The organism is Bradyrhizobium sp. TM233, assembly GCF_036247965.1.
GTDB classification, from domain to species: Bacteria; Pseudomonadota; Alphaproteobacteria; order Rhizobiales; family Xanthobacteraceae; genus Bradyrhizobium; species Bradyrhizobium ottawaense.
Genome location: NZ_BTIG01000017.1, coordinates 113740 through 226450 on the forward strand (window position 1 = coordinate 113740; position 112711 = coordinate 226450).

Sequence of the window (112711 nt, forward strand, 5' to 3'; positions counted from 1 at the left end):
TCGATGCGCGCGCCTGATTCGCGCTCTTACCTCGCAACCGCCCGCCGCACCTGCTCGCCGATCTGCGACAGCACCAGCTGCGCCTGCGGCAGGATCGCGCCCATGGCGTGGAAATTGTGAACCATGCCGTCGTGGCAGACATGCTCGACGGCGACGCCCGCGGCGAGCAGCTTGCGGGCATAGGCATTGCCTTCATCGCGCATCGGGTCGTACTCGGCCGTGTGGATGATCGCGGTCGGCAGGCCCGTGAGCCGCGTTGCCCGCAAGGGAGAGACGCGGGGATCGGCGGTGTCGATACCGTCAGGCAGATAGTCGGAGAGATCGGCCTCGATCGTGACGCGGTCGATGAGATGGCCCTCGGCAAAGGCCTCGCGTGAGGGCGAGGTTTCCTCGAAATCCAGCACCGGGCAGATCAGACATTGCGCGGCGATGGCGAGGCCTGCGGTCTGCGCCGCCTCCTGGCATACGATGGCTGCGAGCGTTGCACCGGCGGAATCGCCGCCGACCACCAGGCGGTCGGCGTCGATGCCGAGCGAATCGGCCTCGCGTGCAACCCATTCGGTGGCGGTGATCGCGTCGTCGATCGCAGCCGGGAATTTGTGCTCCGGCGCGAGCCGGTAGTCGACCGAGACGAGGCGGCAGCCGGTGGCGTGCGCCAGCGCCGCCGCGATGCGATCATGCGTGGCAATGCCGCCCGCGACCATGCCGCCGCCATGGAAGAACACGAAGCCAGGCGCACGCTCATCGGCATTTGCAGGCGTGTAGAGCCGATAGGGCAGTTCGCTGGCGCGGCCGGGCAGCATACCGTCGCGCGCCGTCACATCCGGCGCATCGGTGCGCGCGAACTGCATCAGCTTGGCCAGCGATTGCCGCCGCGCCTCCACGCTCGGCCGGCCCCTCGCCCGCGGCCCAGCCGCAGCCATCATGGTCAACAAGCGCTTTGCGAGCGGATCGAGCGACATGCTGCTTCCTTTTTCCCCTGGCAGAAGAGGGTAACCCACCAATTCCGCGCAGGGAATCATTTAGATGTTGCGTCCAATAGTGGCGCTATCATGCGGCAGCACGCCAAGGGGAGGCCTGATATGGCCGAGATCAGGAAGCCGATCGAATATTCGCCGAGCTGGACCTTCTTCGAGGGCAAATGGCACGACGGCAATGTGCCGATCATGGGGCCGCGCACGCATGCGGCCTGGCTCGGCTCGATCGTGTTCGACGGTGCACGCGCGTTCGAGGGTGTCGCACCCGATCTCGACCTCCACCTTGCCCGCGCCAATCAATCCGCGATCAATTTTGGCCTGAAGCCGGTGGTCGATACCGGCACCTGGCTCACGCTCGCGACCGAAGGCATTGCACGCTTTGCGGTCAATGCCGAGCTCTACGTCCGTCCGATGTATTGGGCGCAGAACGGTTCGGGCGGCGGCGTGCTGTTCGACCCCGAGACCACCAATTGGTGCCTGTGCATCTACGAGGCGCCGATGCCGAAACCCGTCGGCAACGCCATCACCCTGTCGCCATTCCGCAGGCCGACCGCCGAATGCGCTCCGGTCGAGGCGAAGGCCGCCTGCCTCTATCCGAACAATTCGCGCGCGCTCGCGGAAGCCGCGTCCCGCGGTTTCCAGAACGCGCTGATGCTCGACATGCTCGGCAACGTCGCCGAGTTCGGCAATTCCAACGTGTTCATGGCCAAGGACGGTGTGGTCTATACGCCGGTGCCGAACGGCACCTTCCTCAACGGCATCACGCGCCAGCGCGTCATCACCCTGCTTCGCGGCGACGGCGTTACCGTGGTCGAGAAGACGCTGCGCTATGCCGACTTCCTGGCTGCCGACGAGATCTTCTCCACCGGCAATTTCGCCAAGGTCGCCCCGGTGATCCGCATCGACGAGCGCGAGCTGAAGCCGGGCCCGTTCTACGCCCGCGCGCGCAAGCTCTATTGGGACTTCGCGCATGCGGTGAAGCTGGCGGCGTAGCTGCCATTTACTCCGTTGTCATCGCTCGACTTGATCGGGCGATCCGGTATTCCAGAGACAGCAGTGATTGAACCGATGGGCCTCGTCGTACTGGATGCCCCGCCTTCGCGGGGCATGACAGCTGATCTTAGTTGCGCTTTCGAAACCGGCTGAACTGAAACGCCTGCGTCGAATTCCACGGCGTATGATGCGTCTCGCGGCGCGTATCGACCAGCTCGAAATCCGGCCCGAGCTCCGCGGCAAGGCTGGCGCTGTCATGGCGTTGCACCGGCAAGCCGCTGCATTTTTCCGGACCATCGGGCGCAAACGTCGCGATGATGATTTGGCCGCCGGGCGCAATCGCCGATCGCAGGCGCTCGACGTAAGCCGCCCTGTCGCGGGGTTCGGTCAGGAAGTGAAAGGCCGCGCGGTCGTGCCACACATCGTAAGTCCTGGCCGGCCGCCAAGTCGTGGCGTCGGCGACGATCCAGTCGACCGCGGAAGAGGCCTGACCGATTCGCGCCTTCGCCGCGTCGAGCGCGTTGGCGGAGAGGTCCAGCACGGTGAGATCGCGATATCCGTCTTGAAGAAGAGCATCGACGAGCCGCGAAGCGCCCCCGCCGATATCGATGATCGCCGCGGCGTGATCCGGATTGGCCGCGCGGATCATGTCGTGCGAGATCGTCGGGCTGTCCTGAAACCAGCTGACCTCGGCCTCGCCCTTGGTGGCGTAGACGTTGTCCCAATGCATGGTGCGGTCGGGCATCGCGCGCTCCGTGCGTGTCAAGCCGTCATCCTGAGGCGCCGGTGCGGAGGCCTCGAAGGACGACGGCCCGGCTGTATCCCGGCCGCTCATCCTTCGAGGCTCGGCCCGCAATGCTCTGCATTACGGGCCTCGCCCCTCAGGATGACGGGGCTAAAGCCGGTGAAGAAGAAATGGTGGGAGCCTGCAAATTTGCCAATCGCACGCCCGCCGCAGGCTGACGCGCGAGCGCGACCGGGAAGGCCTACTCGTCCTTCTTCGACATGCGCTCGAGGCGCTCCTGCATGTCCTTCATCTGCTGGCGCAAATCGTCGATGTTGCTGTCCTTCGGCGTCTCGGCGTTCGCGTCGGACTCCGTCTCGGCGGCGGCCGCCGGACGGCCCGCATTGGGAGCAAACGGCTTGAACATCGAGAAGGTCTGCTGGAACAGCTCCATGTTCCGGCGGACTTGTTCTTCCAGAGGAGCAAAAGGAGTGCCGGACAGGGTGTTGGCGATCTGCTTGCGGAACTTCTCCTGCTCCTGGGTCAGGGTCGCGATCGACTGCTCCAGATATTTCGGCACCACCATCTGCATGCTGTCGCCGTAGAAGCGGATGAGCTGGCGCAGGAAGGTGGTCGGGAGCAGGTTCTGGCCGGCCTTGTTCTCCTGCTCGAAGATGATCTGGGCGAGCACGGAGCGGGTGATGTCGTCGCCGGTCTTGGCGTCATAAACCAGGAAATCTTCGCCATCCTTGACCATCGCGGCGAGGTCTTCCAGCGTCACATAGGTACTCGTTCCGGTGTTATAGAGCCGGCGGTTCGCGTATTTCTTGATGGTCGTGGGTTGGTCTGATTTCGCCATGGGCTCTCACTTGCAAGCGCGGAGAACGGGAACCGAGCGGGCTATGCCGCAGGGCGGGAAGAGTACGCAACGCAACAAAATAAGCATTTTCAAAGGGCTCACGCTACCGTTTTGTGCGGCACGGTTAATCGCAGAGCAAAATCTTGCTTGCGAAAGCGCCAAGAACGCTATTTTGAATGCGCTGCGGTATGAATTCGGTCGCCGGCCGATTGACATGCCTCAACGACGTTAACAGGATGGCTGACGAGACTGGCGAGCCGTTTTCTCAAAGCCCCGCCTGCCCCCTTCAAGAAACCTCAAGCCTCAGGAGATGCCCATGTCAGACGATGTCGTCATCGTCAGCGCCGCCCGCACCCCGGTCGGAAGCTTCAACGGAGCGTTCGCGACCCTTCCCGCCCACGATCTCGGCGCCATTGCCATCAAGGCCGCGCTGGAGCGCGGTGGCATCGAGCCCGGTCGGGTCTCGGAAGTCATCATGGGTCAGATCCTGACCGCCGCCCAGGGCCAGAACCCGGCCCGTCAGGCCTCGATCGCTGCCGGTATTCCGGTGGAGAGCCCGGCCTGGGGTGTCAACCAGCTTTGCGGCTCGGGCCTGCGCACGGTCGCACTCGGTTACCAGGCGCTGCTCAACGGCGATTCCGAGATCGTGGTCGCCGGCGGCCAGGAATCCATGAGCATGGCCCCGCACGCCCAGTATCTGCGTGGCGGCGTCAAGATGGGTCCTGTCGAGTTCGTCGACACCATGATCAAGGACGGCCTGTGGGATGCCTTCAACGGCTACCACATGGGCAACACCGCCGAGAACGTCGCACGGCAGTGGCAGATCACCCGCGCCCAGCAGGACGAGTTCGCGGTCGCCTCGCAGCAGAAGGCCGAAGCGGCGCAGAAGGCCGGCAAGTTCAACGACGAGATCGTTCCCGTCATCATCAAGACCCGCAAGGGCGACATCGTCGTCAGCGCCGACGAATATCCGCGTCATGGCGCCACGCTCGACGGCATGGCCAAGCTCAAGCCCGCCTTCGAGAAGGACGGCACGGTCACCGCGGGCTCGGCATCCGGCATCAATGACGGCGCCGCCGCCGTGGTGCTGATGACCGCCAAGCAGGCCGCCAAGGAAGGCAAGAAGCCGCTCGCGCGGATCGTGTCCTGGGCGCAGGCCGGCGTCGATCCGAAGATCATGGGCTCGGGCCCGATCCCGGCCTCGCGCGCCGCGCTGAAGAAGGCCGGCTGGAATGTCGGCGATCTCGACCTGATCGAGGCCAACGAAGCCTTCGCGGCGCAAGCCTGCGCCGTCAACAAGGATCTCGGCTGGGATACCTCCAAGGTCAACGTCAACGGCGGCGCGATCGCGATCGGGCATCCCGTCGGCGCGTCCGGCGCACGCGTGCTGGTGACGCTGCTGCACGAGATGCAGAAGCGCGATTCGAAGAAGGGCCTCGCCACGCTGTGCATCGGCGGCGGCATGGGCATTGCGATGTGCATCGCGCGCGACTGAAGATAGCTTACGCGCAGTTTGCGCGTGCGCTGCACACGTCAGTGAGTGCGTTGCACCCGACTAAAAAGGCAGCGGTTGCAAATCAAATATTCTTCGCAACCGTGCAGGCCTCGACTAAATACAAACGCCCGGCTCAACGCCGGGCGTTTTGTTCTTGATGTCCGTCAAACCAACCGCATAATCCAACGTTAAAAACGATCGCTTCAGAAACGTCCGAAGAGTCCAAGGGAAGGAATACGACATGGCACGTGTTGCATTGGTCACGGGTGGTACGCGGGGCATCGGTGCTGCGATCAGCAAGGCACTGAAGGCGGCGGGATACAAGGTTGCGGCGAGCTATGCCGGCAACGATACGGCGGCGGAGAAGTTCAAGGCCGAGACCGGCATCGCCGTCTACAAATGGGACGTCAGCAGTTTCGATGCCTGCGCCGAGGGCGTGAAGAAGGTCGAGGCCGATCTCGGGCCGGTCGAGGTGCTCGTCAACAATGCCGGCATCACCCGCGACACCGCCTTCCACAAGATGACGCTGGAGCAGTGGAACGCGGTCATCAACACCAATCTCGGCTCGCTCTTCAACATGACGCGTCAGGTCATCGAAGGCATGCGTGCGCGCAAGTTCGGCCGCATCATCTCGATCTCGTCGATCAACGGCCAGAAGGGGCAGTTCGGTCAGGTCAATTATTCCGCGGCGAAGGCCGGCGACATCGGCTTCACCAAGGCGCTCGCGCTCGAGAATGCCAAGGGCGGCATTACCGTCAACGCGATCTGCCCCGGCTACATCAACACCGAAATGGTGCAGGCGGTGCCGAAGGACGTTTTGGAGAAGAACGTGATCCCGCAGATCCCGGTCGCCCGGCTCGGCGAGCCCGAGGAGATTGCCCGCGCGGTCGTGTTCCTCGCGGCCGACGAGGCAGGATTCATCACGGGCTCGACCATGACCATCAATGGCGGCCAATATCAGGCCTGATATGGCGCCAGGCCTTTTGATCAAATGCCTGTAGCTTCAGGCGCGACAAGGCGATAGTGAAGGCGACGATGCCCGGCCTCGTGCCGGGCATCGTTGTCCTCAGAGCCTTCGTTCAATGACCCCGCGCACAGCCACGCTGATCGGATTGACCGCGATCCTGATGTGGTCGCTGCTGTCGGTGATGACGGTGGCGACCGGAAAGATCCCGGCGTTCCAGCTCGCCGCCATGACCTTCGCGATCGGCGGCCTGGTCGGCCTGCTCACCTGGATCGGCCGCGGCGAGGCGGCGAAGAGCCTGCGTCAGCCGCTGGTCGTCTGGGCTGTCGGCGTCGGCGGCCTGTTCGGCTATCACGCGCTGTATTTCCTCGCGCTGCGCTTCGCGCCGCCGGCCGAAGCCGGCTTGCTCAATTATCTCTGGCCGCTCCTGATCGTGCTGTTCTCGTCCTTCCTGCCGGGCGAGCGGCTCGCCCCGCATCACATCGTCGGCGCGATGCTCGGCCTTGTCGGCACCGTGCTGCTGTTCGCCGGCAACACCTCCGGCTTCGCGGCGGGGCAGGTGCCGGGATTGGCTGCGGCCTTCATCGCCGCGTTCGTCTGGGCGGCTTATTCGGTGCTGTCGCGCCGGCTCAAGGCCGTGCCGACCGATGCGGTCGCCGGATTCTGCCTGGCCACCGCCGCGCTTGCCGCGCTGATGCACGGCCTGCTCGAGACCACCGTCTGGCCGGAGACCACGCTGCAATGGCTCTCGGTGATTGCGCTCGGCATCGGTCCCGTCGGAGCCGCCTTCTACGCCTGGGACGTCGGCATGAAGCGCGGCGACATCCGCGTGCTCGGCGCCGCCTCCTATGCGACGCCGCTGCTCTCGACCGGCTTCCTCATCGCCGCCGGTTTTGCCAAGGCCAGCGCCAACATCGCCATTGCCGCGATCCTGATTGCCGGCGGCGGCTTGATTGCCGCGAAGGACATGGTGCTAAGGAAGAGGTGAAGGGAGCTACGGCTCCCAGCCCTTTGGTGCGAGCTCGAAGCCTGCGAACTCGAATGCCGGAGCCACGGTGCAGCCGACCAGCGTCCACTCGCCCGTCGTCTCCGCGGATTGCCAGGCCTGCGCCGGCACGATCGCCTGCGGCCGGTCTCCATTCGCAAGGTCCGTGCCGAGCCGCACCTCGTGCTGCGAGCAGCCGTCATGGGCGATGCGCAGCATCAAGGGGCTGCCGGCGTAATAGTGCCATGTCTCGACCGCATCGACGCGATGCCAGTGCGACCGCTCGCCGCGTGCCAGCAGGAAGTAGATCAGGGTCGAGCGCGACCGTCCGTTGGCGTCCGTGGTCTGGTCGCGAAACGTCTCGCGGTAATGGCCGCCCTCGGGATGCGGACGGAGTTCAAGGCGCGCGATGATCTCGGCTGCGGTCGGCATCGATCCAGTCAGGACTTTCTTCTGCAGGACTTGCTCTTCAGGACTTGTTCTTGCGCTCGCGCAGCTCGCCGAACACCGCGGCGGCATCCGCGCCCTTCATGTGCAGCCTTGCTGCGACCGACGGTTCGTCGGCGCGCAGGAACACGTTGGCCCGCTTCTCGTCGCCGAGCAGTGTGGGAATGGTCGGCTTGTTCTCGGCCCTGAGCCTCGTCACCTCCGCCGCGCGTGCCTGGAGCGCCGCATTGTCGGGATCGACGGTGAGCGCGAACTTGACGTTTGAGGCCGTGTATTCGTGGCCGCAATAGAGCTTGAAGTCGTCGGGCAGGGCACGCAGCTTCAGAAGCGAATCCCACATCATCGGATAGGTGCCCTCGAACACGCGGCCGCAGCCGATCGAGAACAGCGTGTCGGCGGCGAACACCGTCTTCTCGGTGTCGAACACGTAGGAGATGTGGTCGAGCGTGTGGCCGGGCGTCTCCAGGACGCGCGCCAGCAAATTGCCGATCTTGACCACGTCGGCATTGGCGACACGCAGGTCGACGTTGGCGATTTCGGTGGTCTTGTCGTGCGGCGCGACGACGCGGCAATTGTATTTCCGCTTGAGTTCGGCGACCCCGCCGACATGATCGCCGTGATGATGGGTGATCAGGATGTCGGTGAGCTGCCAGCCCTCGCGCTCCAGCGCCGCCAGGATGGGGCCGGCCTCAGGCGCGTCGATCGACGCCGTCGCCTTGGTTTCCACATCGTGGATCAGATAGCCGAAATTGTCGTTTAAACAGCTGAAAGTACGAATTTCGGCGGCCATGTCATCTCCATCGGGCTCAGCCCCGCCAGACAAATATGGCGTTAACGTTGCGCAGGCAATGCAATATTCCGCGCGCGGCGGCGGTCTCGTGCATGTTACATTGCCGTCATGACCATCGACGTCGTCGACCTCCGCGAGTTCTATTCCCGCCGCCTCGGGATCGTGGCGCGGCAAATGATCAATCGCGGCATCAGGGAACGCTGGCCGAGGGCGGAGGGCCAGCGCGTGCTCGGCCTCGGCTATCCCACACCCTATCTGGGGTTGTTCCGCGAAGATGCCGAGCGCTGCCTCGCCTTCATGCCGGCGGCCCAGGGTGTCCTGAAATGGCCGACGGGTCGGCCGGCGCTGGCCTCGCTGGTCGACGAATTCTCGCTGCCGCTTCCCGACGCCGCGGTCGACCGCATCCTGCTGGTCCACGCGCTGGAGATGTCGGACGATCCGGCCGCGCTGCTGCGCGAGGTCTGGCGCGTGCTGTCGCCGTCCGGGCGCGTGATCGCGGTGATCCCGAACCGGCGCGGGGTGTGGACCCGCACCGACAGCACGCCGTTCGGTCACGGCCGGCCCTATTCGCGCTCGCAGATCACCGATCTGCTGCGCCAGACCTGGTTCACCCCGACCGCTTGGGGCGAGGCGCTGTTCATGCCGCCCTATGCCGGCGGCTGGGTGCTGAAATCGGCGCAGATGTGGGAGCGCGCCGGTGCGGCACTGTCGCTGCCCTTCGCCGGCGTCCATATCGTGGAGGCGACCAAGCAGGTCTACCGCGCGATCCCCGCCAAGCGCGAGCGGGCGCGGCTCATTCCGTCGCTGGCGAAGCCCGTGCTGGTGCCGTCCTCGACGACGGCGACGCGCAGCTAAGTCTCACCAGCGTTGCCGCGACCGATGGTCGTCAAAAACAAATCGTCCCGGCGAGGCCGGGACGATTCCAGATCAGTCGATCAGAAGAAGCTCACTTACTCGCTGGGCGCGAGATCGTCGCCGGATGCGGCTGGAGCCGCCTCTCGCTCGGGGCGCGGGCCATGCGGCCGGCGCCGCCGGCGCGGGAAGCGTTCGCCACCGCCGGCACCGCCCTCGAAGCCGGCCTGGCCGGCATTCGTGCCGCCATTCACCTGCGGCTGCGCACCGGTGATGAAGGAGGGCAGGCGATCGACGTTGCCGGCGTCGGTGACGACGGGCTGCGGCTGATTCTGCGGTTGCGGCTGGGGCTGATATTGCGGCTGCGGGCGATGGTCGCGCTCGCGGTGCTCGCGCGGTTGCTGCTGTTCGCGCTGATAGGGCTGGTTGTCGCGCTGCTGATGATCACGCTGGTGATGATCGCGCTGGCCGTCGCGGTCGCGCGCGAAGGGCTGCTGCTGTTGCGGCTGCGGAACGAAGCCCGGCTCCTGGCCGAAATTCGAGAAGTTCTCGCCGTCGTCGTCGCCGTCGTCGCTGTTGCTGCTGATCGGCTCGTCACCGCGCGGCTGCTGGTTCTGGCGGAACTGTTCCTGGGCAGCGGCGATCAGGCGGAAATAATGCTCGGCGTGCTGGTAGTAGTTCTCGGCTGCAACGGGGTCACCGGAAGAGCGCGCGTCGCGTGCGAGCTGGAGATACTTCTCAGCGATGTGTGAGGCGGTGCCGCGGATCTTGATGTCGGGTCCGTTGGACTCGTAGACCCGGGTCATCGGGTTCTGGCTGCGCCGGTTGTTGTTGTTATTGTTATTGTTGCGGTTGCGCATCCGCTGCTTGTTCTGACCGTTTCTCATGTCCTGCCTTTAATTCCAGCCCTAAACGTTGCACGCATTACTGATTGCTAGGAGTGACCTCGTGCCAGCGGTTCACATCGCTCGCGCGCACCGCGCGCAAGAGCGGATCAAACCCTGCCGATGTTCGTCGACCGTCGCGTTCAACAAGGACGCGTTCCCCACCCGCCAGCACTGATCGCCAGCGAACCCATTCATTTTGCCTGCCGAAACAAGCCCAGCTGTGTTGCGTAAGTCTTCAAGCGCAATATCAGGCTTTCGTTCACTTTGCGGTCGGAGAGCAGCGCAGCTCCAATGGCTATCGCGCTTCACAGGACCTGCGGCTTGGAACCTTTATCAGTAAAGCTCTCGCCCGAGAGCCCGGCTTTCGCCCGTAGGTCTACGGGGCCGGCACCGATGTGTTGATCGGAACGTAGTCGTTCCCAAGGGATATTCCAAGAGCTTTTTGCAAGCCAATCCGGCTTTTATGGGGGCATTTTTCGGGCCGAAACGGCCCGCGGAATGCCCGCCAGGTCGGCCTTGGGTGGCCTGTCCACCGTTAACGCGCCTGCCGTCATCAAGGTTTCAATATTTCTGGCCTGCCCCTGTCCGGCCTCGACGATCAGCGCTCCGCCGGGGGCGAGACGCTCGGCGGCCTGCGGGATCAGGGCGCGATAGGCGTCATATCCGTCATTGCCGCCGTCGAGCGCCAGATGCGGATCGTGCTCGCGCACCTCGATGCTCAGTTTCGGAATTTCGGCGGAGGGAATATAGGGCGGGTTCGAGACGATGAGGTCAAATGGGCCGCGCAGCGCCGTCAGATAGGAGCAGGCGACGAAGCCGGCGCGGCCGGCGAGGCCGAGAGCGGCCGCATTGTCGCGCGCCGTGTCGAGCGCCGTCAGGCTGACGTCGGTGCCGACGCCAAAAGCGTCGGGAATCTCGCGCAGCAATGCGAGCAGGATGGCGCCCGATCCAGTGCCGATATCGGCGATCAATGGGCGCCGCCCCGATATCGCGAGGCCGCGAAAGATCTCGAGCGCCAGTTCGACGACGGTCTCGGTGTCCGGCCGCGGGACCAGTGTCGCCTCGGACAGCCGCAGCGGCATGCCCCAGAACTCCCGCGCGCCGAGAATGCGGGCGACCGGCTCATGCGCGAGCCGGCGCTGCGCGTATCGCTCGAGCCGCGTGGTCTCCTCAGGCGTGAGTTGTCGCGATGCCTGCGTCGCCATGCCGGTCAGATCGAGCTCCAGCGCGGCGCCGACGAGCAGGCGCGCATCGAGGGTCGCCTCCTCGATGCCGGCCGATTGCAGCCGTGCCGCGAGCGCGCGCCGCGCACTCTCGACATTATGTCCGGGATCGATATTTGTCGCCAATGGAGCCATCCTGCCTGCCATCGTGGATAGATCGGCCGGCTCGCTTGCGTCAACGGAAAGGAGCGCGTTTGATCGCGCCTCGCAGCGACGGAGGGGTCCATGACGGCCTATGACGATCAGAACGTCTTCGCAAAGGTCCTGCGCGGCGAGATTCCCTGCTTCGAGGTTTTCAGGGACGACCGCAGCTTGGCCTTCCTCGACATCATGCCGCGCACGCCCGGACACACGCTGGTGATTCCGCGGGCGCCGGCGCGCGGCATCCTGGATATCGCGGAGGACGATCTGGCCGCCGTCGCCCGGACGGCCAAGCGAATCGCGATTGCGGCGATGAAGGCGTTTGACGCGGAGGGTATCATCGTCCAGCAGTTCAGCGAGCCGGCCAGCGGGCAGGTGGTCCTGCACCTGCACATGCACGTCATGCCCGTCAGGGCCGGCGTCGATCTCTTGCCTGCGCAGTCGCGCAAGGAAGATATGGCCGTGCTCGCCGATCACGCCAAGCGGATGATCGCGGCGCTTGGCGGCTGAGCCTGGTTGTTGAATGGCGGCTGACTAAACGCCAAGGTAGCGCTGCAACAGCTCCGGCTGGGCCTTGAGCTCCCGTGCCGGGCCCTCGTGCACGATGTGACCGTTGTTGATGATATAGATCCGGCTCGCCAGCGCCAGCGTCGCCGCCAAATTCTGCTCGACCAGCACGATGGTCTGGCCGGCCGCCGCCAGCTCGCGACAGGCCTTGACGAGATCGTGGACGATCACGGGCGCGAGCCCCTCGAACGGCTCGTCCAGCAGCACGATCTTGGGATCGCGCACCAGCGCCCGCGCGATCGCGAGCATCTGCTGCTCGCCGCCGGAGAGCTCGGTGCCGCGGTTGCTCCGTCGCTCCTTCAGCCGCGGAAACATCTCGAAGATGCGGTCGAGCGGCCAGCGTTTCGGCGCGGTGATCCCGGCAAGGGTGATGTTCTCCTCCACCGACAGGCTGCCGAAGATACGGCGCTCCTCGTGCACGAGCTGCATGCCCGCCTGCGCGATCCTGTGGCTCCTGCGTCCGGCGATATCGATGCCGTCGAACTTCACGCTGCCGCTGCGCGGCGTCACGACGCCCATCAGGCTCTTCAGCGTCGTGCTCTTGCCGGCGCCGTTGCGGCCGAGCAGCGCCACCACCTCGTGACGTTCGACGTGCATGGCGACGTCGAACAGGATGTGGGAATCCCCGTAATAGCTGTTCAGGCCGTTGACCTCGATCAGGCTCATGCGGCGATCTCCCCGTGCACGCCGCCGAGATAGGCTTCCTGCACGGCGGCGTTGGTCCTGATTTCCTCCGGCGTGCCGTCGAGCAGCACCTTGCCCTCCTGAAGCACCGTCACGCGCTCGACCAGCTCGAACAGCGAATCCATGTCGTGGTCGATGATGATCATGGTGCGGCCCCGCGCGATCGATTTGAGCAGCTTGACGGTCTCGATCCGTTCACGCGGGCTCATGCCCGCGAGCGGCTCGTCGAGCAGCAGCAGGCGCGGCGAGGTCGCGAGCGCGAGCCCGATCTCGAGCCTGCGCTTCTCGCCATAAGCGAGTTCGGAGACCGGCGTGTCGGCACGGCGGGTCAGGTTGACCAAAGCGAGCGTATGCTCCACCTGCTCGGCCAGGCCTTTGACGCTGGACAGCTTGCGGAAGAGGTCGAGGCGGAACTTGCCGCGCAGCTCGGCGAGCGCGGCGATCGTCAGGTTCTGCCGCACCGTCAGCCCGGTGAAGAGCTGGTTGACCTGGTAGCTCTTGGTGAGCCCGAGCTGGCAAACCTCGGTGACCTTCAATCCCGTGATGTCGCGTCCCTCGAACACGATCTGGCCCGATGTCGGCGCGATCTCGCAGGTCAGCATCTTGAAGAAGGTCGACTTGCCGGCGCCGTTGGGACCGATGATGCCGCGCAGCTCGCCTTGATTGACGCTGAAATCGATGTCGCTGTTGGCGACGAGGCCGCCATAGCGCTTGGTCAGGCCGGTGGCTTTCAGGATGGGTCCGGAATAAGCGGGGTGCGCGACTTCCTTGGCCTGCATCGGCGCCGGCACGGGTTGTAGCGTCGTCTCAGTGTCCGGCTCGGCCTCCGTATCGTGCCGCTTACGCCTGCCGGCGACGAGGCGATAAAGGTCCGCCAGACCGCCGATGATGCCACCGCGCAGGAAGCAGACCAGCAGCACGAACACGACGCCGAGCACCAGCTTCCAGGCGGCACCCAAGCCCAGCGCGGACTGGAGGAAATCCTGAAGGAAGAGCCAGACGGTCGCGCCGACCAGCGGCCCGAACAATGTGCCGCGGCCGCCGATGGCAGTCTGCATCACCAGCTGGCCGGACGTGTCGAAAGTGAAGGCGTCCGGCGGCATGAAGGCCTGGAGCACGCCAAGCAGGCCTCCGGCGAAACCGGCGTAGGCGGCTGCGATCACGAAGGCGGTCAATTTGTAGCCGTGGATGTTGTGGCCGACAGCGGTGGCGCGCAGCGGATTGTACCGGATCGCGCTCAGAATTGCGCCGACCGGCGAGCGCACGATCCTCAGCGCGATGATGACGCCGATGAAGTAGCACAGCGCGATGAACTGGTAGAGTGACCAGCCATTGGTGAAGTGGACGGTGGTGAAGCCGAGATCGAAGCTCGGCGTCGGCACGCCCGGCAGGCCGTTCTCGCCGCCGGTGAAGTCGGAGAGCGGATTGAACTCGACGAAGAAGAACACTTCCGCGATCGCGACCGTGATCATGGCGAAGTAGATGCCGGTGCGGCGGAGCGCGATCAGGCCGATCAGATAGCCGGTCGCGGCCGCCGCGATCATGCCGATGATCAGCGCGCCCAACACGTTGCCGAAGCCGGCGCGGGTCAGGAGGTAGGCGGCGACGAAGCCGCCGGTGCCGTAGAAGGCGGACTGGCCGAACGACAACAGGCCGGTGAAGCCGAACAGGATGTCGAAGCCGAGGCCGAACAGGCCCCAGACCAGGATCCGGTTCACGGTGTTGGGCGCGAAGCCGAGATGGGGCAGCACGAAGGGAGCCACGATCAGGCCGATGGCCGTCAGTGTTTCGATCAGGAAGGGGCGTTGCTTGAGCATCAGGAGACCACTTACTCGCGGCCCTGGACGCCGAGCAGGCCATGCGGTCGCACCACGAGCACGAGCGTCATCGCCGCAAACAGCATCACATAGGCGTAGCCGGGGTTGAACATGGAGGTGACGCTGATGATCTCGCCGGCGATCAGGCCGCCCAGGATCGCGCCTGGAAACGAGCCGACGCCGCCGATCACCACCACCACGAAGGTCTGGACCAGGATGTCGTCACCGATGCCCGGTGTCAGCGACACCACCGGCGCGTTGACGATGCCGGCAAAGCCGGCGGCCATCGCGCCGATGCCGAACACCACCATGAAGACCCGGTAGACATTGATGCCGAGCGAATCCACCATCACGGAGTCCTCGATGCCGGCCCGCACGATCATGCCGAGCCGGGTCCGGTACAGGATGATGAACAGCGCGCCGAGTGCGATCGCGACGATGCCGACCACCGCGAGGCGGTAGGTCGGATAGAACATGAAGCCGAGATTGGTGATGCCCTGGAATATCGCCGGCGGCGGCACCAGCTGCGACTGGCTGGAGAAGATCAGCCGGATGATCTCGACGAAGCAGATGCCGAGCCCGAAAGTCACGAGCAATTGGTCCTCGTGCGGCCGATGATAGAAATGGCGAATGATGACGCGTTCCATTGCAACGCCCAGCAGCATCACGAACAGCGAGCCGGCGATCACGGCGAGGATGAACGATTCGGTGTACTGGTAGGCGACGAAGCCGGCATAGCCGCCGATCATGAACATCGCGCCATGCGCGAGGTTGAGCACGCCGAGCGTGCCGTAGATAATGGTCAGGCCGGAGCTGATCAGCGCGAGCAGCGCGCCGAGCGCGAGCCCGTTGAAGAGCTGCGAGACGAGGTTGGGCCAACTAATCATGCAATGATCACGGTTGTGGCGCGTTCCGGCGGTGCGCAAAAGGGATGACGCCGCAGGAGCCGGAAGCGACCTACGGCGTCACAGGGGGGTAGCGCGAGCTCAGCTGTAGTCGCCGGGATGGCAGCCGAACGCGTCCGGCTTCTGCATCAAGCCTTCGCCCGGGACGATCTCGACCACGTCGTACCAGTCCTCCTTGGTCTTCATGTCCTTCTGCTGCTTGCCCTTGACGATGATCACCGGGCGGACGCACTGATGGTCCTCGGGGCGGTAATGCACGTCGCCGACCAGGGACGGCAGCGTCTCGCCCTTCTCATAGGCCTTGATCACATCGGGCGGGTTGAAGCTGCCGGCCTGCTCGCACATGCGGGCCCAGTGCGCGAAGCTGACATAGGCGTTCTCCGCGCCCCATTCCGGCTTGTAGCCGTACTTCTTCTCGAAGGCCTCGTTGAACATCTTGGCGAGCGGAAACTTGTCCTCGAGCGTCCACCAATAGTCGGTGGCGGCGTAGACGCCTTGCATCAACCCGCCGGTCTCGCGCGCGATGAAGGGCACCTGGTAGGGGACGACCAGCTTCATCTTGTCGAGCACGCCGAACTGCTTGGCCTGCTGGGTCGATAGCACCGCGTCGTGACCCCAGTTGACGTTGATCAGCACGTCGGCGCCGGAATTCGCGACGTTCAGCAGATACGAGGAATAATCGGGCGCGCCGAGCGGCGCGACCTGGTTGGTCACGGTGGTCCAGCCGGCGGTCGCAAGGAAGTCCTGCATCGACTTGGTGACGGTGTGACCGTAGGTGTAATCAGGCGTGAGATACGCAGCCTTCTTGCCCTTGCCGAACTCCTTGACCATGACGGGGCCGATCGCCGCCGCGGCGGTCTGGCCGAAGAAGTTCTGGCGGAAGCCGTAACGGACGCAGTCCTTGCCGGTGGTGTCGTTCGAGCCGGAGATGCCGCAGACGAACAGCACATGCTCGCGCTGGGCGAGCTTGTTCAGCGCCACGGCAACGGCGCTCGAGGTGCCGCCGGTGATCATGATCGCCTTGTTCTCGCTGATGAAGCGCTGCTGCGCCTGCACGGCCTCGTTCGGCTTGGCCGCAGAATCCGCGACGCCGAATTTCAGCTCCTTGCCCAGCACGCCCTTGCTGGTCTTCGGCGAGATCTTCTTGATCAGGTCGTGACCGCTGTTGATGTGCTCGATCGCGAGCTGATAGCCCTTGAGCTCGTCCTCGCCCTGAACGGCATAGGTTCCGGTGCGCGGCACCGAGATGCCGATGAAGGCGGTGGAACCCGAAACGCCCGCGGGATAGGAGCCGACGGCCGGCTTGTCCTCGGCGAAGGCCGGCATCGCAGGCAGCACCGAGCCGCCGATGAGGCCTGCCGTGGTCTGGAGCAGGCCGCGGCGCGAGAGGCCACGGCGAATGAGATTGTCGGTCATGATCGTTTCCTCCGGATATCGTTCTTGTTTGCAGGCAAAACACGACCTGTCCGGCGGCAACCGGCCTCGAAGGGCCTGCCTGCACCGGGCACGTCACATCCGCGTGTGGCTCCTGGACGTAAACATTGCTCGTGAACACCTTCTGTCAATTTCGCCTTTGGTCGAACGACGAAAATTATCGCGTGAAAACATATCGGATCACGATATATATTAGTCTTTGTGAGTACGAGATTGGCGGGTTCGGCGAGAGAGATGCCGCGGCAGACGACAGTAGCGGGTACCCGGAAGCGACGGTCCTGGCCGCAAGAGGCGGAGCGGCAGGAGGCGGCGTGGCCTGCCGGGGAGGGGAGCGACCAGCGCGCATCGCCGCAGCCCGGCGATGCCTTGCGCATGCCGGAGCCGCGCAGCCGGTCCGCCGGTCAGCGGGGGCCGGCCGTCGGCTCCGTTCAGGCCAAGCGCACGCCCGTACCGATGCAGAGACTGAGCGTGCGGGCCCAGAACGTCCTGAAGGAGCTCGCGGTCGAGCTCACCGGCGAGCAGCCGCCGAAGGGGGCCTGGTCGCCCTCGCGCGATCTGCTGCTCGCGCTGACGGCCGAGCGGCTTGCGACGACGCGCAATTGCGGTCCTCATACGATGCGGGAGATCATCGACTGGGCGCAGGGCTGCGGCGTGACCATCAAGCCGGTGATCCCGCCCGTCGGCTCGCTGTCGCAGATGTGGGGTGAGTTGATCACGAATGCATCCGAAGGCGCCTTGACCAGCGCCGAGATCGCCAGTGCGCTCCAGCGCTCGATCAGGCGGAAGAGCGTTCGTATTCCGATCGCGTTTCAGGTCATCCTGGTGAAGAAGCTCTCCAACTTCGAATAGCAGGGCTGTAAAGCACCCTATATTTGTGCATCTGCGACGCCCGTCGGTGGTTCCGCCCGGCCATCCTTGCTAGTCTCGGCAGCGCCCGCTCCGCTGGCGGGCGGAGGTCGAAGGTACGGAATGGCTGACGCGAAGCGGAAGACTGGACGCACGGCGCGCGCTACGCCCTCGAGGGGCGGCGCAATGCGTGAGGCTGACTATGCGGCGCTCGCGCAATTCCGCTATCAGCTGCGCACTTTCCTCGCCTTTAGTGAAGCGGCGGCCCAGAACGCCGGACTGACGCCGCAGCAGCACCAGGCCCTGCTGGCGATCAAGGGATTGGCCGACCCCGGCGGTGCCAGCGTCGGCGACATCGCCGGCTTCCTCCTGATCCGGCACCATACGGCGGTGGAACTGGTGGACCGCATGGCGAAGCTGAAGCTGATCGGCCGGGAAGCCGATCCCGAGGATGCAAGGCGCGTCCTGGTCAAGCTGACGGCCAAGGGCGAGCAGAAGCTGCGGTCGCTTTCGCGCATTCACCTGGACGAGCTGAGCGCCGCTGCACCCGCGTTGGGCAAGATCCTGCGATCGTTCCCGGCAAAGGTGCGCTGAGGCAGGGATCAGGCTGCCGCGCCTTGAGCGGCGAGCTGCGCGGCCTGATGCTCGGTGGTCAGCGCATCGGTCAATTCGCCGAGCGCTTCGCCTGCGATCACCTGCGGCAGCTTGTAGAGCGTCAGGTTGATGCGATGGTCGGTGACGCGCCCTTGCGGAAAATTGTAGGTGCGGATGCGCTCGGAGCGGTCGCCTGAGCCGACCTTCTCCTTGCGCTCGGCCGAGCGCGCGGCATCGACGCGCTGGCGCTCGGCGTCGTAGATGCGCGAGCGCAGGATGTTCATGGCGGAGGCGCGGTTCTTGTGCTGCGAGCGGCTGTCCTGCATCATCACCACGATGCCGGTCGGGATGTGGGTGATGCGGATCGCCGATTCCGTCTTGTTGACGTGCTGGCCGCCGGCGCCTTGCGCGCGCATGGTCTCGATCCTGAGATCGTCGTTCTTGATGTCGACGTCGACCTCCTCGACCTCGGGCATCACGGCCACCGTCGCGGCCGACGTGTGGATGCGTCCCTGCGTCTCGGTGTCCGGCACGCGCTGCACACGATGCACGCCGGATTCGAATTTCAGCTTGGAGAACGCGCCGCGGCCCTGCACCTCCGCGATGATTTCCTTGTAGCCGCCGACGGTGCCTTCGCTGGCCGAGATCACCTCGACCTTCCAGCCCTGCAAGGCAGCGAAGCGCTCGTACATCCGGAACAGGTCTCCGGCAAACAGCGAGGCCTCGTCGCCGCCGGTGCCGGCGCGGATTTCCAGCACCACGTTGCGGTCGTCCATGGCGTCCTTGGGCAGCAGCGCGACGCGGATCTTCTGGACCAGCTCCTCGATTTTCGGCGCGAGCTCGTCGCGTTCGGCTTCCGCCATGCCGCGCATCTCGGCATCGGTCGCGGGATCGGCGATCAGCGCCTCGGTGTCGGCGAGTTCTTTGACGGCAGACCGATATGCCTTCACGGCCTCGATCAGCGGGGTGATCTCGGCGAGCTCGCGCGTGATCTGCACATAGCGCTCGGAGGAGAGCTGTCCCAGCGATTCGGCCTCAAGAGAGGCGTGATGTGCAAGGAGCACGTCCAGTTTGGCTTCGGGGAGTGACGACATCGGTTCAGTCTCAAATGACGGAAGGAGGCGAGGCGGCAGCGAGCGGCGACAGGCCCGCTACAATGCCAGGCCTTCGGCCTCGGCAAATTCCGTCAGTTTCTGCCGGATCGAGACGCTGCCCGCCGGCGCGTCGAGGAGCGGGCCGAGCATGGCTTCGGCCTTCTTGGCATCGAGATCGATGACCATGGCCTTGACGGGACCGAGCGCGGTTGCCGAAAGCGACAGCGAGCGGTAGCCCAGCGCAATCAGGGCCAGTGCGCCGATCGGCTTGGACGCCATCTCGCCGCAGAGCGAGAGCGACTTGTTCGCCGCCTGCGATTTGCGCGCGATCTCGCGCAGCGCGCGCAGGATCGGCGCCGACATGGTGTCGAAGCGCTCGGATACTTTTGCGTTGCCGCGATCGACCGCAAACAGGAACTGGAACAGATCGTTGGAGCCGACCGAGATGAAGTCGACCTTCTTCAGGAGCTCGTCGAGCTGATAGAGCAGCGCGGGGACCTCGACCATGGTGCCGATGTCGATTCTTTCAGGCAGCGTATGGCCGTGCTGGCGCAAGTAGGTGAGCTCGCGTTCGACCAGCGCCTTCGCCGAATCGAATTCGGCGACCTCCGAGATCATCGGGAACATGATGCGCAGCGCGCGGCCGCCGCCGGCGCGCAGCAGCGCGCGAATCTGGCCGCGCAGCAGGCCGGGACGATCCAGCCCGAGCCGGATCGCACGCCAGCCGAGCGCGGGATTTTCCTCGATCACGGCTTCCATATAGGGCAGCGCCTTGTCGCCGCCGATGTCGAGGGTGCGGAAGGTGACGGGCTTGCTGCCGGCCGCATCCAGCACGGTGCGATACAGCGCCAGCTGGTCGCTGGTGCGCGGCAGGCTCTGGCCCACCATGAATTGCAGCTCGGTGCGGAACAGGCCGATGCCGGCGCTGCCGGTGTCCTCGATATGCGGCAGGTCGATCGCAAGACCTGCGTTGATCATCAGCTCGACCTTCTGGCCGTCCCTGGTGACGCAGGGCAGGTCGCGCAGCGCCAGATATTGCGCCTGGCGGCGGGCGCGGAAGCGCACGCGCTCGGCGAAGGCCGCCTCGACTTCCTGCGAGGGGCGCACATAGATCGAGCCGGAGGTGCCGTCGACGATGATGGCGTCGCCGGGATCGGCGATGCCCGGCGCATTCGGCACTTCGCCGACGGCAGGAATGCCGAGCGCGCGCGCCACGATCGAGACGTGGGAGTTGGCGGTGCCTTCCTCCAGCACGATGCCGCGCAGGCGCTTGCGGTCGTAGTCGAGCAGCGCGGCCGGGCCCATCGCGCGGGCGATGACGATGGCGTTGTCGGGCAGCTGCTCGCGCGAGGGCGCGTGGTCCTGGCCGACCAGCTGCCGCATCAGGCGGTAGCCGAGATCCTCGAGATCGTGAAGCCGGTCGCGCAAATAGGGGTCGGTCGAGCGCAGCATGCGCGCGCGGGTGTCGGACTGCACGCGCTCGACGGCGGCTTCCGCGGTGAGGCCGGTGGCGACCGCCTCGTGCAGCTTGTGCGACCAGCCCTGGTCGTTGGCGAACATGCGATAGGCTTCCAGCACCTCGCGATGCTCGCCGCCCTCGGCGACGTCGCCGCGCTCCAGCATGCGGTCGAGATCGGCGCGGAGCTTGGCCAGCGCGGTGTCGAGCCGCTTGATTTCCTTGGGCAGGTCCTCGGCGATGTAGTCCTTGATGACGACGCGCGGCTCGTGCAGCACGACATGGCCGAGCGCGATGCCTTCCGAGAGGATCGCGCCGACCTTCTGCGCGGAATGGCGCGCGGCAGGCTCCAGCCCCGGCTGCGCCAGCGCGGACAGCTCGCCCGAGGCGATCAGCTCGGCCAGCACCATCGCGGTTGTCTGCAGCGCCTCGAGCTCCTCCTCGACATAGTTGCGCTTGGCGCGATTCTGCACCACCAGCACGCCGAGCGTGTTGCCGGCCCGCAGGATCGGCACGCCGAGGAAGGAGTGGTAGATTTCTTCGCCGGTCTCCGGGCGGAACGAGAAGGCCGGGTGGCTCTGCGCATCGCTCAGGTTGAGCGGCGTCGCCTCGCTGGCGACGAGGCCGACCAGGCCCTCATGGGCGCTGAGCACGGTGTGGTGCACAGCCTCGCGGTTGAGGCCTTCGGTGGCGTAGAGCTCCAGGGTGTTGTCGATGCGCAGCACATAGACCGAGCACACCTCGGCCACCATGTTGGCGGCGATCAGCACCACGATCTTGTCCAGCCGCTCCTGGGCCGAAACCTGCTCCGCCATGGTTTCGCGGAGCCGTCTCAACAAGACGCGGGGACCTCCCGACGCGCTCCGCATGTCCCGTCAATCTCCTCCGTCTGCCCGGCCCGGCGGTATCGGCCGGCGGCTGGCCTAAAATTCCAGAAAAACAACCAATTTGTTTGTCCGGCGCAGGCACAAACCCAAAATCTACACGAGATCTAGCGCTTGCACCGAATCAGCGCCGCCTAACTGGGACACAGTCTGCGGCAGCCCACCCTGTTCGCCGTATAGCGAATTGAGGCTTGTTTTGCCAAGCAAAACGCCTGCCAAACGCGAAGGTGTGTACACCTTCGCGTTTGCTGCGACCGCTAAGAGAAAATTAGTCTAGCCCTGATCGAGACCGTAGAGCGTGTGCAGGGTGCGCACCGCAAGCTCAGTATAGGCGGTGTCGATCAAAACCGAGAATTTGATCTCGGAGGTTGTAATGGCCCGGATGTTGATATTCCGTCCGGCGAGGGCCGAGAACGCCTGGGCGGCGACGCCGGCATGGCTGCGCATGCCGCTGCCGATCACCGAGATCTTGGCGACGTCGGTGGCGGTATCGAGCCGCGCATAGCCGATCTTGCCCTTGGCGGCGGTAATGGTGTCCTTGGCGCGGGTATAGTCGGCCGCCGGCACCGTGAAGGTGAGGTCGGTGGTCTTGCCGTCCTCGGAGACGTTCTGCACGATCATGTCGACGTTGATGTTGGCTTCTGCCAGCGGGCCGAAGATCGAGGCAGCGACGCCCGGCTTGTCCTCGATCTGGCGCACCGAGATCTGGGCCTCGTCCTTGGAGAAGGCAATACCGGTGACGACGTGGCTTTCCATGATCTCCTCCTCGCTGCAGATCAGCGTGCCGGGCGGCTGGTTGGCATGCGGGTCGATATCCTCGGGCTTGTCGAAGCTCGAGCGGACGAAGATCGGCATGTTGTGGACCATGCCGAGTTCCACCGAGCGGACCTGGAGCACTTTTGCGCCCTGGGAGGCCAGTTCCAGCATGTCCTCGAATGCGATCTTGCCGAGCCTCTTGGCCTTCGGCACGATTCGCGGGTCGGTTGTGTAGACGCCGTCGACGTCGGTATAGATGTCGCAGCGGTCGGCCTTGACGGCGGCGGCGATCGCGACGGCCGAGGTGTCGGAGCCGCCGCGGCCGAGCGTGGTGATGCGGTTGGTCTTCGGGTCGATGCCCTGGAAGCCGGCGACGACCGCGACCTCCTTGCGCTCCCTGAAGCGCTTGATGATCTCGCTGCCGTCGATGTCCTCGATCCGGGCCGAGGCGTGGGCGTCGCTGGTCTTGATCGGGATCTGCCAGCCCTGCCAGGAGCGGGCCTGGATGCCCATGCCCTGGAGCACGATGGCGAGCAGGCCGGATGTCACCTGTTCGCCGGAGGCGACGACGGCGTCGTATTCGCGCGCGTCGTGCATCGGCGAGGCCTCGGTGCACCAGGCCACCAGCTCGTTGGTTTTGCCGGACATCGCCGAGACGACCACGGCCACTTCATGGCCGGCGTCGACCTCACGCTTCACATGGCGTGCGACGTTGCGGATACGTTCGATGTTGGCGACGGATGTGCCGCCGAATTTCATCACGAGGCGGCTCATGACGACGCGTGCATTCCCTCATAAGGATAAGTATGGTGACCCGCGCGAGGCGATGCCGCAGGCCCGACCGCGCGTATACAGAGGGGCGGGGCCGGGGGCAAGCGGGTTCCTGCTCCGGCCAATCCGGGCAATGGGTTATCAGAGGTTATGGCGCGCTATATTGACGAAATCCTGCAGCCCGGGGAGCGGGTGCTGTATTCGACCAATGCGCATTGGATCTTCTATTTTCCGGCGATTTTGGCCTGGATCGTGGCTTTGGGCCTGCTGATCCTGTCGCGGCAGGCGGCTGTCGACTGGCTCGTTTTGCTTTGCCTGGGAGCTGCGGGTCTCGCGGCGCTGGCGGCGGTGTATTGGACCCTCAAGGGCTGGTTCCACCGCTTCACCACCGAGACCGACGTCACCAACCTCAGGGTCGTGCACAAGACCGGCTTCATCAAGCGCCGCACCTTCGAGATGGCGCTCGACAAGGTCGAGAGCGTCGATGTCGATCAGACCATCCTTGGACGTATTCTCAACTACGGCGACGTGACGATTCGCGGCGTCGGCGAGGGGATCGAGACGATCAAGACCATCGCCTCACCGCTCGCCTTCCGTAGTTCGATCACCACGCGGTAGGACCGCGCGTAACCATGAGCATGCAGCAAAATACTTCCCTCTCCGCGAGCCCGCAGCCGGGCTCGACCGTCGACGCCGCCGAGATCGCGAAATTCTCAAAGCTCTCGGCGGAGTGGTGGGACCCCAACGGCAAGATGGCGCCGCTGCACCGGATCAACCCGCTGCGGCTCGGCTACATCCGCGACGCCGCCTGCCGCAAGTTCGAGCGCAATTTGCGCAGCCTCAACTGCCTCGGCGGCCTTCGCGTGCTCGACATCGGCTGCGGCGCCGGCCTACTGTGCGAGCCGCTGTCGCGGCTCGGCGCGCAGGTCATCGGCGTCGATCCTTCCCAGAGTAACATCGCCGCGGCGAAGCTGCATGCCGACAAGGGCCATCTTGCGATCGACTACCGCTGCACCACGGTGGAGGAGATCGACCCGCGCGAGCGCTTCGACATCGTGCTGGCGATGGAGGTGGTCGAGCACGTCGTCGACGTCGGCGTCTTCCTCAAGCGCTGCGCCGCGATGCTGAAGCCGAACGGCCTCATGGTGGTCTCGACGCTGAACCGCAACTGGAAGAGCTTTGCGCTCGCCATCGTCGGTGCCGAATACGTCCTGCGCTGGCTGCCGCGCGGCACCCACGAGTGGAACAAGTTCGTCACCCCCGACGAGCTGACAAAACACCTGCTCGACAACCGCCTCGTCATCACCGAGCAGACCGGCGTGGTCTACTCTCCCTTCGCCGACAAATGGTCGCTCTCGTCCGACATGGACGTGAACTACATGGTGGTGGCGGAAGGCATGGTGTGAGAGCGCGAGCGAGCTCCGAGCATCGCTCCTATGACTTGGGTGTGATTGACCTGTCGCCACGCTGACGGCAGGTTGGCTGCACGCCTCTCCTCCCACCGCCCTCCACCCATGTTCACCATCGCCAGCCTCTGGATTCCCTTCACCGTCATTGCCGCGCTCGGGCAGGTCGTGCGCAATGCGATGCAGCGGTCGCTGACCAAGCCGCTGGGGACCTGGGGCGCGACCAATATCCGCTTCCTGTTCGGCTTCCCGTTCTCGGTGTTGTTTCTCGGCGCGGTGCTGGCCGCCACCGGCGATCATCTCGGCAATCCGCCGGTCGTGTTCTGGCCGTGGCTGCTGCTCGGCGCGCTCAGCCAGATCGTTGCGACCGGCCTCATGCTGCTGGCGATGAACGACCGCTCCTTCGTGGTGACGACGGCATATCTCAAGACCGAGGCGATCCAGACCGCGATCTTCGGCTTCGTCTTCCTCGGCGATCACCTGACCTGGCTGAAGGTGCTGGCGATCGTGGTCGCGACGATCGGCGTCGTCGTCACGGCGCTGCGGCCGGGCGGCGAGAAGAGCTTTGCGGAATTGAAGCCGACCCTCACCGGCCTGATCGCTGCGGCGTGTTTCGCGCTCTCCGCGGTCGGCTTCCGCGGCGCGATCATCAACGTTCCCGGCGTCTCGTTCGTGACGGCGGCATCGTTCACGCTGGTGCTCGGCCTGTTTGTGCAGACGCTGATCCTGACGGTCTATCTGCTTCTGCGCGCGCCGAAGATACTGCAAGACATTCTCCGGATGTGGCGGCCCTCGATGCTGGCCGGCTTCACCGGCGCTTTCGCCTCGCAGTTCTGGTTCCTGGCTTTCGCACTGACCGCGGCCGCCAACGTCCGCACCCTCGCCTTGATCGAGGTTTTGTTCGCGCAGGCCGTAGCGTACTACTCGTTCAAGCAGCCGATCGCACCGCGCGAGCTGTTCGGGATCGTGTTGATCGTGGTCGGCGTGGCGGTGCTGATCGGAGCCTAGGCGTCAGCGGAGCCCGGCAAGCATGCCGGGCGCCAGCACGTGCAATTCGCCGCTCAAGATCGGGTTTGCCAAATCAAAGATCGCTGCATCGATCACGTCCTCAAACCCCGCCTCGAAGCCGATGTCTTCGCGGCACTCCACGAGGTTGGCCCAATCCTCAACGGTCGGGGCATCGATCTCCCCGCTGGAATAGCGCTCGAGGACAGCTGGAATAGCGCTCGAGGACAGCAGAGATGTGGCTCCGCATCAGCGTGACCACCGGGGCGCAGTCCCAGGTCAAGGTGCCGAGTGCGGCCTTGAGCTGCTGAACGGGAGCATCGAACTCGACGAGGGACGAGAGGATCGATTCGCGGCTCATGGGCCTCGTATTAGTTCCGGTCTTCCGGCAATGTCGGCAGCGGCGATACCTCGATACCCTCGTCGATCAGCGACTTCGCTTCCTCCGGCGACGCCTCGCCGTAGATCGGACGGTGCTCCTTGTCGCCGTAATGCATCGCGCGGGCTTCGTTGGCGAAGCGCTCGCCGACATTGTCGGCGTTCTTCACGATGTGATCGCGCAGCTCCTTCAGCTTGGTGCGCAGCTCTTTCTCCTGCGCCAGCATCAGCGAGGTCGGTCCTGACGGTGCAGCCTCGGGCGTCGGAGCAGCCGCCGGTTCCGGCGGCGGCACCGCGCGCCCGCGGCCCTTCTTGCCGACGATGCGCGGAGCCATGATCGCCTTCTCGACCTTGGCGGAGCCGCAGATCGGGCAGGTCACGAGCTTGCGCTTGACCTGCGAATCATAGGCCGACGAGCTCTGGAACCAGCTCTCGAAGTCGTGGTCGCGGTCGCAGCGAAGCGCGTAGCGGATCATGCCGATCCTCGCACGAGGTGCAAATGATCAGGTCCGGCCTTGGGATCGGACACGCCGAAGCGGCGGCCGTGCTGGAGCGAGGGAATCGCGCGGCGTGCGGTCTCGACCTTGGCAGGATCGATCTTGGCCATGATGATGCCGGGCTCGACGTCGCCTTCGGCGAGGATCTCGCCCCAGGGATCGATGATCAGCGAATGGCCGTAGGTCTCGCGCTTGTTCTCGTGGGTGCCTGCCTGCGCCGCGGCGAAGACGAAGCAGCCGGTTTCGATCGCGCGCGCGCGCAGCAGCACGTGCCAGTGCGCTTCGCCAGTCTTGCGGGTGAAGGCCGAGGGCACGGTGATGAAGTATGCGCCGCTCTCGGCGAGGGCGCGGTAGAGCGCGGGGAAGCGCACGTCGTAGCAGATCGTCAAGCCCACGCGGCCCCAGGGCAGATCGGAGATCACCGCGGTCTCGCCCGGCTGGTAATTGGCGGATTCGCGATAGCTCTCGCCGTCCGGCAGCTCGATGTCGAACATGTGGATCTTGTCGTAGCTCGCGAGCACATTGCCCTCGGGCCCGATCAGGAAGGAGCGGTTGACCGCCTTTTCGGCCGAGAAGCGCAGCGCCAGCGAGCCGACATGGAGATGGATCTTGAGTTCCGCCGCGAGCGCCCGGTAGGCCTTCAGCGAAGTGTCGTCCTCTTCGCTCTGCAGATGCTCGAACAGCGCCTTGCGGTTCAGCTGCATCATGTTGCTGACTTCGGGCGTCTGCACGTAGTCGGCGCCATTGGCTGCCGCCTGACGGATCAGCCTTGTGGCCTGGGCGAGGCTGGGCTCCGGCATCAGGCCGGTGCGCATCTGCACCATGGCGGCCGTAAAGGTGCGGTTCTCGCTCATGACACCGCCTTCACGCTGTCCAGCATGTCGTCGAGCTTGCCTTCGCGATCGAGGGCGTAGAGATCGTCGCAGCCGCCGACATGGGTTCCGCCGATCCAGATCTGCGGGAAGGTCGAGCCTTCGCCCGCGCGGTCGTACATCTCGTCCCGCCAGGAGGGGTTCTTGGCGACGTCGAATTCGGTAAAGGTCGCCTTCTTGCGGGTCAGCAGGGACCTCGCCGCGGAACAATAGCCGCAGCCCGGCCTGGTGTAGATCTCGACAGCAGCAGTCATGGCGTCCGGCGCTCTCATGTCATGAAGTCATTGAATTATATGGGACGGGGGCCGCTCTCGACAACCCGGGCGAAGACCAGCACGTCGACCTGGGCGGCTTTGGCCCGGAGCAGGACCCGCGCGCAGGCATCCAGCGTCGCCCCCGACGTCAGGACGTCGTCGATCAGGACAATGCGGCGGCCCTGGATTTCGGCCTGACGGTCGGGAGATACCTGGAACGCGCCCTGCACATTGGTGGCGCGCTGGGCCCGCGACAGGCCGATCTGCTGCTCGGTGGCGCGCACCCGGCGCAGCACCTCAGCCCTCGCCCTGACCCCGCTCTGCCGTCCGATGATCTGCGCCAGGGCTCCGGACTGGTTGTAGCGGCGGCGCCAGGCCCGCCGCCAATGCAGGGGCACCGGCACCAGCATGTCGGCCCCCGCCAGCAGCTCGCCGCCCGCGCGCGCCATCCAGCGGCCCATGGCCGGGGCCAGATCGGTGCGGTCCTGGTATTTTAGCGCATGCACCAGGGTGCGCGCGACGTCGTCATAGCGCACTGCCGCGCGGGCCCGCATGTAGGCCGGCGGGCTGGCGATCGCCTCCATCGACAGCATGTCGGGGCCGGGATCATAGACGAAGGGAATGCCGAGCCGCGGACAATAGGGACGTTCGATGAACGACAGCCGCGCCCAGCAGGCCGCGCAAACGCCCTCGCCATCGACCGGCTCGCGGCAGGACACGCACAAGGTCGGCAGCGCGATGTCGAGCGCGAGCCGTGCCGCACGCGACAGCGCGTGGCGGCCGGCCGTCCATGCCCCCCGGAAGGGGCCGGCGATGGAACGGGTGGGGGCGGCGTCGGCTTCCATGCGGGAAGGCTAGCGTTCCACGACAATCCGCTCAAGTCGCACTCGTGCCCCGGACGCAGCGCAGCGCCCCAGGCGATGCAAGGCATCGTCCGGGGCGGTGCGCTGCAGAGCCGGGGCCCATCTCACCGCATCGTGCGGTGCTGCCTTCCGGGTCCCGGCTCTGCGCAGCGTCACTACGTGCCGCACCGCGTCCGGGACACGAGAGGGGAGATTGCAATGACCAGCGTGATCGGCGTAACCAGCGGCATGGCTACCGCCCCTCAAGCCCCGCCCGCTCTGTTCGATCGCGCTTTGCTGCAATCGCGGCAGCGGCGTGCGCAGGCGCAGGGCGAGGTGACTTTCCTGCTCGATCGCGTCGCCGAGGACATGTCCGACCGGCTGGGCGCAGTGATGCGGGAGTTTCACGCGGCGGCCGATCTCTGGACGCCGGGTGAGGGTCTTGCGGCGTTGCGCGCGCGCCTGCCGTCGATCCAACGGATCGCGCTCGATGCTGTGGGCGCAGAGAAGCTGCGCTTCGCGCCGGAAAGCCTCGATCTCCTCGTCTCCGCGCTGGCGCTGCAATTCGTCAACGACCTGCCGGGCGTGCTCGCACAAATCCGCCGCGCGCTGAAGCCGGACGGGTTGCTGCTCGCCGCCATGATCGGCGGCGACAGCCTGACCGAGCTGCGGCAGGCCTTTGCCGCCGCGGAAGCCGAATGCGAGGGCGGCGTTTCGCCGCGCGTCGCACCGTTCGCCGACCTGCGCGACATCGGCGCGCTGTTGCAGCGCGCGGGCTTTGCGCTGCCGGTGACCGATGTCGACCGCGTCGTGGTGCGCTACGGCAATGCGTTCGCGCTGATGCAGGATCTCCGCCGCATGGGCGCGGCCAACGTGCTGATCGAGCGGCGGCGCACGCCGTCGCGACGCGCGACGCTGCTGCGGATGGCCGAAATCTACGCCGAGCGCTTTGCCGATGCCGACGGCCGCATCCGCGCGACGTTCGACATCATCTGGCTGTCCGGCTGGGCCCCGCATGCCAGCCAGCAGCAGCCGCTGAAGCCGGGGTCGGCGAAAGCGAGTCTCGCGGAGGCGGTGAAGAAGGCGGGGAAAGAGTGATGCGTGTCCCGGACGCGCTGCAGCGTGAAACGCTGCTGCGCAGAGCCGGGACCCAGCTCCGCGGCAAGCGTGGGCCCCGGCTCTGCAGCGCATCGCTGAAGGAGCGCTGCGCTGCGTCCGGGGCACAGTGCATCTCACATCAATAGATCAATCAGATGCGGGATCAGCGGAATGTCCGCGGGCGGCATCGGGTAGTCGCGCAGCTTGTTGGCGCGGACCCAGGCCAGGGTCTGGCCCTCGCGCGGCGTCACCATCCCTTCCCAGCGGCGGCAGATATAGAGCGGCATCAGGAGGTGGAAGGTCTCGTAGCCGTGGCTCGCGAAGGTCAGCGGGGCCAGGCACGGCTCGGCGACGGTGATGCCGAGCTCCTCGTGCAGCTCGCGGATCAGGCTCTGCTCCGGCCGTTCGCCCGGCTCCAGCTTGCCGCCGGGAAACTCCCAGAGGCCGGCCAGCGTCTTGCCCGCGGGGCGCTGCGCGATCAGGACGCGCTTGTCGGCGTCGATCAGCGCGCAGGCCACAACCAGTGTCAGTTTCAGATCGGTCATGCCTGAATGTCGCTCGCTGAAGATCATTCGCAACGGATTGTTAACCCCATTGCGGCCCGTGTTTCCGAGGTTCCCATAAGTCATATTTAATCGACGGTTCCTAGAGTGAAAACGCTTAAACCACTCCGGGCCCCGAACCATGCGCGCCGTGCCTTCCACCATCATCCGCCGGTTCATCCGCGACCGGCGCGGCAATATCGCTGTGATCTTCGCACTCGCCTGCGTCCCGCTGATCACGGCGGTCGGCTGCGCGGTCGACTATTCGCGCGCGACGCAGACCCGGGCCAAGCTTCAGGCCGCGGCCGATGCCGCCAGCGTCGGCTCGATCGCAAAGGCCTCGCCGGCCTTCAAGGCCGCCGGCACCATGACGTCAGATGGCTCGATCTCCGTCGGCGTCACCGACGCCCAGAACATCTTCGACGCCAATCGCGCCAATCTGACCGGCTACACCCTCAACAGCGCCACGCCGACCGTGGTCAAAACCGGCTCGACCGTCACCTCGACCGTTGCGTTCAACGCCACCATGAACACCATGTTTCTCGGTCTGATCGGCAAGACCGCGCTGACGCTGAGCGGTACGTCGAAAGCGACGGCCAGCATGCCTCTCTATATCGACTTCTACCTGCTGCTGGACAATTCGCCGTCGATGGGCGTGGCGGCGACGCCGGACGACGTGACCAAGATGGTCAACAACACGTCGGATAAATGCGCCTTCGCCTGCCACGACTACAACGACTCCAACAACTACTACAATCTCGCCAAGACGCTCGGCGTGACGACCCGGATCGACGTGCTGCGCAGCGCGACGCAGTCGCTGATGGACACGGCCGCTGCCACGCAGACCTATTCCAATCAGTTCCGCATGGCGATCTACGATTTCGGCGCCTCGTCCAAGACGATCGGCCTGCGCGCGTTGTTCTCGCTGTCGTCGAGCCTGTCGAGCGCCAAGACGGCGGCCGGCAACATTGACCTGATGGGCGTCTACGGCAACAACGACAGCTACACCAAGGACCAGGATACGCAGTTCAGCACCCTGTTTCCGGCGATCAGCAACGAGATCCCGAATCCCGGAAGCGGCACGTCCAACTCACCCCTGAAATATCTGTTCTTCGTCTCCGATGGCGTTGCCGACGAAAGCAACGCGGGCTGCCTGAAGCCGCTCTCGGGGAGCTCGCGATGTCAGTCGCCGCTCAATGCCTCGCTTTGCAAGGCGATGAAAGATCGTGGGGTCAAGATTGCGGTGCTGTACACCACGTACCTGAAACTGCCGACCAACAAGTGGTACATGGACTGGATCGACCCATTCAACCAGGGCCCGTTCGGTCCATCGCCGAACAGCCAGATCGCGCAGAATATGCAGAGCTGCGCCTCACCCGGGTTCTATTTCGAGGTCAGCCCGACCCAGGGCATCTCGGAGGCCATGAACGCACTGTTCAAGAAGGCGGTTGCGGACGCGCGCATCTCGGGGTGAGCTGCTCACCTCTCCCTGCCAAGCAAGGCGAGGGAGAAGAGCTACGACCTGTAATCGCCGTTGATCGCGACATATTCCTTGGTGAGGTCGCAGGTCATGACGCGGTCACGGCCCTTGCCGAGGCCGAGCGAAACCTTGATCGCGATCTCCGGCGCCTTCATCGCTTCCGACACCTGTGCCTCGTCATAATCAGGATCGCGCGCGCCGCTCTTGGCGACGCGGATGCCGTTGAAGGAAATCGAGAGCTTGTCGCGATCGGCCGGCTCGCCGGCCTTGCCGACTGCCATCACGACGCGGCCCCAATTGGCGTCCTCGCCGGCGATCGCGGTCTTCACCAGCGGCGAATTGGCGATCGACATCGCGATTCTGCGCGCCGAGGCCTTGGTCTTGGCGCCCTCGACCGTGATCTCGACCAGCTTGCGAGCGCCTTCGCCGTCGCGCGCCACCTGCTCGGCGAGATTGGCGAGCACCTGGTTGAAAGCCCTGGCGAAGGCCTTCAGCCGCGGATCGCTGGCGCGGCTGATCTTCGGTGCGCCGTGCGCGGCGGCAGCGCCGGTGGCGAAGGCCAGCAGTGTGTCCGAGGTCGAGGTGTCGCCGTCGATCGTCACCGCGTTGAAGGTGTCCTCGACGCCGCTCTTGAGCAGCGCCTGCAAGGCCGCGGGCGCGATCGGCGCGTCGGTGAAGATGAAGGACAGCATCGTGGCCATATCGGGGGCGATCATGCCGGCGCCCTTGGCCATGCCGTTGATGGTGACCTTGGCCTTGCCGAGCTTGACGGTCGCGGTCGCGACCTTCGGGAAGGTGTCGGTGGTCATGATCGCCTTGGCGGCGGTGAGATAATCGCCGGGCTCGGCGGCTTCAGCCAGTCGGCCCAGCACGCCGTCGAACTTGGTCGCGTCCAGCGGCTCGCCGATCACGCCGGTCGAGGCCAGGAAGATTTCGCCCTCGCTGCATCCGACCGCCTTGGCCGCGATCTTGGCGGTCAGTGCGGTGGAGGCGCGGCCGGTTTTGCCCGTAAAGGCATTGGCGTTGCCGGAATTGACCACCAGCGCGCGCGCCTTGCCGCCCTTCAGCTTGGCGCGGCACCATTCCACCGGTGCGGAGGGGCATTTCGATTTGGTGAAGACGCCGGCGACCGCGGTGCCCTTGTCCATCACCGCCAGCAGCACGTCGGTGCGGTTCTTGTAGCGGATGCCGGCTTCGGCCGTCGCAAGACGAATGCCCGCGATCACGGGCATGTCGGGAACTGTTTTCGGGGCGAGCGGGGAGACGGAGGAGGACATCGCGGGGCGCCTTGGTGGGATCTGAATATGCAGATGCCCGGCGCGGGGGCCGGGCATCACGAAGGCTTAGATACTCTTCACGTCACCGAAGTGACAGCGAATTCTTACTTCTTTGCAGGCGGCGCCATCTTGCTGTCGGAGGGCTTCGCCGCATCCGCCGGCTTGGCGTCCGCCGCCGGCTGGTCCAGCCGCTCGACCTTGGCTTCGGCGCGCAGCTTGGCGACGTAGTCGGCCTGGGCCTTGCGGGTGACGTACTGCTCGATCTGGGCCTTGACCTGCTCGAAGTCGGGCGCCTTGCGGTTGCGCTTTTCCTCGACCTTGATGACGTGCCAGCCGAACTGCGACTTGACGGGGTCGGAGATCTTGCCGGGCTCGAGCGCGAAGGCGATCGTCGAGAATTCCGGCACCATCTGCTCCTTGGTGAAGAAGCCGAGATCGCCGCCGTCGGCCGAGCCCGGATCCTTGGACTTCTTCTTGGCGAGCTCGGCGAAATCGGCGCCCTTGTCGAGCTCGGCCTTCACCGCCTTGGCCTCGTCCTCGGTCTCGACCAGGATGTGGCGGGCGCGCACTTCCTGCTCGCCGGTGATCTGCTTGGAGGCCTCTTCATAGACCTTCTTCATGGCGTCGGGGGTGGTAGCGGCCTTGCCCTCGCCCGCGAGCAGGCTGTCCATCAGAAGCCGGTTGCGGGCAAATGCCAGGCGCTTCTTGAATTCCTCGCCATCGGCAACCTTCTTGTCCTCGGCAGCCTTGCTGACGATTTTCATGTCGATCAGGAAGGACAGGACGTTCTCGTCCTTGGTCGCCGGGTCCATCTGGGCGAGGCTCGGCCCGAGCTCCTCCTCGGCCATGGCGACGTCGCTCTTCTTGATTTCAGCGCCATTGACCTTCGCCAGGACCGGATCGTCGGCGGCCCGGCCGGGACCCGCGATCAGCGCCAGCGCAAGGCAGCCCACGAGGGCGGTGGCGAGGCCGAAGCGCAGGCCGGTTTTGGTTACCGGGAACGAGGTGGTCATGGAAAATCCTTATGTTGAAGCAGGGGGCTGCTCGAGCGGGGCGGACACTCGCCCAATACAGGGGGGCTTGGCAACGCGAAAAGTCTGTCAAAATGATGAATTAGCCGCAATGCGCCCGCCGTTGACAAGGCCCTGACCGGGCCATATCTCTGCCCGGTCGCGACCATGGCGATGGCGTTTATTTTGCTGCGTTTTTGGCCGTTGAACCCAGACTTGCCCAATTCCCACCCATATGGCGGATGACCCCCCGCAGTCCGGGCTCTGACGCCATCAGGCGTCACGGTGAGTTGATAGGCAGGCGGGTGACAACTTCTTGGCTGCAACGCGGTTGAATCGCGAACACAGGAACTAGGCATGATCGGCGCGCTCGCCCGCAAGTTTTTCGGCTCCGCCAACGACCGGCGGGTGAAGGGATATCAGTCCCGCGTCAACGCGATCAACGCGCTGGAGGCAGAGGTCTCGAAGCTCTCCGACGAGGCGCTCAAGGCCCGTACCGCCGACTTCAAGAAGCAGCTCGCCGAGGGCAAGACGCTGGACGACCTGCTCGTCCCCGCCTTCGCTACCGTGCGCGAGGCCGCCAAGCGCACGCTCGGCCAGCGCCATTTCGACGTCCAGCTGATCGGCGGCATGGTGCTGCACGAGGGCGACATCGCCGAGATGAAGACCGGCGAAGGCAAGACGCTGGTGGCGACGCTCGCGGTCTACCTCAACGCGCTCGCCGGCAAGGGCGTCCACGTCGTCACGGTCAACGACTACCTAGCCCGCCGCGACTCCGGCTGGATGGGCCAGATCTACGGTTTCCTCGGCATGACCACCGGCGTGATCGTGCACGGCCTCGACGATGCCGAGCGCAAGGCGGCCTATGCCTGCGACATCACCTACGGCACCAACAACGAATACGGCTTCGACTATCTCCGCGACAACATGAAGTACCGGCTCGAGGACATGGTCCAGCGGCCGCATTTCTACGCCATCGTCGACGAGGTCGATTCCATCCTGATCGACGAAGCGCGCACGCCGCTGATCATCTCCGGTCCGCTCGACGACCGCTCCGATTTCTACAACACCATCGACGGCTTCCTGCCCAAGCTCGACAAGACCGACTACGAGGTCGACGAGAAGCAGCGCACGGTGACGCTGACCGAAGCCGGCATGGAGAAGATCGAGACCCTGCTGCGCGATGCCGGCCAGCTCAAGGGCGAGTCGCTCTACGACGTCGAGAATGTCTCCGTCGTGCACCACATCAACCAGGCGCTGCGCGCGCACACGCTGTTCACGCGCGACAAGGACTACATCGTGCGCGACGACGAGGTCGTCATCATCGACGAGTTCACCGGACGCATGATGCAGGGCCGCCGCTATTCCGAAGGTCTGCACCAGGCGCTGGAAGCCAAGGAGCATGTGCAGGTTCAGCCGGAAAACCAGACCCTGGCCTCGATCACCTTCCAGAACTATTTCCGGATGTACGAGAAGCTCGCCGGCATGACCGGCACGGCGTTGACCGAAGCGGACGAGCTCTTCGACATCTACAAGCTCGAAGTCGTCGAGATCCCGACCAACGTGCCGATCGGCCGCCTCGACGAGGACGACGAGGTTTATCGCACCCACAAGGAAAAATACACGGCCATCCTCGCCGAGATCGAGCGGGCCAATTCGCGGCTCCAGCCGGTGCTGGTCGGCACGGCGTCGATCGAGAAGTCGGAAGTGCTGGCCGAGTTTCTCAAGCAGAACGGCTACAAGCAGATCGATTTCGGCAAGGAGAACGCGCTCGACAAGCTGTACGCTGCCGCGCGTGCCGGCAAGCCGGCGAAACTGTTCGCGGTGCTGAATGCGCGCTTCCACGAGCAGGAAGCCTATATCGTCGCGGAAGCCGGCGTGCCCGGCGCGATCACGATCGCGACCAACATGGCCGGCCGCGGTACCGACATCAAGCTCGGTGGCTCGCTCGAGATGCGCATCCCGAAGGAGACCGCGGGCATCGAGGACGAGGCCGAGAAGGCCAGGAAGATCGAGCAGATCAAGGCCGACGTCGAGCGCTTCCGCGACATCGTGCTGAAGGCTGAAGAGATCGTCGAGGTCGAGCCGGCGAAGGGCAACAAGCCCGCCAAGACCGTGACGAAGCCCGGCGGCCTCTACATCATGGGCTCCGAGCGCCACGAATCCCGCCGTATCGACAACCAGCTGCGCGGCCGTTCCGGCCGTCAGGGCGATCCCGGCCGCTCGAAATTCTTCCTGTCGCTGGAAGACGATCTGATGCGCATCTTCGGCTCGGATCGCCTCGACAGCATGCTCCAGCGTCTCGGCCTGCAAGAGGGCGAGGCGATCATCCATCCCTGGATCAACAAGGCCCTGGAGAAGGCGCAGCAGAAGGTCGAGGCGCGCAACTTCGACATCCGCAAGAACCTGCTCAAGTTCGACAACGTCCAGAACGATCAGCGCAAGGTGATCTTCGACCAGCGCGTCGACCTGATGAAGGACGAGAGCGTCGCCGAGACCGTCACCGACATGCGCCACGCCTTCATCGACGACCTCGTCGCCAAGCACGTGCCCGAGCATGCCTATGCCGAGCAGTGGGACGTCGCCGGCCTGAAGGAAGAGCTGAAGCGCGTGCTCGATCTCGATCTGCCGGTCGACGAATGGGCCAAGGAAGAGGGCATCGCCGACGAGGAGCTGCTCACGCGCATCGAGACCAAGGCCGACGAGCACATGGCGGCCAAGGTGGCGCAATGGGGTCCCGACGTGATGCGTTACGTCGAGAAGACCATCCTCTTGCAGACGCTCGACCATCTCTGGCGCGAGCATCTGATCATGCTCGACCATCTGCGTCAGGTCATCGGCCTGCGCGGTTACGGCCAGCGCGATCCCTTGCAGGAGTACAAGACCGAAGCCTTCAATCTCTTCCAGGAGATGAGCGCTCACCTGCGCGAGGCCGTCACGGCGCAGCTGATGCGGGTCGAGATCGTCCCGCCGGAGCAGGAAGCACCCGTGCTGCCGCCGATGGAGGCGCACAAGTTCGACCCGAACACCGGCGAGGACGAAATGGCGCTCGCCAGCGTCACGCTCGGAGCCCAGACCTCCGACGCCGCGCTGCGCGACCCGAAGAACCCGGCAAGCTGGGGCAAGGTCGGCCGCAACGAGGACTGCCCGTGCGGCTCAGGCAAGAAGTACAAGCACTGCCACGGGCGGTATGCCTGATCGATGATCTCAATACCCAGCGAACTCGCGGTGCTGTATTGGCCTTCGAGTTCGCGAGGGATTGAAATGCTTCCGATCCATACGGTGCCTGCTGATCTTCAGGGGCATCACGAATGGTGGCCTGCAGCGCCTGTTCCTGTGGTCACTCCCGAGTGCCCGCTGCAGCAGATTGTCGGCGGCCACTCGCTCGTCCGGCTGTGCAGCTGAAGCCTGGAAAGCCGATGGTCAAAGCGCGGCATCGTGTCTCGGAGAACGCCTTCGGGTAGACCATCCAATCTTTTGCCACTGCTCATTGTGATCTGGATCACCTCTACTGAGCTCAATCCGTGTTTTGATTGAATCGCACGGGGGCCGAAAATTGGGAGCCAGACAATGTCCAAACGCGCGCTGCCAACCACCTTGTGTGTTCTTGCCCTGAGTTTCTACGCTTGCGGTTCCGCCCCTGCGAGCCAAGTGGGCGGATGGTGGGGCGGAACATGGTCGTGCAACATAGACGGCCGGTCGGCCCGGATGAAATGGGCCGCCGTTGATGACAGTCAGACAAGCTGTAACGGCGACACTTGCACCACCAGCTCGGGAGCACGCTGGGCAGGCAGCTTCTCGGATAATGGCTCGCGATGGGTGAAGTTAACAAATCCGCGCAGCGGAACGCAGGGCGGCGTGTACTTCAACCATGCCGACGGCAATAAATGGTATTTAGCCAAACCGGTCAGCAACAAGGCCGCGGGCTGGACGACATGGAACGGCCAACGCTATTCCCTCTCGTGCTGGCGATGATGCAATTATGCGGCGCCTGCTCATTCTCCGCCCAGACTCGAGGGCGAGCCTTGAGAGCTGAATAAGGCCCGGGTGCGCTCTGTGAGCGCCACCAATGCCAGCGTGACCAGCGCGCGTGCTTTCATGGAGGTCCTCTCTCCATGCATTGAATGGCAGATGAGTGTGTCGGGCTTCGCAAGGCCCCCACGCTCCAATCCACGAGGTCTAATTCGAGCTGTCGATCAAGCTCTCCAGCAGCCGCTTCAATTCGCTCGTCGACTTGTCGCCGTAGCTCTCCAGGATATGCTCCTCCTGGTCGACCGCGAGCGAGTTGAGCTTCTTGCACAGCACCTTGCCGCGGTCGGAGATGAACATCAGGACCTTGCGGCGGTCGCCCGGGTCCTGCACGCGATAGACCAGCGTGTCGGAGACCATGCGGTCGATCATCTTGGTCAGCGTCGGATGGTTGAGCAGCACGGCGCCCGCAAGCTCGCCCATCGAATGGCCGTTGCCATCGGACAGCACCTTCAGGATGCGCCACTGCTCGACGGGAACGCCTTCCTTGCTCAGGCGCAGTTCCAACTGCCGGTTGATCTCCCGGTTGGCTTGCGCGAGCAAATAAGCGAGGTGTTCGGTGATCGGGGTGTTTTCTTTCGACGGTTTTGCCACGGCTAAGACTTCGTCTTGACCCAATTGAGTGAATGTCTTGCAATCGATGCTGCATCTATATGCACTTCAATTCTTGAATATTCAATATTTTCAAAATAGGATCATTGCCCAACAAAAGGGCGGAAGCCGCGGCCGCCTGCTCAATGTGCTTTCAGGTCTGGTGCCAGACAGGAGTTGGCGTGCGCGCGACGGTAAACTTCCCGGCTCACGGCGGTCCGGCGTTGCCACCGTCTTTGCTGTTCAGGAATCTGTCGTCCGCGGCAGCGGATTTCGACCTGTCGCCGTTTGACACGCATGTCATGAAACGCCGCGGCGCGCGCAACAAGCTGCGCATCGGCAATTTCCTCACCTTCACCGGCTCGCCCGGGATCTGGGGCCCGACCTCCACCAACAGCGCCATGCTCGCGGTCGCCGAGATCAACAAGCGCGGCGGCATCCTGGGGCGCGAGCTCGAGCTTTCGATCTACGATTCCGGCGGCCCGATCGAAGACGTCGTGCGGCGCGCCGAGCAGGCGATCGCCTTCGACGAGGTCGACCTGATCATGGGCTCGCATATCAGCGCCGTCCGAGTCGCCTTGCGCAAGGTCACCGGCAACCGCATCCCCTACATCTACACCCCGGTCTATGAAGGCGGCGAGCGCACGCCGGGCGTGATGGCGATCGGCGAGACGCCGCGCTGGCAGAGCCGGCCGTCGATCCACTGGCTCGCGGACGTCAAGAAGGCGGCGCGCTGGTACCTGATCGGCAGCGACTATGTCTGGCCCTGGCAGTCGCATCGCGCGGTGAAGCGCTACATCAAGGAGGCCGGCGGCCAAATCGTCGGCGAGGAGTTCGTCCCGGTCGGCGAGGACAATCACGAGCCGCATCTGGCGCGCATCCGCGCCGCCAAGCCCGATGTCGTGCTGATCTCGCTGATCGGCACCGACAGCATCACCTTCAATCGCGCCTTCGCGGAAGCCGGCCTTGCGACCTCGACGCTGCGGCTTGCCGGCGCGATGGACGAGACCGTGCTGCTCGGCATCGGCGCCGACAACACCGAGAATTTGTTCTGCGCCTCCGGCTATTTCAACTGTATGGCCTCGCGTGCCAATGACGAGTTCCTCGGTGGCTACCAGGCCATGTTCGGCCCGCACGCCCCGCCGGTCGGCTCGGTCGGCCAGTCGAACTATGAGGGGTTGCGGTTCCTGGAGTCGGTGGCCAATCGCGCCGGCTCGCTGGCGCTGCGTCCGCTGCTGAAGGCTGCACGCAACACCGTTTACTCGGCGGGCCGCGGTCCCGTCATTCTTCGCGACGGGCGCGCCGAGATGCCGATGTACCTCGCTGAAGCCGACGGTCTCGACTTCAAGCTGATCAAGACGCTTTGAGACGCGGCTGTTGATACGTCGCGGCGGAATTGCGAAATAATACTTGAAAAGGAAAATATTTCCGTCTGTAATATCGACACGGAGCCGATCGGCCCGCGCCGTTGAGGCGTGCGACCGCGAGGCGTCCGTCCAAAAGCCAGGGATCAAGAAGCCTCAGAGGAGAGCGCCGTGACAGTTGTCCTTCCCACCCCCGCCCAATTGCGCAGTGTCGCCGAGCAATGCGGCCTTTCGCTCACCGATGACGACGTCGCCTCGTTCCGCGGCCTGATGCAGGGCTCGATCGAGGCCTACAATCTCGTTGCCACGATGCCGGACGAGGTGCCCGAGGTGAAATATCCGCGCACCCCGGGCTATCGCCCCTCGGCCGAAGAGAACCCGCGCAACGCCTGGTATCGCAAATCGACCGTGAAAGGCGCCGCCAGCGGCAAGCTCAAGGGCAAGACCGTCGCGCTGAAGGACAACATCATGCTGGCCGGCGTTCCCATGACCAATGGCTCGTCGACGCTGGAAGGCTATGTCCCCGATTTCGACGCCACCATCGTCACGCGCATGCTGGATGCCGGCGCCGAGATCAAGGGCAAGGTGCATTGCGAGCACTTCTGCCTGTCCGGCGGCAGCCACACCGGCTCTTACGGGGCGGTGCACAATCCGCACAAGATGGGCTACTCGGCCGGCGGCTCGTCATCGGGCTCGGGCGTCGTGGTCTCGCTCGGCGAGGTCGACATGGCGATCGGCGGCGATCAGGGCGGCTCGATCCGCATGCCGGCCTCGTTCTGCGGCATCTACGGCATGAAGCCGACCTGGGGCCTCGTGCCCTATACCGGCATCATGCCGATCGAGATCTATGTCGACCATACCGGTCCGATGACCGCGACGGTCGCCGACAACGCGCTGCTGCTCGAGGTGCTCGCCGGCGACGACGGCTACGATCCGCGCATCAAGTCGCCGAAGGTCGAGGAATACACCAAGGCGCTCGGCCAGGGCGTCAAGGGCATGAAGATCGGCATCGTCAAGGAAGGCTTTGAGCAGCCGGTCGCGGAAGCCGCCGTGAACGAAAGCGTGCGCGAGGCGGCGAAGCGCTTCAAGGATTTGGGCGCCACCGTCGAGACGGTGTCGATCCCGATGCATCTCCTCGGCGGTGCGATCTGGACCCCGATCGGCACCGAAGGCCTGACCCAGACCATGATGTTCGGCGACGGCTACGGCCTCAGCCGCGGCGATCTCTATTCGACCTCACTGATGGATTTCCATCGCGGCTGGCGCCGCCAGGCCGACTCGCTGTCCGAGACCACGAAATTGTTCATGATGCTCGGCACCTACATCAACAACAATTTCGGTCCCCGCTTCTACGGCAAGGCGCTCAACATCTCGCGGCGGCTGACCGCGGCCTACGACAAGGCGTTCGGCGATTACGATCTGCTGCTGATGCCGACCACGCCGATGAAGGCGACCAAGCTGCCGGAGCCCAATGCCAGCCGCGAGGAATACGTCGCCCGCGCACTCGAGATGATCTCCAACACCGCCCCGTTCGACATCACCCATCATCCCGCGATGTCGCTGCCCTGCGGCATGGTCGACGGCCTGCCGGTCGGCCTGATGCTGGTCGGCCGCATGTTCGAGGAATCCACCATCTACCGCGCCGCGCATGCCTTCGAGCAGATCGGCGACTGGAAGAAGATGTGAGCGGGGCCTTGATGAAGACGGGCGGAAGACCAGAGCGTTTTCGAGCGAAGTGGATGCCGGTTCGCGTCAAGAAAACGCGTCAAAACAAGAATCCAAAGCATGGCTAACGCGTTCGTCGCGGCGTTCGAGATCCTGAGCTTCGGCGCGATCATCGTCCTGATCGTGCTGGGGCTCGGGATCATCGCCAGCATGATGGGCATCTTCAACTTCGCGCAGGGCGAGTTCGTCCTGCTCGGGGCCTACATCACCTATCTCGCCTACGCCAAGGGCCTGCCGATCTGGGCCGGCATGGTCGCGGCGCCTTTCGTCGTCGGCGCGCTCGGCTTCGTGCTGGAGGCGCTGATCATCCGGAGGTTCTACGCCGCGCCGATCGTGGCGATGCTCGGCACCTATGCGCTCGGCCTGATCATCCGCGAATCCGTGCGCGGCCTGATCGGCGGCTTCTATCTCACTGTGCCCGAGCCGATCGGCGGTTCGATCGACATCGGCGCCATGCACATCTCGGCCTGGCGTTTCACCATCATCGTCATCACGCTGCTGGTGATGGCCGGCTGCTATCTGCTGCTGTCACGCACCAACTTTGGTCTGCGCATGCGCGCCACGCTGGAGAATCCATCGCTGGCGCGGGCATCGGGCATTTCCACGCCCCTGATGTACGGCGCCACCTTTGCGTTCGGCTCCGCGCTCGCCGGTCTTGCCGGTGCGCTGATCGTGCCGGTGTTCAGCCTCTACGCCGACCTCGGCCTGCGCTTCCTGATTCAGGGGTTTGTCGCCGTCATGGTCGGGGGTGTCGGCTCCTTCATCGGGCCGGTTGCGGGCGCCGGCGTCATCGGAACGCTCAGCGCCGCGCTGCCCTGGGTGATGGCGCCTGTCGTCGCCGACGTCCTCGTCTTCGTTCTCGCCATTGTCTTCATCAAATTCCGCCCGCAGGGCCTCATCGCTGGAAAAGGGGTTTAGTCACATGTTCGATCGCACGCAGCTCTCACGCCGCCGCTTCCTCTCCAATTTCGCCTTTGCCTCCGGCGCGGTCGCAACCGGGGTCGGCAGCTGGGTGATCCCGGCGCCCTGGGCCAATGCGGCCGAAGCCCCCATCAAGGTCGGCATCGCGACCGACCTCACCGGCCCGATCGCCTATGCCGGCAATGCCGATGCCAACGTCGCGAAAATGGTGATCAAGGAGATCAACGCCGCCGGCGGTCTGCTCGGCCGTCCGCTCGAGCTCTACATCGAGGACACCGCGTCGAACGAATCGGTCGCGGTCGGCAACGTGCGCAAGCTGATCCAGCGCGACAAGGTCGACATGGTGCTGGGCGGCATCACCTCCTCGATGCGCAACGCGATCAAGGACCCCATCGTGGCGCGCGGCAAGACGCTCTACATCTATCCGCAGCTCTACGAAGGCAAGGAGTGCACACCCTATCTGTTCTGCACCGGCCCGACGCCGGCGCAGCAATGCGACGAGTTCATCCCCTGGCTGATCAAGAACGGAGGCAAGAAGTTCGCGCTGCCGAGCGCCAACTATGTCTGGCCGCATACGCTCAACGTCTATGCCCGCAAGGTGATCGAAGCTAACGGCGGCGAGGTCGTGTTCGAGGAATACTACCCGCTCGACCAGGTCGATTTCTCCGCGACCGTCAACCGCATCATCTCCAACAAGGTCGACGTGGTCTTCAACACCGTCATCCCGCCCGGCGTCGGTCCGTTCTTCAAGCAGCTCTATGAAGCGGGCTTCCTCAAGAATGGCGGACGGCTCGCCTGCGTCTACTATGACGAGAACACGCTCAACATCAATCAGGCCGCCGAGATCGAGGGCCTCGCCAGCTGCCTCGACTATTTCAAGGTGCTGACCAAGGAGAACCCGTTCGACGCCAAGCTCCAGGCGGCTTACGAGAAGGACTTTCCCGGCAACTTCCTGTTCGCCGCCGGCAGTGCGGCGACCGGCACCTATCGCGGCCTGAAGCTGTGGGAAGCCGCGGTGAAGGAAGCCGGCAAGATCGACCGCGAGTCTGTCGCAGCCGCGCTCGACCACGCCAAGATCGCCGAAGGTCCGGGCGGACCTGCCGAGATGGTGCCGGGCAAGCGGCACTGCAAGATGAAGATGTACACCGCCGTCGCCAAGGGCGGAAACTACGAGATCGTCGGCCGCAGCAACGGCCTCGTCGACCCCAAGGAATGCTGAGGCGGAATGCCGAAAGCAATGGGCGCAGTGAAGCAGGCAGTCCCCGCCGGGATCGGCGGGGAACAGGACGTTGCAATGGCCGGTAGCCGGGCGGCGGGACAGACCATATCGACGCGAAGGATACTGCCGATCGTCGAGGGCGTCGTGCTCATCGCGGCGCTGCTCGCGCCGCTGCTGCTGCAGGACTATCTCACAGTGTTCGCGACGCGCGTGATCATCCTCGCGCTGTTCGCGCTGTCGTTCGACCTGGTCTGGGGCTATGCCGGCATCATGAGCTTCGGCCAGGCCCTGTTCTTCGGCTCGGCCGGCTATGGCGTGGCGTTGCTCGCACGGGACCTCGACATCACCAACATCTTCCTGGTGCTGCCCGCGGGCACGCTGATCGGCCTCACCTTCGCGCTGCTGCTCGGCGGCTTCCTGCTGCTCGGACGGCATCCTTCCAGCGTGATCTTCGTCTCGCTCGGCACGCTCACCGGCTCCTACGCCGCCGATCGGCTGGCGCGCGGCTGGTATTATCTCGGCGGCCAGAACGGCATCCCCTCGATCGCGCCGATGACGCTCGGTTCGTACGAGTTCACGGAAGGGCCTTCCTTCTATTATCTCGTGCTCGGCATTCTCGTCGTGGTCTATCTGCTCTGCCGTTTCCTGGTGCGCTCGCAATTCGGTCTGGCGCTCGCAGGCCTGCGCGAGAACGAGCAGCGCATCGCCTTCTTCGGCTACAAGGCGCAGCACCTCAAGGCGATCATCTTCACCATCGGCGGCGGCGTTGCCGGGCTTGCCGGCAGCCTCTATGCCTTCCACGAGGGATTCGTCTGGCCCAACATGGTCGGCGTCGTGGTCTCGACGCAAGTGGTGCTCTACGTGCTGTTCGGCGGCTCCGGCACGCTGATCGGCGCCGTCATCGGAGCCGTCATCGTCGAGGGCGTCAGCTTCTGGCTCTCGGACAATTATCGCGATATCTGGCCGATCATTCTGGGCTTGCTGCTGCTGCTCGTCATCCTGTTCCGCCCGCTCGGACTGATCAGCTTCGTGCTCGGCGAGCGCGAGCGGGTTGGTAGCTTTGGTGCTGCCGCTAAGGAGAATCGCGATGCTCCTTGAAGCCGCCGGCATCAAGAAGATCTTCGGCAAGCTCACCGCGCTCGACGGTGCCGCGCTCAGCGTCGGTGCCAACGAATTCCACGGCCTGATCGGCCCCAACGGCTCTGGCAAGAGCACGCTGATGAAGTGCATCGCCGGCGCCGAGGTGCCGACGCAAGGCAAGGTGTCGTTCGTCAACACCGACATCACCGCGTTCACGCCGACCGAGCGCGCCCGGGCCGGCATGAGTCTGAAATTCCAGATCACCAGCGTGCTGCCGTCACTGACGCTGTACGACAACATCCTGCTCGCGCTGCAGGCGCAGTCCTCGCTGGTCGACCTCGTGTTCTCGCGCACCAGGGGCGCGCTGCATGACCAGGTCATGTCCATGCTGACGCAGTTCCGCCTTGCGAATCGCGCCTTCGAGGCCGCAGCGGCGCTGTCGCACGGCCAGCAGCAATGGCTGGAGATCGCGATGGCGCTCGCCGGCAAGCCGAAATTGCTGCTGCTCGACGAGCCGACCGGCGGCATGAGTCTCGAGGAGCGCCGCGTCACCGGCGAGCTGCTTCAGCCGATCAAGCAGCATTGCTCGCTCGTCATCGTCGAGCACGACCTCGATTTCATCCGCGACATCTGCGATCGCCTCACCGTGCTCGATCAGGGCAAGGTGCTGGCGTCCGGTACGGTGTCCGAGATCCAGGCCAACAAGGCCGTCCAGGAGATTTATCTGCGCCGTGCCTGAATTTTTGGACATCAAACATCTCGACGCCGGCTATGGCCGCAGCCAGGTGCTGTTCGACGTCAACCTCGGCATTCCCTGGCGCGGCGGCGTCGCCGTGCTCGGGCGCAACGGCGCCGGCAAGACCACGCTGATGAAGACCATCGTCGGCGAATTGCCGGCGTGGAAGGGCGAGGTCGGCTTCGACGGTCGCGACATCAGCCGCCGCGCCACCCAGGAGCGCGTGCGCGCCGGCATCGGCTACGTGCCGCAGGAGCATTCGGTGTTCGCGCGCCTGTCGGTGCGCGACAATCTCGCCGTCGGCTCGCTCGCGAGCAGGAACGCCGACGCCGTCGATCAGGTGCTGACCATCTTCCCGAAGCTCGGCCAGCGCCTCGACCAGCCCGCCGGCACGCTGTCCGGCGGCGAACGCAAGATGCTGGCGATCGGCCGCGCCATGCTCGGTGATCCCAAGCTCTTGCTGCTGGACGAGCCGACCGAAGGCGTCTGGATCGGCGTGATCGAGGAGATCACCGAACGCCTGATCGATCTCGCCAAGAGCATCGCCGTCATCATCGTCGAGCAGCACCTCGACCTCGCGCTGCGCGTCGCCGACTACGCCTATGTGCTCGACCGCGGCCGCGTCGCGCTGCAAGGCGAGGCGGGCGAGGTGCGGGGCAATCCGGAGCTGATGCGATATCTGGCGCCGTAGAGTGTCACTTGCCACCAGCTCCAAACCCCTCGCAACGCGCCCTTCAGTCCCGTCATCCTGAGGTGCGAGCAGCGCGATGCGTAGCATCGCGTAGCGAGCCTCGAAGGATGAACGGCCGAGCTGTCAGTCGGGCCGTCGCCCTTCGAGGGCCGCTGAAGAAGCGGCCACCTCAGGGTGACGATCAGAGATTGTCGATCGAGGGGGACCGGCACGAAAGTCGAGCGGTTACTACACCGCCCCAAGGCCGCCGCACCTTTCAATGGCGGCCCGCCAGCCGGCCGCATCGATCTTGGGAAGTTGGTAGCTCGTCGTCCTGCTCGAAATCGTCAGCGGCGACGCTCTCTCCATCAGGCCGAGCAGGCGCGCCTGGGCCCGCTTCCAGCGCTTGCCGAACAGCTCCGGGTCCTGCCTCGAGTAGCCCAGATCCCATTGGACGAAATTGGTCGCGTCGTCGTCTGCCGAAATCTCCTCGAATTCGCCAGCGAGCTCGATTGACTTGCGGCCGTTTCCGATCGTGATCGTCGCCTTTCCGGCGCGGCCGGCCTCGCCGGGATATCTTGCATGCAGGCCCAGAGCGCGTCCGCAGCCCAGCACGAACGTCACCTTGCCCTGATCCCTGTAGCTCAGCGAGGGAAGATCGCGATTGTCGAATTCCAGCTTCCAGCTTCCCGCAGTCGCGAGAGAGGGAGCCGTCAGGAGAGCCAAGGCAGGTGCAACGGCAAAGGCAAGGACGGCGGCCTTCATGGTCAGGTCCTTCGCGGGTTCGGAACGATCTTGATGTGCCGTGCGATGGCTTTGAGCAGCTCCGGGTCCTTGACCGCGACCGGCGGCGGCGGCTTGCCCTCGAGCGCCTGGCCGATCGTATGTCGCTGGTCATCCCTGGCCGCGATCTTGTCGCGATGGAAGGCAACGATCTCGGCAAAGGGATAGTCCAGCTCTTCAGCCGTCAATTCGGCGGTCAGCGCCTCGGCGGCTTCCCAGCTCGATGCCCGTCGCAGCACGTCGAGCAGCAGCAGGCGGGTATCGATCGAGGTGATCCGGGGCCCCTCGAGATGACGGGCGGCTCTGAGGCGGAGTGCAGCCGCGTCGGACGGCCGGTTGCTGTCGTCGGCCACCCATGCCGCCGACAGCGTGCTCAGGAACGCCGATCTCCGTTCTCCGTCATAGGCGTGCTGCGCGGCGCGCACCAGGAAGCGGCGCGATACCGGGTCGGGCGCAGGGTCGAGCGAGGCGGTGCGGAATTCGGCGGTATCGAGGAAGCTCCGCGCCCTCGCATCGCCCTTGTCGATGCTCGGGGCGACGTAGCCGCAATAGGGGCATTCCTGCAGCCAGCTTGCGATGGTCCAGCGGTACATTTTCGGCGGCCGCTGGTCGAGGTCGCGAGAGCCGAACGAGTTCGAGCTCATCAGCACGGAATGCTCGGAGGTCTTGCCGCAGCAATGGCATTGCAGCTTCCTGGTGTCGTAATCTGTCATCCGAGGTCCACCTACGCTCCCCATCGCTTTCGCTGATTGTCGCGAAACGTCTCCGACGCCTGGACCAGCGTCTCGAGCACGCCTTTCTGACTGCCGCCGTAGAGCACCTTCCGGTTGCCGGCCATGTCCAGGATGCTGCGACGAAAGATCGGCTTGCCGGCATCGAGGAAGGTCCGCAGCACCGCGAAGCCCCGCTCCAGGACCGGCTCGGCATCTTCCACCCGTTCGCGCGCATACCCCGTGGCGAGCTCCGCCAGGATCCAGAGCAGGGCCGCAGCGTCGTCTCCATAAGTCCGCTCGCAGATCTCCAGCAGCCGCTTCAGCAAAGGCTCGGCCTTCCAGAACTCTCCACAGTCGAGATAGGCCGATATCATGGCTTCGAGAGCCTTCTGAACCTCCAGGCTGTCGGGTCCAAATCGTTCCTCGATGATGTCGAGACCGGACGCGAAGGCGGTCACGGCCTTGCGCAGACTCTCGAATTTGGCCCCGTGTCGCTCCAGTTTGCAGGAATTGGCATGGACGATGGCGGAGGTGAGCAGCGTCCGGGCCGCTTCCTCGCTTCTCTTCCCGAATATCTTCTCTTTCAGATGCAGGCTGCGCTGCAGATTCGTCTCGGCGTCCTCCCACTTCTTCAATCGGGCGCCGATCTCGGCGAGCGTGTCGACCGCGCCTGCCACTTCGACGCTGACGGCGCCGTGGACCTTCTCGAGGATCGAGATGCTTCGCTCCAGAAAAGCCCTGGCGCGGGAATAATCTCCGGTGGAGGCCCATTTCCGGGCGATGGCTTCGCATTCCTCGGCGGCCTGCCAACTGTGCTCGCCGGAGAGCCTGGTCTTGATAGCCAGCCGCCGCAGCTGAAACGGCTCGACCAATTTGAAGTCGACGCGGCCTGCATGGCCGATCCATTCATCGAGGTCGCCCAGGATGGACTGCGGCCCATGCAGGCTCTCCTGGATCGAGATGCAGCGGTCGAGAAAGGGGATGGCCTCGACCGGGTCCTCGCTACGACAGATCAGCTTGATCAGCGTGCGCAGGGCTGTGACCACCTCGTCGCTGATCGGACCGTGGCGCTTTTCCAGCCCGGCGATGTGTCGAAGGTGGTTCTCTGCGTAGAAGGATGCCATGGACCGCTCTGTTCAACCTCCGCTGCTCAAAGCCGCATCCTGGCCAGTTTTTCGCCGCGAGTCCGGTTCGGTCGTGAGCCGAATGCCTTGCGGCACAGCGGCCCGAAGGCTTCGATGGATGCGAGGGCACCGGCGCCGACATCCGCGGGCCTGGCCTCGAAGGTCTTGACCCGCCCGTTCTGACCAACGATGGCGGTCACGTCGCAGAAGAAATCCTCGCGCCGCTCGCCTTGGTCGGCTGCCTCGAAGGTGGCCGTCGTCTTCATTCGCCAGTGATAGGCGCGGTCCTGGTCCTTGCGGCCGAAAGGGACGATCTGATCAGGGTGGCCGTATTTTCGCATCAGCTCGACGACGGCGGTGCCCCTGAAATCGTCGCGTGGTCCCGCCAGCGCGTGCTGGTCCGGAATTGCGACCGCCGACAGAACGAAAAGAAAAATCACCGTACGAAGGAAAGTGCGTTGCAGCATGCTTTTGGCTCTATCAGAGACAGTCGAAAGATATCTGATTACGTCCCGGCAACGCGGTTTGCACGCGCAACTTTCGGCCGAGCGAGAGCCGCTGGCGAACGATGCGGGGGGCCGCTCGCGATATTGCCGGATAACGCTTCCCGCCTTCGCTCTCCGAGCTACGGCTGACACCTCGCTCATCCGGGCTGTGCTCACCCGGGTTCTTCCAGCGTCAAACAGCCGACATGACATCGCGATCCCGCGGCGCTTTTCGCCCGGGTTTTGCTTCGCTTCTGGCGCCCTTCGGAATCGGAAGGGCGCAGGGAAGGCCGGGTACCGGCTGGCACCCGAGAGCCCCTGTGCAATGATGCGTAAGTTAACGCTCACAGGGGAGACACAGGTGCAGCCCGATAACCGGCCTTCCCTGCGCAGTGGGTTGACGGCTTATGTCGCGCTCTCCCCGGGGAGCGATGCACTCTTGCCCCCGTCGCCTCGCGAGATCGCTGATGTGCGCAACCCGGTCGGGCCCGCACACCACCGCGGAGACTTGACGCCAGCCTGCGGGCGCCAGGACCACACGATTTTGCCGTACGCAGCCAGCGTTGTCGTACCGCGCCCGCTGATCGCTCACGGGGACTACCCGCCCTGCGACCGCACCTGGCGCCAACACCGCCCGCGTCCACCGCAACTCACCCCACGAACCGTGACGATCGCGACCCGCCCCTTCCGGCAGGATGAGATGGCGAGGGAGTATAGGGTGTGTCGCGGTTCGGGTAAAGAGAAATTTTATTTATCCGAAGTAATTGAATTGGAGGAGTGTTATCTTGGTTTCGCAGAATACGTGGTTGGCGTCATGAAGAGCGCATGCTCAAGCGGTGGAGCGATTTCGAACATCTGCGCGTGGTTCCGAAAGTGAAAGACGCGCCGGACTCGATATTTGTCCCTTCTCTCCGCAGCAACGTCAACTTCGCGCTTGGTGAGCCAAAATGGCGTGCGTTCGTGCCCACACGTCGTCTTGATCTCCAATAGCCGCTCTTGCCCATCGGGTTCAAAGGAACGGACATCGTACCCGTAGCCGTCTCCGTCCAGATCGGAAACCCACCGAACGTTGTCGGCGAGATCCTCACGTCCAGCTCGTCGGAGGCGGATGCGCTCGAACTCTACGACGAACTTTTCTCCTGCCTTCCCCAAGCTGCGATTTCTGGCATCTCTCTCTGCAGGATCAAACTTTCCGACAAGTTGGCGGATCGCAGGCGGCAGCGTTTTTTCCATGTCGGTTAACTGTGGCGGAGCAACGAAGATCGCATCGTCATTCAGTGCCAGCGGTTGCGTATCTGTACTCGCCGGATAGAGAAAGTTCGGCTCGCGCCGAATATTGCGTTCGACGGCCGGCACCAGCGCATCCTGATAGTGCGCCAATGGCTTGTAACCGTTGATCCACTGCGCGCCCAATAAGTCCAGAACTGCAGAGATGTTCTGGAGCTTGCGTTCGATTGATCCTTTGGATCTACGGACCGTCGTCATGAGACGACGCCAATTGTCTGCCTTGCTGTAGGCGATACCCGCCTTTTCGGAGGCCAACATTCGGAAATAGCTGTCGACCACGGCGGAGATTTCAGTCTCCGTCCAAGGCGTCCCTGCAATGCCTTCGATCTGCTCGGGGTCCAAGCTTCTTCCTCTCGAATCCGAAGCGTATCAAGGGATCAATCGGGCGCAAGGTTGGCACTAGGAGCGCAGCAGCGAGCATCCTCCGCTTGCGCGGATAATGGCGGTGTCAACTCGGCTATACCGAGGAAAGCGCGGCTCTTGCCGCCCCCTACTTCACCGCCCCAAAGCGGCTGTCGAACGAGTTCGACGAGATCACCGGCGCGGCGCCCATGATCTGCGTCGCTTCACCCGCGCCATCGCTCACCGACGGCTTCAGCGCCGGCCGCGTTGCGGCGAGGCGGGTGTCGGGCTTTGCCGGCTCGGCGGGCTTGGCGGCCACGGTCGCAGCCGGCTTCGGCGCGTCCTTTGTCGCGTCCTTGGACTTGTCATGCCCCGGCACGAACCGGGTCACTGCGGCCTTGAGCCGCGACGCTGCGGTCGGCGGCGTCGTGGTCGTGGTGGCCGGAGCGACGGATGCGGTGGCTTGCGGCGGCGGGGTGGTCGCTGTCGTGTCGGATGAGCCCATGCCCATCTTGCGGCCGAGGTTGGAGAAGAACCCGCCGGATTTCTCAGTCGTCGGCGCGGCCGTGGCGACGCGGGCGCTGGTCGCGGGCGCGCTGACGGCGACCACCGGCTCTTCCTGCGGCGCAGGCGCGGACGCCACGGAATCGAGGTTCGGCTTGGGCGGATTGACGTGTCCGGGGATCGTGCCCGGCGCCTTGGCCATCGCCAGCATCTGCAGCGTGGTGCCTTCGGCGCCTTCCGACAGGCCGGTCGAGCCTTCCGGAATCTTCGCGGCAAAGATCTTGTTCATGCCGCCGTCGATGCCGGTGTTCATGCGCGCCACCGGCGTGCCCTTGGCGACCAGCTTGGCGTATTCCGCCTCGTCCTTGGCCTGCTTGCCCCGCACGGCGGCGACGACGTCCTCGGGGATCACATAGGCCGGGCACTTTGCCGAGGCGTCGAACACCGGATCGCGCTTTGCGTCCGCGGGCTTCGCCGCGTCGAAGACGTACTTCTTCTCGCAGAAATCGACCTTCGGCTCCTGCCGCGTCACCTCGAAATGATCATAGCCTTCCTTGATCATCTTCCAGAACGGCATGTTCGGATTGTTCCGGTGCTTGGCCATGTTCACCGGCGTCATCTTGAACGGATAGGCCTGCAGCTGGAACGCCTTCTGGCCGCCGAAGAAGGATTCGCGCCCGAGCGAATAGATCTCCGCGATCTGCTCGTCCGTCATCGCGTAGCAGCCGCGCGAGGAGCAGTCGCCATGCACCATCAGCTGCGAGCCGGTGCGGCCGAGAGCCTTGTCGAACGCGTTCGGGTAACCCGTGTTGAACGACAGGTAGTAGGCCGATTGCGGATTCATCTGGCTCGGGTTGATCGAATAAAATCCCTCCGGCGCCTGGCGGTCGCCTTCGCGCACCTTCGGTCCGAGATCGCCCGACCAGCGGCAGATCGGATAGGTCTTGAGCAGCGCGAACTGGCCGTTGCGAGCCTGCTTCCAGACCTCGAGCTCGGCCTCCTGCTTGAACAAGCGGACCAGGATCGGCGATTGCAAATCCATGTCCTTCTCGACCATCGCGGCGAGAAGCTTTGGCGGCACCGGCTGGTTGGCCTTGGCGTTGGTCGCGAGCGAGACCTGGTCGGTATCGCAGCCGGCCAGCAGGACGCTGGCCGTCATCAGCGCGACCGAAGCCAAAAGCGCGCGAGCAAGCGAACGAGAAATCAAGATGGACCCCACACCGTGCCGGGCATTGAAGCGCGAACCCCAATTCTGATGGAGCATGATCCGACCGGAGAACCGGACCCGTCGTGACGGGCTTTTTCAGCTCACGCCCCAGCGCTTATGCCCTGAAGCCATTGATTAAAATTCTAACCTCTGGGTCATGTGGTCGCAACCCGAGCGGGGATCACGAGCCCGTTGGCCCGTCGGCATGGTCAACGAAGACTGAATGGACGCGACTTGGGACGGAACTTGGGCTTCTTGGCCCATCTGGGACTCAGATCGCTGATTTGGGCAAAAAAAGGGTTAATGCGGGGTTACCGGGGGCGGCTGGGCTGGCTCTCGTGCCCCGGACGCTGCGCAGCGCTCCTTCAGCGGTGCGCTGCAGAGCCGGGGCCCACGCCCATGGCGATCTCCGGAGCCTGCCGGGTCCCGGCTCTGCGGAGCAGCGCTAGGGCGCTGCTCCGCGTCCGGGACACAAAAATCGCCGAATCAGCCCAGTTTCCGGCCGATATCGAGGAATTTCTGCCGCCGCTGCTTGCGGATGGCGTCGCCGTCGAGGCCCCGCAGCTCGTCGAAGGCCTTGGCGATGGCGTCACCAGTGGTGGCGATCATGGCGGCGGGGTCGCGGTGGGCGCCACCGACCGGCTCCTTCAAAATGCTGTCGATCACGCCGAAGCGCAGCATGTCCTGGGCGGTGATCTTCATGTTGTTGGCGGCTTCCTGCGCCTTGGTGCCGTCGCGCCAGAGGATCGAGGATGCCGCTTCCGGCGAGATCACGCTGTAGATGGCGTGCTCCAGCATCAGGACCTTGTTGGCGGTGGTAATCGCAATGGCGCCGCCCGACATGCCCTCGCCGGTGATGATGGCGACGTTCGGCACGGTCAGCGCCATGCAGGCATCGGTCGAGCGCGCGATCGCTTCGGCCTGGCCCCGCTCTTCGGCGCCGATGCCGGGATAGGCGCCGGCGGAATCGGCGAGCGACAGCACCGGCACGCCGAACCGCTCGGCCATCTCCATCAGCCGCACGCATTTGCGATAGCCCTCGGGGCGCGCCATGCCGAAATTGTGCTTGATGCGGCTCTCGGTGGAATCGCCTTTTTCCTGGCCCATCACGCAGATCGCTTCGCCGCGGAACCGGCCGAAGCCGGCGACCAGCGCCTCGTCCTCGCCAAACTTGCGGTCGCCGGCGAGCGGGGTGAATTCGGTGATCAGGCCCTTGATGAAATCGTTGAAATGCGGCCGCTGCGGATGCCGCGCGACCAGCGTCTTCTGCCACGGCGTCAGGTTCTGATAGAGGTCGGCCAGCGCCTGCGCCGCCTTGTCCTCGATCTTCCCGATCTCCTCGGAGATGTCGGTGCCGGAGGCCGCCAGCGTCCTGAGCTCGTCGACCTTGGAGTCGAGCTCGGCGACGGGCTTTTCGAAGTCGAGATAGCTGCGCATCTGGTCTTGCATCAACTCAATATAGGGAGGACGGGGCGAGGCGGCGAAGCGGATTCGAACCTACGGAAAGAAGTGTAGCTTCTTCAATGAGTTGACCTGTGTGCTGCGAGCGAGCCCGTCAAATCATGCGAAGGCCCCGGCTCTTTCTGCGGAGATGTGGCCGAAGTCAAGGCGGTTTCGGCCTCCGCCGTCGTCCCCGCCCACGCGGGGACCCATAACCACAGGGAGAAGTTTGGCGAAGATTGGCAGTGAAGAGGCCCTTCCGTAGGACTCACAGCGGCTGTCACAGATAGATCACGCGGTATGGGTCCCTGCGTTCGCAGGGACGACAGTCATTTCTCCGCCAGCGGGTGCAGGTCGCGCACGAGGCTCTTCAGCCGCTCCTCCACCACATGGGTGTAGATCTGCGTCGTCGAGATGTCGGTGTGGCCGAGCAGGGTCTGCACGATGCGCAAATCGGCACCATTGTGCAGGAGGTGGCTGGCAAAGGCATGGCGCAGCACGTGCGGGGAGACCAGCCGCGCCTGCAGCCCCGAGGCGACCGCGAGCTCCTTGAGGTCGCGGGCGAAATGCTGGCGCGTCAGATGCCCGCTCTCGCCGAACGAGGGGAACAGCCACTTGGAAGCGGCGAGGCTGTCCTTCTTCTTCTCCGTCTTCGCAGCCTCCGTCGCGGCGAGGTAATCCGCCATCGCCTGGCGCGAAGCCTCGTTGAGCGGCACCAGGCGCTCCTTGTTGCCCTTGCCGCGCACCACGATCATGCGTGCGTCGCGCTTGGCCGCCGAGCGCGGCAGCGCCACCAGCTCGGAGACGCGCAAGCCGGTGGCGTAGAGCACCTCGAGCAGGCAATACAGCCGCAAGGCGCGCAGCCGCTTCGCGGGCGAGGCATCCTCCGCCTCGCTCAATTCCTTGGCGCGGCGGAGCATGCGGTCGACATCGGCGATCGACAGCACCTTCGGCAGGCCGCGGCCGCGCTTGGGACCGGACAGGATCGCGGCGGGATCCTCAGCTCGGATGCGTTCGTTCAGCAGGAAGCGATAGAGATGCCGCATCGCCGACAGCCGGCGCGCGACGCTGGTGGATTTGAAGCCGCGGGCATCGAGATCGGCGAGATAGTCGCGCAGCGTTTGCGTCTCGGCGTCCGCAAATGTGTGGCCGACGCGGCCCAGAAATTCCGAGAAATCGGTGAGGTCGCGACGATAGGCGTCGAGCGTGTTGGGCCCGGCGCCCTGTTCCGCCGCGAGCATGTCGAGGAACAGGCCGGTGAGCTTGGCATCTGAGGGCTTGGTGCGCATGCCCGGGAGGCTAGCTCCTATTTCTTGAGAAACTTGTCCGGCGGGATCGTCACCGTCATTTCCCGCGACTTGGGGCTGACGAAATTGGCCAGTGCGAAGACCACGCCATAGACGATGCCGGCGATCACGGCGACGACCGTCAGGAAGCGGAACAGGCTGGGCATCGGCAAGGTCTCGGGAGCGGGTCTAGGGCAGGGCTTTTCGGTCAGGCCCTTGGCGGGCAAATTAACCAATGAAATCATCCAACATGTTCGCCGTTTCGTGGCAAGAGTCCACTGGCGAGGCCCCCTTTGGGGTCGTATAGGTGGCCAAAGCATGCCGCCTTTGGCGGCAAATCGAGCGAGACATGTCCGACGCCGCCCTGCCGATACCAGCTTCGCCCGAAGCCGACATCCTGTCGGCGCTCGGGGCGCGCTCGATCGTGCTCGTCGGTATGATGGGAGTGGGCAAATCCACCATCGGCCGCCGCATGGCTCTCCGGCTCAAGCTGCCCTTTGTCGATGCCGACACCGAGATCGAGACCTCGGCCCAGATGAGCATCCCGGAGATCTTCGAGCGCCATGGCGAATCGTATTTCCGTGACGGCGAGGCGCGGGTGATCGCGCGGCTGCTCGACAGCGGGCCGGTGGTGCTGGCGACCGGCGGCGGCGCCTTCATGCGCGAGGAGACGCGCGCGCGCATCGCGGCGAAGGCGGTGTCGATCTGGCTCAAGGCCGACCACGACGTCATCATGCGCCGCGTGCGGCGCCGCGCCGACCGTCCGCTGCTCCAGACCGCCGACCCTGAGGGAACCGTGACGCGCCTCCTCACCGAGCGGGAGCCGGTCTATAGCCATGCCGACCTCACCATCGCCTCGCGCGACGTGCCGCACGACAGAATCGTCGAGGAGACCATCGAGGCGCTGCGCGCGCATCTCTGTGGTGAGCAAGCCACCCAACCACCTGCCGACGTTGCGAGTGCGTTAAGATGACTGCGCCGTTGAAACATTCCGATCCCGTCAAGGTCGAGGTCGCGCTGGAAAACCGCGCCTATGACATCGTCATCGGCCGCGGGGCGCTGTCCTCGCTCGGCGAACGCGTCGCAGCCTTGCGTCCCGGCGTGCGCACCGCGATCGTGACGGATCGCACGGTGGCAAAGCACTGGCTCGAGCCCGCCGAGGCTTCGCTTGCCGCCAGCGGCATCCCGACCTCGCGCATCATTGTCGAGGAAGGCGAGATCTCCAAGACCTATGCCGGCCTGGAGAAGGTCAGCGAGGCCCTGATCGCCGCCAAGATCGAGCGCAACGATCTCGTCGTCGCGCTCGGCGGCGGCGTGGTCGGCGATCTCGCCGGCTTTGCCGCGGCGATCCTGCGCCGCGGGGTCGATTTCGTGCAGGTGCCGACCTCGCTGCTGGCGCAGGTCGATTCCAGCGTCGGCGGCAAGACCGGCATCAACTCGCCGCAGGGCAAGAACCTGCTCGGTGCCTTCCACCAGCCGGTGCTGGTGGTCGCCGACACCGCCGTGCTCGACACGCTGTCGCCGCGGCAGTTCCGCGCCGGCTATGCCGAGGTTGCCAAATACGGCGTGCTCGGCGACGAGGCTTTCTTCACCTGGCTTGAAAAGAACCATTCCGACATCTTCAAGGGCGGCTCGGCGCGCGAGCATGCGATCGCGACCTCCTGCCGCGCCAAGGCCGGCGTCGTCTCCCGCGACGAGCGCGAGACCGGCGAGCGCGCGCTGCTCAATCTCGGCCACACCTTCGGTCACGCGCTGGAAGCCGCGACCGGTTTTTCCGACCGCCTGTTCCACGGCGAGGGCGTTGCCATCGGCATGACGCTGGCGGCGCAGTTCTCGGCGAAGCTCGGCATGATCGGCGAAGCCGAGGCGGTGCGTGTCGAGCGGCATCTGATCGAAGCCGGTCTGCCGACGCGCCTGCAGGACATCGCGGGCTTTGCGCAGGAGGGGCTTGCCGATGCCGACGCGCTGATGGCCCTGATGGCGCAGGACAAGAAGGTCACGCGCGGCAAGCTCACCTTCATCCTGCTGGAGGCCGTCGGGCGCGCGGTGATCGCGAAGGATGTCGAGCCGGCCCCGGTGCGGGATTTTCTGAAAGAGAAGCTCGCGCAAAAGGTTTGATGCGCGATTGAACTTCTGTTGAGTGGTGCATGGACTGGCTCGGATTCACCATCGTCATTCTCTGTCTTCTCGTCTCCGGCTTCTTCGCCGCGAGCGAGACCGCGCTGACCGGCGCCTCGCGCGCCAGCATGCTCCGCCTCTCCAAGCAGGGTAATCACGACGCCGACGTCGTCTCCGATCTGCTCGATATGCGCGAGCGCCTGATCGGGGCGCTGCTGCTCGGCAACAACATCGCCAATATCGGCTCCTCGGCGATTGCCACCGCCATCTTCACGGCCTGGTTCGGCGATGTCGGCGTGCTCTATGCGACCGGCGTGATGACCGCGCTGGTCGTGATCTTCGCGGAGGTGCTGCCCAAGACCATCGCGATCAATGCGCCCGACCGCGTCGCGCTTGCGGTCGCGCGCCCGATGCGGCTGACGATGTACGTGCTGGGGCCGCTGCTGCGCATCGTCGAGGTCATCGTGCGCCTGCTCATGCGCCTGTTCGGCCTCGCCGGCGAGCACCAGGCGATCCTGTCGCCGACCGAGCGCCTGCGCGGCGCGGTCGACCTGTTGCACCACGAGGGCAAGTTCGAGAAGCAGGACCGCGACATGCTCGGCGGCCTCTTGGACCTGCGCGAGCTCCAGGTCTCCGACGTCATGATCCATCGCACCGAAATGATGATGATCAACGCCGATTTGCCGCCGGAGGAGCTGGTGCGCGAGGTGCTGGCGACCGAATACACCCGTATCCCGCTCTGGCGCGAGAAGCCGGAGAACATCATCGGCGTGCTCCATGCCAAGGACCTCTTGCGCGCGATCCGTGCTGCGGACGGCGATACCTCGCGCATCGACGTCTCCACCATCGCGCTGCCGCCCTGGTTCGTGCCGGAGATGCGGCCGCTGGCCGAGCAGCTCAAGGCGTTCCGCCGCCGCAAGACCCATTTCGCGCTCGTCGTCGACGAGTATGGCGAAGTCGAAGGTCTGGTGACGCTGGAAGACATCCTGGAGGAGATCGTCGGCGACATCTCCGACGAGCACGACGTCGTGGTCGCCGGCGTGCGCGCCCAGCCGGACGGCTCGGTCGTGGTCGACGGCTCGGTGCCGATCCGCGATCTCAACCGCGCCATGGACTGGCACCTGCCCGATGAAGAGGCAACGACAGTCGCCGGCCTCGTCATCCACGAGGCGCGCTCGATCCCCGATCGCGGCCAGAGCTTTACGTTCCACGGCTTCCGCTTCCGCGTGCTGCGCCGCGAGCGCAACCGCATCACTGCGCTCCGTATTTCACCGGTGCCGCGCGAGGCGGAGCTGGAAGAGGCGAAGCCGCGACGGGCGGGGACGTCGTTTTGATTTTCTTCTTACCCTCCCCTGGAGGGGGAGGGTAAGCGAAATCATCCTTCCCCCGGCGCCTTCGCCTGGATCGCGAGCGCGTGCACGCTGCCGGAGAGTTCCGCGGCCAGCGCCGAATTTATCATGCGGTGGCGCTCGACCCGGCTCTTCCCTTTGAAGGCATCAGACACGATATACACACGGAAGTGCGTCTCACCGCCGGGCCGATGGCCGGCGTGGCCTTCATGCAGATGTGACTCGTCGACGACATCGAGGCTTTCCGGCGTGAAAGCTTCCTGCAACTTGTTGCTGATAGTGTCTCTCATAGCCATGTATGTGCCATTCAGGTGCGCGATCGCACTCCGTCAATTGCATAGGCCGCCTCTGGCGGCCGTACGTCAAGTACGCCGAAGTGAAACTTCGGCTACGGGTTTCGTCCTAATTGCAATGTCAAGACTTGAAGGTTTTTGCATTGCGTAGTCAAAGTCAGCCATGCCGATCGATTCATCAAAGTTCTTCGACTCCATCCGCGTCAAGCCGCGGGGCAAGCAGCCGGAAGTGAAGCCGCGCGACACCGCCGTCGGTTGCGAATGGGCCGGATGCCAGAACAAGGGCGCGCATCGCGCGCCGAAGGGCCGCGAGAACCAGCGCGAGTACTGGCACTTCTGCCTGAACCATGTGCGCGAGTACAACCAGAACTACAATTTCTTCTCCGGCATGAATGCCGATGCCGTCGCGCGCTACCAGAAGGATGCGCTGACCGGCCACCGTCCGACGTGGAAGATGGGCGCCAATGGCGGCAAGAAGGGTGCGGAAGCCGAGATCGACATGGCGGCCGACCCGTTCAGCATGTTCAGCGAGATCAACGGCCGCGCGGGCTGGCGCAAGGGCCCCGAAGCCGCGCCCAAGGCCGAGACGCGCAAGGTGATGAACGCCGAGCGCAAGGCGCTCCAGGTCATGGGCCTCGGCCCCGATTCCACGCTCGCCGACGTCAAGACTAAGTACAAGGCCCTGGTGAAGCAGCACCACCCCGACGCCAACGGCGGCGACCGCTCGACGGAAGACCGCCTGATCGAAATCATCAAGGCGTATAATTATCTGAAGACGGTGGTGCGTGAGGCGTAAGGGCCTCGCGGGCGCTGTGTAGGTGCGAGGCACCTCGGCGCCAAACCCTCGGTGTCGTCCCGGACAAGCGGAGCGCAGATCCGGGACCCATAACCCCAGGGAGACGTTTGGCGAAGACTCATAGTGAAATGGTCTTCCCGTGGTCCTCACACCTGTTCTCACCGATAAATCACGCGGTATGGGTCCCTGCTTTCGCAGGGACGACAGCGGAGTGATTGACTCCGCTGTTGCGCCTCTTTCCGCGAGCTGGTCGCCTACGCCTCCGGCATCGCCCCCACATAGGACGAGCTCGGCCGGATCAGCCGCCCGGTCCGCCGCTGCTCGAGCGCATGCGCGGTCCAGCCTGCGCTACGTGCCACTGCGAAGATCGGCGTGAAGGCCTGCCGCGGAATCGCCAGCGCATCGAGCAGGATCGCGGTGAAGAACTCGACATTGGTCTCCAGCGGCCGCTCCGGATTTTTCTTGCGCAAGGCGGCGCGGATGTAAGCCTCGACCTCGCCGGCGAAGGGCAAATCGGTGCCGTTGGACGCCAGCGCCTCGACCGCGGTCTTGAGCACGTCGGCGCGCGGATCGCGCACGCGGTAGACGCGGTGACCGAAGCCCATCATCCGCTCGCCGCGGGCCAGCGCCGCATCCACCCAGGGCTGGATACGCTCGCGCGAGCCGATCGCGTCCAGCATCTCCAGCACCGGCTCCGGCGCGCCGCCATGCAGCGGGCCCGTGAGCGCGCAATAGCCCGCGGTGACCGCGGCAAACAGATCGGCTTGGGTCGAGGCCACCACGCGCGCGGTGAAGGTCGAGGCATTCATGCCGTGGTCGCTGGCGGTGACGAGATAGGCATCGAGCGCGGTGACCTCGCGGGTTTCAGGCGCGGCGCCACGCAACATCCGCAACGTGTCGGCGGCATGGCTCGCATTCGGGTCGGGCGCGACCGGCTCCAGCCCCTTGGCGCGCCGGACCAGCGCGCCTGCGATCACCGGAAACGCGCCGACGATCGTCGATTCGTGCTCGAGCCCGTGCTCGGCGCGAAGTCCTGCGACCGCCGCGCGAAACCCGTCGATGACGCCCATGCCGCGCGTTGCCGGCAGCAGGTCCGGCAGCCGCGCGAACGCGCGCTCGCGCGCCGCACCCAGGCTCGCCCGCACATTGGCTTCACTCAGGCTGGTCTTGTTGGCGCCGTTCCAGAGCCGGGCGGTGACGCCCTCGAAACTCGATTGGGCGGCGAGACGGCCGACATGCTCGCCGGCGATGATCAATTCGCCGCGCTCGCCGTCGACATGGCTCAGCACGGTCTCCGCCGCGGGAACGCCGTCCAGCCCGATCTGGCTTTTGGTGAGGTGGATGTTCATGGCCCAAATCTCCCTTTGCGTTGCACCAAGGAAAATTCGGGCCTCTCGACAGATTGATCAATCTTGATTACATAAATCAATATGAATAATTCCGATGGGCTCTATCTTTCCGCCCGGGAAGCCGCCGCCGAGCTGGCGATCTCGCCGGCCACGCTCTACGCCTATGTCAGCCGCGGCCTGATCCGCTCCGAGCCGACGCAGGACTCGCGCAAAAACCGCTACCGCGCCGAGGACGTCCGCGCGCTGAAGGAGCGCCGGGTGCCGTCCCCGGAGCCGCGCGGCCTGCGCAGCTTCGACGCCGACCTGCCTGTCATGGACACGGAGATCTCGACCATCACCGAAGAGGGCGCGATCTATCGGGGCGTCAATTGCGTCGATCTCGCCGAGAACGACACGCTGGAGCACACCGCGACGCTGCTGTGGGATGTCTCCGAGGTCGATCCGTTCGCTCCGGACAATCAGCCCGCGCTCTCCGAAGAGATGCGCACGATCGCAGAAGCTGCACGCCGGGCCGCGCCGATCGACCGCGCCATCGCAGTGCTTGCACTGGCCGCGAGCGTCGATCCCCGTGCGTTCACCCGTGCGCCCGACGGCCGCGCCATGGTCGGCGGACGGATCGTCCGGCTGCTGGTCGCGACCATGCTCAATTCAGAGCCGTCGGCCGAGCCGCTGCATCAGCAGATCGCAAAAGCCTGGGCGTCTGACAACAAGCACGCGCCCGATCTGATCCGCCGCGCGCTGGTGCTGCTTGCCGACCACGAGCTGAACGCCTCGACCTTCACCGCGCGCTGCGCGGCCTCGACCGGCCTCAACCTCTATGATGCCGTGATCGCCGGTCTCGCCTCATTGAAGGGGCCGAAGCACGGCGGCGCCAGCGTGCTGGCCTCGCAGCTCGTCAAGACGCTGATCGATCGCGACGTCGCGCCGATGGTGCGCGAGCGCGTCGCGCTCGGCGAGCGGTTTGCCGGCTTCGGCCATGGCGTCTACAAGCGCGGCGATCCCCGCGCGCAATCGCTGCTGAATGCGCTCTCCCGTGCAGGCGCGCCGCGAAAGTTCACGCGCGAGGTGCCGGAGCGGATCGCGGAGGCGACCGGCGAATTCGTCAATATCGACTATGCCCTCGCCGTGCTCGTGCACGCGCTGCGCCTGCCCGCCGGCAGCGAGCTCGCTCTGTTTGCGATGGCCCGCAGCGTCGGCTGGATCGCGCACGCCAGCGAGCAATTGCAGTTCGGCAAGCTGATCAGGCCAAGGGCAAGGTATGTGGGGCCTGCGCCGGGGCGGCGGGCGGGGACTAGTTAGGGGGGCTCGCCGCTGTCGTCCCTGCGTTCGCAGGGACGACACCTGCGGTGTGGCGCCGGCTAAACCCGTGGCTTGGCCGTCGCTGCGACACCACCGTTCTGCCGCCTCCGATAGATCCACACGCCCACGCCGCCAACGATCGCAACCGCAACCACCGTCAACATCCAGATATGCTTGCCGACATGCCCGTGGTGATGCAGCCCGGCATATTCGTGCAGCGCCGACACCGCCAGCACGCCCGGCAGCACGTGCGCGGGGGCCCAGACCAGGATCGCCGGGATGTTCACGGCATAGAACTTCGCCGGCGCCATGCCGAGCGCGCCGGCGGTCACGGGGACGAAGGCGCGGATCGGCGGCACGAAGCGGGCGAAGAACACGGCCCAGGTGCCGAAGCGGTGGAAGAAGCTCTCGCTCTCGGCGACCACGCGCGGATAATTGGTCAGCGGCCAGGTGTTGAGGATTTTGCGCTGCTGCCGATGCCCGACCCAATAGGCCGAGCCGTCTCCGAGCACGGCGCCGACCGACGCCGCCAGCAGCACCCATGGCAGCATCAACTCGCCGCCCGGAACCAGGGCGCTGAGCGCCAGGATGATGGTCGAGCCGGGAATGACCGATCCCACCACCGGGACCGCTTCGAGCAGGGCCGCCAGGAACAGGGTCAGATAGGCCAGCCACGGATGGGCCGAGACGAACAAGATGAGGGGATCGAGGAAGGACGTCACGTCGTCTCTGTGGCGGGCTGGAGCACTGGGGCTTGAACCCTACATAAGTAAGGAGAGCCGGTGAAAGTGCCATCTGGCATGGGCAAGGCCGGCCCTCCGGCGCGAAATTCCAGCGTGATTCGCAAGGCAGCCCTCCAAAAACTGCGTTCCTTGCCTATCTAAATGAAAAGACAATGGAACTTTGATTGTGGCACGGGCTTCTGCCGGCCACTGGTCTCTGATAGGTTGATTTTCAGCACCCAGCCGCAGCCAACGTGCAAATAACTGGTTTCGGGATCGCCCGGGACCTCGGAGGATTGATGACGACCGCCGCCCTGTCCAAAGTTGAGGAAGTTTCCGGTCTGCCCGACATGAAGGTGTCGGTGCGGCAGGTGTTCGGGATCGACAGCGATCTCGAAGTCCCCGCCTATTCCGAAGTCGATCCTCACGTGCCCGAAGTCGATTCCGACTATCGCTTCGACCGTGCCACCACGCTCGCCATTCTCGCCGGCTTCGCCCGCAACCGCCGCGTGATGGTGACCGGCTATCACGGCACCGGCAAATCCACCCATATCGAGCAGGTCGCGGCCCGCCTGAACTGGCCCTGCGTCCGCGTCAACCTCGACAGCCACATCAGCCGTATCGACCTCGTCGGCAAGGACTCGATCGTGGTCCGCGACGGCAAGCAGGTCACCGAATTCCGCGACGGCATCCTGCCCTGGGCGCTCCAGCACAACGTCGCGCTGGTGTTCGACGAATACGACGCCGGCCGCCCGGACGTGATGTTCGTGATCCAGCGCGTGCTGGAGGTCTCGGGACGCCTGACGCTGCTCGACCAGAACAAGGTGATCAAGCCGCATCCGTCGTTCCGGCTGTTCGCCACCGCCAACACCGTCGGCCTCGGCGACACCTCGGGCCTCTATCACGGCACCCAGCAGATCAACCAGGGCCAGATGGACCGCTGGTCGATCGTCACCACGCTGAACTATCTCAGCCATGACGAGGAAGTGGAGATCGTGCTGGCCAAGGCCAAGCACTATCGCACGCAGGAAGGCCGCGACATCGTCAACAAGATGGTGCGCCTCGCCGATCTCACCCGTAACGCTTTCGCCAATGGCGATCTGTCGACGGTGATGAGCCCGCGCACGGTGATCACCTGGGCCGAGAACGCCGACATCTTCGGCGATATCGGCTTTGCGTTCCGCGTCACCTTCCTCAACAAGTGCGACGAGCTCGAACGTCCCCTGGTCGCCGAGTTCTACCAGCGCTGCTTCAACGCCGAGCTGCCGGAATCGGCGGTGAATGTGGCGCTGAGCTGATCTCTCACGGTGTGTCGTCCCGGCGAACGCCGGGACCCATACCGCGTGATGTTTCGATTGAAACGACGCTGATAGTTTCCTGACACGAGAGCGGCCGGTGGTTATGGGTCCCGGCGTTCGCCGGGACGACAGATAGGGTCAGATGACCACCTCCAACTCCAAATTCCGCAGCACCAAGGAAGCGCCGACCGAGCCGTTCAAGCGCTCGGTCGCCTCCTGCCTGAAGGCGATCGCCAAGACGCCGGAGCTCGACGTCTCCTTCGCGGCCGAGCGGCCGGGCCTCGCACCCGGCAAGGCGCGGCTGCCCGAGCCCGCGCGCAAAATGACCAAGCGCGATGCCGCGATCGTGCGGGGTCATGCCGATTCCATCGCGCTGAAGATCGCCTGTCACGATGCCAAGCTGCATCGCAAGCTGATGCCCGGCAATCCGCAGGCGCGCGGCGTGTTCGAGGCGGTGGAGCAGGCACGGGTTGAGGCGATCGGCGCGCGCCGCATGGCGGGCGTTGCCAAGAACCTCACCGCGATGCTCGACGACCATTTCCATCGCGGCAAGTTCGACGAGATCACCGACCGTGCCGACGCCCCGCTGGCCGACGCGCTGGCGATGCTGGTGCGCGAGCGCCTGACCGGCATGGCGCCGCCGACCGCCGCGAAGAAGATGGTCGATCTCTGGCGTCCCATTCTCGAAGACAAGATCGGCAAGCGGCTCGACCGTCTCGACACCCTGGTCGAGGACCAGACCCGGTTCGGCGACGCCGTGCACGATCTCCTGACCGCGCTCGATATCGGCGACGAGCGCAACGCCGACAGCGAAGACAATGACGAGAACGACGAGAACCAGGACGGCGACAACGACCAGTCCGGCGCCGAAGGCTCGCCCGATTCCGACGCCGCGCAGGAGATGAGCGCCGACCAGGCGCAGGCGAGCTCGGAAGAGATGAGCGAGAGCGCGATGGAAAGCGCGCAGGCCTCGACCTCGGACACGTTCGACGACGGCGAGCTCGGTGACGACGAGACACCGGGCGAGGCGACGCGTCCGAATTCGCACGGCAAGAACGAGCCGCGCGGGCCGGAATATCACGCCTTCGCGCCGAAATTCGACGAGATCATCGCCGCCGAAGACCTCTGCGACCATGACGAGCTGGAGCGCCTGCGCGCCTATCTCGACAAGCAGCTCGCGCATCTGCAAGGCATCGTCGCCCGCCTCGCCAACCGCCTGCAGCGCCGCCTGATGGCGCAGCAGAACCGCGCCTGGGAGTTCGATCTCGAAGAGGGCATTCTGGACCCCGCGCGCCTGTCGCGCGTCGTCACCGATCCCTATCATCCGCTGTCCTTCATGCACGAGAAGGAGGCGACGTTCCGCGACACCGTGGTGACGCTGCTGCTCGACAATTCCGGCTCGATGCGCGGACGGCCCATCACGGTCGCCGCGACCTGTGCCGACATCCTCGCCCGCACGCTGGAGCGTTGCGGCGTCAAGGTCGAGATTTTGGGCTTCACCACGCGCGCCTGGAAGGGCGGGCAATCGCGCGAGGCGTGGCTTGCCGCCGGCAAGCCGGCCAATCCGGGCCGTCTCAACGATCTCCGCCACATCATCTACAAATCCGCCGACGCCCCCTGGCGCCGTGCGCGAAAGAATCTCGGCCTGATGATGCGCGAGGGGCTGCTGAAGGAGAACATCGACGGCGAGGCGCTGGACTGGGCGCACAAGCGCCTCTTGGGTCGGGCCGAGCAGCGCAAGATCCTGATGATGATCTCGGACGGTGCGCCGGTCGACGATTCCACGCTGTCGGTCAATCCCGGCAATTATCTCGAGCGGCATCTGCGCCACATCATCGAGGAGATCGAGACCCGCTCGCCGGTCGAGCTGATCGCGATCGGCATCGGCCATGACGTGACGCGCTACTACCGCCGCGCGGTGACGATCGTGGATGCCGAGGAGCTCGGCGGCGCCATCACCGAGAAGCTCGCCGAACTCTTCAGCGAGACCAACACCGCACCAACCCAGCCGGCCGGTCGCCCGCGACGCAAATTGCATTCGTGAGCACGCATCGATCCCGCCGCAGCTTCCTTAGGCACGCAGCGGCGGGATTTTCCACTCTCGCACTCTCCCGCCTGGCGCAGGCGCAAGCCGCGACCGAGCCGCAGCCGCGCGCGCTTCAGGTCGAGAACGCCGTCGTCGAGCCTGTCAGCGTCGAGGTCAACGCGCGCGCCATTCCCGATTTCGAGCCGCGTGACCGCACGCGCACGCGCTTCGGCTCGCTGGACTATCGCAGCGGTCTGGTGCTGACCTCGCCCTATCGCGGTTTTGGCGGCCTGTCCGGCATCCGGCTCGATGCCAAGGGCGAGGGCTTCCTCGCGGTCTCCGACCAGGGCGGCTGGTTCACGGGTCGCATCCGCTATTCCGGCCGCAACATGGCCGGGCTCGCCGACGTCGAGGCCGCGCCGCTGCTCGGCGCCGAAGGGCGGCCGATCACGGAAAAGCGCCTGTGGTGGGATTCGGAATCGATCGCGCGCGACGGCAATTTCGTCTATGTCGGGCTCGAGCGCGTCAACCAGATCCTGCGCTACGATTTCTCCAAGGGCGGCACGCGCGCGCGCGGCGAGGTGGTACCGGTGCCGGCGGGCGTGCGCAAGCTGCCGTCCAACAAGGGACTCGAAGCGCTGGTCGTCGTGCCCAAAGGCAAAGACCAGAACATGCCGCTGGCGGGCACCCTGATCGCCTTCTCCGAGCGCGGGCTGGATGCCGACGGCAACCTCACAGCCTTCCTGATCGGCGGCCCCACGCCCGGCCAGTTCAGCGTGCGCCGCACCGAGAAATACGACATCAGCGATGCCGTGCTGCTGCCCTCCGGCGAGCTTCTGATCCTCGAGCGCAAATTCTCCTGGTTCACCGGCGTCAACATCCGCATCCGCTCGATCCCCCTGAAGTCGATCGCGCCGGGCGCGCTGGTCGACGGCCCCGCGCTGTTCGCCGCCGATCTCGGCCACGAGGTCGACAACATGGAAGGCATCGACGCCCACGTCACGCCCGACGGCGAGACCGTGCTGACGCTGATCTCCGACGACAATTTCTCGATGCTGCAGCGAACCCTGCTGCTGCAGTTCACGCTGGCGGAGTAGGCCGTGTCGTAGCCACCATTGCGCTCGCGTGTCCCGGACGCGCTGCAACGCGCGAGCGTTGCTGCGCAGAGCCGGGACCCAGGAAACCGCGCGTTCGCTGTTGCATGGGCCCCGGCTCTGCGGCGCATCGCTGCGCGCTGCGCGCTGCGCGCTGCGCCGTGTCCGGGGCACGAAACCGCCGTCGAGCGGCAATGCATGGCCCTGCCCGCTGCCATGCCGCCCGCGAGGGCTGGCAATCTGCCGTCCGCCCATTACACTCCATGCAATTGCTTCCATCCCTCTTACCGGAACTCCCCCGCATGAGCGTCCTGTTTTCCCCGATCAAGCTGCGCGGCCTGACGTTGAAGAACCGCATCGTGGTGTCGCCGATGTGCCAGTATTCGGCCGACGACGGCGTCGCCAATGACTGGCACTTCACCCACATCAACAATCTCAGCCTGTCGGGCGCGGCGATGTTCTGCATCGAGGCGACCCATGTCGAGGCGATCGGCCGCATCACGCCCGGCTGCCTCGGGCTCTACAGCGATGCCGCCGAAGCCGCGCTGAAGCAGGTGCTCACCTCGGTGCGCAAGCATTCCTCGACCGCGATCGCGATGCAGCTCGCCCATGCCGGCCGCAAGGCCAGTAGCGCGCGGCCATGGGACGGCGGCCAGCTGATCCCGGTGGAGCAGGGCGGCTGGCAGACGGTGGCGCCATCGGCGCTGCCGCACAAGGAGGGCGAGGCCGCCCCGCTCGCGCTGGACGCGGCGGGCCTCAAGCGCATCCGCGAGGCCTTCGTCGACGCAGCCCGCCGCGCGGAGCGCATCGGCATCGACGCCATCGAGCTGCACGGCGCGCACGGCTATCTCTTGCATCAGTTCCTGTCGCCGATCTCCAACAGGCGCACCGACGAATATGGCGGGAGCTTGCAGAACCGCATGCGCTTCCCGCTCGAGATCTTTGATGCGGTCCGCGCCGTCTTCCCGCACGACAAGCCGGTCGGCATGCGGGTGTCGTCGACCGACTGGGTCGAGGGCGGCTGGGATCTGGCGCAGACGATCGAATTCGCCAATGCGCTGAAGGCGCGCGGCGTCGACTGGATCGACGCCTCCTCCGGCGGCGTCTCGCCGCTGCAGAAGATCCCGCTCGGCCCCGGCTATCAGGTGCAGTTCGCAGACAGCATCAAGCGCGAGACCGGATTGCCGACGATCGCCGTCGGCCTGATCACCGACGGCAAGCAGGCCGAAGAGATCGTCGCATCCGGCAAGGCCGACATGGTCGCGCTCGCCCGCGGCATGCTCTACGACCCGCGCTGGGCCTGGCACGCCGCCGCCGATGTCGGCGGCGAGGTCGAGGCCCCGCCGCAATACTGGCGCTCGCAGCCCTCGACGCAGAAGGCGCTGTTCGGCAAGACGACGTTCGGGGCGAGGTAGGGGTGCGTGGTTGAGGCGCGTGTGGGGCGATACCCGCGCCACAAACTCTGCTGTCATCCCTGCGCACGCAGGGACCCATACCGCGTGATCCATCGATGGCGCGCGGTGGCGGTTGACAACTTAACTAAGAGTCTTCGCCTCACCACTTCCTGTGGTTATGGGTCCCTGCGTGCGCAGCGACGACAGCGGAGAATGTCGCGCGGCCTTTCGCCCGCCCCCCTCCGTAAATCTCCCCAGCTTCCACCCCCCGCAAAACTGGCCTAACCTTGCGCGACCCAACTGCTCACGGAGGCCCGCCATGCGTTTTCGTGTTCGCAAAACCGCCCATGTGTTCGAGCGCGTGGGGCTTGCGATGGCCGGCGCGGCGTGCGGGCTGTTCGTCGGTGCCTATGTGGGATCGGCGATATCGGCGCTCACCACCCAGGGCTTTCTGATGGTGATGATGGTGCTGGGCTTTGTCGGCTTCTATCTCGGCATCGACACGCCGCAATTGCCGTTCGACGAGGCGCATAGCGCGATCGACGCCGCCGAATTCCTCAGCGCGGCCGGCACGCTCTGCGCCACGCTCACCGCGCTCGCCTCCGTCGCCGTCATCGTGCTCCGCCTCGATCCGCACCTGGCCTGGACCTGGCTGGCTCTGCTCGGCTGGGTCGCCGGCGTCGCCATGCAGATCGTCGGCGGTGCGAAAGCGAGGATGCGGAAGTAGCCTTCTCTTCACTCTCCCCTGGAAGGGGCAAGACGTCCCTCAGAACACCACACCCACCCGCGTGCCGCGCTTCCAGGCGATGCGGCAGCGCTTCTTGGTGTTGACGTGCAGCAGCTCGAAGCGATCGGGGATGTTCACCTGGCCGCCGAGATCGACGCAGGCGCCGCCGGGCGAATAGTCGATCAGCGTGCAGTTGATGACAGGCGCGCGGGGGTCGGTGATGATCTTGGCCTGGCGCGACACCAGTCCTGCAGGCTTCACGCGGGCATATTTACGCGGATACATTGGCACTCTCCTCCAATTCCGCAGGTCTAGCGGCGGACACGGTGCAGGATGATGCGGAAGAGTTGATGCGATCCGGCTAAAGCGGGCGGGAGAATTTTAATGAAAAGTAGCGGCGAAGGCAGAAAGCGGCGGTAGCGGGGTGGGGCGTGTCGCCTCACACCGCCTCCGCCACATCCACCCCCGGCCGCACCGGCATCGGCACCGTCTCATACACCTTCGGCATGTTCACCGGCCGATAGTCCGGCTCCACCGCCATTCGCTTCAGCACGCTCTCATGCACATGCGCGCCCTTCGGAATGAGGCGCGGCTCGCAGTCGGGGATGTAGAAGCCGAACAGCACCTTCCGCTCCGGCCACTCCCGGTACTTCGCGCTCTTCGGAAAGAATTCCAGCAGCCGCCAGGCGGGCGTCATGGAATCGTGCAGCACGCCCGTCTGCCCCGTATAGGCCGGTTCCACATATTTGAACGGCGAGTTCTTGCGCTGGATGCCCCAGGCGAGCTGCTTGATGGTCGCCGGGTTGAAGTTCAGCCCCGCCTTCTCCGCCTCCGCGATCATCCAGATCAGCGGATATTTGGAGTCGCCGCTCTCGGCTTCCGGATAGCCGCCGCCGACGTCGCTGTGCACGCCGGAGAACCACACCTGCAGGATGTCCTGCGGCACCTTCTTCTCGTCGGGCACATAGCGGTTGCTCCAGAACTCCTGCGGCTCCCAGTACTTCTTCAGGCGGAACATGCAGCGCCGCTCGTCGATCGCGATCGCCTGCCGAAAAATCTCGACGCTGGGATTGCGCAGCGTGAAGGCGAGCTCCTCCAGGCTCGGCCAGAACAGCCGGTCGGCGCGCGGCACGATCACGCTCGCCACCGTGTCCCACACGCCGACGAAGTGGATGGTCGGCCAGCGCGTCGAGGTGATGCGCGCGAACTGCGCGGCGAGATCGAATTGGTCCTTCGGCAGCGGCCCCTGGTCGTCGAAGGCGACGTCCTTGAGGTCCTCGACGTCGTTGCCGCGCCCGGTGCCGGAATATTGCTTGTAGGCGACGAGACCGCTTCCCGCGAGATTCGCCTGCTCCGGCCTGATCAGGCCGATCTTGTGGATCAGCCCCGCCAGCACCCGAACCGTGTAGGCCCCGCGCGAAAAGCCGAACAGATAGATCTTGTCGCCGGGCGCATAGTGCTCGACCAGGAAGCAATAGGCCGAGAGCACGTTGGCATCTAACCCGTAGCCGGTGGCGAGCCCCAGCACCAGGTTGATATTGGCCTTGAGCCGGTGCCACGTCGTCGGCTCCGTCACGGTGCCGACGCCCGGATCGTAAAACACCATCTGCCGCGGCGACGTCCTGTCGGTCTTGCGCAGGCAGCGATAGAGCTTGAGGACGTTGGAGATGTTCTCCGAGATCTCGTTACCGGTGCCGTCACAGCAGATGACGAGGTTTTTCGGCGCGGTCGTGCGGTCGTGCTCCAAGGGTCATCCCCTCCCGGTAATGCTACCGGGACGAGTATAGCAAAAAAGCGCGACGGCGAGGAGCCGGCGACGTCAGCCGCGACGGCGCTGCGCTCCCTCGCCCCGCAGGTGGGGCGAGGCGAAGGAAGCCGCTACTTCTTCTTGCCCGGTCCGAAATCCGGCTGCCAGGCCGCATCCTTGCGGCTCGGCGCTGCCGCGATCACCTTGGCCTTGTCCTTCTTCGGCTTCTTGGTCTCGCGATTGCCGCGTTGCTGTCCCTTGGCCATGTCGGTCTCCTCCTGAAATTTCTCTGGCGGTGCGAGTTCGTCCAGTTCGTCCGATTGCAGCACGCGTCCGCGCGGCGTGCAGACCTTCACGTCGATGGCGCCGTCGCGCAGAAACTTTCGCGCCAGCCGCAGCGCCAGGCCGGCACTGCCGCGGCCGAGATTGGCGCAGCCATATTCGCTGGTGGCGCTGACGAGATAGGGCACGCGAATGGCCCTAGCCATTGAAGATGGCCGCCGCGCACACCAGCAGCAGAAGGAACAGCGGAACCACAACCGGCGGCACGATCCATTCGGAAAGGCGAAACTGCGACATGCTCGCTCCTGCTCGAACTTGCGGCGGGAGCGCACGTCACCCTCAGTCACCGGTCGAAGCCGTTGCGAGATGTGCGGTGATGCGATGACTCTACGCCTGCATCGCGCCGATAGCGAGGGCTAAAACGCCGCGCGCGCAATCACCACGCGTGCCGCGTTGGCGCGCGCTGCCGACAATAACGCTGGCTATTGCCGCGCAATGCGCGCATGCTCGCGCTCGCCAGCGTCCGGTGGGGCCCCTCTTTTTGAAAGGCAGGCGCGCATGACCATCCGCTCGCGGCACGAATCCGTGACGTTCAAGCATCCGTTTCACATCCGCGGCATCGCGCGCGAATTGCCGGCGGGCCGCTATGACGTCGTCACCGACGAGGAGATGATCGAGGGCCTGTCGTTCGCCGCTTGGCGCCGCGTCGCCACCATGATCACGGTGCCCACCGAGGGTGCGCGCGGCGGCACCACGGAAGTGCATGCGATCGGCTCGGTCGACCTCGCGGACGCTCAACGCATCGATGCGACCGCCCATGACTGATGTTCCGGTCGATCTCGACAAGCACCGCGGCATGGCTGCGCAAAAGGCCACCGATCTGCGCCGCGCGCTGGCCGAGGTCGAGAACAATGTCCGCGAGCTGCGCGAGCGCGAGGCCGATCTCGAAAGCCGCATGCTGACGGTGCCGGCGATGTCGTGGCCGGAAGCCGCGGTGAAGGCCCGCTATCTGCTCAACCTCTACGCCGCGAGCCTGCCCAGCGAGGACACCCGCCACCGCGCGCTGGTGGCCGCCCTGTTCGACGATTTCGCAAGGCTCAACGGCGACGGCTGAAGGCGGCCGCTACACAGGTGTCGTCCCGGACAAGCGAAGCGCAGATCCGGGACCCGTAGCCACGGAATTGAGTTGTTGCAGATGCTCGTGCCACGGCGTGTTTGATCAAGCCGACCGGGTCATAGGTCCCGGCCCCCCGTGCGCAATTGCGCACCAGGCCGGGACGCGCGCAGTACAGGAGTAACCCCATGACGCTCACCACCAGCCGCTTCATCGGCCACGACCAGGACCGCGGCATCGTCCAGTTCTCGATGCAGGACGGCGCGAAGGAATTCGCCTGCGCGATCTCGACCTCCGCCATGGACGACCTCGAGCGCGGCCCCCGCGCCCGCCCCAATGAGCGCGAAGCCCAGTTCACCCGCCTGCGCGAGCGCATCGAAGCCTGCGCGGGCCGGAAGTATCAGGCGACGGAGTTCGAAGGGACGCCACCGGGGATCGTGCTGCGGAGCATTGATTTTCGGGGGTAGGGGGAGGCTGCGCGGAGCAGCGATCCCTTCATTGTCTTAGCCGGCGGCGAGCCCTGGCCCCCAGGCTGACGTTGACCTCCCAGTCGGGCCCGCCACCGTGCCGCCGCCTGGATCGTAGACGTGCCTCCGGGTGGTGCGACCGGGGCAAGCATGGCCGAAACGGAGTGGAAGCGCCTGCCTTTGGCAGAAATGCCGACTGCATCCGGAGATTGATAGTACCATATGCTCCATCACAGCTAGTGGAGGGGGCATATGGCTATCAACCTGGATGGCAACTGGACGTCGGGCAAGGCCTTCGATCTACATACCGTATCGAGCACCCACCTCGGGACGGATGAGTCCGGTCATGATCGATTTGACAATACCCGCAGTGAGATGGGCGAGCTTGTGTATCAGCTCAAGTACAAGGGCGATAAGTCCAAGGTTCAGCAGATTGTTACGCTACTCGACGATATCAAGGGAATTGAAGGGTTTGATTTCATCATTCCCATTCCGCCGACGAAGAAGAACCGTCCTGTCCAGCCGGTCGAGCTGATCGCGGAGGCGCTTGGTGCAAGGCGCAAAGTAGCTGTGGTGAAGGGCGCGCTCACCAACAGCGGCTCCGAGGAACTGAAGGGCATCACCGACCCGATCGCGCGCAAGGAACTCCTCGATGAAGCCCTAGAATTGGACACCTCCCAAGGAAAGTTCAAAGGCAGGAAAGTACTGTTGATCGACGATCTCTACCGCTCGGGTTCTACGCTACGCGTCGCGACCGATTTGCTGTATAAGCAAGGCGAGGCAGCGCAGGTCTCCGTCTTGACGATGACCAAAACGAGAAGCAATCGATGACCACCGTTTTTCTGTCCGGCTCTCGAAAGATTGCCCGTATCGGCAATGAGGTTCGCAGCCGGCTGGAAAATATGGTCCAGAATGGGCTGACGATCATCACTGGCGATGCCAATGGTGCAGACAAGGCCATGCAGTCATGTCTGCACGAGTTGGGCTATTCCGACGTGACGGTCTATTTCGTTGGAACTGCGCCGCGGAACAACGTCGGAAGTTGGCCGACCCGAAACGTCGTTGCCGACGCGAAGTTGCAGGGACGGGATTTTTACGCCCAAAAGGATCGAGAGATGGCTAGGGCCGCCGATCTCGGCTTTGTCCTGTGGGACGGGAAGAGTCCCGGCTCGGTCCAGAACATGCTGTGGCTCGCCGCGCGAAAAAAGCCGGTCGTCGTCTACGTCGCTCCCGAAAAACAATTCTACAACTTCAGAAGTGAGAACGAGCTGGTCGATCTTCTCAGCAGTTGCGATGACGAAACTCTGGACGATCTTGCTCGGAAAATTTCGCTGCCCGACCGCTTGAAGAAGGCGAACCGAACTCAGCAAGCATTCAATCTCTGAGGCTGCAGCAGATGACGAGGTTTTTCAGCTCGGGCTTGTGGTCGGTCGTGTGCGCGTGATCTACGGGATGCGCCTCCGGGTGATGCTACCGGGGCGAGTATAGTAGGATCTTGGAGGGCCGCGATAACTGACTTGGTTTGAGTAGCGCCATCGAACTGGAGTGCGAAGTTTAGGAAGGGCAATAGTTGCCCTCGATTGCGTCGAACGCGTCTTCTGGTCCGCTGCTAGGACGTCGTCGGTTTACGAACAGTCCAGTGGCGTTGAATCATTATTTGCTCCTCTGAATGGATATCTTTGGGAGTGAAAGTGACTTTGAGTAGTCGCGTTGGCAGATATAGCTCCTCCCTGAGCGTATCGATTAGATCTGACCGATATGTTCGCGAGTAACGAATCGGCGAGCTCGCCCATTCATCGTTAATTCGAAGGGCGTTGATGCCGCCAATATAAATGGCGTCGACGAGAGTTCCGGCTGGATCATCCTTTGTCGATATTGTCACCGCGAGATCATGGTCCTTCCCGGGCACTGCATAAAAGTCACTGGAAGTAGCCGTCAGTGCTCTTGCGATAAAATCGAAGCTATCTGCAAGCGCCGAATGTCTCTGCAGTTCAAAGACTTCATCGAAGTGGCGGCTCTTTACAGCGCTACGCAACTTTCCGTTGCTGTCGAAATAGATCTCGAAAAGCATGCCATCCAGGATCGCCTTGCGTTTGTCGACGGCATAGCCGTTCGTCGTGCTTACGAAGTTTTGCAAGAAGTAGATCGAATCGCGCGCGCTTCCGCATGCCGCTTGATAGATATTCCGGCCAATCACGAAGAGGCTGTTCTTTTCCATCGTCTGCACGGACGTCTTATCTAGCAGACGAAGTGCCGAGTTTTGTGAGTACCAATTATGAGTTTTTAAGCCAGAAATGATTTGGTGAGACGTTATCGCCGGATCGATGACGAAGAGGCGATCTGCGAGAGCGGTATCGTCATAGTCGTCTATAAGTTTGCCGAGGCTAAGATTGAAGTAGAACTCGCCCGAGAGTGATGTGTGTTCCCAAGACGTTTGCCGTCCCTTGCTTGCGGCGGCAACCGTATTTCGGACGCGCTTGAACATTGTTTCGATCGAGCAGTCGGCCGCGTCAATATGGTCCAAGAGAGCTGCGGTATAGGTGCCATTCCGTCCTTCGCCGTCGTAGGCTACTTCCCCCGGCGACGTAGCAAATCCGATGATCGTGCCCTTCGGGGCATAGACGGACGCGAGACCTCGCACCCCAGGGCTGCGATGCCACTTGCGCTCCCAAGGATTGCTTCGACACGCATCGAGAATTATGATTCTCGTAGCAGAGTTCGACTTCGCCAGGGCATCGACAACTTTGTCTAATGAGAGCGAGCTGTGTTTCGCGTCGTCCTCGGTTTCCATGTCTGTATCAATTGCAATTAAGTAGTTGGTGCCTTCAATCTGCATCCCATGCCCGGCAAAGAAGAAGAGCGCGACTTCATGGGTTTCTATGAATGTTCGGAACGTCTTGATCTGCTTATCCATCTCCTTGGCGGTGCAGTCTAAGGCAACGGTGACCTCAAAGCCGTAGCCTTTCAACTTGGCGCCAAGATCGGCTGCATCGTTGACCGGGTTCTTCAGGTCGTTTCCGTCTGGATAGCTCGAGTTACCGATCACCAGCGCGGCCATTGATCTCTTCAAAGCAATTCTCCAGGGAATGATTTTTGAGGGACAAGGGATCCGGCGTCGGGATTACCTTGCGCGGTGCGGAGCTTAATTCGAGGGAAGTAAACAAACAAAAACGGCCGGATCTTCCGATCCGGCCGTCCCGCAAAACTCTTACCGGCTAAGCCTACGCCACGCGACGCAACCTAGCCCCCGCCCAATTCTGGAAAGACTTAGCTGGCCTTCTTCGCCGGTGCGGCCGTCGGGCCGACCTTTTTCTGGATGGCGCGCTTCAGCTCGAGGGCGCGGGGCGACAGAAGGTCGGCCTTGGCCTTGAGCAGGAAAGCGTCGAGACCGCCATTGTGGTCGACGCTCTTGACCGCGTTGGTGGAGACGCGCAGGCGCACGTTGCGCTCCAGGGCTTCGCTGATGAACGTCACGTTGACGAGGTTCGGCAGGAAGCGGCGCTTGGTCTTGATGTTGGAGTGGCTGACCTTGTGGCCGACGAGGGGGCCCTTGGCCGTCAGTTCGCAGCGGCGAGACATGGTAGAAATCCTTAAGTTTCGAACCCCTAACGAGTGCGGCCGCCATTCTGGGCGCCACGGGGGCTAATTCTTCGTCCTTGCAGGGAGCGGGCGGACGTATAGGGGGGAAGGGGCGGGCAGTCAAGGTTTTGGACGGTCTTTTGGGGCCGCGCCCCGGCGGAGGCGCGCGAAGGGGCCGTCGTTATCACGGAAGGTGCCCCCAGAGGAAGAAAGCCCTCACCCGCGCTTCGCGCGACCTCTCCCGCAAGCGGGAGAGGTTTTAGAGCCCGCGGCTACCCCTCAATCACCAAAACGGCAATGTTTGTCGCGCCTTACCATCACATAAAGGGCGTATTCGCGCCTGAAGACTCCGGTGGAGTTCCCGGTTCGACACGCTCCGACACATTGCTCGCCGCGGTTTTTGGCTTAAGTAACAACCGTCGCGCCCCGATTGGATTGTTTCGTGCTCACAACGTCCCCTTTTGCGCCAGAACAGCGCTCAGTCCGCCCGCGCCTTGCCGGCTGGCTGGCGGCGCTTTGCGGTCTGGCTGTGGCCTGGGGCGCGGTGCCGGCGGCGGCGCAGGGCAAGCTCGAGGCGCAATATGAGGCCTCGCTGGCCGGCATTCCCGTCGGCAAGGGCGGCTGGAATATCGACATCCAGGACGATGTGTTCTCGGCAGCGGCTGCGGGCGGCACCTCGGGGCTGCTGAAGTCGTTCACGGGCGGGTCCGGCACCGGCGCCAGCCAAGGGCGCATCGTCAACGGCGCGCTGGTGGCGACCGGCTATCAGGCCTCCACCACCACCTCGAAGAAGACCGAAGAGATCCGCATCACGCTCGACAAGGGCAATGTGAAGGATTTTGCCATTCTGCCGGAGCCGCCGGTCGATCCCGACCGTATCGTCGTCACCGACGCGCACCGCCGCGGCGTCTGGGACCCCATGACGGCCTCGCTGCTGCGCGTGCCCGGCAATGGCGACCCTGTTACGCCGGAGGCCTGCCACAACTCGGCCCCGGTGTTCGACGGCCGCATGCGCTACGATCTCAAGCTCGATTTCAAGCGCATGGAGAACGTGAAGGCGGAGAAGGGCTATCACGGCCCGGTGGTGGTCTGTTCGCTCTATTTCGTGCCCGTCGCCGGCTACATCCCCGACCGCCCCGTGATCAAATACCTCGCCGCCCAACGCAACATCGAGATCGCCTTCGCCCCCGTCGCCGGCACCCGCGTCCTGGTCCCGTTCTGGCTGAAAGTGCCGACCCCCTTGGGGCCGGCCATGCTGGAAGCGACCAGCTTCATCACCACGGCCCAGCCGCCAAGGGTGGCGAAGACGCAGTAGGGCTGTCGCGCCTCTGTCCGCGTCATTCCGGGTTCGCGCCAAGAGGCGCGCCCGGAATGACGGCGGGATTTGAGCTAAAAGAAAATGCAATTATTTCAACCACTTAAATACTGTGCATGGGGTTGTTTTCGCAAAAAATGGTCCCGGCGGCTGGTTCCCGGAATCCATTTGACTCCTCCCCGATTCTGATTCGACTCCGCGCCGTCCCCAACTTAAGGGTTTGCGCCATCGAAAGGTCACTTGTACGGCGGCGCAAAACTCCATCTAGTTGCAGCCAATAAGACTCCCGCGACATGTTGCGTGAACGGAACATGACTCCAGGAGGAGTCAGCGATTCGGCCGCGATTCGTTCTAGAGTCGTTCCGAAGCTTAAGACAAACGGGAAAAGCGTCGCAAAGTGAGACAGTTGCGCGAGGTTTGGGGAGGCGCCGGATGCTCCGCTGCCACGTCCCGTCACCCTGAGGTGGCCGCTTCTTCAGCGGCCCTCGAAGGATGACGGGCTGATGGGGGCGGATCAGCCCCGAGCCCCGCCCCCGCCCAGACAGCACTGACATTCGCCCTATCAGCCACTACCTAATCCCCCAGATGCCCTTTTCCTCCTCCCCCTTCGCTTCCGAGCGCGCGCCGTCCGATCGCGTGCCTGGCGCCGGCGTCACTGCGGTGCTCGGGCCGACCAACACCGGCAAGACCCATCTCGCCATCGAGCGGATGCTGGCGCACCCTTCCGGCATGATCGGGCTGCCGCTGCGCCTCTTGGCGCGCGAGGTCTACAACAAGATCGCGAGCCGGGTCGGCAGCGAAGCGGTCGCGCTGGTCACCGGCGAAGAGAAGATCAAGCCGAAGAGCCCGCGCTATTGGGTCTCGACCGTCGAGGCGATGCCGCGCGACCTCGACGTCTCCTTCCTCGCCGTCGACGAGGTCCAGATCGCTAGCGATCTCGAACGCGGCCACGTCTTCACCGATCGCATCCTCAACCGCCGCGGCCGCGACGAGACGCTGCTCTTGGGCGCCGCCACCATGCGCCCGATCATCGAGCGGCTGTTGCCGGGCGTCTCCATGATCACGCGGCCGCGCCTGTCGCAGCTGGAATTCGCCGGCGACCGCAAGATCACGCGCCAGCCGCGCCGCACCGCCATCGTCGCGTTCTCGGCCGATGAGGTCTACGCCATCGCCGAGCTGATCCGCCGCCAGCATGGCGGCGCCGCCGTGGTGCTGGGCTCGCTCAGCCCACGCACCCGCAATGCGCAGGTGGCGATGTTCCAGAACGGCGATGTCGATTATCTCGTCGCCACCGACGCCGTCGGCATGGGCCTCAATCTCGACGTCGACCACGTCGCCTTCGCCTCCGACCGCAAGTTCGACGGCTACCAGTTCCGCCGGCTGACGCCGTCCGAATTCGCGCAGATTGCGGGGCGCGCCGGCCGCGCCACGCGCAACGGCACTTTCGGCACCACCGGCCGCTGCGCGCCGTTCGAGCCCGAGCTCGTCAACGCGCTGCAGAACCACACCTTCGATCCCGTGAAGATGCTGCAATGGCGCAACGCCAGGCTGGATTTCTCCTCGCTCGGCGCGCTCCAGGTGTCCCTGAACCTCGCCCCCGGCCATGAGGCGCTGACGCGCGCGCCCGTCGCCGAGGACATGCGCGTGCTCGACCACGCCGCCCGCGACGCCGAGGTGCGCGATGTCGCGCATGGCAAGGCGGCCGTGGAGCGGCTGTGGGAGGCCTGCCAGGTCCCGGACTATCGAAAATTGTCGCCGGCGGCCCATGCCGAGCTGGTGACCACGCTGTACGGCTTCCTGATGCGGAAGGGATGCATCCCCGACGCCTGGTTCGAGGCCCAGGTCACCCAGGCCGACCGCGTCGACGGCGACATCGACACGCTGTCGGCCCGGATCGCGCAGATCCGCACCTGGACCTTCGTCGCCAACCGCCCGGACTGGCTGAAAGACCCCGAACGCTGGCAGGGGATCGCCCGCGAGGTCGAAAATAAATTATCGGATGCGCTCCATGAACGCTTGACTGAGCGTTTCGTTGATCGCCGGACCAGTGTATTGATGCGCCGCCTGCGGGAGAACACGAGCTTGAATACTGAAATCGGCAAGACCGGCGAAGTCATCGTCGAAGGCCATGTCATCGGCCGCCTCGACGGCTTCACCTTTGCACCGGATGCGGCGGAAGCTGGTTCGGATGCGAAAGCCTTGCAGGCTGCAGCGCAAGCGGTGCTCGCCGGCGAGATCAACACGCGCGCCGAAAAGCTCGGCAACGCGCCGGACGATCAGTTCGTGCTGACCTCGGAAGGCACCATCCGCTGGACCGGCGACGCCGTGGCGCGGCTGTCTGCCGCAGAGGACGCGCTGCATCCGCGCATCCGCATCATCTCGGACGAGCGTCTCACCGGGGCGCCGCGCGAAAAAGTGCAGGCCCGGCTCGAGCTCTGGCTCAAGACCCATGTCGAGAAGCTGCTCGGGCCGATGTTCGAGCTCTCCAAGGCCGAGGACGTCACCGGCATCGCCCGCGGCATCGCCTATCAGCTGGTCGAGGCGCTCGGCGTGCTGGAGCGGCCCAAGATCGCCAACGAGCTGAAGGATCTCGACCAGCCCTCGCGCGCGGTGCTGCGCAAATACGGCGTCCGTTTCGGCGCCTATCACATCTATTTCCCCGGCCTTTTGAAGCCCGCCGCGCGTGCGCTCGCAGCGCTCTTGTGGGCGCTGAAGCAGGACAATGTCGATCTGTCCTCGCTGTCGGGCGCGCAGCATCTCGCTTCGTCCGGCCGCACTTCGTTCCCGGTCGACAAGGCGCTGCCGCGCGATGCCTATCGCGTGCTCGGCTACAAGCAGGCCGGCGAACGTGCCGTGCGCGTCGACATCCTGGAGCGCCTTGCCGATCTGATCCGCCCGGCGCTGGCCTGGCGCGAGAACGCGTCCGGCGAAAAGCCGGCCGGCGCCTTCGACGGCCGCAGTTTCGTGGTGACGCAGGCGATGACCTCGCTCACGGGATCTGCCGGCGAGGATTTCGCCTCGGTGCTGCGCGCTCTCGGCTATCGCATGGAGAAGCGTCCGCCGCTGCCGCAAAAGCCTGTCGTGGCCGCGACCGTCGCGGCCGAGACGCCGCCGGCTGAAGGCACCGCGGAGACCTCGACCGAGACCGCGGCGGAGGCCGTTGCCGGCCTGCCGGCGGAGCCCTCCACCGAAGCGGTCGCCGAGCCGGTCACCGTCGAAGATGCGCCCGGCATGGAGCTGCAGGACGAGCAGGCTCAGCAGGCCGAGCCTGTGCTCGAAGCCTCTCCCGAGGCCCCCGTCACGCCCGAAGACGCCCCCGGCATCGCGCCGCCGGCGGAAGAGCCCGCTGCGCCCGTCGAGGCTGCCGGCCTCGAAGCCGCTCCTGCCGAGACCGCCGCAACCGAAGCTGCCGCGTCCCCCGACGCCGCTGCGCCTGAAGCTGCGGCGGCGCCCGCCGAGCCCGAGCTGATCGAGGTCTGGCGTCCCGGCGGCCGTCACGAGGACCGCAAGCCGCGCCACGAGCGCCATCGCCACCAGCGTCACCACCATCAGCGTCCGCAGGCCGGCGCTGAAGCTGGCGCTGCACCCGGTGCGGCGAGCGCCGCGCCCGGCGAAGCAGCCGAGGGCGCGAAGCCGGGCGAGCGCCATCGTCATGGCGGCCATCGCAGGGATGGCGGCAGAGACTTCCGCAAGCCGCGCGAAGGCGGCGAAGGCGCGCCGCGTCCCGAGGGGCGCGACGACAAGAATCGCCGCTTCGAGGGCAAGGATCGCGATAACAAGGATCGCGACAACAAGGGCCGCGATCGCGACAAGGGCAAGTTCGGCGGAGATCGCGACAAGGGCCGTGACAACCGTGGCCGTGACCGCGACAAGGGCCGCGACCGCCAGGGCGGACCTTCGCTACGTCCCTACGCCTCGAGCGCGAATCCGCGCGAGCGCGATCGTCCGGCCGATCCGAACTCGCCCTTCGCCAAGCTCGCTGCGCTGAAGGAGCAGCTCTCGGGGCGCAAGGAGTAGTCCCACGAGCGAGCGGCAGCGCCTCGACAAGTGGTTGTGGCACGCGCGGGTGGTGAAGGCGCGCACTTCCGCGGCCGAGCTCGTCGAAAAGGGCCATGTTCGCGTCAACGGTGAGCGCGAAAAGTCGCCAGGGCATGCGATCAAGATCGGCGACGTCATCACCGTCGCGCTGGATCGCACCGTGCGCGTCTTGAAAGTCACAGGCTTCAACGAACGCCGCGGCGACGCTGCCTCGGCACGGGTGCTCTACGAGGAGCTCGGGATGCGCAATTAATTGCGCATCGCATTCATTTCTTGGTCGATCAAACGCGCAAAGCCGTCATGATCGAGCTTTCCCGACCTTGCGGCGCCCGGCCATCCGCGCTACGCAAGCCCCGACTTTTAAAAGAGCTTTTCGGAGCGTTGGATGACTTACGTCGTCACTGAAAACTGCATCAAGTGCAAGTACACCGACTGCGTCGAGGTCTGCCCGGTCGACTGCTTCTACGAGGGTGACAACATGCTCGTCATCCACCCGGACGAGTGCATCGATTGCGGCGTGTGCGAGCCGGAATGCCCCGCCGACGCCATCAAGCCGGATACGGAACCGGGGCTGGAAAAGTGGCTTTCGGTCAACGCCGACTACGCCAAGAGCTGGCCGAACATCACCCAGAAGAAAGAATCACCTGCCGACGCCAAGGAATTCGACGGCATGGAAGGCAAGTTCGAGAAATATTTTTCTCCGAACCCCGGCTCCGGCGACTGAATCGGGCCTAAACTTAACCCTAATAGCGGCGCCGCCGCCGAAAACCAGCCCTGAAGACCCCTAAATCATTGATTTTTGCGGGAAATGTGCTATATTGGGCACATTAAGCCGAACCCTGTCAGCCCCGTTGGCCCCGCTGGGTTCCCGTGAAACCAAATGTCGAACAGGGGCGTGGCAGTTTCCGCGCGCAGGCTGTGTCACAGAAAACGCGTAAAAAGAGTACTTCAGCGAGGGCTTCCCATAAGGAGGCCAAAAAAGTCGCCGCGGCCAGCCGTAGCGCATCCAAGGGTCGGACCGCGACGAAGGCGCCGGCTGCAAAGTCCTCGAAGAACAAAAGAAGCGCAATGCCTAACAAGACTGCCAAACCGGCCGCGAAAGCGACCGTTGCCAAGCCTGCTGCCAAGCCTGTCGCTGCCAAGGCTCCCGCTGCCAAGCCCGCCGCGTCGAAGGCTCCCGTTGCTGCTCCTGCCAAGGCTCCCGTCGCTGCCGCCAAGCCTGCTGTGAAGGCCGCTGCACCCGCGCCGAAGGTCGAGGAAAAGAAGGTCGTGACCCAGCGTCAGGGCTTCAAGGCCAATGAATTCGTCGTCTATCCCGCTCACGGCGTCGGCCAGATCCTGGCGATCGAGGAGCAGGAGATCGCCGGCGCGAAGCTCGAGCTGTTCGTCATCAACTTCATCAAGGACAAGATGACGCTGCGCGTGCCGACCGCCAAGGTCGCCAATGTCGGCATGCGCAAGCTGTCCGAGCCGGCGCTGGTGAAGAAGGCGCTGGAGACGCTCAAGGGCCGCGCCCGCGTCAAGCGGACCATGTGGTCGCGCCGCGCCCAGGAATACGAAGCGAAGATCAATTCGGGCGACATCGTCGCGATCGCGGAAGTCGTGCGCGACCTCTATCGCTCGGAGTCGCAGCCGGAGCAGTCCTACAGCGAACGCCAGCTCTATGAAGCGGCGCTCGATCGTCTCTCCCGCGAGATCGCGGTGGTGCAGCACTCGACCGAGACCGAAGCGGTCAAGGAGATCGAGGCCCAGCTCGCCAAGAGCCCGCGCCGCAACGCCAAGGCGGAAGCCGCCGAGGGCGAGGCGGATGCCGAGGGCGAGGCCGACGATACCGATGGCGACGACACCACCGTCGCCGACGAGGCCGCGTAAGCAGCTTCGTTCTGCGCAAGCAATCAAAAGCCCGGCCGGTTGGCCGGGCTTTTTGTTTGGGGTCGTAGCCGTCATTCCGGGGCTCGCGAAGCGAGAGCTACGGTGCGCAATTGCGCACCCGAGAATCCATTCAACCACCGTCTCTGCGCCTGATGGATTCCGGGCTCGTGCTCCGCACGCCCCGGAATGACGGCGGTGAGACCTTGGTGAAGGCCTACTTCACCGGCCGCTTCTCGAGCTTCCGCGCCAGCGTCCTACGGTGCATCCCGAGCCTTCTCGCCGCTTCCGAGATGTTAAAGTCCGTCTCGATCAGGGTCTGGTGGATGCGCTCCCATTCCAGCGTCTTGATCGAGGTCGGCCGCGCATCGAGTGCGACTTCGGCATTGCCTTCGGCCTTGTTGAAGGCGGCTTCGATGTCGTCGGTGTTCGAGGGCTTTGCGAGATAGTGGCAGGCGCCGAGCTTGATCGCCTCCACGGCGGTAGAGATGCTGGCAAAGCCGGTCAGCACCACGATCAGCATATCAGGATCATGCGTGTGCAAGAGCTCGACGCAGGCAAGGCCCGAGGCGCCGCCGAGCTTGAGGTCGACGACGGCGTGGCCGAAGGAGCGCTCCTCCAGCACGCTCCGCACGTCCTCGATCGAGGCGGCGAGCACGACATCATAGCCGCGGCGCTCGAACGAGCGCTTCAGCGTGCGCGCAAAGCCGGCATCGTCCTCGACGACGATGAGCGAACGGTCAGGCGTCAAAATTCCCCCCCGATCGCCAGCGTTGCGAGCGGCAGCGTGAGGCGGACGGTGGCGCCGCGCTTCCTGTGGTTCTCGGCGGTCACGGTGCCTCCGAGCTTGCGCACGACGTTCACCACCAGGAACAGCCCGAGCCCGCCGCCGGCGCGGCCCTTGCTGGAGTGATAGGGTTTTCCGAGCTGCGCCAGCATCTCCGGCGCAAAGCCCGGGCCGCGATCGCTGATCGACAGCACGAGATTGTCGCCCTCGCGCTCGGCGACGAGCTCGACCCATTCCCGCGAGACCTCATAGGCGTTGTCGAGCACGTTGAAGATCACCTGCTTCAGCGCGATGTCGGAGACGATGGCGACGTCGGCGCCGAACGTATTGACGAAGTAGAGCGTCCGCGCCGAGCGCGCGTCGCGCCACTCGTCGACCAGGGCGGTCACGAAGGCCGTCACCGTCGTCGGCGATGAGCCTTCGCCGCGTGCTTCGCCCGCCGAGACCAGGATTCCCGTCACGATCGACTTGCAGCGTTGCAGCGAGGTCTCCATCTCCGCGAGGTCCTCGGCGAGCTCCTGGTCGGCGGCAAGATCGGGCATGCGGCGCCAATCGCTGAGGATGACCGAGAGCGAGGCGAGCGGTGTGCCGAGCTCATGGGCCGCGCCGGAGGCGAGCAGGCCCATGCGGACGATGTGATCCTGCTCGGCGGCATGCTGGCGCAGCGCCGCCAGATGCGCGTCGCGCTCCCTCAGGTTTCGATTGATGCGGGTGACGAACACCACCAGCAGCACCGCGTTGAGCACGAAACCCAAGAGCATGCCGGCGACCGTGAGCGTGTAAGTCTCGCTCAATGGGTTGGGCGGCAGGTCCAGCGGGCGGTATGCCAGCGTCAGCCAGACGAAACTCGCGCAGGTCAGCGCGACCAGCGACCATGTCGAGCGGGCATCGAGCAGCACCGCGCCGAGCGTCACCTGCAGCAGGAACAGCGAGGTGAAGGGATTGGTGGCGCCGCCGGAGAGGTAGAGCTGCGCGGTCAGCGCGGCGACGTCCAGCATCAAGGCGACCAGCAGCTCGTTGTTGGTGATCGCGGCGCGATGGCGCACCCAGACCAGGCTGGAAACGTTGAGCAGCACCAGCGCGCCGATCACCGCGCCCATCCGCTCCAGCGGCAGGGGAATGCCGAGCCAGAAATGCACGCCGCCGATGGTCACGATCTGGCCGACCACCGCGGTCCAGCGCAGCTGGATCAGCAGCGCCATGTTCTTGCGGTTGGTCCCGTCGTCGGTCGGCGCTGCACCGATCAGCTCGCTGCGCGCGTCGGCCTGCGATTGCAGCGTGACGGCCAGCCCGTCATGCGCAAGTGTTTGGGAAAGCGTCTTCCCGTCGTCAGGCCTGTTCGACGATCGTTCCAGCATCTGATCCCGTCCTGCGGGCGAGGGCATCGGAGCCGCCAGCCGTTTCGTGGACGAAGCGTTTGCGGCGGAACAGCCCGCCGCCGAATGTGACGAAGAGTTTACCCGCCAGCATGAAAGCCAGGGCGAACCACGTCAGCGCGTAGATCAGGTGGTTATTGGGAAAGCGAACCACGGTCAATCCGCCGATGGGACCGCCGCCGGATTGTGATCCGGCATCGGCATCGACGAAGAAAGGCGCGACATCGTGCAGACCGCGGGCCGCCGCGATCTCGGCGACATCGCGCGAATACCAGCGGTTGTGCTGGGGCACGTTGTTCCGGAGGAATCCGCCTTTCGGCTCCGTGATGCGGAGCAGGCCGGTGATCTCGACCTGGCCGTCCGGATTGCCGTCCCGGCGCGTCGATGCGTCACGCCGCTCCGACGGCACGAAGCCGCGATTGACCAGGATCTGTGTGCCGTCGCTGCGCAGAAGCGGCGTCAGTACCCAATAGCCCGGGCCTTCCTCGGTGACGGCCTGGACCAGCGTTTCACGATCGTGGAGGAAGCGGCCGGTGAGGCTGACATGCCTGTATTCGTCGTTTGCGGCGGAGACGGTGGGCCATGAAGCGGGCGAGGGGATCGGCTGGGCCGGGGCGTGGACGCGCTGCTCGACGCGGTCGATCAGCGCCAGCTTCCAGGCGCGGCGCTCGATCTGCCAGACGCCGAGCGCGATCAGGAGAACAAAGGCCGTCAGCGAGAGGACCGTGAGCCACAGGGAGGGACGCGCAGCCTTGCCGTGCGCGCCGCTCGCCTTGCTTGTCACGGTCCTGATCTCGCTCACTTCATTCCGCTCATCTGGTGCATCGGCATCATGTTGCTGTTGAGGTGGCTCATCACCCACAGCGAACCCGACAGCGCGATCACCACCATCACGATGGTGAAGATCAGCGCCATCATGCTCCAGCCGTTCTCGGACGTCGTGTTCATGTGCAGGAAGTAGATCATGTGCACGACGATCTGCACGACCGCGAAGGCCATGATGACGAGCGCGGTGATCTGCTTGCTCGGCAGCGCGCCGCTCATCACCAGCCAGAACGGGATCGCGGTGAGCACGACCGAGAGCACGAAGCCGAGGAGATAGGTCGAGAACGTGCCGTGGGCGTGGCCGCCTTCGTGGTGATGATCGTCCGCATGGGCGGCATGGGTATCGGTGTTCATCGCAGAACTCCCAGGAGATAGACGAAGGTGAAGACGCCGATCCAGACCACGTCGAGGAAGTGCCAGAACATCGACAGGCACATCAGGCGGCGGCGGTTGGCTTCGATCAGGCCGAACTTCTGGACCTGCACCATCAGCGTCACCAGCCAGATCAGGCCGCAGGAGACATGAAGTCCGTGGGTGCCGACCAGGGTGAAGAACGCCGACAGGAAGGCGCTGCGCTGGGGCGTGGCGCCTTCATGGATCATGTGGGCGAACTCGGTGAGCTCGATGCCGATGAAGGCGAGACCGAACAGGCCGGTGATCGCCAGCCAGACTTGCGTCTGCGCGACCTTGTTCTGCTGCATCGTCAGCATCGCAAAACCATACGTGATCGACGACAGCAGCAGCATCGAGGTGTTCACCGCGACCAGGTTCAGGTCGAACAGGTCCTTCGGCGCCGGTCCGGCGGCGTAATTGCCGCCGAGCACGCCGAAGGTGGCGAACAGGATCGCGAAGATGAGACAGTCGCTCATCAGGTAGATCCAGAAGCCGAGCGAGGTGCTCCAGCCTTCCGGATGCGGATGCTCGTCGGCGAGGTAGAAGACCGGCTCGCCGGTCTGGGAGGGATTGACAGCGACAGTCATTTACTTGGCTCCGGCGAGCAGTTTGGTGCGCGCGTCCTCGGCCCGGATGACGTCTTCAGCCGGAATGTCGAAGTCGCGGTGATAGTTGAAGGTGTGACCGATGCCGACCACGAGCAGCCCGGCGAAACTCACGGCGGCCAGCCACCAGATGTACCAGATCAGGCCGAATCCCATCGCGGTGGCGAGGCCGGCAAGGATGATGCCGGTGCCGGTGCTGCTGGGCATGTGGATCGGCCTGAACCCGGTGAGCGGACGCTGGTAGCCGCGCTTCTTCATGTCCCACCACGCGTCATTGTCGTGAACGACGGGGGTGAAGGCGAAGTTGTAGTCCGGCGGCGGCGAGGAGGTCGCCCATTCCAGCGTGCGCGCGTCCCAGGGATCGCCGGTGACGTCCTTGAGCTGCTCGCGCCTGAGGAAGCTGACCGCGAACTGAACCAGCATGCAGACGATGCCGAGCAGGACGAGGAAGGCCCCGATCGCGGCGATGACGAACCAGATCTGCAAGGACGGGTCGTCGAACACGCGCAGGCGGCGGGTCACGCCCATCAGGCCGAGCACGTAGAGTGGCATGAAGGCGAGGTAGAAGCCGGTGACCCAGAACCAGAACGACATCTTGCCCCAGAACGGATCGAGCTTGAAGCCGAACGCTTTCGGGAACCAGTAGGAGATGCCGGCGAAGGCACCGAACACCACGCCGCCGATGATCACGTTGTGGAAGTGCGCGATCAGGAACAGGCTGTTGTGCAGCACGAAGTCGGCCGGCGGCACCGCCAGCAACACGCCGGTCATGCCGCCGACCACGAAGGTCAGCATGAAGGCGATCGTCCACATCATCGGCAGCTCGTAGCGGATGCGGCCGCGATACATCGTGAACAGCCAGTTGAACATCTTCGCGCCCGTCGGGATCGAGATGATCATCGTGGTGATGCCGAAGAACGAGTTGACGCTGGCGCCCGAGCCCATCGTGAAGAAATGGTGCAGCCACACCAGGTACGACAGGATGGTGATGACGACCGTGGCGTAGACCATCGAGGTGTAGCCGAACAGCCGCTTGCCGGAGAAAGTCGAGGTCACCTCCGAGAAGATGCCGAACGCCGGGAGAACCAAGATGTAGACCTCGGGATGGCCCCAGATCCAGATCAGGTTCACGTACATCATCGGGCTGCCGCCGAAATCGTTCGTGAAGAAGTTGGTGCCGACGTAGCGGTCGAGCGAGAGCAGCGCGAGCACGACGGTCAGGACGGGGAAGGAGGCGACGATGAGGACGTTGGTGCAGAGCGAGGTCCAGGTGAAGACGGGCATCTTCATCATGGTCATGCCGGGACAGCGCAGCTTGACGATGGTGCAGATCAGGTTGATGCCTGACAACGTCGTTCCGACGCCGGCGACCTGCAGCGCCCAGATGTAATAGTCGACGCCGACGTCAGGACTGTAGCCGATGTTCGACAGCGGCGGATAAGCCAGCCAGCCGGTGCGGGCGAATTCGCCGATGAACAGCGAGGCCATCACCAGCACCGCGCCGCCGACCGTCATCCAGAAGCTGAAATTGTTCAGGAACGGGAACGACACGTCGCGCGCACCGATCTGGAGCGGCACGACGTAGTTCATCAGGCCCGTGACCAGCGGCATGGCCACGAAGAAGATCATGATCACGCCGTGGGCGGTGAAGACCTGATCGTAATGATGGGCGTTGAGATAACCTTCGGAGCCGCCAAACGCGAGCATCTGCTGGCCGCGCATCATCAGCGCATCGGCAAAGCCCCGCAGCAGCATCACGATGCCGAGGATCATGTACATGATGCCGATGCGCTTGTGGTCGACGGTGGTGAACCATTCGCGCCAGAGATAGCCCCAGAGGCGGAAATAGGTGAGACCGCCGAGCAGGGCGGCGCCGCCGAGCGCGACAACGGCGAAAGTGCCAACGACGATCGGCTCGTGCAGCGGCAGCGATTCGAAGCCGAGCCGGCCGAAGATGAGCTTGAGAAGATCAGGAGACATGCGGGGATCTCTTTAGGAGTCTGACTTCGGACGCAGTCCGAGGAAGAAGGACGAGGACTCGAGCGGCGCGAAGCTCGGCCGCTTCAGGCCGGCGCCGAGCAGCGGCGCCGTGTCGACGGGAGCCAGGATGGACGCCGTGGTCTTGCCCTGCGGCGCATCGGGCGTGCAGGTGCCGGCCACGAAGGTCGGCTCCGGCCCGAGCGGGGTGCCGCGGCGGGCGTACTTGTCGTAAGTGAGCGGCAGGGTGTTGTTCAGGCCCTCATGGCCGTTGCCGCCCTTGGCGTCGATCGCCATCATCTCGCTCTGGCACATCTTGCCGGTCTCGACGCACATGTTGAGGATCAGACGGTAGAGATCGGAGTCGATCGTGCCGTAGCGGCGCACCGGCTCGTTCTGGCTGGGCTTTTCGAGCTGGAGATATTCGGCGCGGCCGAGCGACCCGCCGGCCGACTTGGCGCTGGCGATCCAGGCGTCAAAACCCTTGTCGTCGAGTCCCCTAAAGTTGAAGTGCATGCCGGAGAAGCCGGCGCCGCTGTAGTTCGCCGAGAAGCCCTTGTACGTGCCAGCGTGGTTGACGACGGCGTGGAGCTTCGTCTCCATGCCCGGCATCGCGTAGATCTGGCCGGCGAGCGCGGGGATGTAGAACGAGTTCATCACCGAGGACGCGGTGATGCGGAATTTGATCGGACGGTCGACCGGAGCTGCGAGCTCGTTGACGGTGGCGATGCCGTAGTCCGGATAGATGAAGAGCCACTTCCAGTCGAGCGCGACGACGTCGACCTCGAGTGGGTCCTTGGACTGATCCACGGCGCGGTCGGCATGGATGCGGCCGAGCGTGCGATAGGGGTCGAGCAGATGCGTGCCCATCCAGGTCAGCGCGCCCAGGCAGACGATGATCAGCAGCGGTGCCGACCAGATCACCAGCTCGAGCTTGGTCGAGTGGTCCCATTCCGGCTCGTAGCGAGCGGCCGTGTTGGACTGGCGATAGCGCCAGGCGAACAGCACCGTCAGCGCCATCACGGGAACGACGATCAGAAGCATCAGGACGGTGGAGATGATGACGAGGTCGCGCTGCTGGGCAGCGATATCGCCGGCTGGCGCCAGCACGACGTAGTCGCAGCCGCTGAGCGCGGCAGCCAGAGGTAGTAGCGCCAGGATCTTGAGACGAGACACGGGCCGAGCCTTTGAGAATGAGTTTCTTTTGCGGGGCCAACGGGTAGCTGCGGCGCAGCAATCCGGACATTGGACAATTTGTCCAATGTTGCAGTGCGGAATGTTGGGCCAGAGAAGGCCAGATTGCCCGGCGCCCGCCGGGCGGTCGGCTTTGGTTTTCAGGACGTTAAGGGCGCACGAATGGCGACGGCACAGACCCCTGCAATGGCAGACCTCCACTCGGGTGAGCACGGCCACGACCAGGCCAGTCCCGGCGAGATCGCCATCGGCGTCATCATCGGCCGCACCTCGGAATTCTTCGACTTCTTCGTCTTCGCGATCGCCTCGGTGATCGTGTTCCCGCGCCTGGTGTTCCCATTCGCGAGCGAGCTGACCGGCACGCTCTATTCCTTCATGATCTTCGCGCTGGCCTTCATGGCCCGTCCGATCGGCACCGTCATTTTCATGACGGTGGACCGCGCCTACGGCAAGACCGCCAAGCTGATCTCGGCGCTGTTCCTGCTCGGCACCGCCACGGTCGCGCTCGCGTTCCTGCCCGGCTATCACGACATCGGCGTTGCCGCGATCTGGCTGCTGGCTCTGGCGCGCATCGCGCAGGGTCTGGCCTGGGGCGGCGCCTGGGACGGCATGGCTTCGCTGCTGGCGCTGAACGCGCCGCCCTCCAAGCGCGGCTGGTACGCGATGGTGCCGCAGCTCGGCGCTCCGCTCGGGCTGATCGTGGCGAGCGCGCTGTTCGCCTATTTCGCCGGCAACCTCTCGGCCGACGATTTCTTCGATTGGGGTTGGCGCTATCCGTTCTTCGTCGCGTTTGCCATCAACGTCGTGGCGCTGTTTGCGCGCCTGCGCATGGTGACGACGGAGGAATATGCCTCGCTGTTCGAGACCCGCGAGCTTCAGCCCGCGCGCATCTCCGACACCGTCGCGAGCGAAGGCCAGAACATCATGTTGGGGGCGTTCGCGCCGCTCGCGAGCTTCGCGCTGTTCCACATGGTCACGGTGTTTCCGCTGTCCTGGGTGTTCCTGTTCACCCGCGAAAGCCCGGTGCGCTTTTTGATCATCGAGATCGTCGCCGCCGTGTTCGGTGTCGGCGCGATCGTGATGTCCGGCATCATCGCCGACCGTGTCGGCCGCAAGTCGCTGCTGATGGGATCGGCGATCGCGATCGCGATCTATAGCGGCTTTGCCCCGCAGCTGCTCGATGCCGGCGCGTTCGGCGAGACCATCTACATGGTGATCGGCTTCATCCTGCTCGGCTTGTCGTTCGGCCAGTCCTCGGGCGCGATCGCCTCGAACTTCAAGCAGGCCTATCGCTACACGGCGTCCGCGCTGACCTCCGACATGGCCTGGCTGTTCGGCGCCGGCTTCGCGCCGCTGGTCGCATTGCTGCTCGCCACCAATCTCGGCGTCATCGCTTCGGGCGCGTATCTGTTGTCCGGTGCGTTCTGGACGTTGCTTGCGCTCTGGCTCAGCGGCCAGCGTGAGGCCGGGGACATGGACGCGGGGACGCCGGAGACCAAGCGCTAGTTTCGTAGGGTGGGTTAGCGAAGCGTAACCCACCAACTTCGTTCCGCATGTGCCGATGCGCGGTGGGTTACGCCTTCGGCTAACCCACCCTACAAGAGCGCGATTCGGGTTCACGCTGAGCGTGCCCCGGGATGACGCGCTTAGCGCACGTCAATCCGCCACGATCTTCACGCGATCGCGCACCTTTACCTGCGCGGTGCGATCGAGGCCGTTCAGCACGCGAAAACGCTCGGCGGGATGATCGACGCCGGCCATGCGGTGGGAGAGCGATTCCACGGTGTCGCCGGGCTGCACGGTGATGACCTTGATGCGGAGCGGACGGGCGGCCTGGATCTCGTCCAGCGTCAGGCGGCGGAATGAATTGACGGTCTCGCGCGCGTTGCGCTCGCTCTCGGTCGACTTCTGCCGTGTCGCAAAGATGAAGCGATAGACGTCGCTGCCGAAGCGCAGCGCGTAGACCTTGAACTGCCACTGGTCGCCCTTGGCGGCGGCGGAGGCGGCCGGAAAGCCGTTGATGGTGATGTCTTCGGTGGAGGCCTTCTCGACGCCCTCCATCCAGCCGGAATTGAGGTAGTCGCCGAGCGACTGCTCGGCCGGCACCCGCACCACGTCGAAACGCATCGCCTGTGCGCCGCCCTCGCGCACGCCGATCACGGCCTGGGCGGTGTTGTCGAGCGTGAAATTGTCCGGCGCCTGGAAGGTGAAGCCCAGCTTCGGATGCAGGAAGCGGCGGCCGCGGACAAAACCTTCGCTGGGGTCTTCGCCGTAGACGAGGTTGTCGATCGCCGCGAGATAAGTCTCGCGATCGCGCTCGGCGCCTTCAGGCGCAGTATATTGCCGCGCAATGGTTTGCGCGTTCTGCACGCGCTCCGGGGTCGCCGGATGCGACGAGGTGAAATCCTGCGCGCGCGGATCGAGCGAGCTCTTGCCGGCCTTCAGCTCGGCATTGCGCTCCATCGCCGAGAGGAAGCGCGCCGCACCATAAGGGTCGAAATGCGCCTTGGCGGAGATGCCGACGCCGATGCCGTCAGCCTCGAACTCCTGCTTGCGCGAAAAGCTCGCCATGGTGAGCTTGGTCTTGGCCAGCGCGAGAGCGGTGAGGTCGGGGTCGTTGCTCATGTCGGTGACGACGCGGGTGACGATCGCGGCCTGGCGCGCCTGGTCCTCGCGCATCGCGGCGTGCTTGGACAGCACATGCGCCATCTCGTGGCTGAGCACGGAGGACAATTCCGAGGTGTCGCTGGCGAGCGCGAGAAGTCCGCGGGTGACATAGAGCTGGCCGTTCGGCAGCGCGAAGGCGTTCACCGCGCCGGAATTGAGGATGGTGACCTTGTAGCCCTGATCGGGACGGTCGGAGGCCGCGACCAGCCGGTCGACGGTCTTGGTGACGAGTGATTCGAGCCTGGGATCGTCATACGTGCCGCCATAGCTCGCCAGGATGCGCTCGTGCTCCTTCTCGGTGGCGGGGGTCTGTGCGACGGCCGGCTTCGGCTTCGGCATCGCGACGGTCGCCGGGACGGCCGCGGTCTGGAATCGGCCCATATCGCCGCAGCCCGCCAGCGCCGTGCCCAGCACGAGGCATAGCGCGGCCGGCGCAGCCCGCAGGCGGCGGCCCTCATTCCGTACGTGCCGTTCTAGCACCCCATTCACGTCGCTTAACCCGTGCCTGGCCTGATTTAAGGCCGTACCCCTGTCGGCTCGTTTGCGCCCAGCAACTCGACCTGCCCCACGAGCCGCACATCGATCCGCGGTCCCGTACTCCCCTCGACCCAGCCCCGGACGCGAATACGCTTACTTTCCATGGACTTAAGGGTGATTCCAGCGCTTTCGAACGCCGGTAGCGTGCGCTTTGAAATAGTCGCGGCAAAGCCACGTGTCCAGTTCCGTCCGAAGTTGAGGTAGGTCATTGCCCCAGCTTGCCGGACCGACAGGACTTTACCCTCGACCACCACAAAGCGCCCGATCCCCGCCAAAATATCGTCCGGACTTTCCGCGTTTTTTATGGCCGACGGGTCAGCCCAGCTGCCCTTTTTTTGGCGCCGCGCTTCGGCCTCCGACGTCATCAGGGCCGCCGCGCAGTCCTTGTCCGTGATTTCGGCCGAGACCATGGCGTCGCCCTGGGCGAGCAGCATGGCCTGCACCGGGGTATCGCTTTCGCCGATGAAGACCAGCGCGCCCTGGCGGCCGTAGCGGTCGGGTGTGTCGTCGCTGCCGCGAAGCGTCACGTCGCGGCCAGCGAGCAGCGAAGCCAGCGCCTGCTTCGTGGTCGCCGTCGGCTCGATTCCGGCGAGGCGGATTTCGCGGCCGTCGTCGAGACGGACGCTGCGGGCATCGACGATGGCGACGACGCGGCCTTCGCCTTGCGACTCGAACTGGCACGGTGCGGCGGACGCGGTGTGACTCGCGACGAGAAGGATTGCGATGATGAGGTGAAGCCGTTGCGCCACGTGACCCGGAAAGGTTGTGTTACTTGCTAACCATAACTCAAGCGTCGTGGGCCGCGAAGAGGGTTCGTCATACTCCGTCATTGCGAGGAGCTCTTGCGACGAAGCAATCCAGACTGTCTCCGCGGAAAGACTCTGGATTGCTTCGCTGCGCTCGCAATGACGCGGAAACATTTTGCGTCATTCCACCATTCCGCTTTGCGGAAAACATGCGCGGCATTCCTGCGCGCATCGCAGCTCGCGCTTGCTGCGCTCTTGCGCATGCGGCATGATTGCGGCAACAGCAATAACCAAGAGCAATAACCAAGCCGCCATCAGAGTACGGCGCGATAAGGGAGATCTTTTCCATGAAGACAATTTTGTCGGGCATTTTTGCCGCCGCGTTTGCCCTCAGTGCGAGCGCCGCCGCGCAGGCCCAGGACAAGCCACCGCTGAAGATCGGCGGCATCCTCGACATGTCGAGCCTCTATGCCGACATCACCGGTCCCGGCAGCGAGACTGCGGCCAAGATGGCCGTTGAGGATTTCGGCGGCGAGGTGCTGGGGCGCAAGATCCAGGTGCTCGCGGCCGACCATCAAAACAAGGCCGATCTCTCCGCCAACATCGCCCGCGACATGCTCGACAACCAGGGCGTCGAGATGATTTACGACGTCGCGGCTTCCGCGACCGCGCTTGCGGCCGGCGAGATCGCCAAAGCGCGCAACAAGATCGTCATCTTCAACGGCCCGGGCTCGATCCGTCTCACCAACGAGGCCTGCGGTCCCTACACCATCCACTACGTGTTCGACACCTACGGCCAGGCCAACGTGACCGGCCTTGCGGCCGTGAAGTCGGGCCTCGATAGCTGGTTCTTCCTCACCGCCGATTACGCCTTCGGCCAGGACCTGGAGAAGGACACCAGTGCCGTCGTCATCAAGACCGGCGGCAAGGTGCTGGGCAGCGTGCGTCATCCGCTCAACACGTCGGACTTCTCCTCCTTCCTGCTGCAGGCCCAGGCCTCCAAGGCCAAGGTGATCGGGCTTGCGAATGCCGGTGGCGACACCGTCAACGCGATCAAGCAGGCGGCCGAGTTCGGCATCACCAAGGGCGGCCAGAAGGTCTCGCCGCTGCTCGCCTTCGTCACCGACATCGACTCGATCGGTCTGGAGACCGCGCAGGGCCTGCTGCTCGCGGAAGCCTTCTACTGGGATCTCAACGACGACACGCGCGCATTCTCGAAGCGCTTCCAGGAGCGCGTGAAGCGGCCGCCGACCTCGGCACAGGCCGGCGTCTACTCCTCCGTCACCCATTACCTGAAGGCGGTGAAGGCGGCCGGCACGACCGATGCAGCGACTGTCATGAAGGTGATGAAGGAGACGCCGATCAACGACTTCTTCGCCAAGGGTGGCAAGATCCGCGAGGACGGCCGCATGATCCACGACATGTATCTGTTCGAGGTGAAGAAGCCGTCGGAATCGAAGGGCCGCTGGGACGATTACAAGCTGCTCGCCACCGTGCCCGGCAGCGAGGCGTTCCAGTCGCTGGAGCAGTCGCGCTGCCCGCTGGTGAAGAAGTGACGCGAAGCGTCATCCCGGGGCGCGCATGAGCGCGAACCCGGAATCCATCGGGCCGCAGTGATCGTCGACAAATGGATTCCGGGCTCGCGCTTCGCGCGCCCCGGAATGACGAAGGAAACAACAAGGGAGACGCCCCATGAACGACATGGTCCTGCAGAAGCTCGAAGGCGGGCTGCTCACCATCACGATGAACCGCCCGGAGCGGAAGAACGCGCTCAATCCCGAGATGGTGGCAGGGCTGGTCGAAGCCGCACGCCGTGCGGCTGACGATCCGGAGGTGCGCGCGGTGCTGTTCAAGGGCGCCGGCGGCAGCTTCTGTGTCGGCGGCGACGTCAAGTCGATGGCGGCAGGCCGCGCCCCGCTGCCGTTCGAGCAGAAGCTTGCGAATTTGCGCCGCGGCATGGAGGTCTCGCGCATCCTGCACCAGATGCCAAAGCCCGTGGTGGCGCAGCTCGATGGTGCCGCGGCCGGCGCCGGCCTGTCGATGGCGCTGTCTTGCGATCTCCGCATCGCTAGCGAATCCTGCAAGATCACCACCGCCTTCGCCAAGGTCGGCTTCTCCGGCGATTACGGCGGCACCTATTTCCTCACCCAGCTGCTCGGCAGCGCGCGGGCGCGCGAGCTTTATCTGATGTCGCCGGTGCTCACCGCCAGGGAAGCGCATGCGATCGGCATGGTGACCAAGGTCGTGCCCGATGCCGAGATCGACGCCGCCGCGCATGAGCTCGCGCTGTCACTGGCGCAGGGGCCGTCGATCGCGCTCGGCTTCATCAAGCGCAACATCAACAATGCCGAGCATCTGCCGCTGGAAGATTGCTTCGACGGCGAGGCGATCCATCACACCCGCTGCAGCGACACCGAGGATCACAAGGAGGCCGCAAAAGCCTTCGTCGAGAAGCGCAAGCCGACCTTCAGGGGCGCCTGACCATGGCGCCCTATCTACGGTTGCGGCAGATCTGCCTGGTCGCGCCGCAGCTCGCGCCCGTGATCTCCGACATCGCGGCGATCATGGGCCTCGCCGTCTGCTACCGCGACGGCAATGTCGCAAAATACGGCCTGGAGAACGCGCTGCTCCCGGTCGACACGATTTTGCTGGAGGTGGTCGCGCCCTTCAAGGACGGCACCACGGCCGGCCGCTTCATCGAGAAGACCGGCGGCCGCGGTGGCTACATGGCGATCTTCTGCTGCAATGATCCCGACGAGCGTGGCCGCAACGCCAACGCGCTTGGCGTGCGGACCGCGAACGTCATCGACCATGCGCCCTATCACGGCGTCCAGCTCCACCCCCGTGACTGCCGTGCCGCCTTCATCGAGTTGAATCACACCGACGGCAGCGATGACATCCTGGGCGCTTATCCGCCGGCCGGCCCGGATTGGCAGAAATTCATCCGCAAGGATGTGACGCTGGCGCTCACCGGCGTGGAGATGCAGAGCCCTGATCCGGCGGGGCTGGCGGAGCACTGGGGCAAGATCATCGGTGTTGCGCCTGAAGGTGCCGAGCTGAAACTGCCCAACGCCACCTTCCGCTTCGTGAAGGGCGCCAGCGAGATCATGAGCGCGCTCGAGTTTCGGGTCGCGGATCGGGCGAGCGTGCTGCATGCCGCGAAAGCCAGGGGGCTCGCGGTGGCGGGGAACGAGTTCCTGCTTGGCGGGGTGACGTTCCGGCTTGTGGCTTAGGAGTTGCCTCACCTACCGCCGTCGTCCCGGACAAGCGAAGCGCAGATCCGGGACCTCCGCGCGAGCACTTGCGCTCCTCGCCATAGCCACAGGGAGTGGTTTGGCGAAGACTCGTAGTGCCCAGCTTTGCGCGACAATCTCTTCCTGTGGTTATGGGTCCCTGCTTTCGCAGGGACGACAGGGGAGGATGCCGCGACGCTGACGTGATACGAAGCTACCTCCCCTTGAAATTCGCCGCGCGCCGTTCTTCCGTGGCCTTGACGCCTTCCTTGAAATCCTCCGTCGCGCGCAGCCGTGTCTGCTCGGCGAGCTCGTGGTTGGTCGCAGCCATGACGCGGTCGGCCAATCCGGCGCGCATCGTGGCGCGGGTGGAGAGCAGGCCGAGCGGGGAGCATTCGGCGATCTCGCCGGCGAGCTTCATCGCGGCCGCCTTGACCTGGTCCTGCGGCACCAGCTCGTTGGCGAGGCCCCATTTGTAGGCCTCTTCGCCGGTGACGCGGCGGCTGGTGTAGAACATCAGCTCGGCGTTGTTCTTGCCGATCAGCTCCGGGAGCGTCGTCGTCAGGCCGAAGCCGGGATGGAAGCCGAGTTTCGTGAAATTCGCGGAGAAACGCGCTTCCGGGCAGGTGACGCGGAAATCGGCGGAGACGGCGAGGCCCAATCCGCCGCCGATGGCGGCGCCCTGCACGGCCGCGACGATCGGCTTCTTGGCGCGGAAGATGCGCACGGCCTGGATGTAGAGATGGTTGATCGGGCCGAGATTGTCGGCGGGGTCACCCTTCTTCTCGGCCTCGCGCGCCTCCTGCGCCTGCCGCGCCGGATCGCCAAAGTTTGCGCCGGCGCAGAACGCCTTGCCCTGGGCCGAGAGAACGGAGGCACGGATCTCGATGTCACGGTCGAACTCGTCGAGCGCGTCCGCGATCTGGTTGATCAGCGAAATGTCGAAGAAGTTCAGCGGCGGGCGGCGGATCTCGATGGTGCCGACGTGTCCGACCTTCTCGACGCCGATGTCTTTGTATGTGGTCATGATGATCCTCGATTAAATCAGCGCAAACCAAGTCCGCGGGCGATGATGCCGCGCAGCACCTCGGTGGTGCCGCCCTGGATGGTGAGTTTCGGTGCGGTCTTGATGGCGAAATCGAGCTGCCGCTCCAGCGTCTCGCGGTTGGTCGCGGTCTCCTCGACGAAAGCAGCAAGGTCGCGGACGCGGTGGGGCAGCTGCTGCTCCCAGACCGTGCCGATGTCCTTGACGATGGAGGCCTCCACCACCGGCTCTTTGCCGGCCTCGAGCATGCCGGCCACCGAGACCGACATGCGCCGCATGGTGTGGAGCTGCGCGACGAGACGGCCGATGCCTTCGGCGCTGCGCGTATCCGGGTTGGGGCCAACCGCGCGAACCAGCTCGGTCAGCACGTAATAGGTCTCGAGGAAACGCTCGGGGCCCGAACGCTCATACGCCAGCTCGCTCGTCGCCTGCTTCCAGGCGCCGTCGACCTCGCCGAGCACGTGATCGTCAGGCACGAAGAAATCGGTGAAGACGACCTCGTTGAACTCGTACTGGCCGGTGATCTGGCCGATCGGGTTCACCTGAATGCCCGGCTGCTTCATCTTGACCAGGAACTGGGTCAGGCCGTGGCGGCGATTTTCCTTGGTCGGCGGCGAGGTCCGGAAGATCGCGATCATGTAGTCGGCGATGTGCGCCGACGAGGTCCAGATCTTGGTGCCGTTGATGAGATAGCCGCCGTCGGTCTTGGTCGCGCGCGTCTTCGCGGCGAACAGGTCGGAGCCGGAGTTCGGCTCGCTCATGCCGATCGCAAAGCAGATCTCGCCGCGACAGATCCGCGGCAGGATCTCCATCTTGATATGTTCAGGCGCGTATTTGATCAGCACCGGCCCGCTCTGGCGGTCGGCGACGAAGAAACGCCGCGTCGGCGCGTTGGCGACGCGCATCTCCTCGGTCACGACGTAACGTTCGAGGAAAGAGCGCTCCTGGCCGCCATATTTCTTCGGCCAGGTCATCCCGAGCCAGCCTTTGGCGCCGACCCGGCGAGAAAATTCCGGCGCGTCGGTGTCCTCGCGATTGGGCTTGTGCGGATCGAAGGTGCCGGCGGCGATTTCCTCGGCGAGGAAGGCGCGCACTTCCTTGCGCAATTGCTCGCACTTCTCGGGCAGGCGGATCGGATCGAAACGGAGGGCAGCGGTCATGTGTTTCTCTCCCGGATCAGCGCGACGCCACGAGCGGCCACAATTCGTCGGCGCCGCGGCTTGCGACCAGCTTGCCGAGCTCGACGGCCCAATGGCTCTCCGAGCCGAAATCGTCGCGCCAGGCCAGCGCCCGCAGCGAATAGCGGTGCAGGATGTGCTCAAGCGTGAAGCCGATTGCGCCGTGCACCTGATGTGCGATGGCGCCGCCCTTTTCCGCCGCTTCCGCGCAGCGGATCTTCGCCGAGGTGGCTTCGAGATACACCTCGTCGTCGAACGACTTTGCGTTGGCGATGGCGTCGGCAGCGGACGTTGCGGCTGCGAGCGCTGCGGCGGATTCGCCGGCGAGACGCGCCAGATTGTGCTGCACGGCCTGGAATTTCGAGATCTTCTTCTCGAAGGCGACGCGCTCGTTGGAGTAGCGCACGGAGATGTCGAGCATCGATTCCAGTGCGCCCGCGATCTGCAGGCTGCGCGCAACGCCGCCCATCAGCATCATCGTGGTCTGGTCAAAGCCCTTCGGGGCGGCTTTGAGCGTGACGGGTTGGACCCTGTCGAGCGTCACGGTGTCGCTGTGGTCGTAGCCGACATTGAGGCCGGACTCGATCCGGACCTTGCCGGCATCGACCAGCGCGATCGAGACACCATCCTTGCCGTGCGCCAGCACCGCAAAGTGCTTCGCCGCCTTGGCAAAGGGCACGCCGCGGGCGCGGCCGGAGAGCGAACCGTCGGCATCGAGGGTGAGGCGGTCCTTCGGCGAGGCCGGCAGCACCGTCATCTCGCCCTCGGGGGATGCGATCTTCGCCTGCGCCAGCAGCCAGCCGGCCAGCATGGTCTCCGCCAGCGGAACCGCGACGGCGAAACGGCCGGCGGCGTTCAACAGCGCAAAGCCGTCGGCCAGGCTCGCGCCGGAGCCGCCGAGATCATCGGGCACCCAGGACAATGGCAGGCCGGCTTCGCTCAGCGCCCGCCACAGCGGCGCCTGCCAGGAATCCTTCTTGTCGTTGTTGATGGTTTGCGGATCGGCGAGATCGGCGAAGATCTTCTCCGCGGTCTCGACGACGATGTTGTCACTCTCCGCCACAGCGCTCCCCGTGCTTCTTCCGTTGGCGCGTCCCGCCTGGTGGAGCGAACCGCGCAGGTCTTCTTGCGCCCGATGATCCGAAAAAGCCATGGCCGTGACAAGCGTTGATCGCAGGTCAACCTGCGGCGCGGGCATGGGGGATAAGCTAATTCCGCTTAGCGGAGTTTGCTTGATTTGCAGGGCGCGGCAAACTCGCTAAACAAGGCCAGCGACTTAAGGCTCGCATCAGATACAGGGGAAGGAAATCCGGATGGCCAAAGACAGTCTGTGCGCAATCGTGACGGGGTCCGCATCCGGACTTGGCGCAGCAACCGCGGAAATCCTCGCGCGAAGCGGGGCGCGGCTCGTCATCAACTATTCCTCTAGCCAGAAAGAAGCCGAGGCCACCGCGGACGTCTGCCGCAAGGCGGGCTCTCCGGAAGTTCTGGTTGCGCAGGGCGACGTTTCAAAGGACGACGATTGCCGCAAGATCGTTGCGGCCGCCAGCGCCTGGGGCCGGCTCGACATCCTCGTCAACAATGCCGGCACCACCAAGCATGTCGCCCATGCCGATCTCGACGGATTGTCGGCTGAAGATTTCCAGCGCGTGTATGGCGTCAACACCATCGGCCCGTTCCAGATGGTGCGCGCCGCGCGCAGCCTGCTGGAGGCCGGCGCCAAGGCTTCGGGTCGGCCCTCCGCCGTGGTCAACGTGTCCTCGGTCGCCGGCATCAGCGGCGTCGGCTCGTCGATCGCCTACGCCGCGAGCAAGGGCGCGCTCAACACCATGACGCTGTCGCTGTCGCGCGCGCTGGCGCCGCTGATCCGCGTCAATACGGTGTGCCCCGGCTATATCGACACGCCCTGGTTCACCAAGGGCCGCGGCGAAGCCGGCGCCAAGCAGGTGCGCGACAGCGTGGTGGCGAAGGTGCCGCTCAAGGTCGCATCGACCGCCGAGGACATCGCGCAGCTCGTTTGCTTCCTGGCGATGCCGGCCTCCAGCAACATGACCGGCGAGGTCGTGCGCATGGATGCGGGGATGCATTTGATTACGTGAGATACTCAACTAGCGTCACATACCGGTGTCGTCCCCGCCTAGTGCGCAATTGCGCACGGGGCGCGGGGACCCATAACCACAGGCAGGAGTTGCCGCGCGACTCTGGTCACTCCGAGTCTTCGCCAAACCACTCCCTGTGGTTATGGGTCCCGGATCGGCGCGCGCTTAGGCGCGCTTGTCCGGGACGACAACGAGTTTGTTGATAGGTCACGCCATGACGCGCCGGCGGCCTACCCCTTGATCACGCCGCTCGTCACCAGCCGGTGCCAGATGAACAGCACCACCACCGCGCCGAGCGTGGCCATGATGAAGCCGGCGCCCTGGTCGGGGCTGTAATGGCCGATCGCCTGACCGATGAAGGTGGCGAGAAACGCCCCGGCGATGCCGAGGATGGTGGTGAGGATGAAGCCGCTCGGGTTGTTCGGTCCCGGCGCCAGCCAGCGCGCGATGAGGCCGGCGATGAAGCCGACGACGATGATCCACAACAGACCGCCCATGCTCATGAGTGTGCTTCCCTTCCCGAGAACGCGTAGATCGAGGTCCTATTAAATTCTGCCCGAAAGCTCGTTCTCGGTCGGCAGCCGGCCGTCCGGCGTCAGATGGTCGATCACCTGCGGCAGATACTGGCTGAGGCCGGAGAGCAGCTCCTCGCGCGACAGGCCGCTCTGGGCGGACAGGCTCTCGATCTGGTCGGCGCCGAGTGCGCTCGCAAGATCGCCAGGCGCGATGGCCTTGTTCTCGCCCTTGCCGACCCAGGAATTCGCGGCCTCGCCGTGGCCGCCCTGCTGGAGCTGGTTGAGGAGATCGCCGAGGCCGCCGCTCAGCACGGTTCCGGCCGCGCCGCCCGCGAGCAGGCCGCCGAGCCCGCCTTTGAGCAAATCGCTGAGACCGCCGCTCCCGCCGGGAAGAGCGCTGCTGCCTGTATTCACAGGCGTCGGAGGCGGCAGCGGAGAGCGCTGTTGCGGGGCAGGCGCCGCGCCGGGCTGGCCTGCCGTCAAATGCTTGAAGGCCTTCCATCCAAGCAGGGCAATGATCGCCATGGTCATCGGCGACATGCCGCCGGAGGATTTCTCGGAGCTGGGTGTAGAGGGGCCGCGGGGGCCGTTCTGCATGCCGTTGAGGACGTCGAGTAGACCCATGGTGCTCTCCTTTGGCGTCTCGTTCGGCGAGCGCTCGCCGCTGGCTGCCCCCGGGCCGAAAACATATGGGGCTCTCATGACGGTTACAAGGCGGATGCGCTGCGATTGGTTGCCGGCCTCGCCTCTGCTATCGAGGGTGGGTCGTTCAGGGAGCAAGGCGAGGTGATGACGGATCGACCGATCGTGGTGGCCGGCGCGGGCGCCATCGGCTGTTTCGTCGGCGGCATGCTGGCGGCCTCGGGCCGCCGTGTCGCGCTGCTGGTGCGGCCGCGGGTGAAGACCGAGATCGAGCGGTTCGGCCTGCGGCTGACCCATTTCGACGGCTCCGAGAAGAAGCTCGGTGCGGGGCAGCTCGCGCTGTCGGAGGATCCCGCGATCTTCCACAGCGCCGGCATCGTGCTGGTCACGGTGAAGAGCGCCGACACCGCCGATGTCGCGGATCAGATCGCGCAGCATGCGCCTGAGGATGCCGTCATCGTCTCGCTGCAGAACGGTATCGGCAATGCCGCGGTGCTGCGCGACCGTCTTGGCAATCGTCCCGGCGGCCGTCGCGTGCTCGCGGGCATGGTGCCGTTCAACGTGATCGCGATGGGCGAGGGCCGTTTCCACCGCTCGACCTCCGGCGATATCCATATCGGAGAGGACGCTGAAAACACGGCCGCGTCGCTTTCGGTGGCCGGTCTCACGGTGCGCGCGAGCGGTGACATCACCGGCGTGCAATGGGGCAAGCTCATCATCAATCTCAACAATGCGCTCAGCGCATTGTCCGACTTGCCGCTCGCCGCGCAACTGGCAAGCCGCGACTGGCGCAGGCTGTTTGCCGACCAGATGGCGGAAGGGCTGGCCGCGCTGAAGGCCGCCGGCATCGCGCCGGTCTCGGCAACGCCGATCCCGATGAACTGGACGCCGGCCTTGCTCCGGCTGCCCGACACGATCTTCAACGCGATCCTGGGGCGGACCATGAAGATCGATCCCGAGGCGCGCTCCTCGATGTGGCAGGATTTGAAGCACGGACGCAAGACCGAGATCGACTATCTCCAGGGCGCCGTCATAACGCTTGCCGAACAAAACCATGTCGAGGTGCCGCTGATGCGCCGCATTGTTGCGCTGATCAAGGAAGCCGAGGCCGCCGGCAAGGGTCCACCGCGTCTGACGCCGCAGCAGATTCGCGGCCGGGCTTGAGCGTGAGGAAGAGCGCGATGAAACATTGTTTGGTGATCGGGCTCGCGCTGGTAGCGCTTTGTGGCGCGGCCACATTCGCTGACGCCAGGCCGCCGACGGTCATGAACTCGCCCGGCTATGACGCGCGGCTGCAGGAGAGCCGCAAGGCGCTGAGTGGGGCACCGACGACCGCGGCGCCGCCGGATGCGCCGGTGGTCAAACCCAAGCGTAGCAAGAAGAAGCCCACGAAGTGAGGAGACGCTCTCGTAGGGTGGGCAAAGCGAAGCGTGCCCACCAACTCTCTCAATCATAAACGAACGGTGGGCACGGCGCTTTGCGCTTTTGCCCACCCTACGATCATCGCGCAATGACGGCTGTAGCTCAGCCCTTCTTCGCCGGCTTGCTCGGGGTCGGATTGAACAGCTTCTTCAAATCGTTCAAGCTCTCCGACAGCCGGGGCCATTCGCAGGAGAATGAGCCTTTGGTGCACGCGCCCTTCGAGCGCTGACCGACGGTTTGCTGCACCTTCGGCCGCTCGACCGGAACGGGCACGCGCGCGACGTCGGTTCGAAGCGCGACCTGCTGGAGTTGCCGCGCCTGCAGTTCCTGCTGCTCGCGCTGTTGACGGGCAGCGGCCTCGGCCGCTTCGTTGCTGCGGCGCTCCTTGGCGAGATAGGCGGTATAGGCTGCGTCGATCTTCTTCTGCTCGTCCGGCGTCGGATTGGGTCCGGCGATGTCGAAGGTGCGATCCTGCAGGAAGTCGTAATAGGAGTAGCCGCCGCCTGCCTTGCGGCGGCCGGCGAACTTGGCGTTGCAATCGGCAAGTGCGGATGTCTTCTCGGACTTGGTGGCGGCCTTCTCGGCGGCGTCGGCGCACTCCTCGAAATCGACCGGCGCGCGTTTCCACCATTGCGCCTGGGCATGCGCGTGCGTCAGCAGAAAAAACCCTGCTGCGGCAACGAGAAGCAGCGCCGCACGACGCAATGCAATCACGGACGACATTCTACGAGAGCATTCCTTGCCAAACTCAACCCGGACTGAGTCGAGCCAGATTTTTGCCTCTTTATCGCCGGCTTGTCACCCGTGGAACTCGGGAATTTCATGGCTGCAATGCTGACATTTTGTGCTTGACGTGGCGAAGGAGTCACAGCGGCGCGCCGGCCGGCTGCTACACTTCGCCTTGCGAGCGCCTCACCCCCGTGGCGACGCCAAGAAGACGAAATGGAAACACCTGATGTTGCTGCCCCTGTCCGACGTGCCGCGCTGGTACGCTGAACGCAAACCACGTGGCATGATTGCCATCCGCCATGGGCAGGACTCGCTGACATGGGACGAGCTCGAGCGCGGCGCCAACCGGCGCGCGCGGGCGTTCGCGGCCAAGGGCGTCAAGCCCGGCGATTTCGTCGCGATCGGACTGCCCAACGGCAACGCGTTCTTCGAGACCTCGTTTGCGGTGTGGAAGTGCGGTGCGACGCCGACCTCGCTGTCATGGCGGCTGCCGCGCGGCGAGGCCGCGGCCGTGCTCGACATTCTCAGGCCGGCGCTGGTGGTCGGCGGCGAGGCCGACTGGAACGCGCCGAACCGCCTCCCGGCTGATTTCGTGCCGGCAGGATTTTCGGACGAGTCGCTCAATCCGCCGGTGGCGCGCTACTGGAAGGCCATGACCTCGGGCGGCTCGACCGGGCGGCCGAAGGTGATCCTCGATCATCAGCCGGCCGTGACCGACACGGTCGCCGCGCCGCCGCTCAACATCCCCTTCGGGGTCTCGCTGCTCAATCCGGGGCCGCTCTATCACAATGCGCCGTTCATCGTGTCGCACTACGCGCTGTTCACTGGCGGCCAGCTCACCGGTCTAGTCAAGTTCGATGCCGAGGAGACATTGCGGCAGATCGAACGCGAGCGCGTGCAATGGGTCAATTTCGTGCCGACCATGATGCACCGGATCTGGGCGCTGCCGGAGCAGGTGCGCAACGCCTACGATCTGTCGAGCCTGCAAACCGTCTTTCACATGGCAGCTCCGATGCCGCCCTGGCTGAAGGAGAACTGGATCGCCTGGCTTGGGCCGGAGCGAGTCTGGGAGCTCTATGGCGGCACCGAGCGGCAGGGCGCCTGCATCATCTCGGGCACGGACTGGCTGACGCACAAGGGCTCGGTCGGCAGGATCGGCGAGATGGCAAAGCTGCGCATCATCGGCGAGGACGGCAACGACGTCGCGCCAGGCGAGACCGGCGAGATCTATTTCCTCAACAATGACGGCAGGGACGCCACCTATCACTATCTCGGCGCCGAGCCGAAGCGCCGCAGCGATGGCTGGGAATCGCTCGGCGATATCGGCAGGCTGGATGCGGAAGGCTATCTCTATCTCGGCGACCGCCTCGCCGACATGGTGCTGCGCGGCGGTGCCAACATCTATCCGGCCGAGGTCGAGGCCGCCGTGTCCGAGGCTCCGGGCGTGCGCTCCTGCGTCGTGGTGGGGTTGCCCGATCCGGAATTGGGCCAGCGCGTGCACGCCATCATCGAGCCGGAGGGCGATGCCGACGGCCAGGCCATCGCCGACGGCATGGCGGAGTTCCTGAAGGACAGGCTCAGCCGCTACAAGCATCCGGAAAGCTTCGAGATCGTCGGCGCGCCGCCGCGCGATGATTCCGGAAAAGTCCGCCGCACGCTGTTGCGCGACGAGCGCGCAACGTGGATGAAGGAAGGGCGCGCCTTCCGGATTTGGCCGGCAAAGGCGCGGTCGCACGCCGATTGATTGACGAAAGGACTCCAGGACATGACCATCACCATCGCTGCGAACAGCGTGCCGAAGCCGCCGGCCGAGATCATCGCGGGCTTTCGCGGTGCGCCGACCTCGGTCATTTCAGACAATCTCGCGCGGCTGCCCGGCGCGGTGGGACTGAAGCCCTATCACCGCGGGGCTAAGCTGGTGGGCACGGCCTTCACCGTGCGCACGCGCCCCGGCGACAATCTCGCCATCCACCGCGCGCTCGAGCTGGTCGGTCCCGGCGACGTCATCGTGGTCGATGGCGGTGGCGACGAGACGCGCGCGCTGGTCGGCGAGATCATGAAGAACATCGCCCAATGGCGCAAAGCCGAAGGCTATGTGATCGACGGCGCCATCCGCGATGTCGCGGCGTTCGCGGCCGACGACTTTCCCTGCTACGCCCGTGCCGTGATCCATCGCGGCCCCTACAAGAACGGCCCCGGCGAGATCAACGTGCCTGTCTCGGTCGGCGGCAGCGTGATCTCGCCCGGCGACATCGTCGTCGGCGACGAGGATGGTGTGGTGTCGTTTCCCGCCGCGAGCGCCGCCGCGCTGCTCGAAGCCGTGCGCGCCCAGGTCGCGCGCGAGGAGGAGACCATGAAGGCGATCCGCGAGGGCCGCTATCAGGGCTCGTATGGAAAATCCTGATCAGGCGACAACGAAGGGGAGGATGGCGTGAGTCAGAAGGACGAATTCCACAATATCGATGATCCCAGCGACGGGCTGTTCCGCGAGCTCGCGGCAGGGGTGACCACCCGCATCTTCTCCGGCGAGCAGGCGATGCTGTCGGTGGTGACGCTGGCGCCGCATGCGCAGGGCACGCTGCACCATCATCCCGAGGAGCAATGGGGCGTGCTGCTCGACGGCTCGGCCATCCGCGTCCAGGGCGATGAGGAGATTGCCGTGAAGAAGGGCGATTTCTGGCGCACCCCGGGCAATGTGCCGCACACCATGCGCGCCGGCCCCGACGGCGCCCGGGTGCTGGACATCTTCAGTCCGCCTCGGCCAGAATACAAAAAAGCGGGGTCGGGCTTCGGCACGACTTAGCGCCAAAGAGCAAAAAGCCAGGCGCTGAACACAAAAGGGAGGGGACCATGACGATCACACGACGTACGCTGCTGGCTGCACCGGCCATTCTCGCAATGGCACCGGCAGCGGCGCAGGCTGGCAAGATCACGCTTGTCGTGCCGTTTCCGCCGGGCGGCTCGACCGATGCGATGGCGCGGCTGTTGCAAGCCAGCCTGCAAACCAAGCTCGGTCGCATCGTCGTGGTCGAGAACAAGTCCGGCGCGGCCGGCGCGCTCGGCGCGGCGCAAGTCGCCAAGAGCCCGGCCGACGGCACCTCGTTCCTGGTCACGTTCGATTCCCATGCGGTGATTCCGTCGATCCTCGACAAACCGCCGGTGGATGTCGAGCGTGAGCTGATGCCGGTGCTGCTGATCGGCACCGCGCCCTACGTGATCGCGGCCGGCGCCGGCCGCCCCTACAAGAGCTTTGCCGACGTGGTGGCCGCCTGCAAGGCGACCCCGGGCGCGGTGAAATACGCGTCCGTCGGCATCGGCACGCTCGGCCATCTCGCCATGACCGTGCTCGGCAGCAAGGCCGGCGTCGAGATCATGCACGTGCCTTATCGCGGCGGCGGCCCGGCCATGAACGACGTGCTCGGCGGCCATGTCGATCTCATCGCGGGATCGGCCGCGCTGGTCGCCGCCCAGCTCGGCACCAACATGCTGCATCCGATCCTGCAGCTCGGCCGCGAGCGGCTGCCGGCGCTGGCCGATACGCAGACCGCGATCGAGGCGGGCTTTCCCGATTTCGAGACGCTGGCCTGGTGGGGCATCTTTGCGCCCGCAGGCACGCCGCCCGATATCGTCGCAGCCTTCGCGACGGCGTCCAAGGAAATCCTCAGCGAGCCCGCGACCGCCGCCCAGCTCAAGGACACCCAGCACATGACGCTGCTGCTCCAGGACGGCGCCGCCTTCAAGACCTTCTTCGACAAGCAGGTCGCTTATTGGGGCAAGGTGGTGAAGGACAACAATATCAGGGCGTGAGGCCGAGCGGCAGCCTTTCATATTGGGCAACGCGGAGGGCTTCCGATCCCGTCTCCGCTTTGATATGTACACCTCCAGGCAACCCGCCTGACTTGCGGGTTCCGCGGTCCCGTAGCTCAGCCGGATAGAGCGACGGTTTCCTAAACCGTAGGTCGGAAGTTCGAGTCTTCCCGGGATCGCCAATCTTTCAGAGCCTTTTGCCGGTCATCAGTGCCCTGCGGCCCTCCCCGCTGACTGCAAGCGTGTGGGCGCGGGTTTACGCGAGGCGGTACGCAGGACGCCATGGCCGTGTGGCCGGACGACCCTCGGCAGATGGATCGGAAATCCGCGGAAGTCATTCTCGCTCCGAGAGACGAAGTTCGGACAAGCATCCGCGACGTCGCTAGAGGCTGCGGCGCCGATTGGCGCGTGCAGCCCGCCGTTGGTGATTGGCGAAGCGAAGGCACGCGACGTGAGGCGCAATACATATTGGTGTTGACGAAGACCGCACAGGTTCGTTGCCGATTTAAATAGAGCGCTCGATCGAAATTTAATCCTGATTATTAATTCTCAGTCCGGCGATAATATTAATTTTGGACGGCGGCAGGAACTGCGGCTGCGCGATTTAAAAACTCCATCCTCGGGTCAATGAATCGTCTCAAAAAAGGCGCGTGCGAATTCGAACACGCGCTCGATGGGGCGGCAAAGAACCAGTCGAGTTGGACTGAGCCGCGACATATCGAACCGTATGCGCATGAGACTCAGTCTGCGCGTGCATTGCAGAGGGGATGAACATACATGGCAATTGCTGGATTTCCAGACGCGAATAGCACCGGTCTTCCTGATGGCGTTATCCTGACTCCATCGGGCGACGTAACTGTCACTCAACCAGGAACCGTCATCGACGCTCTCGATGTCAAAGGCACGATTTCGGTCCTGGCCGATAACGTCACCATTCAGAATAGCCGCATCACGTCCAGCGATTGGACAGGGATCTGGATCAAGGATGGCATTACGGGAACTGTCGTCAAGGACAGCGAGATTTTAAACGTTGGAAGCAGCCCGGATGGCGCGAACGGCATCGTCGGTTCGGGCACATTCCTGCGCAACGATATCCATGACGTGGAGAATGGTATTATTGTCACCGGGGCGAGCCTCGTCCAGGACAATTATATCCATGCCATGAATGCGCCCGATGTGCGTCTCGGTACGTCATTGGGTGGTCCGCACTACGATGGCATCGAGATCGACGGCGGCGTTTCAGACGTCGTCATTCGGCACAACATCGTCATCAACGAGAACAGCTACGTCTCGGCCGTGATGATCAATAATGACTTCGGTCCGGTTTCCAACATTCAGGTGGACGGCAACTATCTTGCAGGGGGCGGCTACACCCTTTACTCCGATGGCAGCTTCAGCAGCACCGACAAGATTTCCGGAGTCTCGTTCACCAACAACGAACTTGGTGAGGGCAAGTGGGGTTACTATTACTTCAGGGACAACACGCCCGTCCTGACGAACAACGACGAGCTCGGCACGGGATGGCAGACGTCGTCTCCGACGACGCCCCCCGCAACGCCCGATGTCCCGGCAGCGCCGACCATCGCATCCTGGTCACCCGATACGGGCAAGACCGGCGACGGCATCACTGACGCCAGCCAGATCACCCTGCACGGCACCGCCGCGGCTGGCAGCACCGTGAAGGTCTATGATGGTTCGACGCAGATCGGTACGGCGACTGCGACTTCGACCGGCAGCTGGGACTACATCACCAAGGTCCTGACCGATGCGAAGCATACGCTGACGGCAACCGCGACCAGCTCGTCGGGGCAGACCAGCGTGGCGTCGGCCGCGGTGGCTGTCACCGTCGACACCAAGGCGCCAGCTGCACCGACGATCGCGAGTGACACCGTCAACACTGCCAATCAGGTCGTGATGTCGGGGACTGCCGAAGCGAACAGCGCGATCAAGGTGTTCGACGGAACGACCCAGGTCGGCACCGCGACGACCAACGCGAGCGGCGCGTGGAGCGCCACGACGTCTGCATTGTCGGCCGGTTCGCACGCCCTGACGGCGAAGGCGACCGACGTTGCCGGCAACGTCAGTGCCGCGTCGACGGCCGTGGATGCGGTCATTGGTTCTGGGACGACGGGCTCCACCGGCACGAGCACTGCGCCGGCCGCGCCGAAGATCGCCTCGTTCTCCAGCGATACCGGCACCGCCGGTGATCACATCACGAGCGACAAGACGGTGACCCTGGCGGGGACTGCGGTTGCCAACAGCACGGTCAAGGTGCTCGACGGCACGACCCAGCTCGGCACCGTCACGGCGGATGCGAACGGGGCATGGCACTACACGACCGTCGCACTGCCGGACGGCAAGCACAGCTTTACCGCGACCGACACGGTCTCCGGCGTTACCAGCAAGGCATCGACTGCGCTTGATGTCACGGTGGATAGCGCTGCCCCCGATGCTCCGATCCTGTTGAGCGATCCGACGACACATAACCGCGCAACGGTATCCGGTACGGCGGAGGCGGGGAGCTCGATCAAGCTCTATGAGGGCACGACCCTGCTTGGCACCGCGACCGTCGCGAGTGATGGCGACTGGAGCGTGACGACCCCGAATCTCAAGCACGGGTCCCACACCTTCACCGCGACGGCGACCGATGCCGCCGGCAACACCAGCGCCTTGTCGCAGCCGATCGATCCGCCGATTGGTCATGGCGGCACCAAGGACGCTGCAACCGTCGAAGTCACCAATGTGC

Annotated in this window: 109 protein-coding genes, 1 tRNA gene and 1 pseudogene (1 of these 111 cut by a window edge); 56 read left to right on the plus strand and 55 right to left on the minus strand. The window is 64.8% G+C overall.

The genetic code is table 11. The features are described from left to right. Nucleotides 1–17, plus strand: the final stretch of a protein-coding gene (locus AABA86_RS26940; RefSeq protein ID WP_038972815.1) for a hypothetical protein. 229 nt of this gene lie to the left of the window's left edge; the window shows 17 of its 246 coding nt (coding positions 230–246); its start codon lies beyond the left edge, outside the window; the stop codon is at nt 15–17. A 9-nt stretch (nt 18–26) separates the two neighbouring features. On the opposite strand, the gene AABA86_RS26945 is transcribed toward AABA86_RS26940, so the two are convergent. Continuing rightward, the gene (locus tag AABA86_RS26945; protein WP_338308998.1) at nt 27–962 is read right to left on the minus strand and encodes an alpha/beta hydrolase; all 936 of its coding nucleotides are present in this window, start codon (nt 960–962) and stop codon (nt 27–29) included. Between the two features lie 120 nt (nt 963–1082). Between AABA86_RS26945 and AABA86_RS26950 the strand changes: the two genes are divergently transcribed. Then, nucleotides 1083–1970, plus strand: a complete 888-nt coding sequence (locus tag AABA86_RS26950) for a branched-chain amino acid aminotransferase (RefSeq protein WP_338308999.1) — start codon at nt 1083–1085, stop codon at nt 1968–1970. A 127-nt stretch (nt 1971–2097) separates the two neighbouring features. On the opposite strand, the gene AABA86_RS26955 is transcribed toward AABA86_RS26950, so the two are convergent. Both AABA86_RS26955 and phaR read right to left on the minus strand, forming a co-directional pair. Beyond that, nucleotides 2098–2715, minus strand: a complete 618-nt coding sequence (locus tag AABA86_RS26955) for a class I SAM-dependent methyltransferase (RefSeq protein WP_338309071.1) — start codon at nt 2713–2715, stop codon at nt 2098–2100. A gap of 241 nt (nt 2716–2956) precedes the next feature. Beyond that, the gene (gene phaR, locus AABA86_RS26960) at nt 2957–3553 is read right to left on the minus strand and encodes a polyhydroxyalkanoate synthesis repressor PhaR (RefSeq protein WP_338309000.1); all 597 of its coding nucleotides are present in this window, start codon (nt 3551–3553) and stop codon (nt 2957–2959) included. A gap of 316 nt (nt 3554–3869) precedes the next feature. Here phaR and AABA86_RS26965 point away from each other — a divergent pair, with 316 nt between their 5' ends. From AABA86_RS26965 to yddG, 3 genes are all read left to right on the plus strand, one after another. Beyond that, nucleotides 3870–5048 carry an acetyl-CoA C-acetyltransferase gene (locus tag AABA86_RS26965; protein WP_338309001.1) on the plus strand — a complete coding sequence of 393 codons (1179 nt, stop codon included), beginning with the start codon at nt 3870–3872 and terminating at the stop codon, nt 5046–5048. 241 nt (nt 5049–5289) lie between these two features. Then, a complete protein-coding gene (gene phbB / locus AABA86_RS26970) occupies nt 5290–6015 on the plus strand; it encodes an acetoacetyl-CoA reductase (protein ID WP_212247153.1) in 726 nt (241 codons plus the stop codon). 115 nt (nt 6016–6130) lie between these two features. Further along, complete coding sequence (gene yddG / locus AABA86_RS26975) at nt 6131–7000, plus strand: aromatic amino acid exporter YddG (protein WP_338309002.1); 870 nt, start codon at nt 6131–6133, stop codon at nt 6998–7000. A 6-nt stretch (nt 7001–7006) separates the two neighbouring features. Here the strand turns inward: yddG and AABA86_RS26980 are convergent, their stop codons facing one another. Beyond that, nucleotides 7007–7429 (minus strand): cupin domain-containing protein, encoded by a 423-nt coding sequence (locus AABA86_RS26980; RefSeq protein WP_338309003.1) that lies wholly within the window; start codon nt 7427–7429, stop codon nt 7007–7009. Nucleotides 7430–7466: 37 nt separating this feature from the next. Further along, a complete protein-coding gene (gloB, locus tag AABA86_RS26985; protein ID WP_212247146.1) occupies nt 7467–8234 on the minus strand; it encodes a hydroxyacylglutathione hydrolase in 768 nt (255 codons plus the stop codon). 108 nt (nt 8235–8342) lie between these two features. On the opposite strand from gloB, the gene AABA86_RS26990 reads away from it, so the two are divergent. Further along, complete coding sequence (locus AABA86_RS26990; RefSeq protein ID WP_018320530.1) at nt 8343–9089, plus strand: methyltransferase domain-containing protein; 747 nt, start codon at nt 8343–8345, stop codon at nt 9087–9089. Between the two features lie 95 nt (nt 9090–9184). Here the strand turns inward: AABA86_RS26990 and AABA86_RS26995 are convergent, their stop codons facing one another. Together AABA86_RS26995 and prmC are read right to left on the minus strand one after the other, a co-directional pair. Then, the gene (locus AABA86_RS26995) at nt 9185–9973 is read right to left on the minus strand and encodes a DUF4167 domain-containing protein (protein WP_212247145.1); all 789 of its coding nucleotides are present in this window, start codon (nt 9971–9973) and stop codon (nt 9185–9187) included. A 461-nt stretch (nt 9974–10434) separates the two neighbouring features. Beyond that, nucleotides 10435–11331, minus strand: a complete 897-nt coding sequence (gene prmC / locus AABA86_RS27000) for a peptide chain release factor N(5)-glutamine methyltransferase (RefSeq protein WP_338309004.1) — start codon at nt 11329–11331, stop codon at nt 10435–10437. A gap of 90 nt (nt 11332–11421) precedes the next feature. Here prmC and AABA86_RS27005 point away from each other — a divergent pair, with 90 nt between their 5' ends. Further along, complete coding sequence (locus tag AABA86_RS27005) at nt 11422–11847, plus strand: HIT family protein (RefSeq protein WP_338309005.1); 426 nt, start codon at nt 11422–11424, stop codon at nt 11845–11847. Between the two features lie 24 nt (nt 11848–11871). Here the strand turns inward: AABA86_RS27005 and AABA86_RS27010 are convergent, their stop codons facing one another. The 4 genes from AABA86_RS27010 to AABA86_RS27025 form a co-directional block, all read right to left on the minus strand. Beyond that, complete coding sequence (locus AABA86_RS27010) at nt 11872–12570, minus strand: ABC transporter ATP-binding protein (RefSeq protein ID WP_338309006.1); 699 nt, start codon at nt 12568–12570, stop codon at nt 11872–11874. Further along, on the minus strand, nt 12567–14405 hold the full coding sequence (locus tag AABA86_RS27015) for a branched-chain amino acid ABC transporter ATP-binding protein/permease (RefSeq protein ID WP_338309007.1): 1839 nt from the start codon (nt 14403–14405) through the stop codon (nt 12567–12569). Before AABA86_RS27015 ends, AABA86_RS27010 begins: the two co-directional genes overlap by 4 nt. Before the next feature lie 11 nt (nt 14406–14416). Then, nucleotides 14417–15292 carry a branched-chain amino acid ABC transporter permease gene (locus AABA86_RS27020; RefSeq protein WP_026202378.1) on the minus strand — a complete coding sequence of 292 codons (876 nt, stop codon included), beginning with the start codon at nt 15290–15292 and terminating at the stop codon, nt 14417–14419. A 99-nt stretch (nt 15293–15391) separates the two neighbouring features. After that, entirely contained in the window at nt 15392–16726 is a 1335-nt protein-coding gene (locus tag AABA86_RS27025; RefSeq protein ID WP_212247139.1) for a substrate-binding protein, read from the minus strand. 390 nt (nt 16727–17116) lie between these two features. Between AABA86_RS27025 and AABA86_RS27030 the strand changes: the two genes are divergently transcribed. Together AABA86_RS27030 and AABA86_RS27035 are read left to right on the plus strand one after the other, a co-directional pair. Further along, nucleotides 17117–17593 carry a hypothetical protein gene (locus tag AABA86_RS27030; RefSeq protein WP_338309008.1) on the plus strand — a complete coding sequence of 159 codons (477 nt, stop codon included), beginning with the start codon at nt 17117–17119 and terminating at the stop codon, nt 17591–17593. A gap of 120 nt (nt 17594–17713) precedes the next feature. Continuing rightward, complete coding sequence (locus AABA86_RS27035; RefSeq protein ID WP_338309009.1) at nt 17714–18184, plus strand: MarR family winged helix-turn-helix transcriptional regulator; 471 nt, start codon at nt 17714–17716, stop codon at nt 18182–18184. Nucleotides 18185–18192: 8 nt separating this feature from the next. On the opposite strand, the gene prfA is transcribed toward AABA86_RS27035, so the two are convergent. The 3 genes from prfA to AABA86_RS27050 all read right to left on the minus strand — a co-directional run bounded on the left by prfA (nt 18193) and on the right by AABA86_RS27050 (nt 23148). Next, complete coding sequence (gene prfA / locus AABA86_RS27040; RefSeq protein ID WP_212247135.1) at nt 18193–19278, minus strand: peptide chain release factor 1; 1086 nt, start codon at nt 19276–19278, stop codon at nt 18193–18195. 57 nt (nt 19279–19335) lie between these two features. Continuing rightward, nucleotides 19336–21603, minus strand: a complete 2268-nt coding sequence (gene ptsP, locus AABA86_RS27045; RefSeq protein ID WP_212247133.1) for a phosphoenolpyruvate--protein phosphotransferase — start codon at nt 21601–21603, stop codon at nt 19336–19338. 288 nt (nt 21604–21891) lie between these two features. Then, complete coding sequence (locus AABA86_RS27050) at nt 21892–23148, minus strand: aspartate kinase (RefSeq protein WP_338309010.1); 1257 nt, start codon at nt 23146–23148, stop codon at nt 21892–21894. A 147-nt stretch (nt 23149–23295) separates the two neighbouring features. Here AABA86_RS27050 and AABA86_RS27055 point away from each other — a divergent pair, with 147 nt between their 5' ends. The 3 genes from AABA86_RS27055 (at nt 23296) to AABA86_RS27065 (ending at nt 25559) form a co-directional block, all read left to right on the plus strand. Then, nucleotides 23296–23763, plus strand: coding sequence for a PH domain-containing protein (locus AABA86_RS27055; RefSeq protein WP_212247129.1), 468 nt, complete (start codon nt 23296–23298; stop codon nt 23761–23763). A 14-nt stretch (nt 23764–23777) separates the two neighbouring features. Continuing rightward, nucleotides 23778–24551, plus strand: coding sequence for a bifunctional 2-polyprenyl-6-hydroxyphenol methylase/3-demethylubiquinol 3-O-methyltransferase UbiG (gene ubiG / locus AABA86_RS27060; RefSeq protein ID WP_338309011.1), 774 nt, complete (start codon nt 23778–23780; stop codon nt 24549–24551). A 108-nt stretch (nt 24552–24659) separates the two neighbouring features. After that, a complete protein-coding gene (locus AABA86_RS27065) occupies nt 24660–25559 on the plus strand; it encodes a DMT family transporter (protein ID WP_338309012.1) in 900 nt (299 codons plus the stop codon). A 3-nt stretch (nt 25560–25562) separates the two neighbouring features. On the opposite strand, the gene AABA86_RS27070 is transcribed toward AABA86_RS27065, so the two are convergent. From AABA86_RS27070 to AABA86_RS27090, 5 genes are all read right to left on the minus strand, one after another. Then, nucleotides 25563–25700: a hypothetical protein gene (locus AABA86_RS27070; RefSeq protein ID WP_338309013.1), complete on the minus strand. Its 138-nt coding sequence runs from the start codon at nt 25698–25700 to the stop codon at nt 25563–25565. Nucleotides 25701–25927: 227 nt separating this feature from the next. Continuing rightward, complete coding sequence (locus tag AABA86_RS27075) at nt 25928–26410, minus strand: DUF1178 family protein (protein ID WP_212247122.1); 483 nt, start codon at nt 26408–26410, stop codon at nt 25928–25930. Further along, nucleotides 26407–27285: a carbon-nitrogen hydrolase family protein gene (locus AABA86_RS27080; protein ID WP_212247121.1), complete on the minus strand. Its 879-nt coding sequence runs from the start codon at nt 27283–27285 to the stop codon at nt 26407–26409. Before AABA86_RS27080 ends, AABA86_RS27075 begins: the two co-directional genes overlap by 4 nt. Then, nucleotides 27282–27557: a glutaredoxin 3 gene (gene grxC / locus AABA86_RS27085; RefSeq protein WP_338309014.1), complete on the minus strand. Its 276-nt coding sequence runs from the start codon at nt 27555–27557 to the stop codon at nt 27282–27284. Before grxC ends, AABA86_RS27080 begins: the two co-directional genes overlap by 4 nt. Before the next feature lie 35 nt (nt 27558–27592). After that, complete coding sequence (locus AABA86_RS27090; protein ID WP_338309015.1) at nt 27593–28402, minus strand: ComF family protein; 810 nt, start codon at nt 28400–28402, stop codon at nt 27593–27595. 216 nt (nt 28403–28618) lie between these two features. Between AABA86_RS27090 and AABA86_RS27095 the strand changes: the two genes are divergently transcribed. Then, nucleotides 28619–29497 carry a methyltransferase domain-containing protein gene (locus AABA86_RS27095; protein ID WP_338309016.1) on the plus strand — a complete coding sequence of 293 codons (879 nt, stop codon included), beginning with the start codon at nt 28619–28621 and terminating at the stop codon, nt 29495–29497. A 134-nt stretch (nt 29498–29631) separates the two neighbouring features. Here AABA86_RS27095 and AABA86_RS27100 read toward each other — a convergent pair whose 3' ends face one another. Next, nucleotides 29632–30042, minus strand: coding sequence for a (deoxy)nucleoside triphosphate pyrophosphohydrolase (locus AABA86_RS27100; RefSeq protein WP_212247118.1), 411 nt, complete (start codon nt 30040–30042; stop codon nt 29632–29634). Nucleotides 30043–30181: 139 nt separating this feature from the next. Between AABA86_RS27100 and AABA86_RS27105 the strand changes: the two genes are divergently transcribed. Further along, nucleotides 30182–31513: a TadE/TadG family type IV pilus assembly protein gene (locus tag AABA86_RS27105; RefSeq protein ID WP_212247117.1), complete on the plus strand. Its 1332-nt coding sequence runs from the start codon at nt 30182–30184 to the stop codon at nt 31511–31513. Between the two features lie 41 nt (nt 31514–31554). Here the strand turns inward: AABA86_RS27105 and argJ are convergent, their stop codons facing one another. Next, complete coding sequence (gene argJ / locus AABA86_RS27110) at nt 31555–32796, minus strand: bifunctional glutamate N-acetyltransferase/amino-acid acetyltransferase ArgJ (protein ID WP_338309017.1); 1242 nt, start codon at nt 32794–32796, stop codon at nt 31555–31557. Nucleotides 32797–32900: 104 nt separating this feature from the next. Continuing rightward, entirely contained in the window at nt 32901–33809 is a 909-nt protein-coding gene (locus AABA86_RS27115; protein WP_212247113.1) for a peptidylprolyl isomerase, read from the minus strand. A 354-nt stretch (nt 33810–34163) separates the two neighbouring features. Between AABA86_RS27115 and secA the strand changes: the two genes are divergently transcribed. Both secA and AABA86_RS27125 read left to right on the plus strand, forming a co-directional pair. Next, nucleotides 34164–37004 carry a preprotein translocase subunit SecA gene (gene secA / locus AABA86_RS27120; protein ID WP_338309018.1) on the plus strand — a complete coding sequence of 947 codons (2841 nt, stop codon included), beginning with the start codon at nt 34164–34166 and terminating at the stop codon, nt 37002–37004. Nucleotides 37005–37376: 372 nt separating this feature from the next. Next, a complete protein-coding gene (locus AABA86_RS27125; protein WP_212247108.1) occupies nt 37377–37781 on the plus strand; it encodes a DUF6006 family protein in 405 nt (134 codons plus the stop codon). 204 nt (nt 37782–37985) lie between these two features. Here the strand turns inward: AABA86_RS27125 and AABA86_RS27130 are convergent, their stop codons facing one another. Next, a complete protein-coding gene (locus AABA86_RS27130) occupies nt 37986–38429 on the minus strand; it encodes a MarR family winged helix-turn-helix transcriptional regulator (protein WP_018320557.1) in 444 nt (147 codons plus the stop codon). A gap of 179 nt (nt 38430–38608) precedes the next feature. Between AABA86_RS27130 and AABA86_RS27135 the strand changes: the two genes are divergently transcribed. The 7 genes from AABA86_RS27135 to AABA86_RS27165 all read left to right on the plus strand — a co-directional run bounded on the left by AABA86_RS27135 (nt 38609) and on the right by AABA86_RS27165 (nt 46162). After that, complete coding sequence (locus AABA86_RS27135; protein WP_338309020.1) at nt 38609–39793, plus strand: substrate-binding domain-containing protein; 1185 nt, start codon at nt 38609–38611, stop codon at nt 39791–39793. Nucleotides 39794–39961: 168 nt separating this feature from the next. Further along, a complete protein-coding gene (locus AABA86_RS27140; RefSeq protein ID WP_338309021.1) occupies nt 39962–41476 on the plus strand; it encodes an amidase in 1515 nt (504 codons plus the stop codon). A gap of 99 nt (nt 41477–41575) precedes the next feature. After that, a complete protein-coding gene (locus AABA86_RS27145; protein WP_028141883.1) occupies nt 41576–42433 on the plus strand; it encodes a branched-chain amino acid ABC transporter permease in 858 nt (285 codons plus the stop codon). A 4-nt stretch (nt 42434–42437) separates the two neighbouring features. After that, nucleotides 42438–43655 carry a substrate-binding protein gene (locus AABA86_RS27150; RefSeq protein ID WP_338309022.1) on the plus strand — a complete coding sequence of 406 codons (1218 nt, stop codon included), beginning with the start codon at nt 42438–42440 and terminating at the stop codon, nt 43653–43655. Between the two features lie 6 nt (nt 43656–43661). Further along, nucleotides 43662–44753 (plus strand): branched-chain amino acid ABC transporter permease, encoded by a 1092-nt coding sequence (locus tag AABA86_RS27155; RefSeq protein WP_338309023.1) that lies wholly within the window; start codon nt 43662–43664, stop codon nt 44751–44753. Further along, nucleotides 44743–45474 (plus strand): ABC transporter ATP-binding protein, encoded by a 732-nt coding sequence (locus AABA86_RS27160; protein ID WP_338309024.1) that lies wholly within the window; start codon nt 44743–44745, stop codon nt 45472–45474. Before AABA86_RS27155 ends, AABA86_RS27160 begins: the two co-directional genes overlap by 11 nt. Next, nucleotides 45467–46162 carry a branched-chain amino acid ABC transporter ATP-binding protein gene (locus tag AABA86_RS27165; protein WP_338309025.1) on the plus strand — a complete coding sequence of 232 codons (696 nt, stop codon included), beginning with the start codon at nt 45467–45469 and terminating at the stop codon, nt 46160–46162. The genes AABA86_RS27160 and AABA86_RS27165 overlap by 8 nt, the downstream gene beginning before the upstream one ends. 228 nt (nt 46163–46390) lie before the next feature. On the opposite strand, the gene AABA86_RS27170 is transcribed toward AABA86_RS27165, so the two are convergent. The 9 genes from AABA86_RS27170 to AABA86_RS27210 form a co-directional block, all read right to left on the minus strand. Continuing rightward, nucleotides 46391–46906 carry a hypothetical protein gene (locus AABA86_RS27170; protein ID WP_338309026.1) on the minus strand — a complete coding sequence of 172 codons (516 nt, stop codon included), beginning with the start codon at nt 46904–46906 and terminating at the stop codon, nt 46391–46393. Between the two features lie 2 nt (nt 46907–46908). Continuing rightward, nucleotides 46909–47637, minus strand: coding sequence for a hypothetical protein (locus tag AABA86_RS27175; RefSeq protein ID WP_338309027.1), 729 nt, complete (start codon nt 47635–47637; stop codon nt 46909–46911). Nucleotides 47638–47648: 11 nt separating this feature from the next. Beyond that, entirely contained in the window at nt 47649–48761 is a 1113-nt protein-coding gene (locus AABA86_RS27180) for a tetratricopeptide repeat protein (RefSeq protein WP_338309028.1), read from the minus strand. A 26-nt stretch (nt 48762–48787) separates the two neighbouring features. Continuing rightward, nucleotides 48788–49228, minus strand: a complete 441-nt coding sequence (locus AABA86_RS27185) for a hypothetical protein (RefSeq protein WP_338309029.1) — start codon at nt 49226–49228, stop codon at nt 48788–48790. A gap of 798 nt (nt 49229–50026) precedes the next feature. Next, nucleotides 50027–50875: a DUF3883 domain-containing protein gene (locus AABA86_RS27190; protein ID WP_338309030.1), complete on the minus strand. Its 849-nt coding sequence runs from the start codon at nt 50873–50875 to the stop codon at nt 50027–50029. Nucleotides 50876–51023: 148 nt separating this feature from the next. Continuing rightward, a complete protein-coding gene (locus AABA86_RS27195) occupies nt 51024–52538 on the minus strand; it encodes a L,D-transpeptidase family protein (protein WP_338309031.1) in 1515 nt (504 codons plus the stop codon). Between the two features lie 534 nt (nt 52539–53072). Then, nucleotides 53073–54035 (minus strand): acetyl-CoA carboxylase carboxyltransferase subunit alpha, encoded by a 963-nt coding sequence (locus AABA86_RS27200; protein WP_338309032.1) that lies wholly within the window; start codon nt 54033–54035, stop codon nt 53073–53075. Between the two features lie 320 nt (nt 54036–54355). Then, entirely contained in the window at nt 54356–55315 is a 960-nt protein-coding gene (gene xerD, locus AABA86_RS27205; RefSeq protein WP_338309033.1) for a site-specific tyrosine recombinase XerD, read from the minus strand. A 17-nt stretch (nt 55316–55332) separates the two neighbouring features. Then, a complete protein-coding gene (locus AABA86_RS27210; protein ID WP_014439243.1) occupies nt 55333–55479 on the minus strand; it encodes a hypothetical protein in 147 nt (48 codons plus the stop codon). 182 nt (nt 55480–55661) lie between these two features. Between AABA86_RS27210 and AABA86_RS27215 the strand changes: the two genes are divergently transcribed. The 3 genes from AABA86_RS27215 to AABA86_RS27225 are packed head-to-tail and all read left to right on the plus strand — an operon-like array spanning nt 55662 to nt 58764. After that, entirely contained in the window at nt 55662–56285 is a 624-nt protein-coding gene (locus AABA86_RS27215) for a shikimate kinase (RefSeq protein ID WP_212247081.1), read from the plus strand. Beyond that, nucleotides 56282–57430 carry a 3-dehydroquinate synthase gene (gene aroB, locus AABA86_RS27220; protein ID WP_338309034.1) on the plus strand — a complete coding sequence of 383 codons (1149 nt, stop codon included), beginning with the start codon at nt 56282–56284 and terminating at the stop codon, nt 57428–57430. The genes AABA86_RS27215 and aroB overlap by 4 nt, the downstream gene beginning before the upstream one ends. Nucleotides 57431–57459: 29 nt before the next feature. Next, entirely contained in the window at nt 57460–58764 is a 1305-nt protein-coding gene (locus AABA86_RS27225) for an HlyC/CorC family transporter (protein ID WP_212247071.1), read from the plus strand. 41 nt (nt 58765–58805) lie between these two features. On the opposite strand, the gene AABA86_RS27230 is transcribed toward AABA86_RS27225, so the two are convergent. Further along, complete coding sequence (locus AABA86_RS27230) at nt 58806–59075, minus strand: BolA family protein (RefSeq protein ID WP_338309035.1); 270 nt, start codon at nt 59073–59075, stop codon at nt 58806–58808. Nucleotides 59076–59235: 160 nt separating this feature from the next. Between AABA86_RS27230 and AABA86_RS27235 the strand changes: the two genes are divergently transcribed. Continuing rightward, entirely contained in the window at nt 59236–59868 is a 633-nt protein-coding gene (locus AABA86_RS27235; RefSeq protein WP_028141863.1) for a J domain-containing protein, read from the plus strand. Between the two features lie 254 nt (nt 59869–60122). Here AABA86_RS27235 and AABA86_RS27240 read toward each other — a convergent pair whose 3' ends face one another. Continuing rightward, entirely contained in the window at nt 60123–61217 is a 1095-nt protein-coding gene (locus AABA86_RS27240; protein ID WP_338309036.1) for a citrate synthase/methylcitrate synthase, read from the minus strand. Nucleotides 61218–61298: 81 nt separating this feature from the next. Between AABA86_RS27240 and AABA86_RS27245 the strand changes: the two genes are divergently transcribed. After that, entirely contained in the window at nt 61299–62516 is a 1218-nt protein-coding gene (locus AABA86_RS27245; RefSeq protein WP_338309037.1) for a citrate synthase family protein, read from the plus strand. A 59-nt stretch (nt 62517–62575) separates the two neighbouring features. Here the strand turns inward: AABA86_RS27245 and AABA86_RS27250 are convergent, their stop codons facing one another. Continuing rightward, entirely contained in the window at nt 62576–63238 is a 663-nt protein-coding gene (locus AABA86_RS27250; protein WP_212247063.1) for a DedA family protein, read from the minus strand. Nucleotides 63239–63537: 299 nt separating this feature from the next. Between AABA86_RS27250 and cobS the strand changes: the two genes are divergently transcribed. The 5 genes from cobS (at nt 63538) to AABA86_RS27275 (ending at nt 69777) form a co-directional block, all read left to right on the plus strand. Continuing rightward, nucleotides 63538–64536: a cobaltochelatase subunit CobS gene (gene cobS, locus AABA86_RS27255; protein ID WP_008144548.1), complete on the plus strand. Its 999-nt coding sequence runs from the start codon at nt 63538–63540 to the stop codon at nt 64534–64536. Nucleotides 64537–64678: 142 nt separating this feature from the next. Then, on the plus strand, nt 64679–66580 hold the full coding sequence (gene cobT, locus AABA86_RS27260; protein ID WP_212247061.1) for a cobaltochelatase subunit CobT: 1902 nt from the start codon (nt 64679–64681) through the stop codon (nt 66578–66580). Further along, entirely contained in the window at nt 66577–67659 is a 1083-nt protein-coding gene (locus tag AABA86_RS27265) for an esterase-like activity of phytase family protein (RefSeq protein ID WP_338309039.1), read from the plus strand. Before cobT ends, AABA86_RS27265 begins: the two co-directional genes overlap by 4 nt. Nucleotides 67660–67958: 299 nt before the next feature. After that, complete coding sequence (locus AABA86_RS27270; protein WP_338309040.1) at nt 67959–69071, plus strand: NADH:flavin oxidoreductase/NADH oxidase; 1113 nt, start codon at nt 67959–67961, stop codon at nt 69069–69071. A gap of 298 nt (nt 69072–69369) precedes the next feature. Then, nucleotides 69370–69777 carry a hypothetical protein gene (locus AABA86_RS27275; protein WP_212247058.1) on the plus strand — a complete coding sequence of 136 codons (408 nt, stop codon included), beginning with the start codon at nt 69370–69372 and terminating at the stop codon, nt 69775–69777. Between the two features lie 39 nt (nt 69778–69816). Here the strand turns inward: AABA86_RS27275 and AABA86_RS27280 are convergent, their stop codons facing one another. The 3 genes from AABA86_RS27280 to AABA86_RS27290 all read right to left on the minus strand — a co-directional run bounded on the left by AABA86_RS27280 (nt 69817) and on the right by AABA86_RS27290 (nt 72012). Further along, nucleotides 69817–70062: a PilZ domain-containing protein gene (locus AABA86_RS27280; protein WP_026201681.1), complete on the minus strand. Its 246-nt coding sequence runs from the start codon at nt 70060–70062 to the stop codon at nt 69817–69819. A gap of 154 nt (nt 70063–70216) precedes the next feature. Next, on the minus strand, nt 70217–71524 hold the full coding sequence (locus AABA86_RS27285) for a DUF2235 domain-containing protein (RefSeq protein ID WP_338309041.1): 1308 nt from the start codon (nt 71522–71524) through the stop codon (nt 70217–70219). A 131-nt stretch (nt 71525–71655) separates the two neighbouring features. Then, a complete protein-coding gene (locus AABA86_RS27290; RefSeq protein ID WP_338309042.1) occupies nt 71656–72012 on the minus strand; it encodes a hypothetical protein in 357 nt (118 codons plus the stop codon). Between the two features lie 352 nt (nt 72013–72364). Here AABA86_RS27290 and AABA86_RS27295 point away from each other — a divergent pair, with 352 nt between their 5' ends. The 5 genes from AABA86_RS27295 to AABA86_RS27315 all read left to right on the plus strand — a co-directional run bounded on the left by AABA86_RS27295 (nt 72365) and on the right by AABA86_RS27315 (nt 74772). After that, nucleotides 72365–72631: a hypothetical protein gene (locus AABA86_RS27295; RefSeq protein ID WP_212247052.1), complete on the plus strand. Its 267-nt coding sequence runs from the start codon at nt 72365–72367 to the stop codon at nt 72629–72631. Then, nucleotides 72624–72920, plus strand: a complete 297-nt coding sequence (locus AABA86_RS27300) for a hypothetical protein (RefSeq protein ID WP_338309043.1) — start codon at nt 72624–72626, stop codon at nt 72918–72920. Before AABA86_RS27295 ends, AABA86_RS27300 begins: the two co-directional genes overlap by 8 nt. Before the next feature lie 188 nt (nt 72921–73108). Beyond that, nucleotides 73109–73387 (plus strand): DUF1488 family protein, encoded by a 279-nt coding sequence (locus AABA86_RS27305; RefSeq protein WP_212247049.1) that lies wholly within the window; start codon nt 73109–73111, stop codon nt 73385–73387. A gap of 252 nt (nt 73388–73639) precedes the next feature. Beyond that, a complete protein-coding gene (locus tag AABA86_RS27310; RefSeq protein ID WP_338309045.1) occupies nt 73640–74218 on the plus strand; it encodes a ComF family protein in 579 nt (192 codons plus the stop codon). Then, on the plus strand, nt 74215–74772 hold the full coding sequence (locus AABA86_RS27315) for a hypothetical protein (RefSeq protein ID WP_338309047.1): 558 nt from the start codon (nt 74215–74217) through the stop codon (nt 74770–74772). Before AABA86_RS27310 ends, AABA86_RS27315 begins: the two co-directional genes overlap by 4 nt. 224 nt (nt 74773–74996) lie before the next feature. Here the strand turns inward: AABA86_RS27315 and AABA86_RS27320 are convergent, their stop codons facing one another. Further along, nucleotides 74997–76445, minus strand: coding sequence for a caspase family protein (locus AABA86_RS27320; RefSeq protein ID WP_338309048.1), 1449 nt, complete (start codon nt 76443–76445; stop codon nt 74997–74999). 209 nt (nt 76446–76654) lie between these two features. Further along, entirely contained in the window at nt 76655–76966 is a 312-nt protein-coding gene (gene rpmB / locus AABA86_RS27325) for a 50S ribosomal protein L28 (RefSeq protein WP_028141842.1), read from the minus strand. A gap of 505 nt (nt 76967–77471) precedes the next feature. Between rpmB and AABA86_RS27330 the strand changes: the two genes are divergently transcribed. From AABA86_RS27330 to AABA86_RS27350, 5 genes and pseudogenes are all read left to right on the plus strand, one after another. Further along, nucleotides 77472–78281, plus strand: a complete 810-nt coding sequence (locus AABA86_RS27330) for a DUF3108 domain-containing protein (protein WP_212247573.1) — start codon at nt 77472–77474, stop codon at nt 78279–78281. Nucleotides 78282–78866: 585 nt separating this feature from the next. Further along, nucleotides 78867–82298, plus strand: a complete 3432-nt coding sequence (locus tag AABA86_RS27335; protein ID WP_338309049.1) for a helicase-related protein — start codon at nt 78867–78869, stop codon at nt 82296–82298. A 10-nt stretch (nt 82299–82308) separates the two neighbouring features. Then, nucleotides 82309–82572, plus strand: a pseudogene (locus AABA86_RS27340) (RNA-binding S4 domain-containing protein); the annotation flags it as partial. A gap of 132 nt (nt 82573–82704) precedes the next feature. Further along, a complete protein-coding gene (gene fdxA / locus AABA86_RS27345; RefSeq protein ID WP_011082989.1) occupies nt 82705–83043 on the plus strand; it encodes a ferredoxin FdxA in 339 nt (112 codons plus the stop codon). 344 nt (nt 83044–83387) lie between these two features. After that, nucleotides 83388–84191, plus strand: a complete 804-nt coding sequence (locus AABA86_RS27350) for a CarD family transcriptional regulator (protein ID WP_212247033.1) — start codon at nt 83388–83390, stop codon at nt 84189–84191. Nucleotides 84192–84405: 214 nt separating this feature from the next. Here AABA86_RS27350 and AABA86_RS27355 read toward each other — a convergent pair whose 3' ends face one another. The 7 genes from AABA86_RS27355 to cyoA are packed head-to-tail and all read right to left on the minus strand — an operon-like array spanning nt 84406 to nt 91327. Continuing rightward, nucleotides 84406–84939: a response regulator transcription factor gene (locus tag AABA86_RS27355; RefSeq protein ID WP_212247032.1), complete on the minus strand. Its 534-nt coding sequence runs from the start codon at nt 84937–84939 to the stop codon at nt 84406–84408. Continuing rightward, nucleotides 84936–86333 (minus strand): ATP-binding protein, encoded by a 1398-nt coding sequence (locus AABA86_RS27360; protein ID WP_338309050.1) that lies wholly within the window; start codon nt 86331–86333, stop codon nt 84936–84938. Before AABA86_RS27360 ends, AABA86_RS27355 begins: the two co-directional genes overlap by 4 nt. Beyond that, nucleotides 86305–87153: an SURF1 family protein gene (locus AABA86_RS27365; protein ID WP_338309051.1), complete on the minus strand. Its 849-nt coding sequence runs from the start codon at nt 87151–87153 to the stop codon at nt 86305–86307. Before AABA86_RS27365 ends, AABA86_RS27360 begins: the two co-directional genes overlap by 29 nt. Beyond that, nucleotides 87150–87530, minus strand: a complete 381-nt coding sequence (cyoD, locus tag AABA86_RS27370) for a cytochrome o ubiquinol oxidase subunit IV (protein ID WP_212247026.1) — start codon at nt 87528–87530, stop codon at nt 87150–87152. Before cyoD ends, AABA86_RS27365 begins: the two co-directional genes overlap by 4 nt. Further along, on the minus strand, nt 87527–88156 hold the full coding sequence (gene cyoC, locus AABA86_RS27375; RefSeq protein WP_097666919.1) for a cytochrome o ubiquinol oxidase subunit III: 630 nt from the start codon (nt 88154–88156) through the stop codon (nt 87527–87529). Before cyoC ends, cyoD begins: the two co-directional genes overlap by 4 nt. Continuing rightward, entirely contained in the window at nt 88157–90154 is a 1998-nt protein-coding gene (gene cyoB / locus AABA86_RS27380; protein WP_338309052.1) for a cytochrome o ubiquinol oxidase subunit I, read from the minus strand. 12 nt (nt 90155–90166) lie between these two features. Next, nucleotides 90167–91327, minus strand: a complete 1161-nt coding sequence (gene cyoA, locus AABA86_RS27385) for a ubiquinol oxidase subunit II (protein WP_338309053.1) — start codon at nt 91325–91327, stop codon at nt 90167–90169. Between the two features lie 180 nt (nt 91328–91507). Between cyoA and AABA86_RS27390 the strand changes: the two genes are divergently transcribed. Then, nucleotides 91508–92851, plus strand: a complete 1344-nt coding sequence (locus AABA86_RS27390; RefSeq protein ID WP_338309054.1) for an MFS transporter — start codon at nt 91508–91510, stop codon at nt 92849–92851. Between the two features lie 150 nt (nt 92852–93001). On the opposite strand, the gene AABA86_RS27395 is transcribed toward AABA86_RS27390, so the two are convergent. Both AABA86_RS27395 and AABA86_RS27400 read right to left on the minus strand, forming a co-directional pair. Further along, nucleotides 93002–94393, minus strand: coding sequence for a M48 family metalloprotease (locus AABA86_RS27395; RefSeq protein ID WP_246550136.1), 1392 nt, complete (start codon nt 94391–94393; stop codon nt 93002–93004). A gap of 134 nt (nt 94394–94527) precedes the next feature. Continuing rightward, on the minus strand, nt 94528–95379 hold the full coding sequence (locus tag AABA86_RS27400) for a thermonuclease family protein (protein WP_338309055.1): 852 nt from the start codon (nt 95377–95379) through the stop codon (nt 94528–94530). A 263-nt stretch (nt 95380–95642) separates the two neighbouring features. On the opposite strand from AABA86_RS27400, the gene AABA86_RS27405 reads away from it, so the two are divergent. The 3 genes from AABA86_RS27405 to AABA86_RS27415 all read left to right on the plus strand — a co-directional run bounded on the left by AABA86_RS27405 (nt 95643) and on the right by AABA86_RS27415 (nt 98528). After that, on the plus strand, nt 95643–96851 hold the full coding sequence (locus AABA86_RS27405; protein WP_338309056.1) for an ABC transporter substrate-binding protein: 1209 nt from the start codon (nt 95643–95645) through the stop codon (nt 96849–96851). A gap of 136 nt (nt 96852–96987) precedes the next feature. Continuing rightward, nucleotides 96988–97776 carry an enoyl-CoA hydratase gene (locus tag AABA86_RS27410; RefSeq protein ID WP_212247014.1) on the plus strand — a complete coding sequence of 263 codons (789 nt, stop codon included), beginning with the start codon at nt 96988–96990 and terminating at the stop codon, nt 97774–97776. Between the two features lie 2 nt (nt 97777–97778). Then, the gene (locus tag AABA86_RS27415; RefSeq protein WP_338309057.1) at nt 97779–98528 is read left to right on the plus strand and encodes a hypothetical protein; all 750 of its coding nucleotides are present in this window, start codon (nt 97779–97781) and stop codon (nt 98526–98528) included. Between the two features lie 214 nt (nt 98529–98742). On the opposite strand, the gene AABA86_RS27420 is transcribed toward AABA86_RS27415, so the two are convergent. Genes AABA86_RS27420 through AABA86_RS27430 form a run of 3 tightly spaced genes read right to left on the minus strand, consistent with a single transcriptional unit; the run spans nt 98743 to nt 101814 of the window. After that, nucleotides 98743–99555 (minus strand): enoyl-CoA hydratase/isomerase family protein, encoded by an 813-nt coding sequence (locus AABA86_RS27420; RefSeq protein WP_338309058.1) that lies wholly within the window; start codon nt 99553–99555, stop codon nt 98743–98745. A 17-nt stretch (nt 99556–99572) separates the two neighbouring features. Next, nucleotides 99573–100733: an acyl-CoA dehydrogenase family protein gene (locus AABA86_RS27425; protein ID WP_338309059.1), complete on the minus strand. Its 1161-nt coding sequence runs from the start codon at nt 100731–100733 to the stop codon at nt 99573–99575. A 16-nt stretch (nt 100734–100749) separates the two neighbouring features. After that, nucleotides 100750–101814, minus strand: a complete 1065-nt coding sequence (locus tag AABA86_RS27430) for an acyl-CoA dehydrogenase family protein (RefSeq protein ID WP_212247009.1) — start codon at nt 101812–101814, stop codon at nt 100750–100752. Between the two features lie 250 nt (nt 101815–102064). Between AABA86_RS27430 and AABA86_RS27435 the strand changes: the two genes are divergently transcribed. Further along, nucleotides 102065–102850 (plus strand): SDR family NAD(P)-dependent oxidoreductase, encoded by a 786-nt coding sequence (locus AABA86_RS27435; protein ID WP_212247008.1) that lies wholly within the window; start codon nt 102065–102067, stop codon nt 102848–102850. Between the two features lie 230 nt (nt 102851–103080). On the opposite strand, the gene AABA86_RS27440 is transcribed toward AABA86_RS27435, so the two are convergent. Both AABA86_RS27440 and AABA86_RS27445 read right to left on the minus strand, forming a co-directional pair. Beyond that, nucleotides 103081–103353, minus strand: a complete 273-nt coding sequence (locus AABA86_RS27440; protein WP_212247007.1) for a GlsB/YeaQ/YmgE family stress response membrane protein — start codon at nt 103351–103353, stop codon at nt 103081–103083. A 42-nt stretch (nt 103354–103395) separates the two neighbouring features. Next, the gene (locus AABA86_RS27445) at nt 103396–103989 is read right to left on the minus strand and encodes a YidB family protein (protein ID WP_212247006.1); all 594 of its coding nucleotides are present in this window, start codon (nt 103987–103989) and stop codon (nt 103396–103398) included. Between the two features lie 162 nt (nt 103990–104151). Between AABA86_RS27445 and AABA86_RS27450 the strand changes: the two genes are divergently transcribed. Together AABA86_RS27450 and AABA86_RS27455 are read left to right on the plus strand one after the other, a co-directional pair. Further along, a complete protein-coding gene (locus AABA86_RS27450) occupies nt 104152–105171 on the plus strand; it encodes a 2-dehydropantoate 2-reductase (RefSeq protein WP_338309061.1) in 1020 nt (339 codons plus the stop codon). Nucleotides 105172–105188: 17 nt separating this feature from the next. Continuing rightward, nucleotides 105189–105404, plus strand: a complete 216-nt coding sequence (locus AABA86_RS27455) for a hypothetical protein (protein WP_212247002.1) — start codon at nt 105189–105191, stop codon at nt 105402–105404. 127 nt (nt 105405–105531) lie between these two features. Here the strand turns inward: AABA86_RS27455 and AABA86_RS27460 are convergent, their stop codons facing one another. Beyond that, nucleotides 105532–106152, minus strand: coding sequence for a hypothetical protein (locus tag AABA86_RS27460; RefSeq protein ID WP_338309062.1), 621 nt, complete (start codon nt 106150–106152; stop codon nt 105532–105534). 232 nt (nt 106153–106384) lie between these two features. On the opposite strand from AABA86_RS27460, the gene AABA86_RS27465 reads away from it, so the two are divergent. The 6 genes from AABA86_RS27465 to AABA86_RS27490 form a co-directional block, all read left to right on the plus strand. After that, complete coding sequence (locus AABA86_RS27465) at nt 106385–107902, plus strand: AMP-binding protein (RefSeq protein WP_338309063.1); 1518 nt, start codon at nt 106385–106387, stop codon at nt 107900–107902. Nucleotides 107903–107923: 21 nt separating this feature from the next. Further along, nucleotides 107924–108562 carry an RraA family protein gene (locus tag AABA86_RS27470; protein ID WP_212253862.1) on the plus strand — a complete coding sequence of 213 codons (639 nt, stop codon included), beginning with the start codon at nt 107924–107926 and terminating at the stop codon, nt 108560–108562. Nucleotides 108563–108589: 27 nt separating this feature from the next. Then, nucleotides 108590–108961, plus strand: coding sequence for a dimethylsulfonioproprionate lyase family protein (locus AABA86_RS27475; protein ID WP_212253861.1), 372 nt, complete (start codon nt 108590–108592; stop codon nt 108959–108961). Between the two features lie 47 nt (nt 108962–109008). Beyond that, a complete protein-coding gene (locus AABA86_RS27480) occupies nt 109009–109965 on the plus strand; it encodes a tripartite tricarboxylate transporter substrate-binding protein (RefSeq protein WP_338309064.1) in 957 nt (318 codons plus the stop codon). Between the two features lie 105 nt (nt 109966–110070). Then, nucleotides 110071–110147: transfer RNA gene (locus tag AABA86_RS27485), tRNA-Arg, on the plus strand. A 595-nt stretch (nt 110148–110742) separates the two neighbouring features. Then, on the plus strand, nt 110743–112711 hold a 1969-nt coding region (locus tag AABA86_RS27490), incomplete at its 3' end, for an Ig-like domain-containing protein (RefSeq protein WP_338309065.1).

Bases quoted from the DNA above. Each gene is read 5' to 3' on its own strand.
- AABA86_RS26945 (WP_338308998.1), bottom strand. From the start codon at position 962: ATGTCGCTCGATCCGCTCGCAAAGCGCTTGTTGACCATGATGGCTGCG.
- AABA86_RS26950 (WP_338308999.1), top strand. From the start codon at position 1,083: ATGGCCGAGATCAGGAAGCCGATCGAATATTCGCCGAGCTGGACCTTC.
- AABA86_RS26955 (WP_338309071.1), bottom strand. From the start codon at position 2,715: ATGCCCGACCGCACCATGCATTGGGACAACGTCTACGCCACCAAGGGC.
- phaR (WP_338309000.1), bottom strand. From the start codon at position 3,553: ATGGCGAAATCAGACCAACCCACGACCATCAAGAAATACGCGAACCGC.
- AABA86_RS26965 (WP_338309001.1), top strand. From the start codon at position 3,870: ATGTCAGACGATGTCGTCATCGTCAGCGCCGCCCGCACCCCGGTCGGA.
- phbB (WP_212247153.1), top strand. From the start codon at position 5,290: ATGGCACGTGTTGCATTGGTCACGGGTGGTACGCGGGGCATCGGTGCT.
- yddG (WP_338309002.1), top strand. From the start codon at position 6,131: ATGACCCCGCGCACAGCCACGCTGATCGGATTGACCGCGATCCTGATG.
- AABA86_RS26980 (WP_338309003.1), bottom strand. From the start codon at position 7,429: ATGCCGACCGCAGCCGAGATCATCGCGCGCCTTGAACTCCGTCCGCAT.
- gloB (WP_212247146.1), bottom strand. From the start codon at position 8,234: ATGGCCGCCGAAATTCGTACTTTCAGCTGTTTAAACGACAATTTCGGC.
- AABA86_RS26990 (WP_018320530.1), top strand. From the start codon at position 8,343: ATGACCATCGACGTCGTCGACCTCCGCGAGTTCTATTCCCGCCGCCTC.
- AABA86_RS26995 (WP_212247145.1), bottom strand. From the start codon at position 9,973: ATGAGAAACGGTCAGAACAAGCAGCGGATGCGCAACCGCAACAATAAC.
- prmC (WP_338309004.1), bottom strand. From the start codon at position 11,331: ATGGCTCCATTGGCGACAAATATCGATCCCGGACATAATGTCGAGAGT.
- AABA86_RS27005 (WP_338309005.1), top strand. From the start codon at position 11,422: ATGACGGCCTATGACGATCAGAACGTCTTCGCAAAGGTCCTGCGCGGC.
- AABA86_RS27010 (WP_338309006.1), bottom strand. From the start codon at position 12,570: ATGAGCCTGATCGAGGTCAACGGCCTGAACAGCTATTACGGGGATTCC.
- AABA86_RS27015 (WP_338309007.1), bottom strand. From the start codon at position 14,405: ATGCTCAAGCAACGCCCCTTCCTGATCGAAACACTGACGGCCATCGGC.
- AABA86_RS27020 (WP_026202378.1), bottom strand. From the start codon at position 15,292: ATGATTAGTTGGCCCAACCTCGTCTCGCAGCTCTTCAACGGGCTCGCG.
- AABA86_RS27025 (WP_212247139.1), bottom strand. From the start codon at position 16,726: ATGACCGACAATCTCATTCGCCGTGGCCTCTCGCGCCGCGGCCTGCTC.
- AABA86_RS27030 (WP_338309008.1), top strand. From the start codon at position 17,117: ATGCCGGAGCCGCGCAGCCGGTCCGCCGGTCAGCGGGGGCCGGCCGTC.
- AABA86_RS27035 (WP_338309009.1), top strand. From the start codon at position 17,714: ATGGCTGACGCGAAGCGGAAGACTGGACGCACGGCGCGCGCTACGCCC.
- prfA (WP_212247135.1), bottom strand. From the start codon at position 19,278: ATGTCGTCACTCCCCGAAGCCAAACTGGACGTGCTCCTTGCACATCAC.
- ptsP (WP_212247133.1), bottom strand. From the start codon at position 21,603: ATGCGGAGCGCGTCGGGAGGTCCCCGCGTCTTGTTGAGACGGCTCCGC.
- AABA86_RS27050 (WP_338309010.1), bottom strand. From the start codon at position 23,148: ATGAGCCGCCTCGTGATGAAATTCGGCGGCACATCCGTCGCCAACATC.
- AABA86_RS27055 (WP_212247129.1), top strand. From the start codon at position 23,296: ATGGCGCGCTATATTGACGAAATCCTGCAGCCCGGGGAGCGGGTGCTG.
- ubiG (WP_338309011.1), top strand. From the start codon at position 23,778: ATGAGCATGCAGCAAAATACTTCCCTCTCCGCGAGCCCGCAGCCGGGC.
- AABA86_RS27065 (WP_338309012.1), top strand. From the start codon at position 24,660: ATGTTCACCATCGCCAGCCTCTGGATTCCCTTCACCGTCATTGCCGCG.
- AABA86_RS27075 (WP_212247122.1), bottom strand. From the start codon at position 26,410: ATGATCCGCTACGCGCTTCGCTGCGACCGCGACCACGACTTCGAGAGC.
- AABA86_RS27080 (WP_212247121.1), bottom strand. From the start codon at position 27,285: ATGAGCGAGAACCGCACCTTTACGGCCGCCATGGTGCAGATGCGCACC.
- grxC (WP_338309014.1), bottom strand. From the start codon at position 27,557: ATGACTGCTGCTGTCGAGATCTACACCAGGCCGGGCTGCGGCTATTGT.
- AABA86_RS27090 (WP_338309015.1), bottom strand. From the start codon at position 28,402: ATGGAAGCCGACGCCGCCCCCACCCGTTCCATCGCCGGCCCCTTCCGG.
- AABA86_RS27095 (WP_338309016.1), top strand. From the start codon at position 28,619: ATGACCAGCGTGATCGGCGTAACCAGCGGCATGGCTACCGCCCCTCAA.
- AABA86_RS27100 (WP_212247118.1), bottom strand. From the start codon at position 30,042: ATGACCGATCTGAAACTGACACTGGTTGTGGCCTGCGCGCTGATCGAC.
- AABA86_RS27105 (WP_212247117.1), top strand. From the start codon at position 30,182: ATGCGCGCCGTGCCTTCCACCATCATCCGCCGGTTCATCCGCGACCGG.
- argJ (WP_338309017.1), bottom strand. From the start codon at position 32,796: ATGTCCTCCTCCGTCTCCCCGCTCGCCCCGAAAACAGTTCCCGACATG.
- AABA86_RS27115 (WP_212247113.1), bottom strand. From the start codon at position 33,809: ATGACCACCTCGTTCCCGGTAACCAAAACCGGCCTGCGCTTCGGCCTC.
- secA (WP_338309018.1), top strand. From the start codon at position 34,164: ATGATCGGCGCGCTCGCCCGCAAGTTTTTCGGCTCCGCCAACGACCGG.
- AABA86_RS27125 (WP_212247108.1), top strand. From the start codon at position 37,377: ATGTCCAAACGCGCGCTGCCAACCACCTTGTGTGTTCTTGCCCTGAGT.
- AABA86_RS27145 (WP_028141883.1), top strand. From the start codon at position 41,576: ATGGCTAACGCGTTCGTCGCGGCGTTCGAGATCCTGAGCTTCGGCGCG.
- AABA86_RS27150 (WP_338309022.1), top strand. From the start codon at position 42,438: ATGTTCGATCGCACGCAGCTCTCACGCCGCCGCTTCCTCTCCAATTTC.
- AABA86_RS27155 (WP_338309023.1), top strand. From the start codon at position 43,662: ATGCCGAAAGCAATGGGCGCAGTGAAGCAGGCAGTCCCCGCCGGGATC.
- AABA86_RS27160 (WP_338309024.1), top strand. From the start codon at position 44,743: ATGCTCCTTGAAGCCGCCGGCATCAAGAAGATCTTCGGCAAGCTCACC.
- AABA86_RS27170 (WP_338309026.1), bottom strand. From the start codon at position 46,906: ATGAAGGCCGCCGTCCTTGCCTTTGCCGTTGCACCTGCCTTGGCTCTC.
- AABA86_RS27175 (WP_338309027.1), bottom strand. From the start codon at position 47,637: ATGACAGATTACGACACCAGGAAGCTGCAATGCCATTGCTGCGGCAAG.
- AABA86_RS27180 (WP_338309028.1), bottom strand. From the start codon at position 48,761: ATGGCATCCTTCTACGCAGAGAACCACCTTCGACACATCGCCGGGCTG.
- AABA86_RS27185 (WP_338309029.1), bottom strand. From the start codon at position 49,228: ATGCTGCAACGCACTTTCCTTCGTACGGTGATTTTTCTTTTCGTTCTG.
- AABA86_RS27195 (WP_338309031.1), bottom strand. From the start codon at position 52,538: ATGACGGCCAGCGTCCTGCTGGCCGGCTGCGATACCGACCAGGTCTCG.
- AABA86_RS27200 (WP_338309032.1), bottom strand. From the start codon at position 54,035: ATGCAAGACCAGATGCGCAGCTATCTCGACTTCGAAAAGCCCGTCGCC.
- xerD (WP_338309033.1), bottom strand. From the start codon at position 55,315: ATGCGCACCAAGCCCTCAGATGCCAAGCTCACCGGCCTGTTCCTCGAC.
- AABA86_RS27210 (WP_014439243.1), bottom strand. From the start codon at position 55,479: ATGCCCAGCCTGTTCCGCTTCCTGACGGTCGTCGCCGTGATCGCCGGC.
- AABA86_RS27215 (WP_212247081.1), top strand. From the start codon at position 55,662: ATGTCCGACGCCGCCCTGCCGATACCAGCTTCGCCCGAAGCCGACATC.
- aroB (WP_338309034.1), top strand. From the start codon at position 56,282: ATGACTGCGCCGTTGAAACATTCCGATCCCGTCAAGGTCGAGGTCGCG.
- AABA86_RS27225 (WP_212247071.1), top strand. From the start codon at position 57,460: ATGGACTGGCTCGGATTCACCATCGTCATTCTCTGTCTTCTCGTCTCC.
- AABA86_RS27230 (WP_338309035.1), bottom strand. From the start codon at position 59,075: ATGGCTATGAGAGACACTATCAGCAACAAGTTGCAGGAAGCTTTCACG.
- AABA86_RS27235 (WP_028141863.1), top strand. From the start codon at position 59,236: ATGCCGATCGATTCATCAAAGTTCTTCGACTCCATCCGCGTCAAGCCG.
- AABA86_RS27240 (WP_338309036.1), bottom strand. From the start codon at position 61,217: ATGAACATCCACCTCACCAAAAGCCAGATCGGGCTGGACGGCGTTCCC.
- AABA86_RS27245 (WP_338309037.1), top strand. From the start codon at position 61,299: ATGAATAATTCCGATGGGCTCTATCTTTCCGCCCGGGAAGCCGCCGCC.
- cobS (WP_008144548.1), top strand. From the start codon at position 63,538: ATGACGACCGCCGCCCTGTCCAAAGTTGAGGAAGTTTCCGGTCTGCCC.
- cobT (WP_212247061.1), top strand. From the start codon at position 64,679: ATGACCACCTCCAACTCCAAATTCCGCAGCACCAAGGAAGCGCCGACC.
- AABA86_RS27270 (WP_338309040.1), top strand. From the start codon at position 67,959: ATGAGCGTCCTGTTTTCCCCGATCAAGCTGCGCGGCCTGACGTTGAAG.
- AABA86_RS27275 (WP_212247058.1), top strand. From the start codon at position 69,370: ATGCGTTTTCGTGTTCGCAAAACCGCCCATGTGTTCGAGCGCGTGGGG.
- AABA86_RS27280 (WP_026201681.1), bottom strand. From the start codon at position 70,062: ATGTATCCGCGTAAATATGCCCGCGTGAAGCCTGCAGGACTGGTGTCG.
- AABA86_RS27290 (WP_338309042.1), bottom strand. From the start codon at position 72,012: ATGGCTAGGGCCATTCGCGTGCCCTATCTCGTCAGCGCCACCAGCGAA.
- AABA86_RS27295 (WP_212247052.1), top strand. From the start codon at position 72,365: ATGACCATCCGCTCGCGGCACGAATCCGTGACGTTCAAGCATCCGTTT.
- AABA86_RS27300 (WP_338309043.1), top strand. From the start codon at position 72,624: ATGACTGATGTTCCGGTCGATCTCGACAAGCACCGCGGCATGGCTGCG.
- AABA86_RS27305 (WP_212247049.1), top strand. From the start codon at position 73,109: ATGACGCTCACCACCAGCCGCTTCATCGGCCACGACCAGGACCGCGGC.
- AABA86_RS27310 (WP_338309045.1), top strand. From the start codon at position 73,640: ATGGCTATCAACCTGGATGGCAACTGGACGTCGGGCAAGGCCTTCGAT.
- AABA86_RS27315 (WP_338309047.1), top strand. From the start codon at position 74,215: ATGACCACCGTTTTTCTGTCCGGCTCTCGAAAGATTGCCCGTATCGGC.
- AABA86_RS27320 (WP_338309048.1), bottom strand. From the start codon at position 76,445: ATGGCCGCGCTGGTGATCGGTAACTCGAGCTATCCAGACGGAAACGAC.
- rpmB (WP_028141842.1), bottom strand. From the start codon at position 76,966: ATGTCTCGCCGCTGCGAACTGACGGCCAAGGGCCCCCTCGTCGGCCAC.
- AABA86_RS27335 (WP_338309049.1), top strand. From the start codon at position 78,867: ATGCCCTTTTCCTCCTCCCCCTTCGCTTCCGAGCGCGCGCCGTCCGAT.
- fdxA (WP_011082989.1), top strand. From the start codon at position 82,705: ATGACTTACGTCGTCACTGAAAACTGCATCAAGTGCAAGTACACCGAC.
- AABA86_RS27350 (WP_212247033.1), top strand. From the start codon at position 83,388: ATGCCTAACAAGACTGCCAAACCGGCCGCGAAAGCGACCGTTGCCAAG.
- AABA86_RS27360 (WP_338309050.1), bottom strand. From the start codon at position 86,333: ATGCTGGAACGATCGTCGAACAGGCCTGACGACGGGAAGACGCTTTCC.
- cyoD (WP_212247026.1), bottom strand. From the start codon at position 87,530: ATGAACACCGATACCCATGCCGCCCATGCGGACGATCATCACCACGAA.
- cyoC (WP_097666919.1), bottom strand. From the start codon at position 88,156: ATGACTGTCGCTGTCAATCCCTCCCAGACCGGCGAGCCGGTCTTCTAC.
- cyoB (WP_338309052.1), bottom strand. From the start codon at position 90,154: ATGTCTCCTGATCTTCTCAAGCTCATCTTCGGCCGGCTCGGCTTCGAA.
- AABA86_RS27390 (WP_338309054.1), top strand. From the start codon at position 91,508: ATGGCGACGGCACAGACCCCTGCAATGGCAGACCTCCACTCGGGTGAG.
- AABA86_RS27395 (WP_246550136.1), bottom strand. From the start codon at position 94,393: ATGGGCCGATTCCAGACCGCGGCCGTCCCGGCGACCGTCGCGATGCCG.
- AABA86_RS27400 (WP_338309055.1), bottom strand. From the start codon at position 95,379: ATGACGGAGTATGACGAACCCTCTTCGCGGCCCACGACGCTTGAGTTA.
- AABA86_RS27405 (WP_338309056.1), top strand. From the start codon at position 95,643: ATGAAGACAATTTTGTCGGGCATTTTTGCCGCCGCGTTTGCCCTCAGT.
- AABA86_RS27410 (WP_212247014.1), top strand. From the start codon at position 96,988: ATGAACGACATGGTCCTGCAGAAGCTCGAAGGCGGGCTGCTCACCATC.
- AABA86_RS27415 (WP_338309057.1), top strand. From the start codon at position 97,779: ATGGCGCCCTATCTACGGTTGCGGCAGATCTGCCTGGTCGCGCCGCAG.
- AABA86_RS27420 (WP_338309058.1), bottom strand. From the start codon at position 99,555: ATGACCACATACAAAGACATCGGCGTCGAGAAGGTCGGACACGTCGGC.
- AABA86_RS27425 (WP_338309059.1), bottom strand. From the start codon at position 100,733: ATGACCGCTGCCCTCCGTTTCGATCCGATCCGCCTGCCCGAGAAGTGC.
- AABA86_RS27435 (WP_212247008.1), top strand. From the start codon at position 102,065: ATGGCCAAAGACAGTCTGTGCGCAATCGTGACGGGGTCCGCATCCGGA.
- AABA86_RS27440 (WP_212247007.1), bottom strand. From the start codon at position 103,353: ATGAGCATGGGCGGTCTGTTGTGGATCATCGTCGTCGGCTTCATCGCC.
- AABA86_RS27445 (WP_212247006.1), bottom strand. From the start codon at position 103,989: ATGGGTCTACTCGACGTCCTCAACGGCATGCAGAACGGCCCCCGCGGC.
- AABA86_RS27455 (WP_212247002.1), top strand. From the start codon at position 105,189: ATGAAACATTGTTTGGTGATCGGGCTCGCGCTGGTAGCGCTTTGTGGC.
- AABA86_RS27460 (WP_338309062.1), bottom strand. From the start codon at position 106,152: ATGTCGTCCGTGATTGCATTGCGTCGTGCGGCGCTGCTTCTCGTTGCC.
- AABA86_RS27465 (WP_338309063.1), top strand. From the start codon at position 106,385: ATGTTGCTGCCCCTGTCCGACGTGCCGCGCTGGTACGCTGAACGCAAA.
- AABA86_RS27470 (WP_212253862.1), top strand. From the start codon at position 107,924: ATGACCATCACCATCGCTGCGAACAGCGTGCCGAAGCCGCCGGCCGAG.
- AABA86_RS27480 (WP_338309064.1), top strand. From the start codon at position 109,009: ATGACGATCACACGACGTACGCTGCTGGCTGCACCGGCCATTCTCGCA.